At 71.8% G+C, this 89,925-nt stretch carries 80 protein-coding genes and 3 pseudogenes (1 of these 83 only partly in view); 37 read left to right on the top strand and 46 right to left on the bottom strand.

Annotated features, from left to right (window positions below):
- From ACWCXH_RS16330 to ACWCXH_RS16320, 3 genes and pseudogenes are all read right to left on the bottom strand, one after another.
- Window positions 1–377: amino acid permease (locus ACWCXH_RS16330; RefSeq protein WP_449802096.1), on the bottom strand; the 377-nt coding region annotated here is incomplete at its 3' end.
- Between the two features lie 4 nt (window positions 378–381).
- Window positions 382–760 (bottom strand): annotated as a pseudogene (locus tag ACWCXH_RS16325) (FadR/GntR family transcriptional regulator); the annotation flags it as partial.
- A 20-nt stretch (window positions 761–780) separates the two neighbouring features.
- On the bottom strand, window positions 781–1,569 hold the full coding sequence (locus ACWCXH_RS16320; RefSeq protein ID WP_449802095.1) for a gamma-glutamyl-gamma-aminobutyrate hydrolase family protein: 789 nt from the start codon (window positions 1,567–1,569) through the stop codon (window positions 781–783).
- A 265-nt stretch (window positions 1,570–1,834) separates the two neighbouring features.
- On the opposite strand from ACWCXH_RS16320, the gene ACWCXH_RS16315 reads away from it, so the two are divergent.
- Window positions 1,835–2,743, top strand: coding sequence for a LysR family transcriptional regulator (locus ACWCXH_RS16315; protein ID WP_449802094.1), 909 nt, complete (start codon window positions 1,835–1,837; stop codon window positions 2,741–2,743).
- Between the two features lie 76 nt (window positions 2,744–2,819).
- On the opposite strand, the gene ACWCXH_RS16310 is transcribed toward ACWCXH_RS16315, so the two are convergent.
- Window positions 2,820–4,082, bottom strand: a complete 1,263-nt coding sequence (locus ACWCXH_RS16310) for a hypothetical protein (protein WP_449802093.1) — start codon at window positions 4,080–4,082, stop codon at window positions 2,820–2,822.
- Window positions 4,083–4,297: 215 nt separating this feature from the next.
- Here ACWCXH_RS16310 and ACWCXH_RS16305 point away from each other — a divergent pair.
- Window positions 4,298–4,723: pseudogene (locus ACWCXH_RS16305) on the top strand (PP2C family protein-serine/threonine phosphatase); the annotation flags it as partial.
- Window positions 4,724–4,950: 227 nt separating this feature from the next.
- On the opposite strand, the gene ACWCXH_RS16300 reads toward ACWCXH_RS16305, so the two are convergent.
- Together ACWCXH_RS16300 and ACWCXH_RS16295 are read right to left on the bottom strand one after the other, a co-directional pair.
- On the bottom strand, window positions 4,951–6,111 hold the full coding sequence (locus tag ACWCXH_RS16300; protein WP_449802092.1) for a PP2C family protein-serine/threonine phosphatase: 1,161 nt from the start codon (window positions 6,109–6,111) through the stop codon (window positions 4,951–4,953).
- Between the two features lie 117 nt (window positions 6,112–6,228).
- On the bottom strand, window positions 6,229–6,585 hold the full coding sequence (locus ACWCXH_RS16295) for a hypothetical protein (protein ID WP_449802091.1): 357 nt from the start codon (window positions 6,583–6,585) through the stop codon (window positions 6,229–6,231).
- Here ACWCXH_RS16295 and ACWCXH_RS16290 point away from each other — a divergent pair.
- The gene (locus ACWCXH_RS16290) at window positions 6,572–6,940 is read left to right on the top strand and encodes a hypothetical protein (RefSeq protein WP_449802090.1); all 369 of its coding nucleotides are present in this window, start codon (window positions 6,572–6,574) and stop codon (window positions 6,938–6,940) included. The two genes, ACWCXH_RS16295 and ACWCXH_RS16290, sit on opposite strands and share 14 nt — an antisense overlap.
- 63 nt (window positions 6,941–7,003) lie before the next feature.
- Here the strand turns inward: ACWCXH_RS16290 and ACWCXH_RS16285 are convergent, their stop codons facing one another.
- Entirely contained in the window at window positions 7,004–7,846 is an 843-nt protein-coding gene (locus ACWCXH_RS16285; RefSeq protein WP_449802089.1) for a TIGR03943 family putative permease subunit, read from the bottom strand.
- Complete coding sequence (locus ACWCXH_RS16280) at window positions 7,843–8,853, bottom strand: permease (protein WP_449802088.1); 1,011 nt, start codon at window positions 8,851–8,853, stop codon at window positions 7,843–7,845. The genes ACWCXH_RS16285 and ACWCXH_RS16280 overlap by 4 nt, the downstream gene beginning before the upstream one ends.
- A 550-nt stretch (window positions 8,854–9,403) precedes the next feature.
- Here ACWCXH_RS16280 and ACWCXH_RS16275 point away from each other — a divergent pair.
- Together ACWCXH_RS16275 and ACWCXH_RS16270 are read left to right on the top strand one after the other, a co-directional pair.
- On the top strand, window positions 9,404–10,300 hold the full coding sequence (locus tag ACWCXH_RS16275; protein WP_449802087.1) for a helix-turn-helix transcriptional regulator: 897 nt from the start codon (window positions 9,404–9,406) through the stop codon (window positions 10,298–10,300).
- A gap of 310 nt (window positions 10,301–10,610) precedes the next feature.
- On the top strand, window positions 10,611–11,582 hold the full coding sequence (locus tag ACWCXH_RS16270) for an alpha/beta hydrolase (protein WP_449802086.1): 972 nt from the start codon (window positions 10,611–10,613) through the stop codon (window positions 11,580–11,582).
- Between the two features lie 107 nt (window positions 11,583–11,689).
- Here ACWCXH_RS16270 and ACWCXH_RS16265 read toward each other — a convergent pair whose 3' ends face one another.
- The 6 genes from ACWCXH_RS16265 to ACWCXH_RS16240 all read right to left on the bottom strand — a co-directional run bounded on the left by ACWCXH_RS16265 (window position 11,690) and on the right by ACWCXH_RS16240 (window position 19,625).
- On the bottom strand, window positions 11,690–14,488 hold the full coding sequence (locus ACWCXH_RS16265; RefSeq protein ID WP_449802085.1) for a helix-turn-helix transcriptional regulator: 2,799 nt from the start codon (window positions 14,486–14,488) through the stop codon (window positions 11,690–11,692).
- A 282-nt stretch (window positions 14,489–14,770) separates the two neighbouring features.
- Window positions 14,771–15,727 (bottom strand): AraC-like ligand-binding domain-containing protein, encoded by a 957-nt coding sequence (locus ACWCXH_RS16260; protein ID WP_449802084.1) that lies wholly within the window; start codon window positions 15,725–15,727, stop codon window positions 14,771–14,773.
- Window positions 15,728–15,843: 116 nt separating this feature from the next.
- Window positions 15,844–16,662, bottom strand: coding sequence for a carbohydrate ABC transporter permease (locus ACWCXH_RS16255; RefSeq protein ID WP_449802083.1), 819 nt, complete (start codon window positions 16,660–16,662; stop codon window positions 15,844–15,846).
- Window positions 16,663–16,673: 11 nt separating this feature from the next.
- Window positions 16,674–17,597 carry a carbohydrate ABC transporter permease gene (locus tag ACWCXH_RS16250; RefSeq protein ID WP_449802082.1) on the bottom strand — a complete coding sequence of 308 codons (924 nt, stop codon included), beginning with the start codon at window positions 17,595–17,597 and terminating at the stop codon, window positions 16,674–16,676.
- Window positions 17,569–18,822 (bottom strand): sugar ABC transporter substrate-binding protein, encoded by a 1,254-nt coding sequence (locus ACWCXH_RS16245; RefSeq protein WP_449802081.1) that lies wholly within the window; start codon window positions 18,820–18,822, stop codon window positions 17,569–17,571. Before ACWCXH_RS16245 ends, ACWCXH_RS16250 begins: the two co-directional genes overlap by 29 nt.
- Before the next feature lie 65 nt (window positions 18,823–18,887).
- On the bottom strand, window positions 18,888–19,625 hold the full coding sequence (locus ACWCXH_RS16240) for an alpha/beta fold hydrolase (protein WP_449802080.1): 738 nt from the start codon (window positions 19,623–19,625) through the stop codon (window positions 18,888–18,890).
- Between the two features lie 290 nt (window positions 19,626–19,915).
- On the opposite strand from ACWCXH_RS16240, the gene ACWCXH_RS16235 reads away from it, so the two are divergent.
- Window positions 19,916–20,794, top strand: a complete 879-nt coding sequence (locus ACWCXH_RS16235) for a ribosome-inactivating family protein (RefSeq protein ID WP_449802079.1) — start codon at window positions 19,916–19,918, stop codon at window positions 20,792–20,794.
- Between the two features lie 72 nt (window positions 20,795–20,866).
- Here the strand turns inward: ACWCXH_RS16235 and ACWCXH_RS16230 are convergent, their stop codons facing one another.
- Together ACWCXH_RS16230 and ACWCXH_RS16225 are read right to left on the bottom strand one after the other, a co-directional pair.
- On the bottom strand, window positions 20,867–23,614 hold the full coding sequence (locus tag ACWCXH_RS16230) for a helix-turn-helix transcriptional regulator (RefSeq protein WP_449802078.1): 2,748 nt from the start codon (window positions 23,612–23,614) through the stop codon (window positions 20,867–20,869).
- Between the two features lie 125 nt (window positions 23,615–23,739).
- Window positions 23,740–24,198, bottom strand: a complete 459-nt coding sequence (locus ACWCXH_RS16225; RefSeq protein WP_449802077.1) for an SsgA family sporulation/cell division regulator — start codon at window positions 24,196–24,198, stop codon at window positions 23,740–23,742.
- Window positions 24,199–24,807: 609 nt separating this feature from the next.
- On the opposite strand from ACWCXH_RS16225, the gene ACWCXH_RS16220 reads away from it, so the two are divergent.
- Entirely contained in the window at window positions 24,808–25,695 is an 888-nt protein-coding gene (locus ACWCXH_RS16220; protein WP_449802076.1) for a helix-turn-helix domain-containing protein, read from the top strand.
- A 272-nt stretch (window positions 25,696–25,967) separates the two neighbouring features.
- Here ACWCXH_RS16220 and ACWCXH_RS16215 read toward each other — a convergent pair whose 3' ends face one another.
- Complete coding sequence (locus tag ACWCXH_RS16215; RefSeq protein ID WP_449802075.1) at window positions 25,968–26,891, bottom strand: VOC family protein; 924 nt, start codon at window positions 26,889–26,891, stop codon at window positions 25,968–25,970.
- Between the two features lie 165 nt (window positions 26,892–27,056).
- Complete coding sequence (locus ACWCXH_RS16210) at window positions 27,057–27,893, bottom strand: alpha/beta fold hydrolase (protein WP_449802074.1); 837 nt, start codon at window positions 27,891–27,893, stop codon at window positions 27,057–27,059.
- 249 nt (window positions 27,894–28,142) lie between these two features.
- On the opposite strand from ACWCXH_RS16210, the gene ACWCXH_RS16205 reads away from it, so the two are divergent.
- Entirely contained in the window at window positions 28,143–28,697 is a 555-nt protein-coding gene (locus ACWCXH_RS16205; RefSeq protein WP_449802073.1) for a Dps family protein, read from the top strand.
- A 222-nt stretch (window positions 28,698–28,919) separates the two neighbouring features.
- On the opposite strand, the gene ACWCXH_RS16200 is transcribed toward ACWCXH_RS16205, so the two are convergent.
- From ACWCXH_RS16200 to ACWCXH_RS16185, 4 genes are all read right to left on the bottom strand, one after another.
- Window positions 28,920–29,684 carry a GPR1/FUN34/YaaH family transporter gene (locus ACWCXH_RS16200; protein WP_449802072.1) on the bottom strand — a complete coding sequence of 255 codons (765 nt, stop codon included), beginning with the start codon at window positions 29,682–29,684 and terminating at the stop codon, window positions 28,920–28,922.
- A 96-nt stretch (window positions 29,685–29,780) separates the two neighbouring features.
- The gene (locus ACWCXH_RS16195) at window positions 29,781–31,205 is read right to left on the bottom strand and encodes a dihydrolipoyl dehydrogenase family protein (RefSeq protein ID WP_449802071.1); all 1,425 of its coding nucleotides are present in this window, start codon (window positions 31,203–31,205) and stop codon (window positions 29,781–29,783) included.
- A 151-nt stretch (window positions 31,206–31,356) separates the two neighbouring features.
- The gene (locus ACWCXH_RS16190) at window positions 31,357–31,839 is read right to left on the bottom strand and encodes a DoxX family protein (RefSeq protein WP_449802070.1); all 483 of its coding nucleotides are present in this window, start codon (window positions 31,837–31,839) and stop codon (window positions 31,357–31,359) included.
- A 29-nt stretch (window positions 31,840–31,868) separates the two neighbouring features.
- Window positions 31,869–32,531 (bottom strand): hydrolase, encoded by a 663-nt coding sequence (locus tag ACWCXH_RS16185; protein WP_449802069.1) that lies wholly within the window; start codon window positions 32,529–32,531, stop codon window positions 31,869–31,871.
- Window positions 32,532–32,829: 298 nt separating this feature from the next.
- Here ACWCXH_RS16185 and ACWCXH_RS16180 point away from each other — a divergent pair, with 298 nt between their 5' ends.
- The 6 genes from ACWCXH_RS16180 (at window position 32,830) to ACWCXH_RS16155 (ending at window position 40,801) form a co-directional block, all read left to right on the top strand.
- Window positions 32,830–33,912 (top strand): LLM class flavin-dependent oxidoreductase, encoded by a 1,083-nt coding sequence (locus ACWCXH_RS16180; protein ID WP_449802068.1) that lies wholly within the window; start codon window positions 32,830–32,832, stop codon window positions 33,910–33,912.
- A gap of 17 nt (window positions 33,913–33,929) precedes the next feature.
- Window positions 33,930–34,553 (top strand): FMN reductase, encoded by a 624-nt coding sequence (locus tag ACWCXH_RS16175; RefSeq protein WP_449802067.1) that lies wholly within the window; start codon window positions 33,930–33,932, stop codon window positions 34,551–34,553.
- Between the two features lie 65 nt (window positions 34,554–34,618).
- Window positions 34,619–36,499: an amidohydrolase gene (locus ACWCXH_RS16170; protein ID WP_449802100.1), complete on the top strand. Its 1,881-nt coding sequence runs from the start codon at window positions 34,619–34,621 to the stop codon at window positions 36,497–36,499.
- A gap of 131 nt (window positions 36,500–36,630) precedes the next feature.
- Window positions 36,631–37,332 carry a YoaK family protein gene (locus tag ACWCXH_RS16165; RefSeq protein ID WP_449802066.1) on the top strand — a complete coding sequence of 234 codons (702 nt, stop codon included), beginning with the start codon at window positions 36,631–36,633 and terminating at the stop codon, window positions 37,330–37,332.
- Window positions 37,333–37,512: 180 nt separating this feature from the next.
- Entirely contained in the window at window positions 37,513–37,872 is a 360-nt protein-coding gene (locus ACWCXH_RS16160; RefSeq protein WP_449802065.1) for a hypothetical protein, read from the top strand.
- A gap of 382 nt (window positions 37,873–38,254) precedes the next feature.
- Complete coding sequence (locus ACWCXH_RS16155) at window positions 38,255–40,801, top strand: collagenase (RefSeq protein ID WP_449802064.1); 2,547 nt, start codon at window positions 38,255–38,257, stop codon at window positions 40,799–40,801.
- Between the two features lie 199 nt (window positions 40,802–41,000).
- Here ACWCXH_RS16155 and ACWCXH_RS16150 read toward each other — a convergent pair whose 3' ends face one another.
- The 6 genes from ACWCXH_RS16150 to ACWCXH_RS16125 form a co-directional block, all read right to left on the bottom strand.
- Window positions 41,001–42,377 carry a B12-binding domain-containing radical SAM protein gene (locus tag ACWCXH_RS16150; protein ID WP_449802063.1) on the bottom strand — a complete coding sequence of 459 codons (1,377 nt, stop codon included), beginning with the start codon at window positions 42,375–42,377 and terminating at the stop codon, window positions 41,001–41,003.
- A gap of 76 nt (window positions 42,378–42,453) precedes the next feature.
- Window positions 42,454–43,566: an AMP-binding protein gene (locus tag ACWCXH_RS16145; RefSeq protein WP_449802062.1), complete on the bottom strand. Its 1,113-nt coding sequence runs from the start codon at window positions 43,564–43,566 to the stop codon at window positions 42,454–42,456.
- 17 nt (window positions 43,567–43,583) lie between these two features.
- Window positions 43,584–44,954: an aldehyde dehydrogenase family protein gene (locus ACWCXH_RS16140; RefSeq protein WP_449802061.1), complete on the bottom strand. Its 1,371-nt coding sequence runs from the start codon at window positions 44,952–44,954 to the stop codon at window positions 43,584–43,586.
- 136 nt (window positions 44,955–45,090) lie between these two features.
- Entirely contained in the window at window positions 45,091–45,855 is a 765-nt protein-coding gene (locus ACWCXH_RS16135) for an NRDE family protein (protein WP_449802060.1), read from the bottom strand.
- A gap of 58 nt (window positions 45,856–45,913) precedes the next feature.
- Window positions 45,914–47,326 carry an asparagine synthase C-terminal domain-containing protein gene (locus ACWCXH_RS16130; protein ID WP_449802059.1) on the bottom strand — a complete coding sequence of 471 codons (1,413 nt, stop codon included), beginning with the start codon at window positions 47,324–47,326 and terminating at the stop codon, window positions 45,914–45,916.
- A 2-nt stretch (window positions 47,327–47,328) separates the two neighbouring features.
- Window positions 47,329–48,042, bottom strand: coding sequence for an enoyl-CoA hydratase/isomerase family protein (locus ACWCXH_RS16125; protein ID WP_449802058.1), 714 nt, complete (start codon window positions 48,040–48,042; stop codon window positions 47,329–47,331).
- A 336-nt stretch (window positions 48,043–48,378) separates the two neighbouring features.
- On the opposite strand from ACWCXH_RS16125, the gene argJ reads away from it, so the two are divergent.
- From argJ to ACWCXH_RS16105, 4 genes are read left to right on the top strand one after another with little or no spacing between them, the layout of a single operon-like run.
- Window positions 48,379–49,533: a bifunctional glutamate N-acetyltransferase/amino-acid acetyltransferase ArgJ gene (gene argJ, locus ACWCXH_RS16120; protein WP_449802057.1), complete on the top strand. Its 1,155-nt coding sequence runs from the start codon at window positions 48,379–48,381 to the stop codon at window positions 49,531–49,533.
- A 7-nt stretch (window positions 49,534–49,540) separates the two neighbouring features.
- Window positions 49,541–50,650 (top strand): GNAT family N-acetyltransferase, encoded by a 1,110-nt coding sequence (locus ACWCXH_RS16115; protein WP_449802056.1) that lies wholly within the window; start codon window positions 49,541–49,543, stop codon window positions 50,648–50,650.
- A gap of 20 nt (window positions 50,651–50,670) precedes the next feature.
- Window positions 50,671–51,942, top strand: coding sequence for an ATP-grasp domain-containing protein (locus ACWCXH_RS16110; protein ID WP_449802055.1), 1,272 nt, complete (start codon window positions 50,671–50,673; stop codon window positions 51,940–51,942).
- Entirely contained in the window at window positions 51,939–53,183 is a 1,245-nt protein-coding gene (locus ACWCXH_RS16105) for an MFS transporter (protein ID WP_449802054.1), read from the top strand. Before ACWCXH_RS16110 ends, ACWCXH_RS16105 begins: the two co-directional genes overlap by 4 nt.
- Here the strand turns inward: ACWCXH_RS16105 and ACWCXH_RS16100 are convergent.
- Window positions 53,165–54,004: a LuxR C-terminal-related transcriptional regulator gene (locus ACWCXH_RS16100; RefSeq protein ID WP_449802053.1), complete on the bottom strand. Its 840-nt coding sequence runs from the start codon at window positions 54,002–54,004 to the stop codon at window positions 53,165–53,167. The genes ACWCXH_RS16105 and ACWCXH_RS16100 overlap by 19 nt on opposite strands.
- Before the next feature lie 581 nt (window positions 54,005–54,585).
- Between ACWCXH_RS16100 and ACWCXH_RS16095 the strand changes: the two genes are divergently transcribed.
- A complete protein-coding gene (locus ACWCXH_RS16095) occupies window positions 54,586–54,765 on the top strand; it encodes a hypothetical protein (protein WP_449802052.1) in 180 nt (59 codons plus the stop codon).
- 100 nt (window positions 54,766–54,865) lie between these two features.
- A complete protein-coding gene (locus tag ACWCXH_RS16090; protein WP_449802051.1) occupies window positions 54,866–55,837 on the top strand; it encodes an EamA family transporter in 972 nt (323 codons plus the stop codon).
- Window positions 55,838–55,848: 11 nt separating this feature from the next.
- Here ACWCXH_RS16090 and ACWCXH_RS16085 read toward each other — a convergent pair whose 3' ends face one another.
- Entirely contained in the window at window positions 55,849–57,042 is a 1,194-nt protein-coding gene (locus ACWCXH_RS16085; protein ID WP_449802050.1) for a hypothetical protein, read from the bottom strand.
- A gap of 324 nt (window positions 57,043–57,366) precedes the next feature.
- Between ACWCXH_RS16085 and gntD the strand changes: the two genes are divergently transcribed.
- Window positions 57,367–58,449 (top strand): guanitoxin biosynthesis L-enduracididine beta-hydroxylase GntD, encoded by a 1,083-nt coding sequence (gntD, locus tag ACWCXH_RS16080; RefSeq protein WP_449802049.1) that lies wholly within the window; start codon window positions 57,367–57,369, stop codon window positions 58,447–58,449.
- A gap of 78 nt (window positions 58,450–58,527) precedes the next feature.
- Here gntD and ACWCXH_RS16075 read toward each other — a convergent pair whose 3' ends face one another.
- Entirely contained in the window at window positions 58,528–58,911 is a 384-nt protein-coding gene (locus ACWCXH_RS16075; RefSeq protein WP_449802048.1) for a hypothetical protein, read from the bottom strand.
- A 765-nt stretch (window positions 58,912–59,676) separates the two neighbouring features.
- Between ACWCXH_RS16075 and ACWCXH_RS16070 the strand changes: the two genes are divergently transcribed.
- A complete protein-coding gene (locus ACWCXH_RS16070; RefSeq protein WP_449802047.1) occupies window positions 59,677–60,717 on the top strand; it encodes a transporter substrate-binding domain-containing protein in 1,041 nt (346 codons plus the stop codon).
- 134 nt (window positions 60,718–60,851) lie between these two features.
- Here the strand turns inward: ACWCXH_RS16070 and ACWCXH_RS16065 are convergent, their stop codons facing one another.
- Both ACWCXH_RS16065 and ACWCXH_RS16060 read right to left on the bottom strand, forming a co-directional pair.
- The gene (locus ACWCXH_RS16065; RefSeq protein WP_449802046.1) at window positions 60,852–61,067 is read right to left on the bottom strand and encodes a polysaccharide lyase; all 216 of its coding nucleotides are present in this window, start codon (window positions 61,065–61,067) and stop codon (window positions 60,852–60,854) included.
- Window positions 61,068–61,077: 10 nt separating this feature from the next.
- Window positions 61,078–61,383 carry a putative quinol monooxygenase gene (locus ACWCXH_RS16060; protein WP_449802045.1) on the bottom strand — a complete coding sequence of 102 codons (306 nt, stop codon included), beginning with the start codon at window positions 61,381–61,383 and terminating at the stop codon, window positions 61,078–61,080.
- Window positions 61,384–61,538: 155 nt separating this feature from the next.
- Between ACWCXH_RS16060 and ACWCXH_RS16055 the strand changes: the two genes are divergently transcribed.
- A complete protein-coding gene (locus ACWCXH_RS16055) occupies window positions 61,539–62,534 on the top strand; it encodes a GlxA family transcriptional regulator (protein ID WP_449802044.1) in 996 nt (331 codons plus the stop codon).
- 129 nt (window positions 62,535–62,663) lie between these two features.
- Here the strand turns inward: ACWCXH_RS16055 and zwf are convergent, their stop codons facing one another.
- The 6 genes and pseudogenes from zwf to ACWCXH_RS16025 all read right to left on the bottom strand — a co-directional run bounded on the left by zwf (window position 62,664) and on the right by ACWCXH_RS16025 (window position 68,834).
- Window positions 62,664–64,106 (bottom strand): glucose-6-phosphate dehydrogenase, encoded by a 1,443-nt coding sequence (zwf, locus tag ACWCXH_RS16050; RefSeq protein WP_449802043.1) that lies wholly within the window; start codon window positions 64,104–64,106, stop codon window positions 62,664–62,666.
- Window positions 64,107–64,141: 35 nt separating this feature from the next.
- A complete protein-coding gene (locus ACWCXH_RS16045; protein ID WP_449802042.1) occupies window positions 64,142–64,948 on the bottom strand; it encodes a Cof-type HAD-IIB family hydrolase in 807 nt (268 codons plus the stop codon).
- A gap of 54 nt (window positions 64,949–65,002) precedes the next feature.
- Window positions 65,003–65,267: pseudogene (locus ACWCXH_RS16040) on the bottom strand (cytochrome P450); the annotation flags it as partial.
- 152 nt (window positions 65,268–65,419) lie between these two features.
- Window positions 65,420–66,898 (bottom strand): NADH-ubiquinone oxidoreductase-F iron-sulfur binding region domain-containing protein, encoded by a 1,479-nt coding sequence (locus ACWCXH_RS16035; protein ID WP_449802041.1) that lies wholly within the window; start codon window positions 66,896–66,898, stop codon window positions 65,420–65,422.
- Window positions 66,895–67,728 carry a hypothetical protein gene (locus ACWCXH_RS16030; protein WP_449802040.1) on the bottom strand — a complete coding sequence of 278 codons (834 nt, stop codon included), beginning with the start codon at window positions 67,726–67,728 and terminating at the stop codon, window positions 66,895–66,897. Before ACWCXH_RS16030 ends, ACWCXH_RS16035 begins: the two co-directional genes overlap by 4 nt.
- 449 nt (window positions 67,729–68,177) lie before the next feature.
- Entirely contained in the window at window positions 68,178–68,834 is a 657-nt protein-coding gene (locus tag ACWCXH_RS16025; RefSeq protein ID WP_449802039.1) for a hypothetical protein, read from the bottom strand.
- Between the two features lie 254 nt (window positions 68,835–69,088).
- Between ACWCXH_RS16025 and ACWCXH_RS16020 the strand changes: the two genes are divergently transcribed.
- Window positions 69,089–69,763, top strand: coding sequence for a GAP family protein (locus ACWCXH_RS16020; RefSeq protein WP_449802038.1), 675 nt, complete (start codon window positions 69,089–69,091; stop codon window positions 69,761–69,763).
- 193 nt (window positions 69,764–69,956) lie between these two features.
- Here ACWCXH_RS16020 and ACWCXH_RS16015 read toward each other — a convergent pair whose 3' ends face one another.
- The gene (locus tag ACWCXH_RS16015; RefSeq protein ID WP_449802037.1) at window positions 69,957–71,507 is read right to left on the bottom strand and encodes an RICIN domain-containing protein; all 1,551 of its coding nucleotides are present in this window, start codon (window positions 71,505–71,507) and stop codon (window positions 69,957–69,959) included.
- Between the two features lie 615 nt (window positions 71,508–72,122).
- Here ACWCXH_RS16015 and ACWCXH_RS16010 point away from each other — a divergent pair.
- Window positions 72,123–72,602 carry a ricin-type beta-trefoil lectin domain protein gene (locus ACWCXH_RS16010; protein ID WP_449802036.1) on the top strand — a complete coding sequence of 160 codons (480 nt, stop codon included), beginning with the start codon at window positions 72,123–72,125 and terminating at the stop codon, window positions 72,600–72,602.
- A gap of 193 nt (window positions 72,603–72,795) precedes the next feature.
- On the opposite strand, the gene ACWCXH_RS16005 is transcribed toward ACWCXH_RS16010, so the two are convergent.
- Window positions 72,796–73,422, bottom strand: a complete 627-nt coding sequence (locus ACWCXH_RS16005; RefSeq protein WP_449802035.1) for a TetR/AcrR family transcriptional regulator — start codon at window positions 73,420–73,422, stop codon at window positions 72,796–72,798.
- A 280-nt stretch (window positions 73,423–73,702) separates the two neighbouring features.
- Here ACWCXH_RS16005 and ACWCXH_RS16000 point away from each other — a divergent pair, with 280 nt between their 5' ends.
- From ACWCXH_RS16000 to ACWCXH_RS15990, 3 genes are all read left to right on the top strand, one after another.
- On the top strand, window positions 73,703–75,187 hold the full coding sequence (locus ACWCXH_RS16000; RefSeq protein ID WP_449802034.1) for a hypothetical protein: 1,485 nt from the start codon (window positions 73,703–73,705) through the stop codon (window positions 75,185–75,187).
- 47 nt (window positions 75,188–75,234) lie between these two features.
- Window positions 75,235–75,387 carry a hypothetical protein gene (locus ACWCXH_RS15995; RefSeq protein WP_449802033.1) on the top strand — a complete coding sequence of 51 codons (153 nt, stop codon included), beginning with the start codon at window positions 75,235–75,237 and terminating at the stop codon, window positions 75,385–75,387.
- A 294-nt stretch (window positions 75,388–75,681) separates the two neighbouring features.
- Window positions 75,682–76,326 (top strand): dihydrofolate reductase family protein, encoded by a 645-nt coding sequence (locus ACWCXH_RS15990; protein ID WP_449802032.1) that lies wholly within the window; start codon window positions 75,682–75,684, stop codon window positions 76,324–76,326.
- Window positions 76,327–76,448: 122 nt separating this feature from the next.
- On the opposite strand, the gene ACWCXH_RS15985 is transcribed toward ACWCXH_RS15990, so the two are convergent.
- Window positions 76,449–76,937 carry a hypothetical protein gene (locus ACWCXH_RS15985; RefSeq protein WP_449802031.1) on the bottom strand — a complete coding sequence of 163 codons (489 nt, stop codon included), beginning with the start codon at window positions 76,935–76,937 and terminating at the stop codon, window positions 76,449–76,451.
- A 198-nt stretch (window positions 76,938–77,135) separates the two neighbouring features.
- On the opposite strand from ACWCXH_RS15985, the gene ACWCXH_RS15980 reads away from it, so the two are divergent.
- Window positions 77,136–77,687: an NUDIX hydrolase gene (locus ACWCXH_RS15980; RefSeq protein ID WP_449802030.1), complete on the top strand. Its 552-nt coding sequence runs from the start codon at window positions 77,136–77,138 to the stop codon at window positions 77,685–77,687.
- A gap of 148 nt (window positions 77,688–77,835) precedes the next feature.
- Window positions 77,836–78,528, top strand: a complete 693-nt coding sequence (locus tag ACWCXH_RS15975) for an HAD family hydrolase (protein WP_449802029.1) — start codon at window positions 77,836–77,838, stop codon at window positions 78,526–78,528.
- 96 nt (window positions 78,529–78,624) lie between these two features.
- On the opposite strand, the gene ACWCXH_RS15970 is transcribed toward ACWCXH_RS15975, so the two are convergent.
- From ACWCXH_RS15970 to ACWCXH_RS15960, 3 genes are all read right to left on the bottom strand, one after another.
- Window positions 78,625–79,308 carry a hypothetical protein gene (locus ACWCXH_RS15970; RefSeq protein WP_449802028.1) on the bottom strand — a complete coding sequence of 228 codons (684 nt, stop codon included), beginning with the start codon at window positions 79,306–79,308 and terminating at the stop codon, window positions 78,625–78,627.
- Window positions 79,309–79,402: 94 nt separating this feature from the next.
- Window positions 79,403–80,257 carry a hypothetical protein gene (locus tag ACWCXH_RS15965; RefSeq protein WP_449802027.1) on the bottom strand — a complete coding sequence of 285 codons (855 nt, stop codon included), beginning with the start codon at window positions 80,255–80,257 and terminating at the stop codon, window positions 79,403–79,405.
- Complete coding sequence (locus ACWCXH_RS15960; protein WP_449802026.1) at window positions 80,254–80,799, bottom strand: RNA polymerase sigma factor; 546 nt, start codon at window positions 80,797–80,799, stop codon at window positions 80,254–80,256. The genes ACWCXH_RS15965 and ACWCXH_RS15960 overlap by 4 nt, the downstream gene beginning before the upstream one ends.
- Window positions 80,800–80,885: 86 nt before the next feature.
- Between ACWCXH_RS15960 and ACWCXH_RS15955 the strand changes: the two genes are divergently transcribed.
- Together ACWCXH_RS15955 and ACWCXH_RS15950 are read left to right on the top strand one after the other, a co-directional pair.
- A complete protein-coding gene (locus ACWCXH_RS15955; RefSeq protein WP_449802025.1) occupies window positions 80,886–81,797 on the top strand; it encodes a serine/threonine-protein kinase in 912 nt (303 codons plus the stop codon).
- 180 nt (window positions 81,798–81,977) lie between these two features.
- Complete coding sequence (locus ACWCXH_RS15950; protein ID WP_449802024.1) at window positions 81,978–82,862, top strand: LLM class flavin-dependent oxidoreductase; 885 nt, start codon at window positions 81,978–81,980, stop codon at window positions 82,860–82,862.
- 100 nt (window positions 82,863–82,962) lie between these two features.
- Here ACWCXH_RS15950 and ACWCXH_RS15945 read toward each other — a convergent pair whose 3' ends face one another.
- Window positions 82,963–83,394 carry a PPOX class F420-dependent oxidoreductase gene (locus ACWCXH_RS15945; RefSeq protein ID WP_449802023.1) on the bottom strand — a complete coding sequence of 144 codons (432 nt, stop codon included), beginning with the start codon at window positions 83,392–83,394 and terminating at the stop codon, window positions 82,963–82,965.
- 290 nt (window positions 83,395–83,684) lie between these two features.
- On the opposite strand from ACWCXH_RS15945, the gene ACWCXH_RS15940 reads away from it, so the two are divergent.
- The 5 genes from ACWCXH_RS15940 to ACWCXH_RS15920 form a co-directional block, all read left to right on the top strand.
- Complete coding sequence (locus ACWCXH_RS15940) at window positions 83,685–84,509, top strand: ATP-binding cassette domain-containing protein (protein ID WP_449802022.1); 825 nt, start codon at window positions 83,685–83,687, stop codon at window positions 84,507–84,509.
- Between the two features lie 119 nt (window positions 84,510–84,628).
- Window positions 84,629–86,071, top strand: coding sequence for a glyceraldehyde-3-phosphate dehydrogenase (locus ACWCXH_RS15935; protein WP_449802021.1), 1,443 nt, complete (start codon window positions 84,629–84,631; stop codon window positions 86,069–86,071).
- 169 nt (window positions 86,072–86,240) lie between these two features.
- The gene (locus ACWCXH_RS15930) at window positions 86,241–87,044 is read left to right on the top strand and encodes a hypothetical protein (RefSeq protein WP_449802020.1); all 804 of its coding nucleotides are present in this window, start codon (window positions 86,241–86,243) and stop codon (window positions 87,042–87,044) included.
- Window positions 87,045–87,239: 195 nt separating this feature from the next.
- Complete coding sequence (locus ACWCXH_RS15925) at window positions 87,240–88,319, top strand: hypothetical protein (protein ID WP_449802019.1); 1,080 nt, start codon at window positions 87,240–87,242, stop codon at window positions 88,317–88,319.
- A 165-nt stretch (window positions 88,320–88,484) separates the two neighbouring features.
- A protein-coding gene (locus tag ACWCXH_RS15920; protein ID WP_449802018.1) for an HSP90 family protein crosses the window boundary here: on the top strand, window positions 88,485–89,925 show its 5' portion. It continues 458 nt past the right edge of the window; only the first 1,441 of its 1,899 coding nucleotides appear in the window; its start codon is at window positions 88,485–88,487; its stop codon lies off the right edge, out of view.

Below are 89,925 nucleotides of genomic sequence, written 5' to 3'. Positions count from 1 at the left end.
GCGGTGATGTCGGCGATGCCGGTGGTCGCCCAGTTGAGGAAGTACATCCAGCCCGCGGTGTACGCGCCCTTCTCCCCCAGGAACTCCCGGGCGTAGGACACGAAGGCGCCGGAGGAAGGGCGGTACAGGACCAGCTCGCCGAGCGCGCGCACGACGAGGAAGGCGAAGACGCCGCAGACGGCGTACGCGACGAACAGGGAGGGCCCGGCATCGGCGAGCCGTCCGCCCGCGCCGAGGAACAGCCCGGTGCCGATGGCACCGCCGATGGCGATCATGTTGACGTGCCGGGCTTTCAGGGACTTGCTGTAGCCGGTGTCGCCGGCGTCGACGTGACGGGTCGTGGGGCGCTTCTCGTCCTTGAGGAACTGCTCGCTCACGCCTCGGCTCTGCCTTCTCTTGAGGTGTCCGCGCGCTGGGGCGCACGATGTCGGTGAGGGTGGCCTCCACGCGGTGGAGGTGGTGGGACATCGCCTCGACGGCGTCGGGCTCGGAACCGTCGATCAGGGCCTCGACGATCGCCCGGTGCTCGCAGTTGGACTGCTCGCGCCGGCCGCCGAGTTCGTTGAGGAGGGTCGACTGACGCGCCAGTGCGTCACGGATCTCCTCGATCACCCGGCGGAACACCGGGTTGCCGGAGGCCTCGGCCACCGCCAGGTGGAACACGGTGTCCAGGGCGACCCACGCGGTGGTGTCGGTCTCCCGCGACCGGGATCTCGACGTGCCGGCGCACTTCCAGGAGGTCGCTGGCCGCGTAGTCGCCGAGGTCGGAGCACAGCGGTGTCAAGACATCGGGGTCGACGGGGTGACCTCCGGTGTACTCCGCCGGATGCGCACCTTGCTCTCGGCGATGCGACCCGGAGCGGGGTTCGGAGCCGACCTGGCGGCGGCCACCAGGGCGTGCACCACGGCCGAATCGAAAGCCATTTCGGGGTGCCACTGCACGCCGACCGCGAAGCGGTGCCGGGTGCTCTCGACCGCCTCGATGGTGCCGTCCGCCGTGCGGGCGCCCACGATCAAACCGGCCCCGAGGGAGTCCACCGCCTGATGATGGTGCGTGGCGACCTGGCGGGTCCCCGGAAGGAGCGCGCCGATCCGCGTCCCCGGCACCGTGGTGACGGCATGGGGGGAGAAGTGGCCGCCGTGCAGGTTGTGCCCGTGGTGACCCACCGTTTCGGGGAGGTGCTGGATCAGGGTTCCGCCGGCATGCACGTTCATCAACTGCATTCCCCGGCACACTCCGAGCACCGGCATGTCACGCGCGAGAGCCTCGGCCAGCACGGCCCACTCCCACTGGTCGCGCTCGCGGACCGGCGGTCCCGTGCACGGATGCGGCCGTGCCCCGTACAGCGCGGGATCCACGTCCTCGCCGCTGGTCAGGACGATCGCGTCCAGGCGCGCGACGACATCGGCCGCGGCTTCCGGCGCGTCCGGCGGCAGCAGGACCACGCGGCCGCCCGCCGCCCGGAGACAGCTGATGTACGCCGCGGGCAGCAGTGCGGCGGGCAGCTCCCACTCCCCCCACTGAGCGTCGGCGAGGTAGGTGGTCAGTCCGATGAGCGGCTTGGGCATACCACTTCCTTTCAGGGGCGGGAGTCGATCGTCGACGGCCGTCTCCTCCGCAGCCCACCCGCCCGACGGACGCGGGGTCAGGAGGCTGCGGAAGAGGGGGTGCACGGCCCCGCGGACGCACGAACGCGCCCGACGAGGGAGGTGGTGGGTCGCGGACCCGGGGGTGGAGGCTTGCGCATCCGGGCCGCGAGCAAGAATCCTGCTGCCGTTCATGCTTAAGCACAAGAAAAGACATCTTCGCGACAGATAAGTGAGCCTTAACTCCGTGCAGAAACTCGACCCCCGGTTGCTCGCCACCCTCGAAGCCGTGGTCCGCCACCGCTCCTTCAACGCCGCCGCACGCGAGCTGGGCTACAGCGCGCCCGCCGTCTCGCAACAGATCGCCGAACTCGAACGCCGCGCCGGCCTCATCCTGATCGAGCGCCGCCCCGTACGCGCCACCCCGGCCGGCATGGTCCTCCTCGACGCCGAACAGCGCGTCCGAAGCGCACTGGCGGCGGCGTCCGTGGAACTCGACGCCATGCGTGCGGGCACAGCCGGACGGATCAGGCTCGGCGCCTTCGCCTCCGCCGCCGCCGGCATCGTCCCGCAGGCGCTGGCAGAGCTTCACACGACCTATCCGGATGTGCAGGTCAGCCTCTCCCAAGTGGAGCCCGAAGCCGGCTACGGCCGGCTCAAGCGGGGAGACATGGACCTGGCCCTCAGTTACGACTATGACTTCATCCCGATGCCACCGCCCCGGGGGCTGCGCCGAACCCTGGTCGCACGGGACCCGGTCGTGGCGGTGGTCCCGGCCGACCACCACCTCGCCCACCGGGACGTCATTGACCTGGCCGGCCTCGCGGCCGAGACCTGGATAGCGGCTCCGGAGGCCGCGTTGCGCCTGGAACTGCTCGCTCAGATGGCCAAGACACCGGGCTTCCAGGCCCGCCTGGAATACGACGGCGACGACTTCAACACCGTGCTCGGCTTCGTGTCCGCCGGCCTGTGCGTCGCCGTCATGCCGCGGCTGGCCCTCCCCCCGGGTAGCACCCAGGTCGTGGCGCGCCCCCTCGCCGACCCGGAGCTGACGCGCTTCATCTACACGGTCCGCATCGACACCCGGCACGCCCCGCGCGCCCTCCTGGCCCTGGAACGGATGCTCGCCGCGCAGGCGCTGGCCGCCCTCTCATGAGGCGGGGGCAACGCCTCGACGAGTTCGGACCCGAACGTCGCAGGCCCGCCTGCGGGCCGACCCTCCGGGCAGCCTCTCACCCCTCCGGTCGGACACTCCGGTCGGCGGTGAGCCGCTCCCGCCACTCGGCCACGGCGACGGGGGACATCGCCGCGAGACGGGCGATCACCTCGTCGTCCCGCCCGTCGGTCCAGCTGAGGACCCGGGTCAGGACGGTGTTCCGGACCAGGCGGACCTCCTTGAGCAACTCCTCCAAGCGCTTCAGCTCCTCCCCGGTGGCGGCAAGCGTGTCGTCGACCGCCGCCCTTTCCTCGGCCCGCTGTTGCCGCAGGTAGGCCGCCAGGCCGGTGAGGACCACACCGTCGTCGGCCGCAGCGCTGCGGAACGTCTCGGCGAGGTGGTCCAACACGCAGTCAGTGGCGTCGGCGAGACTCGCTCCCACGACCTTCGCGCCCTCCCAACTGCTCCGTCCGGCATCGCTGGTCCGCAGCCAGAGCCCGGCTTCGACCGGGGCGCGGTCGCCGCAGGCGGCCGCGCGGTAGGCGTACAGAGCCGCACGGTGACCGTAGAAGGTGTAGCCCTCCTCGATCCGGACGCCCGCCGGAGTGCACATACGTCCCGGAACGCCGCCGTAACCGGAATCGGGTTCGTAAGTGGCGTAGGCGTCCAGCTCGGCGTCGGTAGCCGTCGCCCAAGCCGGATCGCACAGCTCCGGATTCCGGGCGAGGAAGTCCGCCACTTCGACCCGCCATCCGGGAACCGGGCTCATGCGGGGTTCGGACCAGGCCACCGTGCCCGTCGCATCGAGCGTGTAGAGGCAGGCCTGTTCGAGATCGGTCCAGGCCGTGGCAGCCTCGGCGGACCACTCCAGATCCCCGGCCGGGCCCACACGATGCAGCGAGCCGATCACCCGCTGGACCATGGGCAGGATCCGTCGGACCAGTGTGTAGAGCTCCTCGGTGCTGAAGAAGCGCCAGGTATCGGCGCCCTGCTCGTCGACGGTGCGGTGGGTGAGCAGGAGCGCGAACACGGCCGGGGAAGGCAGAGCGCCATCGCCGGCCGCGGCCCGGCGGTGCCCCGGAAGCCAGGGGGCGGCATCCTCGTCCTGGGTTCGCCAGTCGGTGTCCCCGAACCAGACGGCACCGGTGGCGGCGTCGACGGCGAGCCACTGCTGGTAGCCATTGCCCGGCCCGAACCGTTCCCGGTGGTGCTCGGCCCGCCGGTCGTGCCACACGTATTCCGCTGGGGGCGGATTGAGTTGGACGGCGACGAAACCGTCCTGCGGGGTGTACCCGACAACGACATGTGCAGTCGGTTTGCTGTTCTCGGTCCCGGACATGCGGCTCCCTCCGTGCCGGACCGTGGCGGATCCGCCACTGTGCGATACCGAGCCTGCCCTGTGGGAGCTGTTGCGATCAAATCCGATCACTTGTGGACTTGTCGCCCAATGAAAGTCCGCAGACGTGCGGACGCGACGGGGCTGACGACAGGCGATCGTGGAGCGCTGCCTGACCGGTGAACAGGTCGCGGATCTGTCAGCGGTAACCGCCCCACTGCCGGCTGGACGTGGACACCGGCATGCTGCAGTGGTGCAACTGCGGTCACCCGCCGCCCCTGCTGATCCGCAACGACCGGGTGCTGGAGCACGCCCTGGAAAGCCCCCCTCGGCCGCCGATGGGCCTGCCGTTCCGGCTCGGGTCCACCCACCGCGTGGTGCACGAGACGACGCTGGAACCCGGCGACCGGGTGCTGCTCTACACCGACGGTGTCACCGAAGCCTGTGGCGAGGACGGCAAGTCGTTCGGCTGCGACCGGTTCACGGACTTCATCATCCGCTCCTCCGCGGCCGGCCAGCAGCCTTCCGAGGTGCTGCGGCTGCTCATCCACGCGATCCTCGAATACCAAGGCAGCGACCTCGGTGACGACGCCACCATCCTGCTCGTCGAATGGCACCCCGACACTCAACGAATCGCCTACTGAGCCCCGGCTTAGCTGCACCTGTGGCCACAGTGGGTCGCAATAGCCTATGTCGCGCGCGGCTCGCTCTCCTCAGAGCGGGGGACTGCTGCGGTTGCGTGGTCACGGTGTCGCGACCGCGGATTCCGTCGCGGCCGGCGGCAGCCGCGATCGCCTTGTTCGGCGGTGCGTTGCGCCAGAACCTGCGTTCGGGGGCGGTGGCCCTGGTGGGCGTCACCCCCGTGCGCCCGTCACGCCATCGGGCGAACCGTCACGTGACCACCGACGCGCTCCGCCGTTCCGGCCGCCTCCGGGAGGCGTCGTGCGGCGAGCGCTGCGATGTCGTCGTGCAGGGCGCCGTCACTGTAAACGACGAGGTCCTGGCGGAGTCGGTCGAGGAGCTCGCCGGGAGCGGCCGCGATCCAGGGGCGGACACGTTCGGTGAGTGGGTAGAAGCTCCCACTGGAGTCGCGGGTCTCGGTCACGCCGTCGGTGTAGAGGATCAGTTGGTCCCCGGCGGTGAAGGGGACCACGTCCACGTGGTAGTCGTCGTCCACGAGCATCCCCAGGTTGATGGGGGGTGAAGGGGCGGACGGTTCCAGCTCGCATACCTGTCCGTCGTGGAGGAGCAGCGGTGGCGGATGCCCGCAGTTGACGAGCCGGACGGTGGGTTCGTCGTCGGGGACCTCGACGAACACGGCGGTGACGAAACGCTCCGCGACGTCGCCGCCCGGCATCTGGGCCGCGGCGCGACTCATGCTGGTCTCCACCCGTCGTGCCAGGTGGGGGAGGTCGGGTTCGTCGTGCGCGGCCTCTCGGAAGGCGCCGAGCATGACCGCGGCCGCCTCCACGGCGTGCAGGCCCTTGCCGCGTACGTCACCGATGAGCAGCCGAACACCGTGGGCCGTGCGCACTGCCTCGTACAGGTCGCCGCCGATCTGGGCTTCCGCTGCGGCGGCCATGTAGAAGGTGTCGATGCTGACCTGGCCGAGGCGGTGCGGGACGGGGCGCAGCAGCACCCGCTGGGCGGTCTCGGCCACCGAGCGGACGTCGGCGAGGGTGCGTTCCCGCTTCTGACGGGCGCCGCTGGCGACGGCGGCAGCCAGCGTGACCGCCGCTATCGCCGCCACGGTGAAGAGGTGCCCGGGGCGTTCGAGCAGCCCCTGGGCGGCCGCCAGGCCGACATTCGTCACCAGGCTGAGCAGCCCGATGGCAAGGGTCCCCCTGACCGACCACGCGCAGGCGGCCAGCGCGGGTGCGGCCGACAGGAGTCGGTCGAACTGCAGATCCAGTGGAGTGATCAAGTCGAGTAGAGCCGTCAGCAGGATGATCGCGAACGGCATGAGGTTCACGTAGTCGGACGGCACGATCCGATTCCGGGCTTGCGGTGCGGACCGCCTCTGACCGGTCATACAGGCAGTATAGGAAGTCCCTGCGGCGTGGTCATGGCGCCTCGATCGCGGTGGGAAGCCCTCCTGTCACGGACAGTGCGCGATGCTCATCTGCCCCGAGCCGCTACGAGCGTGTCACTAACGGGCGACTGGCTGGCCGAATGCGCACTCGGCGGTCGGCGGTCGGCGGGATCGGTCGTCCGGTCGCCTGATCGGCGGCCGCGGGGCTGGCGAGTGGGGCCGGGGCCCGGGGTGGACGACCTCGAACACGGCCACTGGCCCGAACCGACCTGCACCGCCGAAGAACTCGCCCTCCACCTGGCTCTCGGCGAAGCACCCAGCTACCTCGACGACGTCGACGACAATGAGGGCAGCCTGCATCGTAAGCTCCCAGTACACGGGGACGACTACGTCTTCGATGCCTGCAAGGACCTGCTCTTCCAGGACTCCGATGTCCTGATGCTTTACAGCCCTCGGTTCGATGGCATCGAGCATCCCGACGGCGACGTCAACCGGCAGTTCGGCATCGGCGACCTGCGACCAGCGGCCAGCGGCCTGGTTCGAGCCGTTCGACAGTGCGTTTGCGGAGCTGGTCGAGGACCCACTGCGGGCCGCGCTCGCCTGGCGTCCCGGCAGCTCAGCCGTCCTCGCCAGCGCGGGCGCCGAGGGCACCGCCGCCTTCTGGCGCGCCGACTCCGGCCGCCCCGGCACCCGAGTCAAGCCCACCTGGATGCGGGAACTGCCCGAACCGGTCACCGCTCTGGCCTGGGCCGACCCACGCACCCTGGTGATCGCCGACTACGAGGGGCGGGTCGAGGCGTGGCCACTGCCGGACAGCATGGCCCGGTGACGATGCGACCCGGCGGACGGCCGTGCGCACTGGTCGTCTGCCGGGGCTGGCGCCGGGTGGCGGCTACCGGTCCGAGGGGGGCGTGTCCCGGTACGGGGCGCGGGGCTGGGGGACGGCGTGCTGTTCGGAGACGTCGATGCGCGGCGCGGCGGAATCGGGGGCGTCCGGGGTTGGCTTCCAGGTGCCGGTGAGGTCCACCCAGCTGTCGGTGGCGGGGGCCGGATCGTCGGTGTGCACCAGGACGCGCAGGCGGCGGGCGTCCGCCGCGCAGCAGCTGACGACCAGCCGGTTGAGGTACCACTCGCCGGGCTGCGCGCCGGGGGAGACGAAGCCGGTGAGCCGGACCTTGCGGCCCTCCAGACTCCGCTCCGGGGTGTGGCTGCGGCCGATGAACTCAGTGAGCGACATCGGAGTGATCACGCCGGCCCAGGGATCGGCGGCGCCGGACGCGCTCGGGGCCGGCGGCGCGGCCAGCGGGCTGTAGTCGGTCTGCTCGACGACGGCGTCCGTGCCGTCCCGGTTCGCGCTGAACGAGCCGAGCGGGGGAGGAGCGAGGCAGAGCAGTAGGACGGCGGGGACGGCCAGCAGCCAGGCCACCCGCGGGCCGTGCCCGTGATTGTGATCGTGATCGTGGTCATCGTGGTCGGCGGGCCGGTGCCAGACGGCATTGCCCTCGGTGTCGCGGCCGAAGCGCATCACCGGCTTCCGGCGCCGTTCCGTCAGCTGGCGTACGACGCCTGCGATCCCGAGCCCGACCAGAACGAGCCCGGAGGCGATCAGCGGGAGGCGCAGGCCCTCCTTGACGTACTGCAGGAACACGTCGCTGCCGACGGTGATCCGCAGCAGGGCCGCGCCGACCAGGGCGACGAGCAGCGACGGGGCGAGGCCCCGGACGGTGGTCTTCACAGCAGGACCCCTCCGATCACGATGCTGGCGACGACGGCGACCACGAAGGTCGCGGAGGAGAAGCGGGCGGCGAACGCGCGCCCGAAGGCGCCCGACTGGAGGGCGATGAGTTTGAGGTCGACCATCGGGCCGACGACCATGAAGGCCAGCCTGGCGCTGGGGGAGAAGCCGGTGAGCGAGGCGGCGACGAAGGCGTCCGCCTCGGAGCAGACCGCCAGCACCACGGCGAGACAGGCCAACGCCGGTACGCCCAGCCAAGGTTGGTCGGAGAAGATCCGCAGTACCGACGGCGGGACGAGCACGTTGAACGTGGCGGCAGCCGCGGCGCCGACCACCAGGAAGCCGCCGGCGCTCAGGAAGTCGTGCTGGAGCCCGCGCCGGAACTCCTCCAGCGGGTTGCGCACGCCCTTGCCGTGACCGGAAGGGCCCTTCGGCAGCCGCAGCCACTCGGGTCGGCCGAACGCCACCCAGAGCCAGCCCATCACGACGGCCGTGAGCAGCGAGGCCACCAGCCGGCCCAGCACCATCTCCGGCCTGCCGGGGAAGGCGATCGCGGTGGCGACCAGCACCACCGGGTTGACGGCGGGCGCGGAGAGCAGGAACGCCAGGGCTGCGGCCGGGGCCACCCCGCGTCTGATCAGACTGCCGGCCACCGGGACCGACGCGCACTCGCAGCCCGGCAGGACGGCTCCGGCCACTCCGGCCACCGGTACGGCCAACGCCGGGTTGCGCGGCAGTACCCGGGTGAACACCCGTTCCGGGACGAACGCCCCGATCGCCGCTGACACCACGGTGCCCAGCACCAGGAACGGCACGCCCTGCACCACGATGGCGACCATGACCGTCCGCCAGGTCTGCACACCGCCCGCGTCCCACACCCGCACCAAGGCGACCGCTGTCCCGGCCGCCGCCAGTACCCCGATCAGCAGCGCGGGCCTCCAGCGGGGCGGGGCTTCCGCCGGTGCCGCTGGGACGTGCCGGGCGCTGCCGAGACTCGTCTCCACCAAGGTGACCGCCCCTCAGCCCGCTCGCCGCCGATCCGCGGCGAAGCCTGTCCGCTCACCGTCAAGTAGGGAGCGAGGACAGAGTAGCGGTGATAATCATCTTCATCTAGGCCTTCCATGGCCGTCACTCCGATGGGTAGCCTGCGTTCACGGAACCCGCGGAACTCACGGCCGAGTGCCCCGTGCGGGCCGACCAGCCACACCGCCGAGCAGACCACTCCGGCCCAGCTCGCGCAACTGATCCGGAACCACTGGAAGATCGAGGCGCTGCACGACGTCCGCGACACCACCTTCGCCGAGGACGCCTCCCGACTGCGGACCGGAAACGCACCCCGCGCGACGGCGACCTGGCGCGACCCCGCCGTCGGCGCCCGCGAAGGACCACGACGGCGTCGTGCCAGCCGCCGTAGTGGGTCGCGCCTGCCGGACGGCCGGGTGCGTAGTCGTGTCGACGGTCATGTGACGCATGCCTGTGCATAAGGCTCCCTGCCACAGTGAGGTGCACGAGGCCGCCTGCGGCGGCGTGTCCTGATGCCGGGAACGGCCGCAGGCCTTGCCCGCCGTCGCACCTGCTCGCGACCGAGCCGTCGAGGCGGGTGTCGGCCTCGACCGCGCGATGGACGTGCGGGTCCTGCTGCTTTCCGGGTCGCGATTCGACGGGAGAAAATCGATGACGACGATGTCCTGGCATATCCAGGCCGTCTCCCCGATGCCCCTGAGGGATGAGGAGTTCTTCCATCTGGCACTGACGGTCGACGATTCGGTGATGATCACCAGCGATGGTGACGAGATCCCCTTGAAGGCGGGCGACCTCGTTTTCTGCAATCCGGGCCGGTCTCGCACCCCGAGGTTCGCCGATGACGGCCGGGTCACTGTCCTTCGTCTGCCCCGTCGCCTTCTGGAGCTGTCGGAAGCGGACTGCGATCGCCTCACGGGAATGATCTCGGGAGGCGATGGCGGCTTGGGTGCACTGGTGTCGAGTTGTCTGGCCGAGCTCACCACCGGGGTGCAGGATCACAGTCCGGAGACCATCCACCGGCTCACCCGCACCACCGTGGATCTGCTCGTCGTCCTTGTCATGGAACTTCTCCAGACGGAGCGAGAAGACCTTTCGACGGTTGCCCATGGCGAACTGATCGCGCGGATCCAGGACTACATCGAGAATCACCTGACGGATCCGGACCTGTCGCCGTATTCGATCGCCCGCGCCAACCACATATCGGTCCGCTACCTGCACAAGATTTTCCAGCACGAGGGCATCACGGTGGGTCAGTGGCTGCGGCAGCGCCGGCTGGAATCCTGCAGGCACGACCTGAGGCGCACACCGAACCGCAGGATCGCTGTCTCGGCAGTGGCGAACCGTTGGGGCTTCGTCAGCGCGTCGCACTTCAGCCGCATTTTCCGGGAAGAATACGGCATGAGCCCCAGCGAATGGCAGGCCCTGTCGTGATCACGCTTGGTCGCGGCGGGTACAGGGCTACGGACGTCCGGCTGGCCGGGAACGCCGTCTCCGAGGGGCGCGCGGGCCTCCGCAGGACATCGTGCGAACACAGAGGGGTCGACTCCCGGCGCTCTCGGCCGTCCTGGCATGGCCTCAGTCGGCTCTTGCGCTGTGGGGACGGTCGTGTGCACTCCTGGCACAGTCCCCTGCGTCCGGCGGCATAGCGTGGCAACAACGTACGCCCCCGATGCCTTCCTGAGGGTCCGACGCCGTCACGCCGGCCCCACCGACATCTCACGTACAGCATGGGAGAACCCACATGTCCGGTGCCGTCGTGCCGGTCCAACCGGTGCTCGAACCGGCGGCAGCCGCCTTCGCGGAAGCCACCGCCCGCCCGCCCCACCTGTTCGAGCTGCCCCCGGCGGAAGGGCGCAAGGCCGTCGAGGAGATGCAGGGCTGCGGGATCGCCAAGGCCGTGATCGAGGAGGAGTGGATCACCGTACCGGGCGGTCCGACCGGCAGCGTTCGCGTGCGGATCGTGAAGCCCGCCTGTACCGAGGGCACCCTCCCCGTCATCCTCTACCTGCACGGTGCGGGATGGGTGTTCGACGGTGCCCGGACACACGACCGTCTGGTCCGTGAACTGGCCGTCGGTGTCGAGGCCGCCGTGGTGTTCCCCGAGTACGCTCTCTCGCCCGAGGCCCGCTACCCGGTCGCCATCGAGCAGAACTACGCCGTCGCCCAGTGGGTCGTGCGGCAGGGCGCGGCGAAGGGGATGGACGGCACGCGGATCGCGGTCGCCGGTGACTCGGCCGGCGGGAACATGGCCATCGCGCTGACGCTGATGGCCAAGGAGCGCGGTGATGTCCCGCTGGTGCACCAGCTGTTGTTCTCCCCGGTGACCGACGCCGCCTTCGACACCGTCTCCTACCACCAGTTCGCCACCGGCTACTTCCTGCGCCGCGACGGCATGCGGTGGTGCTGGGACCAGTACACGACCGACGAGGCCGAGCGCGCCCGGATCACCGCGTCCCCGCTGCGCGCCTCCACGGAGCAGCTCGCCGGGCTGCCCCCGGCTCTGATCGTCACCGCCGAGGCCGATGTCCTGCGCGACGAGGGCGAGGCCTACGCGGGCAAACTCCGCGCGGCCGGTGTCCCCGTGGTCTCCGTGCGGTTCACGGGTGCCATCCACGACTTCGTGGTGCTCGACGCCCTGCGCGGGACCTGCGCGGCCGAGGCGGCCATCACGCTGGCCACCGACACCCTGCGCGCCGCTCTCTACAGCGCCTGACGGGGGCACCGGTGCTCATCCGCCGCGCGGGGACGAGCCTCGCGTGGCCGAGCGGTCCGTGGCCGAGCGGCGCGTCCGGGGGTCGGCGGACGGGGAGGGCGCAAGGGCTATTCGCCGCCGAGGTCGGCCAGGTGCAGCTGGCCGCGGGAGGTGATGTCCAGCTTCTGGAAAATGCGGCGCAGATGCTGGCCCACCGTGCGGTGGGAGATGAACAGGCGGGTTCCGATCTCGCGGTTGGTGATCCCGGTCGCCGCCATCCTGGCGATCTGCAGTTCCTGCGGGGTGAGGCTGTCCGCGGTGGACGGTGTGGCCCTGCGGACGGCTTCGCCCGCCGCGCGCAGTTCGGACCGCGCGTCCCGGGCGAACACGGTGGCACCCAGCGCGTCGAAGCTCTCCACGGCTGCCCGCAGGGGCCGGCGGGCCTCCAGGATGCGGCGCTGGCGGCGCAGCCACCGGCCGTAGGACAGCTGCAACTGCGCTCGGTGGAACGGCCAGTTGACCAGCTGCCTGTCGCCGAGGGCCCGCAGGTAGGAGGCCTCCGTCTGGTCGGGGGCGACGACCAGGGGACGGGTGCAGGTGGCCATGACCCTCAGGAGCGGGGCGGTCGTCTTCTCGGCCAGCGCGCTGAGGCGGGCGTGATGGTGCGCCGCCTCGTCGGTGCGGTCGGTGCGGACCGCGGCCTCGATGAGGTCCGCGGCGCCGAAGACGCCCAGGACCGGGTGGTAGGTGATGTCGGCCGGATCCAGCACCCGCGTCAACTGCTCGTAGGCGTCGTTGTACAGCTTGTTGGCCATGGCGTGGCGCCCCTTGGCGAACTGGGCGAAACCGAGCATCGAGTGCGCTCCGGCGGAGAGCAGTTCCGCCTCGGCCGTCCGGATGAGCTCGTCCGCGGTGTCGGACTCCCCGCGTTCGCTCGCCAGGGTGGCCAGGACCAGGTCGGCGGCGCACGCCCACAGGGGTCGGCCGGTGTCGCGGGAGAGCCGCCGGGACTCGTCCGCCGCAGTGTGCGCCAGCCGGTGCTTGCCGAGGTGGAGCGCAGCCCACGCCTGACACACGAGGGCTTCGCCGAGCAGTCCCAGGCGCCCCTGCCGGCGCAGGCCGTCGACGGCGGCACCGTGGTAGGGCCAGGACAGGTCGAGCGCCCAGATCCCGGTGAGCGAGGAGCCCAGGGCGTGCTGTTCGGCCGGGTCGTCCACGACCCCCGGAGCGATCCGGGCGGTCGTGTCGATGATCCGGGCCGCTTCACCGACGGGGTCGCCCAGGGCGGCGACGGACAGGGCCATCGGGTCGCTGTCGTGCCGCTGCAGCCGCCGCGCCGCCTGGACGAAGAGGTCGCGGGTCTCCTGCGTCGGGTTGTCGTGCCAGCACCTGATGGACAGGGGCCACAGCGCGTTGAGCGCGAGTGCGGCGCCCGCGCTGTCGGCACCGGCCAGCTGGTCCGCCACGTCGGCGAACGCCCTCACCCGCTCGGGTCCGAGCCAGCTCTCGTGGTTCAGCACTTCGCTCCACAGGGTGAGGCGAAGCCTCTCCTCGGTCCGGAGTTCCGCGGACCGTGCCTCGGCGAGCTGCTGGCGTGCCGTGGCGGCCTCGCCGAGTTCGAAGTTGATCTCTGCCGTGCGCAGTAGGAGCCGGCCCCTGTGCGTGTGGGGGAGGCTGCGGAGGGCCGCCTGTAGCAGCGCCTCGGCCGCGGCTCGTGGGGCACCTCGGGTCAGTGCTCTGAGGGCGGCTTGTTCGAGGTCGAGCGCCACGTCGTCGTCCGCCCCGGGGGTCGCGGCCGCACGGTGCCAGGCCCTGCGTTCGGGCTGTCCGGCCAGTGCCCTCGCCAGTGCCGCGTGCGCGCCCAGCCGGCGGGACGGGCTGGCGGCATGGTAGATGGCCGAGCGGACCAGAGGGTGGCGGAAGTGCACGTCGTGCCCACGGATTTCGAGTAGCCCCGCGTCGACGGCGGGTTCCAGGGCGGCGACCGAGAGGTCGCCGCCGACCAGGACCTTCGCGGTCTCGATGATCTCGGCGAGGTCGCCGCCGTCGTCGGCGGCGGCGACCAGCAGGACGGTCTGGGTGAGCTCGGGCAGCTCCGAGGCGCGTGCGAGGAAGGACCGCTCCAGGCGGCGGGTGGTCGGCACCAGGGGCAGCAGGGACGGCGGGCCGTTTCCGTCCCCGCGCAGCGCCGTCGGCAGTTCGACCAGTGCCAGCGGATTGCCGGCGGCCTCGGCCAGGATCCGTCGACCGAGGGAAGGGTCGAGCCCGGGCGTGCGTGCCTGCAGGAGCGCCGCCGCGTCGTCGTCGTCGAGCCGGTGGAGCTGCATCTCGGCCAGGCCGGCGTCGTTCAGCACGCTCTCGTGGCCCTCGCGGACGGCCGTGAGCAGGGCGACCCGGTCGCCTTCGAGGCGTCGGGCGACGAAGGCGAGCACCTCGCTGCTCGCCCGGTCGATCCACTGCACGTCGTCGATCAGCAGGGTGACGGGGGCTTCGTGGGCCAGGCTGCTGATCAGCTCCAGTGAGGCCAGCCCGACGGAGAACATCCCGGGCGCGGCGCTGTCGTTCATGCCGAAGGCCGCGTACAGGGCCTGCCGCTGGGGCTCCAGGAGGGACGGAGCGTGGTCGGGCAGGACCGGCGCGAGCAGCTGGTGCAGCCCGGCATAGGGAACGGAGGCTTCGGACTGCACACCGAGCGCCGACAGGACCCGGCCGCCATGTGCGAGGGCGGCTTCCCGGGCTGCGTCGAGGAGGGCGGTCTTCCCGATGCCGGCCTCACCACGCAGCAGCAGGGCGTCGCCGGCTCCGTCGAAGCAGCGGGAGAGAAAGTCGGACAGGAACCGCAGTTCGCCATCGCGCCCGTACAACACGTCCCCGTCCGGAGTCACCACCGCGAGAGCGCCGGCTCGCTCGGGTGCGGATGACTTCACCCCTGGGACCTGTGTCCCGACACACCTTCACTCGGTTGAGAACAACCCTCGCCTTACGGCCCGAAGGTAACATAACCCCAGGTCAAGGAAGGAGCGCTTCCCCGCCGTCGATGTCCGGGCACGGATGGCACGTGCCGCACCACGGAATCAGGACCGTGATCGACCTGGAAACGCTGCGGCCCGACATCGCCGGGGCGGTCGATGGCCGCCGCCGGGTCCGTCCGGGAAAGCGCGCAGCCGACCGGGAGGCCCGTTCTGGGCGCCCGCCGGGGTGGCGGAGGGTCATCGTGCCTGGTTGCTGCTGATCTGCCAGTCCCTGGGAGGCATGCCGTAGGCGGCGCGGAAGGCCCGGCTGAAGTGGCTGGAGTTGGCGAAGCCCCAGCGGCGGGCGATGCCTGCTATGCCGAGTTCCGCGGCGACCGGGCGGAGGAGGTCGCGGCTGCAGCGTTCCAGGCGTTGGGCGCGGATCCAGCTGCTGACCGTGGTGTTTTCGAGGTGGAAGAGCTTGTGGAGGAATCGGACCGATATGAAGTTGGCCTCCGCGATCGTGGACGGGCAGAGGTCCGGGTCGCGGAGGTTGCGCAGGATGTGGTCCTTGACCCGTTCCAGGGAGGCCGCGTTCCGCGGGGCCTGTTGGCGGGAGCGGCCGGAGCGGTCGTCGACCAGTAGGGCCAGCAGGTCGAGTGCGGTGCTTGCGGCCCGGCGGCCGACGGCCTCGTCCAGGACCTGCGCCTCGCGCGCCATCCGGGAGAGGTAGGTGGCGACCAGGGCGGCGCTTCCCTCGGTGCCGCTGAAGGGGGTGGCGGTCAGTGCTCGGAGATCCCGTTCCGGGACGTCCAGCTCCGCGCGGGGGAAGTGGAAGGAGGTGAAGACGAAACCCTCTTCGATCTTCTTCCGGAAGACCCGGGAGGTGTCGGTGATGGAGAACTCGCCCGGTCGGATGACCGACTCCCTGCCGTCCTGCTCCTTGAGCGCGGTGCCGCGCTCCTGCAGGCTGAGGATCAGCGACGGGGGGTCGTCGTCGGCGATCATGCGCCGGGTGCGCGTCACCACCTGCGGTCCCGCCTGGACCCGCAGTATCCGGACCGGGCCGAGTTGGTGGCCGGTGATCGTCCCGGGCGACGGCACCTCCTCCAGGAGGTCCACGGCCATCGGCACGAAGGCGTGGGACACCGCCTCGTGCCAGCTCTCCGCCCGGTCGGAGGCGGACAGTCGCGCGGTGGAGAGAGATGCGGGCACCGGGTTCCTCTCGGGTCGGTCGGCCACCGGTGGCCCCGTCCACCGCTGTGCCTTCCGGACCACCATGCCAGCGGGCCCGGGGCGGGACATCGCGTGAACCTAGTAGATCGGGGGCCTCACTTGACGGCTGCACCGGTGGCGGCGCTGGTGACGTGACGCTGGGCGACGACGAGCAGGACGGCGGCGGGTACGGAGGCCAGGACGGCAGTGGCCATGACGGCGTTCCAATGGTTGGTGTGGGCGCCGAGGTACTGGTAGACGCCCAGGGTGATCGGCCGGACGGTGTCCGTGGTGGTCAGGGTGAGGGCGAAGAGGAAGTCGCTCCAGGCGAGGAGGAAGGTGAAGACGCCGGCTGTGACCAGTGCGTTCCGGCTCAACGGGAGCACCACGGAACGGAAGACGCGCAGTCGGCCGGCGCCGTCCATCCGCGCGGCCTCGATGACCTCCTCGGGGATGCTCCGCATGAACGAGTGCAGGACGACGATCGCGAAGGGGACGCCGGCGGTGGAGTCGGCGAGGACCAGCCCGAGGTGGGAGTTCAGGAGCCCCAGGTCGTTGTAGGCGCCGTAGAGCGCGTTGGCCACCACGATGCTCGGCACCGCCTGGGTGGTCAGGATGCCGAGGAGTACGACCTTGGTGCCGCGCAGGCGGAATCGGGCCAGCGCGTGGGCCGCCGGTGCGGCGAGAGCCAGGCTCAGCAGCGCGCTGCCGAGGGCCACCACCAGGCTGGTGACGAGGTTGCGCCCCTGGTCGCGCAGCGCGGTGGCGTATCCGCTGAGGTCCGGGTGGAGCGGGAACCATCCTCCGCGCAGGGTGTTGCCGGCCGGCTGGAGGGAGGCGTTCACCATCCAGTAGACGGGGAACAGCATCAGCGCGAGCAGGACGATCCCGACGAGGGTGGACAGCGGACCGCCGCGGCCGGGTGGGCGTTTCACGGGAGCGCCTCTCAGACGGTCCGGGCGCGTCGGTCGGCGCGCAGGTGGAGGACTGCGAACACCAGCGAGAGGACGATGAGCAGGTTGCTCATGGCGGCGCCGCGCCCGAAGTCGAACTGCCGGAAAGACAGTTCGTAGGACTGGGTGGCGATGGTCTCGGTGGCCCCGGCAGGCCCTCCGCCCGTGACCACCAGGATGACGTCCAGCACCTTGACGGTGTAGACCACGCCCAGCACGAGCACCACGCCGACCGCCGGCCGCAGCAGTGGCCAGGTGATGTGGCGGAACGAGGCCAGTGGGCCGGCGCCGTCCAGCTTCGCCGCCTCGTACAGGTGCGGGGGGATGTCCTGCAGACCGCCGTACAGGATCGCGGTGTTGAAGGGGACGCCGACCCAGATGTTGACCAGGACCACCGACAGCAGCGACTGGGAGGTGCCGGTGAGCCAGGGAACGCCGGACGACGTGAGGTGGAGGCCGCGCAGCACCGCGTTGACGACTCCGGTGTCGGGGTCGAGCATCCACTTCCAGGTGGTTCCGGAGGCGACCAGCGGCAGAAGCCACGGCACCAGCAGGAGCGATCGCAGCACGCCGCCGAGCGGGAAGCGGCGCCGGAAGAACAGGGCGAAGGCCAGGCCGACGGCGAACTGCCCCAGGACCGAGCCGGCCGTGAACACGGCCGTGGTCAGCAGGGTTCGGGGGAAGCGGCTCGACGAGAGGACCGCCGCGTAGTTCCGCAGCCCCACGAACGGGGCGTCACCGGTGTAGAAGGTCGTGACGGTGTACCGCTGGAAACTCATCGCGATGTTCTCGACGACCGGGTAGCCGAAGAACAGCAGCAGGTACGCGGCGGCGGGCGCGATGAACAGCCACCGTGCCCATGGCTCCCCGCGCCGAACCGGCAACGGGTCAGTGGCCGGTCGCGGTCTGCTGCGCATGGCTGAGGGCTTCCGCCGGTGTCTGCCCACCCGTCAGCGCGGACTGGATCGCGGTGTATATCCCCGTCGCCGCCTCGGGCCACTCGACGCCGAGCTCGCTGGTACGGGCGCGCGCCACCGTCACGCTCTGGGCGAAGGCAGCCATCGGCGGGTTCTGCTCGGTCTGCTGGGCGGCCACCGCGGTGCGGGAGGGCACGGTGCGGTGCTCCTGGGCCAGGGTGAGCATGTTCGAGGGGGAGTTCAGGCAGGCGAGGACCCGGGCGGCCTTCTCCTGCCGGGCTTTGGAAGGGCCCTGCGGGACGGTCCACACCTCGCCGCCGAGCGGGGTGACCGGGGTCTGCCCCAGCCGGGGGACGGGGACGGGGGCCACTCCCCAGTGCAGGTTCGCGTCCTGCTCCAGAGCCGGGATGCGCCAGGGGCCGTTGATCATCATGGCCGTCCGCCCGGCGACGAACTGGTCGTGGACGTCGGCCTGGGTCCAGTTCAGCACCGACTTCGACATGGAGCCGCTGTTCACCAGGTCGACCCAGAGCTGGAGCGCCTGCGCGGCCTGGGGGGTGTCCAACTGCCGTTCGTCGCCGCCGTTGGACCAGAGGAAGGGCAGGAACTGCCAGGTGCCCTCGAAGGTGGCGTTCGCGTCGACCGCCATGCCGTAGCGTCCGGGACGGGTCAACGCGGCTGCGGCCGCCTTCAGTTCGTCCCAGGTCCTCGGGACGGCGACGCCGGCCTCGGCGAGCATGTCCTTGTTGTAGATCAGGGCGACGGTGCTGACGTTGGGGGCCAGCCCGTACAGCTTGTCCTGGTAGGTGCCCGCTGACACGATGCCCGGGGCGAAGCCGTCGGCGTCGATGCCGTAGCCGTCCAGCGGGGTCAGTGCGCCGGTCCGGGCGATCTGCTGCAGGTCGGGGTTGTCGAGCATCAGCAGGTCGGGGAGGGTCCGCGAGGACGCCTGCTGCAGGACCTTGGGGATCAGGGACGCCCCCGGGACGCTCGTCTGCTCGACCCGCACCCCGACCGTTCGGCCGCACGCGGAGAGCAGGTCGCCCCACTGGGCGTGTTCGGCTTGGTCGGTGTAGTAGTCGAGTGCGGTGATGGCGGTGACCTCGCCCCCGTCCGGCCCGGAACCGGTGCGGTGACCGCACCCGGTGGCGGCCGGCACCAGGAGGAGGAACCCGGTCAGGAGGGCGGCGATCCGCCAAGCCGACGATCTGGCCGGTGAGATCATGCTGGTGCCTTTGCCGGGTGTCGGGGGGGTCGGGGTCCAGTCGGACTCTTCCGTTCGAACGCACATTAAACACCCCCCGGAGTACCCATGGCGTGCCCGGTGGCCTCCCGAATCATCGCCACCACGGCTTCGGGCCGCGACAGCGGGACGGCGTGCGAGGCGTCCAGCACGTACTCGGTGGCCGCCATGCGTTGGGCCATGAAGCGCTGGGCAGCGGGGTTGAGCATCCGGTCGGCGGTCGCGATGGCGTACCAGCACGGCTTGTCCGCCCAGGCCGGCGAGCCCGATCTGTCGGTCAGCGCGCCGCAGGCCACCGGGCGCTGTGCAGCGGCCAGCGCCTGCCCGGCCGCGGGTGACAGGTCGTCGGCGTACAGCTGCCGGAACCGCTCCGCGCGGATGTACACCTCGCTGTCGGGGTCGGAGGGGAGGGCCGTGGTGACGGTGGCGTCGGCCAGCGGGGAGGGGGCGAAGCGGTTGGTGATGTCCAGCACGCACTCGCCGGCGTCGAGGCCGAACGCGGCGACGTAGCACAGGGCCACCACCTGGTCGGCGTCATCGGCCGCCTGGGTGATCACCGCGCCGCCGTAGCCGTGGCCGACCAGGACGACGGGGGTGCCGAGCCCGCGCACCAGGCTCCGGACGCACGCGGCGTCACGCTCCAGGCCGCGCAACGGGTTCGCAGGGGCGTACACCGTCACGCCGGCGGCGCGCAGCGGGCCGATGACCTCCGACCAGGACGAGGCGTCGGTGAACGCCCCGTGGACCAGCACGACGGTCGGCGGAACGGGGGTGGGTCTGTGCATGCCGGTGGCCTTCGACTGGGCGGCGGAGCGGGACGGGGCGGAGTCCCAGCCAAGCGGGCCGGCCGTGGCGGGGCATCGCGTGAACGTACCAAGGAGGTGTGGCGAGCTCCGGCGGACCGTCCGGCGGCCGGGCGCGAGCTGCCCGCCGGTGTCGGGCGACGGCCGGGACGGCCTGTGCGCTCTCGGGCACACGGCGATGCGCGGTCGGCCAACTCCCGCGGCAGGGCGGCTCCTAGCCTCGGGTTGAAACCGACCTGACCGACCATCACTTCGGAGACACCGAGAAGACCGTGCTGAAACGACTCTGCTCCGCCCTGCTGACCCTGGCCGTCTCCGTGGGCCTGGTGACGGCCCTCAGCGGCACCGCGTCCGCGACCAACTACCAGGTGATCGACTGGAACATCTCGAACATCACCGCAGGCGGGAACACCCACCACCAGAACTACTGGAACCTGATCGACGCGATCCACCGGCACACCTACGGTGACGTGACCGGTGTCAACAACGTCACCGAGACCACCACCGAACGCGGCCGGCTGGTCCAGGTGCGCGTCCTGGACACCAACAACACCCACCTCGCCTCCGTCTACCTCTGGGCGAACGACCTCTACGTCGCGGGCTTCTACGCCCCGCAGAGCAACACCCACTGGGCGTTCCAGGACCGGATCAACGAGTTCCAGAGCGCGCTGGGTGTGACGGTGCCCGCGAACCGCCGGATCGCCAGCGGCAACTACGCGGACATCCCGGGCGGCAACAACCGGGGAACCCTCGCCCCGAACCCCGGGAACATCTACAACGCCATGCGCACCCTCGGCCGCGCGACGACGTACAACGACGCGACGGGGCGCGCCGTGCTGATGGCGACCCAGATCTTCTCCGAGGCGGCGCGCTTCGGCGTGGTCTTCGACGTCGTCCGGGGCAACATCCAGGACCCCAACCGGAACCGACCGCTGAACTACGTCGACCCCGACCCGAGGCGCGGCACCATCCTGGCCGCCAACGTGGAGAACCAGTGGGGGGCCATCAGCCGGTTCATCCGCAACGCGCGCGCCAACCCGTCCGGCCAGAGCGTCGATGTCATGGGCCACAACGTGACCACCATCGCGGCCGTGCTCTACTACATCGGCTTCATCGAGGCCAACGGCGGCATCATGCACGGCAGGTCCTGAAACGGGACAAGGGCGGCCCACCGGCGCCCGCCGATGGGCCGCCTCGGCTGTCCGTGACCCGCCCGATGCTCCTCAGGCCGCGGGGAGGGAGGCGACCAGGTTGGCGAGCTGGACCCGGGAGCCGATCGACAGCTTGCGGAACACGGACGTCAGATGGGTGTTGACGGTGTGCGGGGACACCACCAGCACGTCGGCGGCCGACCGGTTGGTGTGGCCCTGGGCGACGAGACGCGCGACCTTCTCCTCCGAGGCCGTGAGGGCACCCCAGCCCTGGACGGGGCGCTGTACGGCAGCCGTCCGGCGGGTGTCGGCCCCGGCGCCCGCCAGGACGCGCTGGACCTGTGCCGTCGCGGCGTGGGCGCCCGACTCGGCGAACGCGTCCCGCGCGTGCGCCAGCGCGGCCACCGCCTGGCTTCGCCGCCCCGCGGCCAGGAGGGCCCGGCCGAGATCGGCGTGGGCGGCGGCCCGGGTCAGCGGGCGGGGGCTCGCCCCGAGCAGGTCCACGGCCTGTTCGAGCACGGCGGGGTCGTTCCGTACGAGCCCACGGGCCTGCACCGCGATGCCGGTGGCGGTCGGCACGGACGGGTTGCGTCCGGCGTGGGCCTCGGCCTGCGCGGCCAGGTCTTCGGCGAGCTGCCGCTCCCCGCCGCGCAGGGACATCCGGACCGCGGCGTCGACCCAGTCGCGCAGCAGGCGCCACCGCATGAAGGGCCCCTGCTGCTGAACCCGGCGGATCTGGTCGACGGCGAGTGCGACGTCCCCGTCGGCCTCGGCGTGGACGGCCTCCAGGAAGCGCACCGCGGCCGTGTTACCGGGGTTCGGTTTGACGGCGAGTTGTTCCCGGGCGGCGAGCAGGTGCTCCCGGGCCGCCTCGCGGTCGCCGCGCAGCAGGGCGATCCGGGAGCGGATCACCCGGCCGTTCACCTGCTGGACGGGCACCCCCACCTCGTCCTCCAGGCGCTCCATGGTCACGAAGTCGGCCTCGGCGTCGTCGAGTCGGCCCAGCCCCAGGTCGTGCTGGCCCTGGGCCCACAGCAGCATGGCCTGACGCACCGCACCGCCCCGGTCCGCCGCCCGGAGGAGCAGGCGCTCACCGGAGGCGAAGTCGTCCACATGCACGTGCGCGACGACCTCCTCGGGGAGGAAGGCGGAGTCGATGGCGCTCAGCGCGGCGAAGCGCTCCAGCGCGATCGCGTTCTCCCCCGCGTTCAGCGCGATCTCGCCCAGCCCCGACAGGGCCAGCACATGGGCCTCCCGGTCGCCGATCGCGGTGGCGGTCCGCAGCGCGGTCTCGCCGGCCTCCCTCGCCGTGGCCAGTTCAGGGCCCCGGGACAGGGCCAGGGCGCGCAGGGCGGCCAGCCGGGCGCAGATCTCCGGGGCGGAGCCGCCCGCGGCGAGCGCGGCCTCGGCCCGGCGGCGCAGTTCGTCGGCGAGGTCCATGGCCCACAGGGCCCCGCCCAGGGCGGACTGGAGCCGGCCGAAGGTCATGAGCGGCGGCCGGGTCGCCAACAGCCGGTCGCCGATCTCCAGCGCCTCGCGGTCGCGGCCGGCCCGGGTCAGGCAGAGGATCGTCTGCTCGCCCACATCGAACTTCAACTTCCCTGTCGGCGGAGCCAGTTCGAGGGCTCGTAGCATCAGGTCGGCGGCCGGGCCGGGGGTGACCGCCAGCACGTCGTCGGCCGCTCGCCGCAGCAGTGCCACGGCCTCCTCGTCCCCGGGCACGGCGCCCCGGAGGATGTGCGGCACGGCGTCGGCCGGCTGCCGGCCCGCGGTGACCAGGCGGCGGGCGGCCTCGCGGTGCAGGGCCTTCCGGGCCGACGGCGGGATGTCGGCGTAGACCGCCTGGCGCAGCAGATCGTGCCGGAAGACCAGCTGGTCGCCGTCGTCGTCCAGGAGCCCGGCGCGCACCGCTTCCTCGAGCGCCGGGAGCAGGACGGCGGCCGGGCGGTCGCAGAGCGCGGCGGCGTCGTCGAAGCCGAACCGGCGGCCCAGCACCGCGCCCATCTGGAGGAAACGCAGCGTGCCGGGCTGCAGGGACCGGAGCCTGCCGCGCACGCCGACCACGAGCCGCGAGGGCATGACGTCCTGCGAGGCGTCGGCGGCCCGCAGTCCGGCCAGCATCTCGACCGCCAGGAACGGGTTCCCGCCGGCGCCGTCGAGCAGGTCCCGCACCCACGTGTCGACCGCCGGCCCGAGCGTGTCGTCTGCCAGTTGACCGATGGCCGCGCCGGACAGCGGGCCCAGGGACACCGTGACCGTCGGAAGGTTGCCGGCGGCGGCCGCCACGATCTCCTCCGCCGGGCCCGCGGGCTCGCGGCGCCCGGTCAGCATCCACAGGACCGGCGAGGTCCGCAGACGGGTCGGCAGCTGCTGCAGGGCGAACCGGCTCAGCGCGTCGGCCCACTGCACGTCGTCCAGGCCGATCAGCACCGGCGCGTCGGTGGCCCGGGCCTCGATCGCCTCCGCCAGGCGCTCCACGAGCCAGATCCGCTGGTCGTGGTTGCGGGCGAGATCGGCGAGGTCGTCGCCGGACAGCAGCGGCCGGTCGCCGTGCAGGACGCTGGCCGCCAACGACGAGAACGGCACGATGTGGTGCAGTTCATCGGCCTTGCCGAGGCCCACGGAGAACCCCGCCGCGGCGGCCCGGGAGACGGCCTCGGCGAGCAGGGTGGTCTTGCCGATGCCCGGTTCCCCCTGGATCAGGGCCAGTGCGCCACTCCCGGTGCCGGCCACCGAGGTGATCAGCGCCTGGAGCTGTGCGAGTTCGGCCTCCCGGCCGCGCAGACCGCGATGGGACAGCGGAGCGCCTGACCCTGCCATTCGAGCTTCTTCCCGTCCGCCCACGCCGACCGGAGCCGGGGTCCGGCCGTGCCACTGTTCCCGGCTTCCCGAGGGTACGCGGTGGGTGTTCGGCCGCTGCACCGCAGGTGGCGGCAGCGGGACCCTCAGCCAGTGTGGCCGGGCAGCACGGCGTCCCAGTCGATCGCGTCGGCTTCGGCACCCGGGGGGACGAGGGCGAAGGTCTCCCGGCGGAGCCAGCGGCGCACCTGACGGGACGGGAGGTCGATCAGGACGACCTCGTCGCGGTTGCGGAGCATGACGCGCAGGGCCGCCCGGCCGTGGCAGGTGCAGGGGGGCCAGATCCGGACGTCGCCGTGGCCGGCCGGCCGCTGCAGTCCCTCCCAGAGGAGGTCGCGGGAGAACTGCCAGACGCCCGCCTCGGCGGCCGGCCCGAGGAACTCGAGCGCGACGGCGATCGGGTCGTCGCTGCGGTAGCCCAGGCGCACGCGGACGTCGAGGGACTCGTGCTCGCCCAGGACGAGTCGGGCGTCGAGGAGGATCTCGGTGCGGGCGGCCTCCCGGCGGGGCCGGGAGGAGCTGGGCAGCGACTGGTGGGCAGGCATGGATTCTCCTGGGTCGGTATCGGGGTCGTTGTCGGGACGGGTGCCGGCGCCGGTATGCGAGAGGTGGGGTGGGGTTGAGCGGGGCGGCGCAGTGGTCCCGCCCCGGCCCCGGGAACTGCCGTGGACACGGGGGCGGCGGATCCGCCGTTCAGGCTAGGGAAGGGGGTCGGCGGGGATGTTCCGGTGGTGCACGGCGACGTGACGGCCCGTGCACCTTCCCGGCCGCCGGGCCGGCCGGAAAGCGGGTTCGTCGGAGCCTGCACGTTGTCGGGGAACGGTGCGGTCAGGCGGTCTCACCGACCGTCGTCGCTCCGGTGCCGGTGGCCGAACTTCGCTGCCCCGCAAGCTCTTTGGTCTCCCAGCCGAGGTGCCGTCAAGGCCTTCTCCGAGGAGTGGACGCCACTCGGGATGAGCGCCGTCCGGGTCGGGCGCAGCCGCCGGAACCTCCGTTTGTTGAATGTTTGTCCAGTCGTTCCGCTCCTTGTATGAATGGCGTCAGAAGAACTTCCCCTCCTGAGCGCCCCGTTGCCGGCGCCGCCGCCCCGCCGTGCCGCGAGCCGCCCTCGCCGGCATCCGCACAGCACCACTTCCAACCGGTCGGAGTCCCCCGTGAACCAGTCGGGTCCCTCGCCCATGCTCGAAACCCCCGCGCCCGAAGCCGAAACCCGCCTGCTCGACCAGGCCGCCCGCGGCGGGGGCAACGGCTGCATCGACATCCTCTCCCCGCCGCCCGGAACCGATCCCGAGGACTGCCTCTACGTCGCCCTGCACGTCCACGGTGCGGCCTCCGTTCGACGCGGCGGTGCCAGCACCGCGCTGGCCCCGGGGGACCTGCTGATCAGCGCCACCCCGCACCCGGCGGGCCTGTTGCAGGACTCCGAGTGCCGGATGGTCCGCTTCCGCGTCCCCTGCTTCTACCTGGGCGTCCGGCAGGGCGATGTCCGGCGCGCGGGCGGGCTGATGGCGCGGGGGAACGAGGGGATCGGCTCGCTCGCCTTCCAGTTCCTCCACACCCTGGCCACCCAGGCGCGGGCTCACCGGGCCCGGCCAGGCCACCACCTCGCGCTCAGTGCCTCCGACATCGTCGCCATCCTGGTGACCGAGCTGCTCGACCGGGAGGACCCGGAACACCCGAACGGCGCGACCGAGTTGCTGTCCCGGATCCGCGTCCACATCGAGCAGAACCTCGCCGACCCGAACCTCTCGCCCAGATCGATCGCCCGCTCGCAGCACATCTCGGTGCGCTACCTCCACAAGCTCTTCCAGCAGGACGGGATGACCGTGGGCCAGTGGGTGCGACGGCGTCGGCTGGACGCCTGCCGTCGGGAGCTGGGGCGCCCGTCCCGTCGGCAGGCCAGTGTGTCCGCCGTCGCGCATCGCTGGGGCTTCGTCAGCCACTCCCACTTCAGCCGGGCGTTCCGCGACGCCTTCGGCGTCTCGCCCCGTGAGTGGCAGGCATACGCCACCCGGACCGAGGGAATCCACCCCGCCTCCTGATCCCTCCACCCGGTGCCATCCGACCGGTCGCCGTACCCCCGAGGCCCGGCCGAAGTGTCTCCGGGGCGGAGGAACCGCACCCGATGAACGGCGGAACGGCCGTTGCGGGGGGGCGGGTGAGGACACGCTCCGCGGGTGCCGCTGCTCGGCGCGTGCTGCCCAGCGGGCGCCGCCCGGGCCGCGTTGTCACAGATCGTCGGCACCGTGCACATGGCGCTGCACCGCCGGTCCTGGTGAGGACGGGCGGTGCAGCGCCTGGCACGGTCCGGAGGTCAGCGGCCGGCGTGGATCTCCGCGACGTAGCCGCCCGGGAATCGGACCATCGCGCTCTCCCGGCCGCCCGCGCGGACCGGCCCCGACAGCACGGTGGCGCCGGCCGCCCTGGCCCGGTCCAGGGTCGCGCCGAGGTCCGGCACGCCGTAGCCGGTGGTCTCCAGACCGAACGGGTGCGGCAGGTGGCCGTCCGTCACCGCGACGACGGTGGCGCCGAAGCCGGAGGTGAGCCGGATCAGCCGGTACGTCGTCCCGGGCAGGCCGATGGCGGCGCCGTCGGCCCGCCGCTCGTCGGAGACGACGCGGCCCTGGGTGAAGGCGAGGTAGCTGTCCAGGAAAGCGCCCACGGAGTCCGGCGACAGGTAGAGCCGGTTCTCCGGCACGCTGACCGGGGCGGGGTACGACGGCGCGGTGGTGTGGACGTACAGCTGGGCGTTGACCCCGCCGGGGAACTGGACGACGGCGTCCCGGCCGATCGGGTCGGCGAACGGCGCCACGGTCACGGCCGCGCCGTCGGCGCGGGCGGCCCGGACCGCCTGGTCGAGGTCGGTCACCAGCCAGCCGGTGCGCTCGGTTCCGAACGGGTACGGCACGGGCGTGGTGTAGTCGAACACCGAGAGCGTGCCGACCGGCGAGACGATCAGTTCGGACAGCGTCCGGCTGGGTGTCGGGGTCACCTGGGTGGAGACCGGGCCGATCGTGGTGCCGCCGAAGGTGGACGTCCAACTGGCCACGAAGGCCTGCTCGGCGCCCGGCGACACGTACACGTGAGTGGTGTCGTACTGCGGGCCGACGGCGAAGGGCCGGTGCGCGCCCGGCGGCTTCGCCGGGCTGCCCTGGGTGGCCGAGGCGGTGGGGACCGCCGCCAGTGCGGCGACCGCCGCCACCAACGCGACCACGCGTCGGGCGGATCGAAGCTTCACGGGGACCTCCTGGTCATGGTGCGCGCCCGGCGCCCGCGGGGAACGGGCGGGCGCCGGGCGCGGGTCAGTGGTCGGTACCGCGGTCGTCGGCTGGGCCCGGGGCCGGCGCCCGCGGTACCGACGGCGGGGCGGACGGCCGCCGTCGGGGGAGGGCGGCCGCCCGGGTCACTTCGCGAGGAAGGCGAGCAGCGCGGTGTTGACCTCCTCGGCGTGGGTCCAGAGCAGGCCGTGCGGCGCGCCCTCGATCTCCACGTACTCGGCGGACGGCAGCGCCCGGTGGAACGGCCGGGCCGTGTTCTCCACCGGCAGGATGCGGTCGCCGGTGCCGTGCAGGATCAGGGTGGGGACGTCGATGCGCGGGATGTCCGCGCGGAAGTCCGTGTACCAGGTGGTCGGGGCGGCCGAGGCGGCGAAGGAACCGCCGCTCGCGGCGACGTCCCAGCTGTTGCGGACGGCCTCCTCGCTGATCCGGCTGCCGAGGTTCTCGTCCAGGTTGTAGAAGTCCTGGTAGAAGGCGGTGTAGTAGGCGTACCGGTCGGCCTTCACGGCGGCGACGATGCCGTCGAAGAAGCTCTTCGGGGCGACGCCGTCCGGGTTGTCGTCGGTCTTGAGCAGGAACGGCTCCAGGGAGGCCAGGAAGGCGACCTTGGCGATCCGGGCCGAACCGTAGGTGGACACGTACCGGGCGACCTCGCCGGTGCCCATCGAGAAGCCGACCAGCACGGCGTCCCGCAGGTCGAGGGTCTCCAGCACGGTGTTGAGGTCCGCGGCGAAGGTGTCGTAGTCGTAGCCGGTGGTCGGCTGCGAGGACTGACCGAAGCCGCGCCGGTCGTACGTGATGACCCGGTAGCCGGCGGCCAGCAGCTCGGCGCTCTGCCGCTCCCAGGAGTGTCCGCTCAGCGGGAATCCGTGGATCAGGACGACCGGCTGCCCGGTGCCGTGGTCCTCGTAGTAGAGGTCGATGGAGGCGGAGTTCTCCTGGCCAACGGTGATGAACGGCATGGTTCTTCCTATCTCTCGGTCAGCGGGTGGCTGCGATGGGGCTCACGCTAGGGGCGGCTGTCGTCGGCTGGTTGCCTCGGAGAGCACCCGGTGTCGCCCGAGAGTGCTCCGGTTGCCCGGCGACTCACCCGGGCCCGACTCCCGCGCGGGTGCACGGAAGGAACGCAGGCGGTGCGCCGTCGGAACAGGCCGGGGGCCCGCGCGTTCCTAGCCTGATCCCCGAACAGCCCAGCCATTCCCGGGAGCACCATGAACAGCCAGCCGCACCTCCACCAACACGGCGCGGAGATCCAGGAGTTCGGCAGCGTCACTCAGTTGCCGATCGCGCTCTCCCACGACGTCCGGCAGTACTCGTGCCAGAGGCTCAACCGCGTCCTCGCGGACACCCAGTTCCTGTACTCGCTGTACAAGAAGTGCCACTGGGGCATGCGCGGGCCGACCGCCTACCAGCTGCACCTGCTCTTCGACAAGCACGCCCAGGAGCAGTTGGAGTTGGTCGACGCGCTTGCCGAGCGGGTGCAGACGCTCGGTGGCGTCGCCGTGGGCGATCCCCGGCACGCCGCGCTGATCACCGGGGTGCCGCGCCCGCCGGACGGCGCGGAGGACGTGCACTCGATGCTCTCGCGCCTGCTCGACGCCCACGAGACCATCCTCGCCGACGTCCGCGACGCCGCCACCCGCACGGCGGAGCTCGGCGACGACGGTACCCAGGACCTCCTGGTCTCCCAGATCATCCGCACCGGCGAGACCCAGGTCTGGTTCCTGGCCGAGCACCTGGTCGTCACCCCCGAGACCGGGGCGTGAGCGCGGGCCGGGACCGTTCGTCGGCGGGCCCGGCCCGCTCGGTGCCGGGTCCGTTCGTCGGCGGGCCCGGCACTCTTCCGTGCCGTCCACCGACTCCAGGGGTGCGGACCCCGCAGGCCGTGGACGAAACGCGATTCGGCTGTGCTCGTACCCGGTCCTCGGGTACGAGCACAGCCGAATCGCGTCCCGCCGTCGGATCCGGGCGGTCGGCCGGGCCACCGACTACAGGGTCCGGCGCACACCCGCATGCCGTTCCAGCCGGTGCAGCTGATCGGCCAGTCCCGCGTGCATGGCGTCCCGCACGGGACCGCTGCGTCCGATCCACAGGGCCTCCCTGCCTCGGAGCTCCTCCAGCATCAGGGCGTAGGCGGCGTACATCGCGACCGCCGCGAGGAGCATGCCGAGTGCCCCGGCGGTGCGGCCCAGCCAGGCCGCGCCCGAGAGGCCGTAGACGCCGGCGACGAAGTAGCGCGGTACGGCGATCAGCAGGAGCAGCCACAGCACCTTCTTCGGCTTGGCCACCGATGCCATCAGCGCGGCGAAGACCGTGAACGCCAGGTTCAACACGCCGAGCACCTGCGCCCCGCCGTGGGCGTCCGCCGAGGTGACCAGGCCGTTGGCCAGCCAGGCGCCGGCGAATCCGCCCATCAGCGTCGCCGCGATGACGTCACGGGCGCCGAACGCGAGGATGCTGACCAGTAGTTGGAGCGCGAAGGCGGAGAAGACCGTGAGCGCCACGGCCTGCCGGTTCGCACTGTCGATCACGCCGAGCTGCAGGCTGCTGGTCACGACGGAGGAGATGGCCACCGTGAAGAAGCCCAGGGGCATCGGCGAGGCGATGGGCCGCAGGGTGATCCGTGTCATCGCGTGCAGGTCCGGCCCGGCTCCGGTACCGGCCACCGGATCCGTGCCCGTGGGCGTCTCGATCCCGGCCACCGTCGGGTCCGGTTCGCGCACCCGCTCGTCTTCTCTCGATGCCGCCACCATCATTTCGCTCCTTGCTCTCGGTACTTCGTGTCTTCGGGACGACCACCGACAGGGCGGCCGCCCGCTTTCTCCGCGGCTTCCGCTGCGACTTCTTCCTCAGCCGCGCCAGGCCTCCAGCAGGCGCAGCCAGACCTCGCTGATGGTCGGGTAGGCGGGTACCGCGTGCCAGAGCCGGCTGAGCGGCACCTCGGCGGTGACGGCGATGGTCGCCGAGTGCAGCAACTCCGTGACCCCGGAACCGACGAAGGTGGCCCCCACCACGGTTTCCCGGTCCAGATCGATGACGGCCCGTGCCCGGCCGCGGTATCCGTCGGCGTGCAGCGAGGCCCCTGCCACGTCGGCGATGTCGTAGTCGACGGCCCGCACCCGCAGGCCCCGTGCGGACGCGTCGGCGAGGGTGAGGCCGACCGAGGCCGCCTCCGGGTCGGTGAAGACCACCTGGGGCGCGCCGGCCCGGTCGGCGGTCGCGACGCTGCGCCCCCAAGGGGCGACGTCCAGTTCCCGGTCGGCCGCCCGGTCGGCGATCGCCGTGCCGAACACCCGTGCCTGGTACTTGCCCTGGTGGGTCAGCAGCGCGCGGCCGGTCACGTCGCCGGCGGCGTAGAGCCAGCCGCCGTCCACGTCGACGGCCAGCCCGGTGTCGTCCACCGCGATCCACCCGCCGGGCTTCAGGCCGACGGTCTCCAGCCCCAGGTCTTCCGTGGCGGCCCTTCGCCCGGTGGCGAACAGCACCTCGTCGGTACGCAGTTCACCGTGTTCCCCGAGGTCCAGGACCACCTCGCGGTCGCGGGTCAGGCCGCTCACCGACACCCCGGTCCGTACGTCGACACCGGACTCCCGAAGGGCGGTGGCGACGAGGTCGCCCGCGAAGGGTTCCATCCGTGGCAGCAGCCCGGACCCGCGGACGAGCAGGGTCACCCGGCTGCCCAGTGCGCTCCAGGCCGTGGCCATCTCCGCGGCGACGGCGCCGCCGCCGACGACGGCCAGTCGGGCGGGGACGTCGGCGGAACTGGTCGCCTCCCGGCTCGTCCAGGCACCCGTGTGCTCGATGCCCGGAAGGTCGGGCAGGGCGGCGCGGGTGCCGGTGCAGACCGCCACGGCGTGGCGCGCGGTCAGGACGCGGCGGGCTCCGTCGGCGCCGTCCACCAGCACGCGCCGCGGGCCGTCCAGTCGGCCGTTCCCGCGGACCAGCGTGATCCCGGCGGAGTCCAGCCAGGCCACCTGGCCCTGGTCCTGCCAGTGCGAGGCGAAGCCGTCGCGCCGACGCAGCACCGCCGTGGCGTCCGGAGCGCCCGTGACGGCCTCCCGGGCGCCCCGCAGGCGCCGGGCGTCCCGCAGGGCGGCCGACGGGCGGAGCATCGCCTTGCTCGGCATACAGGCCCAGTACGAGCACTCGCCTCCGACGAGCTCCCCCTCCACGATCGCCACGCTCAGCCCGCCCGCCCTCGCGCGATCGGCGAGGTTCTCCCCGGTCGGACCGGCGCCGAGCACCACGACGTCGAACTCTTCGGATCCACTCATCTGTCAGCCGTTTCCTCGTCACCCCCCCCGGGGGGGGTGACGATCGTTCACAATCGAATGAGTTTGCCGTCGGCGTTCCTGTGTTCCGGCGGTCTCGGGCCCCTGGGCGGTTCTGCTGCCAGGGGCCCGAGACCGTTCGGTCGCAGCCGCCTCAGGAGCGGTGCAGGGCGAGCCGGGTGGCCAGGCCGCCGCCCACCCCGGCGACCACGGCCGCGGGCAGCCACCACAGCGGCCAGTGCGCCAGGCCGAGGACGCCGTCGGCCGACCACTGGCCGGGGCCGGTGGCGGTCAGCGCCGCGCCGATGACGATCAGGACGAACGGGAACTCGTACCCGTCGTGCTGCACCCACAGCCCGTGGGACCACTTGACCGTCAGGGCGACCGTCATCACGCCCATGAGGCCCGCGCCGGCCAGTGGGGTGAGCAGCCCGGCGGCCAGCATCAGTCCGGCGCCGATCTGGGTGCCGCCGGCGGCCAGCGCGGTGAGCCTGCCGCCGCGGAAGCCGTCGCCCCGGAACTCGGCGCTGCCGCCCTCCAGGCCGCCGCCACCGAGGTGGAAGCTGATCTTCTGGACGCCATGGCCCGCGATCAGCAGGCCGGCGACCAGGCGCAGCAGGAGAAGGCCGGTGTTCATGTCGGACTCCGTCGGTTCGATGCGGTCCGTCAGCCGGCGGCGTGCGGGTCGATCATGGAGTGGGCGTAGACCAGGCCCAGGCCGTAGGCCCCGCCGTGCTCCTTGACCAGCTCGGTCACCGGGACGTAGGTCTCGGCGCGGGCCCAGTCGCGCTGGAGCTCCAACAGGACCTGGATCCAGGTGACGGGCACGGCGCCGGCGGCGGTCATCCGCTGCAGGGCGTGCTCGTGGGCCAGCGGGCTGACGCCGCCGGAGGCGTCGGCGACGACGTAGACCTCGTAGCCCTGGTCCAGCGCGGAGAGGGCCGGCAGGACGAGGCAGACCTCGGTCCACAGGCCGGAGAGGATGATCTTGCTTCGGCCGGTCGCCTTGACCGCCTCGACCAGGGCCTCGTCCTCCCAGGCGTTCATGCTGGTGCGGTCGATGACCTCCTGGTCGGGGAAGACGGCCCTCAGCTGCGGGAGGAGCGGGCCGGAGAAGGACTCGGCGGCGACCGTGGACAGCACGGTCGGCACGCCGAAGATCTTCGCGGCCTTCGCCAGACCGACGGTGGCGTTGATGATCGCGGTGCGGTCGCCGCTGCCGGTGCCGAAGAACATCTGCGGCTGGTGGTCGACGAACAGCATCATCGCGTTGTCGGGGGTCAGCAGGTCCGGGCTCGGAGCGGCGTGGACGTTGGCGAAGTCGACCATTGGTCTTCTCTTTCCCTGGGAATGCAGTGAATTGGCGTGACATCAGGCGACCGTCCCGGATCGCCGGGGCGCCTCGTTCAACGACGCTAGTGCGGGCCGCCCCGGGTGTTCTGCTCGCTGTGTGCCCGGGACTGTCCTGACAACGCACGACAGGCCGGGGCGAGCCGGTCGGGCGTTTCAGTGCGCTGCGGGGCCACTGGTCATGCGCTGCGGACGTCCTTCGCGCGTCGTCGGCTGCCTAGGTTTCGCCGGGCGGCCCCGTCGGGCCGCGATCAGCCAGCGGAAAGGCGGCAACCCCATGCAGTTCGGGATATTCAGCGTCGGCGACGTGACGGTCGATCCGACCACGGGACGGGCGCCGAGCGAGCGCGAGCGCATCAAGGCGATCCTGGCCATCGCGCTCAAGGCCGAGGAGGTCGGCCTGGACGTCTTCGCCACGGGCGAGCACCACAACCCGCCGTTCGTCCCGTCCTCGCCGACGACCATGCTCGGCTGGATCGCCGCGAAGACCGAGCGGATCATCCTGTCCACCGCGACCACGCTGATCACCACCAACGACCCGGTGAAGATCGCCGAGGACTACGCGATGCTGCAGCACGTGGCCGACGGCCGTGTCGACCTGATGCTCGGGCGCGGGAACACCGGCCCGGTCTACCCGTGGTTCGGCCAGGACATCCGCCAGGGCATCCCGCTCGCGGCGGAGAACTACGCGCTGCTGCACCGGCTTTGGCGCGAGGACGTGGTCGACTGGGAAGGCCGCTTCCGCACCCCGCTGCAGGCCTTCACCGCCACGCCCAGGCCGCTGGACGGCGTGCCGCCGTTCGTCTGGCACGGCTCGATCCGCAGCCCCGAGATCGCGGAACAGGCCGCGTACTACGGCGACGGCTTCTTCCACAACAACATCTTCTGGCCCCAGGAACACACCCGGCGGATGGTCGAGCTCTACCGCAGGCGCTTCGCGCACCACGGCCACGGCACGCCCGAGCAGGCGATCGTCGGCCTCGGCGGGCAGGTGTTCATGCGCAAGAACTCCCAGGACGCGGTGCGCGAGTTCCGCCCGTACTTCGACAACGCGCCGGTGTACGGGCACGGGCCCTCGCTGGAGGAGTTCACCGAGCAGACCCCGCTGACCGTCGGCAGCCCGCAGGAGGTCATCGAGCGCACCCTCGGCTTCCGCGAGGCCGTCGGTGACTACCAGCGCCAGCTGTTCCTGATGGACCACGCCGGCCTGCCGCTCAAGACGGTGCTGGAGCAGCTCGACATCCTCGGCGAGGAGGTCGTGCCCGTCCTGCGCGAGGAGTTCGCCAAGGGCCGGCCCGCGACCGTTCCCGACGCCCCCACCCACGCCACGCGCCGGGACAACGTCCCCGCCGCCTCCTGACCAGGACGGAGTCCCCCATGGAACCGAACTCGCCGATCACGCTCGCCGTGATCTCGGGCGGGCTCAGCCAGCCCTCGTCCACCCGCCTGCTCGCGGACCGCCTCACCGAGGCCACCACCGGCCACCTGGCCCGTGCCGGTCGTGAAGCCCGCGTGCGCCTGCACGAGTTGCGCCCACTGGCCACCCCCGTCTCGCACCACCTGCTCTCCGGCTTTCCCACGCAGGCACTGGGCGGCGCGCTGGAGGAGGTGAGCACGGCGGACGCGCTGATCGCCGTGTCCCCGATCTTCTCGGCCTCCTACAGCGGCCTGTTCAAGTCGTTCTTCGACCTGCTCGAACCCGGCGCCCTGGCGGGCAAGCCGGTGCTGATCGGGGCGACGGGCGGCACCGCGCGCCACTCCCTGGCCCTGGAACACGCGATGCGTCCGCTCTTCGCCTACCAGCGCGCGCTCGTCGCACCGACCGCGGTCTTCGCGGCCTCCGAGGACTGGGGCGGCACGGGCGACACACACACCGACAGCCTGCCGGTGCGGATCGAACGGGCCGGGGGAGAGCTCGCGGCGCTGATCCTCGCGGCCCTGGCGAATCCGCGGCCGGCCGGCGGCCCGGCAGTGACTCCCTCCGCACTCGGCTTCCACTGACCCCGCGCACACCCTCGACCCCCACCGCCGAACACCACCGAACGAAGGGGCCTCCCTTGTCCACCATGCCCGTCGCCGGAATCCGTCCCGGCACCCCCGACCAGCCCGCCGACCTCGTCGTGCGCAATGCCAAGGTGTACACCAACGACCCGCGCCGCCCCCAGGCCACCGCTGTGGCCGTCCGGGACGGACTGATCCAGGCGGTCGGCGACGACGCGGACGTCGTCCCGCTGGTCGGCCCCGACACCCGGGTGGTCGACGCGCTCGGCCGCCGGGCCGTTCCCGGACTCAACGACGCGCACCTGCACGTCATCCGCGGCGGTCTCAACTACGTGCTGGAGCTGCGCTGGGACGGCGTCCCGACGCTGCGCGAGGCCCTGGCGATGCTCCGGCTCCAGGCCGAGCGCACCCCGCCCGGCCAGTGGGTGCGGGTGGTCGGAGGCTGGTCCGCCGACCAGTTCGCCGAGCGGCGCCTGCCCACCCTGGAGGAGCTCGACGCAGCGGCGCCCGACACCCCCGTCTTCGTACTGCACCTCTACCAGTCGGCGCTGCTCAACCGGGCCGCGCTGCGCGCCGCCGGCTTCACCCGGGACACCCCCGACCCGGCGGGCGGCCAGATCGTGCGCGGCCACGACGGCGAGCCCACCGGCCTGCTGATCGCCGCCCCCGGCGCGCTGCTGCTCTACTCCACCCTGGCCAAGGCGCCGACTCTGGACGAGGCCGACCGCATCGGCTCCACCCGGCACTTCCTGCGCGAGCTGAACCGCTTCGGCCTGACCTCCGCGATCGACGCCGCCGGCGGCTTCCAGAGCTTCCCCGAGAACTACGGCACCGTCATGGAACTCGCCCGCCAAGGCGAACTGACCCTGCGCATCGCCTACCACCTCTTCCCGCAGACCGCGGGGCAGGAACTGGACGACCTCACCCGCTGGGTCAACACCGTACGCCCAGGGGAGGGCGACGCTTGGCTGCGCCTCAACGGCGCGGGGGAGAACCTCACCTGGGCCGCCGCCGACTTCGAGAACTTCACCGAACCGCGCCCGCAGCTGGGCTCCTACGAGAGCGAGTTCGAGAAGGCCGTCCGCCTGCTGACGGAGCACGGCTGGGGCTTTCGGCTGCACGCCACCTACGACGAGACCATCCGCCGCGACCTCGCCGTCTTCGAGAAGCTCGCCGCCGAGGGCCTCTTCCCCCAGGGCGGCCGCTGGCTCTTCGACCACGCCGAGACCGTCAGCCCGGACAGCCTCGACCGGATCGCGGCCCTGGGCGGCGCGGTCTCGGTGCAAAACCGCCTCTCCTTCCAGGGCGAGGCCTTCGTCTCCCGCTACGGCGCCCCCGCCGCCGCCGAGGCGCCGCCACTGCGCGCCATGCTGGACCGCGGCCTCACCGTCGCCGCGGGCACCGATGCCACCCGGGTCTCCTCCTACAACCCCTGGGTCGCCCTGCACTGGCTGGTCTCCGGCCGGGCCGTCTCCGGGCGGCGCCTCGCGGCCGAGCACAACCGGCTCAGCCGCGCCCAGGCCCTGGAGCTCTACACCCTCGGCGGTGCCCGCCTCACCGGCGAGGAGGAGGTCAAGGGCCGTGTGACGGTAGGGAGTTACGCCGACTTCGCGCTGCTCAGCGCCGACTACTTCACCGTGCCCGAGGCTGACATCCCGCACATCGAGTCCGTCCTCACCGTCGTCGGCGGGCGGATCGTCCACGCCACCGCGGAACACCAGGGCCTGGCCCCGGACCTGCCTGCGGTGACGCCCTCCTGGAGCCCGGTCACCCGCTTCGGCGGCTACCACGCCACCCCCGCCCCCAGCCTGGCTGCCGGAGTCCGCCAGGCCGAAGGCGTGCTGGAGGCCGTGGCCGCCTCCGGCGAGCAGCACGCCTGGCGCACAGCGCGTGGTCTCGCGCTTCCCGGACAGGCGCAGGTGCCACTGGACCCCTGCTTCTTCTGAGCGGGAGCCGACTCGGCCCGGGGGCCCCGCCGGAGCGCGGCGGTGCCCCCGGGCCGTATCACCCCCACCCGCATCACCCCCCCGCCGCAGTTCCCCGCCCGTAATCCCCCCCGCCGGACCGAGGAGCCGTCGTGACCAAGCCCGCAGCCGATTCCCGCACCACCTCCCCACCGCCCGGACCGCAGATCCACGACCGCCACCCGCTCGCCCTGGCCCTGTTCGGCCTCACCCTGGTCAGCGGCCTCATCGACGCCGTCAGCTACCTCGGTCTCGGCCACGTCTTCACGGCGAACATGACCGGCAACGTCGTCGTCATCGCCTTCGCCCTCGCCGGAGCACCCGGCTTCTCCGTGACCGGTTCACTGACCTCCCTCGCCGCCTTCCTCCTCGGTGCACTCCTGGCCGGTCGGCTGGCCACCCGGGACCCCGGACCCCGGCGCCCTGCCCGGCTGGGCACGGTCTTCGCCCTGGAAGCCGCGCTGTACGGCGTCGCCGCCGCCGTCGTCTTCGTCCGGAGTACGGACGGGCCGGCGCAGTACGTCGTGATCGCCCTGCTCGCCCTGGCGATGGGCATCCGCAACGGCACCGTGCGCGGCCTCGGAGTGCCGGACCTCACCACCACCGTGCTCACCCTCACCCTGACCGGTCTCGCCGCCGACTCCCGCCTCGCCGGGGGCGCCGCCGCCCGCCAGCGCAGGAAGCTCCTCTCCGTCGTCACCATGCTCGCCGGCGCCGCCCCCGGAGCCGTCCTCGTCCTGCACGGACAGACCGCCTGGGCGCTGGTGGCCAGCGCCGTCCTGGCCGGTGGCACCCTGCTGGTCCACCGCGACTGACGTCATGCACGCACAGGTTGGAGGGGTGCGGCGAAAGGCAAACGCCCGTCCGGGGCTTTTTCATGATGGACCGGCAGCCCCGCACGGCCTTGCCGTCGGGCCTCGCAAGGCGATGAGGAACTCGCCGGCGGCGAGGTGGAAGGCCGACCCGTCCTGGGCGTCGTCCGCAGCGGCCACGCGGTGAGCTTCTGCCAGGCCACGTTCGAGGAGATGCCGGGCGTTGCGGCGCGGCCGATCGCCGGCAATCCACTCCGGTACCGGCATCTGCTCGCATGGCACCAGGAGGGGCCGCTGGCACAGTTGGGCCCCTCGCTGGTGCAGGACGTCACCGAGACCTACTGGACGGTGCGTCATGGAAGCGGAGACGTTCCTTCCGAAGCCGTGCAGCAGTGGCGGTCACTCGACATGGGGGACCGCCTCACAATCAGTGATGCCATCCGCGAGTTCGGCTTTCACGGCAGAGAAGTTGACGTCTTGCTGGACCACTTCCCACCTGCGGTCGAGCGCCTCGGACCGGGCACCCGCGTCCAGCGGCCCTGAAGATCTCGCACACTTTCCGTTATCCGCCAGTCCCGTGCCCGATCTCCCATACGTCGGCAGCAAACCACCCCCATCTGCCGACGAGGAGAGCACATGACCGGCAAACGAGTGGTGCACGGGCACGACAACCGCCCTGTACCGGTGGGCACTTCGGTAGCGGCGAACGTTGTCGTCGGCACCCTGTCCCGCCACGGACGATCCCCGAACTGACTGGCGGTCGACTCATCGCCGAGCCTGCGATCGGCCAGGACCAGCCATCGACTCGGCGCCCCACAACCGGCACTGGCCAACCGTGTCAGGGAAAGTGACGACGCATCACCTGATTGCGCAGCCTCCCCGCGAGGCCGCGCCGCACGGTGCTGCCCCCACACCAGGAGAACCCATGAAAGCCGCACACGCCCGCAACAAGCTGCCCAAGCTCCTGATAGCCGCCGCCCTCGCGCTGACCGCCGGGGTCGGGATCGCCGCCAACGGGCCGGGCAGCGCTCACGCGGGGCTCACCAGCCCGTCCCCCGAAGCCAAGACCGACGCTCCCCACCCAGGTCCGGCACCCCAGTCGGCCACCGAGGCCGTCCAGGACGACGCGAAGCTGGTGCGCCCCAGGGACCGTCGACCTCTGCCGTCCAACACCGAGGCACAGCACCAGGACTACGGCAGCCCGACAAGGTCCGCCGCGGCAAGGCCGAAGGCAACGACCGCGGAGGCAGGCGGCCCGAAGGCGAGCGTCGCCGCCTGCTCCACCAGCGCCTTCACCGCGAACACCGGCGGCGCCCTGATCCAGGCGATCCAGTCCGCCGGCCCGGACTGCATCAACGGCCTGTTCAACGTCACCGGTTCAGACGCACACCTGGCCTTCCAGGAGTCGCAGATGACCACGGTGGCGGACGCCTTGGCCGCCGCCTCCCGCAGCTACCCGGGGGACAACAGCACCCACGTCCTGGAGCTCGTGCTCTACCTCCGGGCCGGCTACTACGTGCAGTGGAACCACAAATCCGACGTCGGTACCTACGGCAGCGCTCTGCAGACCGCGATCCAGTCCGCCCTGGACTCCTTCTACGCCAACGCCCACAGCCTGGACGCCACCGACGCCAACGGCGCCGTCCTCTCGGAAGCCGTCACCCTGATCGACAGCGCCGGCCAGAACGCCCGCTACCTGCCCGTCCTCAAGAAGCTGCTCACCGGCTACAACAGCTCGTACAACAACTCGTACAACATGCTGACCGCGGTCAACAACGTCTACACCGTCCTCTTCCGCGGCCACCAGAACCCCGACTTCGTCACCGCCACCGAAGCCGACCCTTCCATCCTCGCCACCCTCGAGACCTTCGCCAACAACAACCTCGGCCTCCTGGGCGGACCGCAGAGCTACCTGGCGTCCAACGCCGGCGCCGAGCTGGCCCGGTTCCTCCAGGACCGCACCCTGACCCCCACCGTCCGCCCGATGATCAAGAACCTGCTGGCCAAGTCCTCGATGACCGGCCCCACCGCCCCCCTCTGGGTCGGCATCGCCGCCCAGGCGAACGACAACGACCAGAACAACTGCTCCGACTACGGCACCTGCGACCTCGCCAACCGGCTCAAGAAGGCCGTGCTGACCATCGACTACCAGTGCGGCACGATCCACATCGTGACCCAGGCGCTCACCAAGGAGCAGCTGCTCGGCACCTGCGACAGCCTCACCGGCGAGAACGCCTACTTCCACAAGCTCGCCAAGGACCCCGGCCCGCTGCCCGGCGACCACAACAGCGCCATGGAGGTGGACGTCTTCCACTCCACCAGCGACTACCAGACCTACGCCAACGTCATCTTCGGCGTCGACACCAACAACGGTGGCATCTACGAGGAAGGCGACCCCTCCAAGCCCGACAACCAGGCCCGGTTCGTCGCCTACGAAGCCGACTGGCTGCGCCCGAGCTTCCAGATCTGGAACCTCAACCACGAGTACACCCACTACCTGGACGGCCGCTTCAACACCGCCGGCGACTTCGCCGCCGCAACCGCCACCCCTGGCACCATCTGGTGGATCGAGGGCTTCGCCGAGTACGAGTCCTACGGCTACCGCGGCGTGACCGACACCGCGGCGGTCGCCGACGCGGCCAAGGGCAGCTACCCGCTCAGTACCGTCTTCGCGAACACCTACAGCAGCGGCACGGACCGGATCTACCCCTGGGGCTACCTCGCGGTGCGCTACATGATGGAGAACCACCGCTCCGACATCGACACCCTGCTCGGCCACTACCGATCCGGTGACTACAAGGCCGCACTCGGCCTGATCAACTCCATCGGCACCAGCTACGACGCCGACTGGGCCAAGTGGCTCAAGGAATGCGCCGCCGGCGCGTGCAACGCCCCCGACAAGCCGCTCACCGCCGCCTTCACCGCCAAGGCGAACGGCCTGAACGTCACGCTCACCGACACCACCGAGAACTCCGCGGCGATCACCGCTCACAAGTGGGACTTCGGCGACGGCACCACCTCCACCGATGCCAATCCGACCAAGACCTACGCCAAGCCGGGCAGCTACCACGTCCGGCTGACCGTCACCGACAAGGCCGGCGCCACCGCAACCGCCGACCAGACGGTCGCGGTCGGTGCTTCAACCGCCGAGTGCACCGCTGACGACACCCGCCGCCTGGCTCAGAACTGCAGCCGGTCCAACCTCACCGCCGCCGCCCGGGACAACAGCTACCTCTACATCGACATCCCCGCCGGAACCAAGAACCTCACCATCACGACCACCCCCGGCACCGGAACCACCGACCTCTACTACAGCCCCACCACCTGGGCCGACAGCACCGCCAACACCGCCTCCGCCACCGGCGACGGCCCGCACACCCTCACCATCGCCAACCCCCCGGCCGGCTGGAACTACATCACCCTCCACGCCACCACCGCCTTCACCGGCGCCACCGTGACGACCACGTTCTGACCCCGCCGGTCGCGCCGTCCCGACGCCCGGCTCTCGCCGGTGAACTGCTGTTGTCCGACGCCGGATTCACGCTCGGGGTTCGGGTTCGACCGATTCGAGCAGCACGGCGCCGACCCGGTCTGTTCAGTTACGTGGCGGGCCGGGGCTCTCGGTGTGGGGATGCCGCACCGAGAGCCCCGGCCCCGTTGGGTGTCTTCGGTCACCTGCTGCCGACGCGTTCACCGAAGCCGCCGCTGCGGACGGCCTGGACCATGCGGCTGAAGGCGTCGTTCGTCGAGTAGTAGAAGACCGACGGGTCACTGCTCGCCTCGTCGTCGCGGCGGGAGCTCGCGGTGACGAGGAGTCGGGAGAGCCGGTCGTAGAAGCGCTCGGGTGCGAGCCGGGTGGCGAAGAGCGTGTGATAGCAGTCGAACAACTCGGGGTCGTCGTCTATCAGTTGGTCCCGCACCTCGTCGTACAGGTCGGTTCCCGGCAGGGGAGTCAGGACCGAGAAGCTCGGCATGTCCACACCGAGCTCCTCCACCGTGCGGGTCAACCGGTCGAAGTCGGCCTCGTCCCAGGACGGGTTCACGATGAAGTTGGCCCGGACCTTGACCCCCAATCCGTGGAAGAGGTCGAGTGCTTCGCGGGTCTGACGCGCGCTGGTGCCCTTGTGGTATCCGCTCAACTCGTCGTCGGTCATGGATTCCGCCCCCACGAGCACGGAGTCCAGTCCGATCTCCGCCCAGCGGGTGATCACGTCCGGGCGGCGCAGGGCGGTGTCGGTACGCACGTACATGTGGTACCGGCGGTCCAGCTTCGCCTGGTCGATGGCATCCGCCAGTTCGAGCATGCGGGCGGGCTGGATGAACGCCTCATCGTCGACCACGTAGAGGTTCCGCTGTTCGATCTCCTCGATCTCGCTCACCACGCGCTCGGCTTCCTTGACCAGGTAGCGGCGGTCGGTGATGCGCCACAGCGAGCAGAAGTGGCACTGGAAGGGACAGCCCGCGCTGAAGCGGACCAGGGCCACCGGGTTGTAGATGGAGTGGAAGTAGGAGTCGCGGTGCCGGGCCAGCAGGGACCGGTCGGGGCGGGGCAGGGAGTTCAGCGTGGCCGGTTCCGGTTTGACCGTACGGCGCAGCGCGGTCCTCGTGTCGTACGGCGCGAGCCCGGTCACGGGCTCGACGCGGGTGCCGCGTTCCAGGTGGCCGATCAGGGTGAGCAGCGGGTCGGCGCCCTCGCCGGCCACGACGTAGTCGGCGGCGAAGCCGTCCATCCATTCGCTGGACACGGTCACGTGGTGTCCGCCGAGTACGACGGGCACGTCGGGCCACAGCCGCTTCACTTCATGGGTCACCTGCCGGCTGACCGGCACGTTGGTGGTGTACGGGACGGCGACTCCGACGAGATCCGGTGGCTCGTTGGTCGCGGCGTACTCCGCTAGCGGGGCGTCGAGGCGCAGATCGTGAATGGTGACGTCGTGGTGGCCACGCAGCGCGCCCGCCAGGTACTCCAGCGGCAACGGCTCGCAACAGCTCAGCTCGTCGCTGAGAACGGCCCGCTCGTTGCGTGGCCACACCAGCAGTATTCGCACGGCTTCCTTCTTCCTCCGGAGCGGGGCCGCTGTCGCGGACCGCCGTGATGGGGCTGTCGATGCTTGCTGCGGCTGCTCAGTACACGCCTTCGACCCGTCCCAGCTCGGTGAACTCGGGGCTGAAGGGGTCACCGATCCAGGCCCACGGGTGCGCCTCGGCGGCCGAACCGTACGGACGGACGCGACGGGCCCGGTCACGCTCCCGGAAGCCGGGGATCAGCTGGTCGTCGGTGAACCGCCACACCCGCACCCATCCCTCCTCGCCGAATTCGACGTCGGCGCCCTCCTCGTCCACCACGTCCAGGAGGACGTGCGGCGAACTGGGCACGTAGACGACCCGGTAGTCGTCCTCGGGCTCGAACGGCTTCTGCCAGCTGACGCTCGTGGTCGAGGTGCCGTACAGGCCGACGACGGGAACGTCGGGGAAGAGGTCCTCCCTCAGGACGCGGTGGGTCTCCGGTTCCAGGGTGGTGCCCGCGTGGACGATCGCCTTGACGGACGAGAACAGCGCCGGATCCAGGTGTTCGGGAAGCATCTCCAGCAGGCGTGACGTGCAGAACATGACGCCGATGTCCTGCGAGCGGATGATCGCTTCGGTCTGGTCCCAGATGTGCCGGACGTACCGGTCGGCGGCGGCGGTCATCCCCTCCTCGCCGAAGACCTTGACGATCCGGGGGTCGAGGTCGATCGAGAAGCAGCGGCCGCCTCGGCGCTCGGCGTACGAGACCACGAGGCGGCCCGTGGTGTGCGGGCCCATGGGGCCGAGGAAGAGCCAGTTCTGGTCGCGCCCCACACCGTGCAGGTCGAGGAAGTAGTCGGACCAGTCGAGGACGTCCCGCCAGTAGGTCGACCCCCAGGTGCCGTGCTTGGGCGTGCCCGTGGTGCCACCCGTCTGCGCGGCCCAGAGGAACTTCTCCTGGGCGAGGACGTCGCGCGGGATGAAGTCCTCCACGGGGCGACGACGAACCGCCTCCTCGTAGCGCTGCTGGTCGGCGGCGTCCCGCAGGCCGACGAGTGCCACCGCGTCGGCGAGCCCGGTGACCTTCTCGTAGGCGTTCGCCCCCAGCACACGGTCACGCTCCAGCCAGAACGGCGACCCCGTCTCCGGGTGGAGGTGCCGGCGGATCACGCGGCGGACGTGCTCGTCACTGACGGGGCGGAGGGGGGAGGAGAATTCGGAGAACGACATGGATGCATCCTTGGACGTCATACGGCCCTCCGCGGAAGGAGTGCCTTCTTCTGGAACAGGAAGTCGGAGAGGTAGCCCTCTTGGGGGTCGACCGGGTCGTATCCCCGGTCGAACTCTTCGCCGGCGAAGACCTTGGTGATCGTGGGTTCCTGGGCGAGCACGTCCACGGCCTCGGGGTGATCGCCGATGACCGACACGATCAGCGAATGCGCGCACGCCTCGTCCAGGCGCTCCCGGTCGACCCGCGCCACGGCGGTGAAGGGGAAGGGCAGTTCGGTCCGGAACAGCGGGGAATCCGCGTCCGTCAGCAGCACGGTGGGGCGCAGGAAGGCGCTGCCACCGATCTCGACCAGGAGCGGAACACCGGAGTCACGGGCGGTGACGTCCACGGCTCCGCCCGCGACCTCGCGCTCGATCTGGCGCACCAGCGCCTGCAGGAGGTCCCGGTCGGGGAACGCGGGCACCCGTGCCGCCCGGGCGTCGAGTGGCAGGACGGGGTAGGCGTTGAACGCCTTGGCCAGCTGTTCGGCGGCGGACTCGGCATCTCCGGTGACCGCGAGCGCGCTGACGTTGGTGCACAGCCGACCGGATCCCTGGAAGGCGAGCCGCGCCAGACGGTCCCAGGTCCGCGGGTCGGGGCGGTCGTCGAGCAGGACGGCTTTGCTCCGCCCGAAGTGGTAGGTCTTCACCCGTGAGGGCTCCAGCGAGGGCGCGTGCTCGCCGGGCCACACGATCTGATCGGCGAGGCGCACCCACGTGGGGACGTCGCCGTGGCACATCGAGACGGCTCCGTCGGGCAGCCCGGCTTCGTACAGGGCGGAGACGAAGACGCCGGCGGTGAACGGGTCGCGTTCGGAGGTGTTGATCAGGGTCGGCCGCCGGGCCGCGAGCGTTTGGAGCCACTCGATCTGGATCGTCGGGAAGTTGCCCGGGACCCGCACCATGCAGGTGCGTCCCGCGGGCAGCCACGCCCACGGAGCGTCGACCCGGCCCGTGCGGTAGGCGGTCAGGTCGCCCTGCGGGGCCTGGACCGCCATGATGTCCTCGATGCGGCGCATGTGGTTGGCCACGGCGGCGATACCGCGTTCGACCCTGAGCTGTGGAAGGCCCGTGGTCTGCGAGATCGCCCGGGCCACCGGAGTCACCCGGCCGGCGGCCAGCTCTCGTTCCACCACGTCGGCGGCCCGGTGGAAGTAGCCGAACCAGGTGGCGTCGTCGATTCCGCGGAGTCCGCCGGCGGCGTTGCGGGCCAGGGTCACGGCCTTGTGCTGGAGCAGCCGGTTGGGCTGGGCGACCTGCGCGACCGTCCGGCCGTCGCATCCGGTCAGCGGCCTGGGTCGGGAACCGGTGTACTGGTTGCGGCCGATCCAGGCGGCAACCTCGGCCACGGGCCGGGGTGGAGAAGACGTCCGGGGTTGGGAGGACTCTGTGAGCACGGGGCACCTTCGGTGTTGAGACGAGCCGGGACACGCGGGGCTGTTGCGGTCACAACGGGGCTGTAGCGGTCACGAGCGAGCGCGGGGATCAGACCTCGTACCACCGCAGCCGGTCCCAGGGGTCGGCGGTGAAGTCGTAGCGGACGTGTGCCGGGGTGAGTGCGACCAGGGAGGCGGAGGTGGAGCCGTAGGCGCGGCCGTCGAGCAGCCGGCTGACGAGAGGGCTGCGCGAGTCGCGGTCCGAGGGCTCCCCGTCACCGAACAGGTCCAGCCACGGCGCCCACGCCGTCTCCGGAGGCTCGCCGGGCTGCGGCTCGGCGTCCGCCGTGGCGTTCAGGGCCCGCAGGACACCTGCGGCACGTTCGTGGTCGATGTCGTCGAGGCCGTAGAAGGTCAGCACGTGGTCGCCGGGCGGAACGTGCCGATGCCGCAGTTCCACCCCGTCCCAACTCCACAGCTCGACACCCACAGGGCGCCCGAGCAGGAGGTGGAACCCGCCCATGCCGAGCAACTCGGCTCTCTCCAGGGGGAATTCACCGGCCAGGGCCCGAAGTGGGCAGGCGCCGCGGCTGCGCCGGCCGGGCGACGGCAGGGGAGCGGCTCCCGCGCCGATGACCTCCGCACCGTTGACCTCCACGCCGTTGACCAGGACGGCTACGGCCGACTGCGACCGGTCGACGGCGAGCCAGGTGCCGCCGGATGTGAGGTCGAGGCCGCCCTCGAACGGGTGGTGTGGCCCACTCCAGTGGCGGTCCGGCGGCTTCCAGAGCCGGTCCAGGAATTCGTCGCGCACCGCGCCGAGAAGGAGAGAACCCTCCTCGTGGGCGCGGGAGCGGAAAAACACGGTACACATGCTTGGCCAGTCCCCCGTCGTGCCTCGTCATGCCCGCCCTGCCGGAACAGGGGGTGGGTCAGTGCGTACGCACTCGGCGCACGGCCCGTTCGAGCAGTGACCAGGGATCCACCGGTTCCAACTGTCCTGCGGCGGCCTGGTCGACGAGTTCGGCGAAGCAGGCGCGGTAGAGCTTCTCCCGGTCCTCGTGACCGGTCTCCTTCCGGAGGCGACGCATGACGCCCTGCTGGAGTCCGCCACCGTGGTGGACCGCGATCTTCTTGCGCCAGGCGACCGACTCGGGCACCCGGGAGCTCATGGCGGTGCGCAGGTGGTACTTCTCCCGCCCCTCCCGGACCTTGCACTGCGGCGCGGTCTCCAGGGCGACCTGCATGACCGGCCAGGACCAGAACGGGTGGTGGGTGGTCGTGCCGTACGCGAGCGGCATGCGGTTGGACAACTCGTTGCTGCGCCGGGTGCGGTCCACCGCGGACAGGACCTGGTCGATGAGGTCGTCCGGGTGGTCGAACGGGCTGTACAGCCCGGCGTTCATCAGATCGCTGCCGTAGCCGGTGAGCAGCACCCGGTCGGTGGGAAGAGCCCGCACGCGCTGCACCGTGGTGGCTGTCAGCGCGACCTCGACCACCTCCGGGTCCGCGACTCCCAGCCAACGCACCGCCTCCGGGACGGAGCCGATGATCTGGTCCTCGTCGAGGTGGACGGGCACCAGTTCCAGGCCCAGGACCTCGCACAACTCGGCGGCATCGGCGAACTCGTCGCCCCACGGGGTCCCGACACTGTACGGGGTGACCGGCAGTCCTCCGGTGGCCGCGAGGTACGTGACCGTCCCCGAGTCGATGCCCCCGGACAGCAGGGTCGCGTAACGGCCGCCCTCGGGCGTCCCGGCGGCGATGCGGCCGATCTCCGCGGCGAGTGAATCGAGCTGGGCCTCGCCGGCCGCCAGGGGCTCGTCCCGGTGCGGCGCCCGGTGTGCGGCCAGCGGGTCGGCCTCATCGGCCGTGGTCGTGGTCCAGTTGTGCCCGGTCGAGCGGGTTTCCACGACGATGCCGTGCGGCAGTCGGTCGACACCCTTCAGAAGGGTGGCACGCTCGTGCGCCGACGGGCCGTCCGTGATCTCGACGCCCAGTCCGAGCGCGGGCAGGACCAGGGGAGCGAGCAGGAGATCGGTGAAATAGGCGAAGCGGCCACGCAGGCGGTTGACCGCGTAGTAGACCGGATCCTCGTTGAGGGGCGAGATGCGTACGGTGACGGCATCCGGTGTGACGCGCAGGGAGGACCCGGGCCCGGTACCGCCTGGACGGGTGGTCAGCGTGCGGACGTCCAACTCGAACGGAGCGTCGAGCCCGACCCGCTCAGGGCCCCGGTAGTGCACGTGCAACTCGCCGAGGTGGTGCCCCGGCGCGAGAGGCGTCAGGTCCGGCAGCGGAACGTTGCTGACGACGCACCACTTGCTGGAAGGAGTGGTGACCATGTTCAGGCCTTCCCGATGATGCGACGCATGCGCTGCTGTGCCTCTCCGGCGGAGAAGGCGGTGCGATGGGCCTTCTTGCCTTCGTCCCGTACCCGGCGCAGCCCTTCGACGTAGGGGCCGTTGACGCGGGCTCGGGTCGACTGCACGGCGGCGTCGGTGTAGGACGCGATGCGTCGGCCGTGTGCGAGGGCGCGCTCCAGCAGGTCCTCGGCAGTGGTGACCTCGTGCAGGAGCCGGTCCGCCAGCGCGCGGTCGGCGGGCCACTCGTCGCAGGTGTAGAGCATCTCCTGCATGACACTGCGGCCGACGACGGTCTCCAGCATGTAGCCGCCGAAGTTGCAGGCGATGCCGACCCGGAACTCCGGCATGACGAGCCGGGTGCGTCGGCTGCCGATCCGCAGGTCGCAGCAGAGCGCGATCTGCAGGCCGACCCCGATCGCGTAGCCGTCGATGGCCGCGAGGACCGGCTTGGATATGCCGGCCAGGGCGCTGTACAGGTCGGTGATGTCGTCGATCCAGGCGTCGACCTCGTCGCCGCCGGTGAACTCCGAGACCTCGTGGAAGTCCCCGCCGGCTCCGAAGGAGCGGCCCTCACCGCCGTACAGGACGATGCACGCTACCTGGTCGTCGCGCTCCAAGGAGCGTACGAGCGTGGCCAGTTCCCGCATCCGGGCCCTGCTGAACGGGTTCTGCTCGTGGGCCTGTGAGAACTCCACGAGGGCGACCCTGCCCGGTAGGACCTCGCATTGCATGGTCGCCTCAGCGGCGGCAACCGTCGGCATCAGGACCCCCCAAGGGTTGGTGACGTGAACGATGATCAGGCACGGAAACCCAGCTCCCTGCATATTCATACATGGTGATGGCGTGTGGCAACAGCTTTCGAGGCGTCAAGCCACTGCTCCTGCACGTGTGGAGCATCCAGTTGTGGTCAAACCTTGACCGCGCGTGGATGACTGATGTATTCACGTCCTTGCACACATATTCGCGGCTATCCGGTCCCGGGTCTCCCGGCGGGACGGGACCCGGGGCCGCTCAGAGAGGATTGATCGGCCATGCAGCCTCTGGTACCGCGCGGCTTCCGGGCCATCACGACGAACATGGGCCTCAAGGACGTCGGGGACGACTTCGCGGCGGTCGTCTCCGAGGTTCCGTGCCGATCGGCGGCGGTCTTCACCCAGTCGCGGTTCGCCGGCCCCAGCGTCGTGCTCAGCCGCGAGGCGGCCGCGCTCCACCGCAGCCGCGGCATGGTCGTGCTGTCCCGCAACGCCAACGTCGCCACCGGGCGGGTCGGGGCGGAGAACGCCGCCGAAGTGCGCCGCCGGGTCGCCGAGATCGCCGGCATCTCCCCGGACGAACTCGTCATCGGCTCCACGGGCGTGATCGGGCGTCCGTACCCCATGGAGAGCATCCGTGCCGGGCTCGACGCCATGACCTGGCCGTTCCCGGAGGCCGACTTCGGGGCGGCGGCCAGGGCGATCATGACGACGGACACCCGCGCCAAGCACGTCCACGTCCGCTGCGGTGACGCCGTGCTCGTCGGTATCGCCAAGGGCGTGGGCATGATCGAGCCCAACATGGCGACGCTGCTGACGTTCTTCTTCACCGACGCGGACATCCCCGCCGCCGAGCTCGACGCCCTCTTCCGCCGCGTGATGGACAAGACGTTCAACGCGCTGAGCATCGACACCGACACCTCCACCAGCGACACCGCCGCGATCTTCGCCAACGGACTCGCCGGCGAAGTCGACCCGGCCGCCTTCGAGCAGTCGCTGTACGAGTGCGCGCTGCACCTCGTGCGGGACATCGCCTCGGACGGCGAAGGCGCATCGAAACTGATCGAGGTCCAGGTCACCGGCGCCCGGGACGCGGCCCAGGCCAAGCGCGCGGGCAAGACCGTGGTCAACTCCCCGCTGGTCAAGACGGCCGTCCACGGCTGCGACCCGAACTGGGGCCGCATCGCCATGGCCATCGGCAAGCTCGAGGACGACACCGACATCGAGCCCGCAGCCGTCCGCATCGGGTTCGGCGATCTCGCGATGTACCCCGACGAGCCGAGCGACGCCCTGCTGGAGCAGGCCCGCCAGTACCTGGGCGGCGACGAGGTGGTCATCCGGGTGGACCTGGGCATCGCCGACGGTGCGTTCACGGTGTACGGCTGCGATCTCACCGAGGGCTACGTGAAGATCAACGCGGACTACACGACCTGAGCCCGGGATGCCGACTCCACTGAACTCCGTCGCGCTGCCACCGGGCGTCCGCTCGGTGGCGAGCGCCGCCGGGTTGCCCAGGGCCGACTGGGACCGGCTGATAGGTCCGGACGACCTCTTCCTCTCCACCCGCTGGCTCGATGTGGCGGAGCGCACCGCCGGTGTGCCGATGCGCTACCTCTGGGTGGAGCGGGACGGCGCACTCGTCGCCGGACTGGCCACCGCGCTCGCCACCCGGGACGCACCCTGGCTGCTGGGCCGACCGGACGCCGTACTGCGCCGCAGCGCCAAGGCGGGCTTCCCGGACGCGGCAGACCGTCTGGCGGAGATCCAGGATCCGGAGGCGCTCCTGCCCGCCCTGCTCGCGGGAGGACGGCATCTGGGCAACACCCGGGTGCTGCACGGCCCGCACAGCCGGCCGGAGGACCTGGCCGTCCTGGTCGACGCCGCCGAAGCGCTGGCGCGGGGCATCGGCGCGGCCAGCCTGGCCTTCCTCTTCGTCGGCGACCGCGACCGGCCGCTCGCCGAACTCCTGGCGCGCCGCGGCTGCACCTCCTTCACCTCGGGCCGCTACGCCACCCTGGCGGTGCCGCCGACGGGCTTCGAGGGCTACCTGGCCGGCTTCTCCGGGCGGCGGAGGTCGATCAAGGCCGAGCGCAGGAGGATCAGCGCCGCGGGCGTCACCGTCGCGGCCGAGCCGCTGCGCGAGGCGGAGCTGCCGCGCCTGGCCGCGCTGGAGGCCGAGCTGATCGCCAAGTACGGCATCCCCTGGTCAGCGGCCCGCTCACTGAGCCTGATCGGGGAGACGGCCGAGCAGTTCGGCGACGACGCCTTCGCCATCCTGGCCCGGGCCGAGGGCGAGATCCGCGGCTTCAGCCTGATCCTGCGCCACCACGAGCACTGGTACGCCCGGCAGGGCGGCTTCGACTACGAGTTCCAGCGGCGCACCGGGACGGCGCTGTACTTCGAGGTCGGCTACTACCGGCTCATCGAGGAGGCGGCCGCCGCAGGGGTGACCAGCATCCACTACGGATTCGGCAGCGACACCACCAAGGCTTCGCGCGGCTGCACGATCGCCGATCAGCGCTGCCACCTGCTGAGGATCCGGACGAACTGACCGGAAGGGGAGAACGGACGTTGTCGCACGACACCGAGGGCGGAGTGTTCGCGGTCGTGGAGACCTGGCTCGGATCCGTCGGCCGTACGCCGCTGGAAGCCGCGCGGCAGCTGGGCCTGCGCACCGCGTTCGTGACCGACGGCGTCGGCCGCTACACGACGAACGCCGCCGACAGGGCGGCCTTCGCCGCCTGCGTCGACGAGGTGATCGAGGCGGACACCCGCAGCGGTGCGGCCGTGGCGGACGCGCTGGCCGCCCACCACCGGGCGGGCCGACTGCGCGGGGTCTTCTCGACCAACGACTACAGCGTGCCGACCACCGCCGAGGCCGCGCGTCTGCTCGGCCTGCCCGGGCTCGCTCCCGAGGCCGCCCACCGGGCCCGGAACAAGCTGCGCACCCGTGAGGCCTGCGACCGGGCCGGGGTGCCGGGACCGGCCTGGCAGTGGGCCCGCTCCGAGGCGCAGGCGCTGGCCGCCGGGGACCGCGTCGGCTACCCGTGCGTGGTCAAGCCGATGACCGACGCCGGAAGCATCGGGGTCCGGCTGTGCCGGACCCCCGGACAACTGGCCGAGCACTACCGTGCGATCGCCTCCGTGCCGACCGACTACCGGGGCGGGCCGCGCACCCCGGGCGCGCTGGTCGAGGAGTACCTGGTCGGCTTCGAGGTGAGCGTCGAGACCGTCACCGTGGACGGCGGGCGGACCGTGCTCGGGGTGACGGACAAGGTGCTCGGTCCGCACCCGCACTTCGTCGAGGTCGGGCAGGCCTTCCCCTCCGTGCTGCCCGAAGGCGTCCGGGGCGCGTGCACGGCCACCGCGCTGGCCGCGTTGGACGCCCTCGGCCACGACTTCGGCGCCGCCCACGTCGAGGTCAAGCTGACGGCGGACGGGCCGCGGCTGGTCGAGGTGAATGCCCGGATGCCCGGTGCCCGGATCACCCGGCTGATCCGGGAGAGCACCGGTGTGCACCTCCAGCGCGAGCTGGTCGAGCTGCACACCGGCGGGCGGCCCGATCTGGCGGTGCGTCACCGGCGCGGTGCCGCGTCCCGCTGCCTGACCGCGGCCGACGGCGGCACGGTGCGCGCCGTCCGCGGGGAGGACCTCGCCCGCCGGGTGCCGGGTCTGGTCGCGCTCGACCTGTACGTGCGGCCGGGCGATGCCGTCCGCCGCGCCCAGGACAACGTCGACGTCTGCGGCAGTCTGGTCGCCGTCGGCGACACCGCCGGCGAGGCCGTACGGCGCGCCGACGCGGCCATGGGCCAGCTCTCCGTGGACGTCGAGGCGGCGCCGTGACCACCGTACGGCCTGCCCGCCTGCTGCCGGGCGGGCCGGGTGTCCGCCGGTTCGCCGCCGCCGGACTGGTCAACGCGGTGGGGACCGGCTTCTTCTACGCGTTCGCGCTGCTGTTCTTCGAGGACCGTACCGGGCTGTCGCTGCGGACCATCGGCGCGGTCCTCACCTGCACCGCGCTCGCCGTGCTGCCCGCGTTGTCCGCCGTCGGCCGAATCGCCGACCGGTTCGGCCCCCGACCCGTGCTCGTGGTCGCCGCGCTGCTGCGGGCAGGCTGCTTCGTCGGTTTCGTCGCGCTGCCCGGGCTGCTGCCGTTCGTGCTCCTCAGTGCGGTGCTCGCCCTGGGCAATCGGGCCGAACAGACGGCTTCGCCCCTGCTGGCGGTGGCGTTGTCCCCGGAGGCGGAACGCGGCCGCTGGCTGGCGCTCTCCCGGGTGGTGTTCAACGCGGGGATGGGGGCGGGCGCGCTGGGAGCCGGTCTGGTGGTCGGGCCCGGAACCGGCTTCGCCCTGGTCGGCCTGGCGAACGCGGCGAGTTTCGTGGTCGCCGCCGCGCTGTACGTGGTGCTGCCGGCGGCGACCGCGGGCCGCCCCACCGCGCCCGACGCCGGCCGCCGGTCCGCACGTCCGTACCGCGATGCCGGGTTCGTGCGCATCTCCGCCGTGCGGGCACTGCTGGTCACCGTCGCGCTGGCCACCGAGAGTGCGTTGCCGGTCTACGCGCTGCGCGACCTGTCCCTGCCGGGGTGGTCGGTCGGCCTGCTGTTCGCCGTCAACACCTGCCTGCTGACGCTCCTCCAACTCCCGCTCAGCAGATACCTGGAACGGTTCCGGCCCACCGCCGCGCTGGCCCTCGGGGGGCTGTCGCACGGCACGCTGTTCCTCACCGCCCTGCTGCTCCCCGCCGCGCCCGCCGGGCTGCGCACCGCCCTGCTGGTCGCGGCGATGACGGTCTACACCATGGGGGAGATGGTGGTCTCGCAGGCGGCCCTGGAGTTGCTGACGTCCTGGCCGCCGGCGGCGCAGCGCGGCAGCTACCTGGCGTTCAACCAGGTGCTGATCGGTGTGGCGACGGCCGCGGCCCCGTTGCTGGCGACCGGGCTGCCGATGGGCGGGACCGGAGCGCTGTGGTGGACGCTGACCGGCATCTGCGTGGCGGCCGCGTTGTTGGCGCTCGGCGTGGTCCGGACCGGTCGAGGACCGGCTCCGCAGCCGTCGCCCGCCCCTCAGCGGTCCGTGTCGTGACCGAGCCAGCCGAGCGCCTCGGCCCGTGCGCCGGCCTGAAATCGGCTGGCGACGTCCAACTTCTGCATCAGATCGGCGATCAGCCGCCGCAGGGTCCGCGACGAGACGCCGAGGGAGCGCGCGATCGCTTCGTCCTTCATCCCCTGCGCCAGCATCTGGAGCAGCGCCCGCTCACGCACCTCCAGCGGGGAGTCCGCCTGCTCCTGCTCGTCGAACTCCTCCCCCGGGGAGGCCGCGGCGCCGTGCACCCAGCAGTACTCGAAGGTCTGGACGAGCAGAGCGACAGCGTCGGCGCCGCGGAACTCCAGCGCTGCCAGCCGGCCGTCCTCGCGCGGACGCGTGGAGGCGTAGCCGAGCGTCCGGTCGACCACGATCAGACGGTAGGGCAGGACCGAGGCGACCCTGACCTTGACGCCGATCTCCCGAAGGGCCTTCAGATGGGCCCGCGCATAGGGCACCTTGAGCATGGCGGAGAGGTGGATCGACCGCATCTGCACGCCCCGGTCGAGGGCCTGTAGGTTGCGCACCATGCTGTCCGCGAGCATTTCCGGAGGCAGGGGAGCGCCCGGGTGCATGCTGAGGATCTCCCGGCGGGCCAGCGCCGCCGCGCTCTCCAGCGCGGAGACCACCTGGTCGCCCTCCAGAACGGCGAACGTGGCACTGCTCTCCGGGCCCGACCTGAGGTTCATCAGGTCGGCACTCAGCGCGGCAAGCGTCTGCTGGGTCCGGTGCAGTTGGTCGATCCGATCGCGGACGGCCTGCTCCTCGTGCTCCAGCAGCCGTGCCAGCGCCAGTTCGGGTGAGTGCGGTCGCTCCTGCAATTGCTCCAAGGCCGACCCGGTCGTGGCCGACAGCACCCGGAGAAGTTCGTGTGCGGCAGCACCAGCCATAGGCATGCCCTCCCCTGCTTCGTAGGCCCCCTACCCTTGCGTGATCATACCCATACGGAATGTCGAACGGCTATGCGATATCGGACACAAACCGGCTGTTTGTGGTGCTCCTGTCACTTCCGAAAGCGGGGTCGTGCGGTGTGACGGTCCGGCAGGTGGGGTCGGTGGTTGCCGAGGGTGAGCATGGCGAGGGCGATGAGGGCGGTGGAGTCCCGGGGGTCGAAAGCCATGCGGGCGATCAGGCGGATTTGGGTGTCCGTGCCCTCGACGATCCGTTGCTCATGCGGTGTTCCGCGGCGGCGGCGCTGGCAGGTGTTTCGCCGGTGTGGAGATTCTCCTGTCTCGACATGTGGAGTGGCGGGATCCACTGGCCGTCTGCTGCCATGACCCCTCAGGGACATCCGGCGGCCCTGTACGGCCCGTCAGGCCACCAGACATTCTGGTCATCGGCCCCGAGAGGGCGGCACGGGACGCGTTCGGGATCCCGTGCGACGCACAACTAAGGACGAGAAATGCCCAAGCACCAGGACTCCGCCGACAACCGCACCGCGCCCCGCCCGCGGGCCCTCGCGGCCGCCGCCGTGCTGCTCGCCGCAGTCGGGGCCGCCGCCCTCGCAGGTGTCTCCGTCGCTCCCGCACACGCCACCGTGGCCCCTCGGGCCGCGGCTGCGGACGATCTCGCCTGGGGCTGAGGATCCTTCGGGAGCCGCGACCGCGGAGGCCGGGACTCGACCGAGTGGCCTCCGCCCCTATGATCTGATCGCGTACGGTCAACATTACGACGGAGGCGCAATGCCGGACACCAGTGGACACAGCAGCGGAGCCCGGGAGTTGATGGAGGGGCCCGCCGGCCCGGTCGGGGAAGCCGCGGGCGAACCGGCCGCCGCGCACGAGGCCACCGGCCGGATCCCGGCGCCCGTGCTCGCGGTGGCCGCGATGTTCACGGTCCAGCTCGGAGTCGCCTGGTCCACCTCGCTGTTCGAGCCGCTCGGGGTCGCGGGCGCGACGTCGCTCCGGCTCCTCGTCGCCGCCGCGGTGCTCCTGGTGGCCGCCCGGCCGAAACTGGCCGGGCGGACGCCCCGGCAACTGGCCACGGTGGCGCTGCTCGGCCTCGCCTCGGGCGGGATGACCCTGCTCTTCGCGGCGTCCATCCAGCGCATTCCGATGGGCGTCACCTCCACCATCGAGTTCCTGGGACCGCTGGGCGTGGCCCTCGCCTCCTCCCGGCGACTCTCCCACGCGGGCTGGGCCGCACTGGCCGGCCTCGGCGTGGTACTGCTCTGCCTCGCGGACGAGGGCTTGAACGGCGGTACCGGCCTGGACCGTACGGGTCTCGCCCTCGCGGCGGCGGCCGCCCTGTGCTGGGCGGTCTACATCGTCTTCACCCGAAGGGTCGGGGAGGTCTTCGACGGCTTCCAGGGGCTCGCGGTCTCGATCAGCGTCGCCGCCGTCGCGGTCCTGCCGGTCGGCGGTGCGGCGGCCTGGCACGGGCTGGTCGACTCCGACCGGACGGTCTGGCTGCTGGCCCAGGGCGTCGGCGTCGCCCTGCTGTTCCCGGTCGCCACCTACATGCTGGAGATGACGGCGCTGCGGCGGCTCTCCAGCCGCGTCTTCGGAGTGCTCACCAGCCTGGAGCCGGGCGTGGCGGTGCTGATCGGCTTCCTGGTGCTGGGGCAGAGCCTGGAGCCGGTGCAACTGGCGGGCCTGTGCAGCGTGGTGCTGGCCAGCATCGGCGCGACCCTGGGTGACCGACGGGAAGGGTAGGGAGCCCGCCCTCAGTCGATCGCGTGCCGGCGTACCGAGTCGAGGTGCCGGCCCAGGTAGCGCATGAACGGTGTGCCGCCCGTCCCGGTGTCCGCCGAGTCGGCCTCCTCCCGCCTGGCCTGGCGTTGCACGTACTCGGCCGCGAACCGCAGGTGCAGCGCCCGGAACTCCGCCATCGCCTCGATGCAGGCGTTGTACGCCGCCAGCGGGGCGGCCGGGCGGCCGGCGGTCAGGAACCCGCGCAGGTCGAGGCGGCCGCCCACCGAGGCGATGAACTCGCGATGCCGGGGCGGCATGTAGTCCCGCATCCCGTGCAGGTGGTTCCGCAGGGGATCGTCCTCGTCGGCGATCCCCAGCACGGCGTCCAGGAACGGGACGACCGAACTCTGCGCACCGGTCTCGCCGCTGAACCGCTGCGGCCGTCCCGCGAAGGCGGCCACGCCCTGGTACACCAGCCCGTCCGGGAGGGCGGGGTTGTCCTTCCAGCCGAACAGGAAGCGGCGCACCCGGTGGTAGTAGATGTACGGATCACAGCGCTCCGGCATCCGGGCCAGGACGGCGTGCATGGCCTGCAACGCCGCGGCGACCGCGTGCAGTCGGTCGGCGAGGAGCTCGGCGTCACCGGCCGACGCCGCGTCCTGCGCCGCCACCGCCGCGTTGATCCCCGGGCCGGCCGCCGCCTCGATCGCCACGTGGACGAGGACGAACCAGTCGTCGTCCATCCCGCCCAGGAAGTCCTGGAGCCGGCGGATGTTGCCGAGCTCGACCGGGCCGTCCGGATCGAGCCTGGCCCAGTTGTGGAGCTGCTGGGTCGCGTACGAGAGGACCGGCGGTCGGCCCAGGCGTTCGGCGACGGCGTGCCAGGGGACGGCGATCGGGGCCGGGCAGAAGGCGGCAGGGGTACCGCTGTCGTTGATCCAGGCATGCCCGAAGTGGCTCAACAGGAGCATGGCGCGTTCGAGTTGGGGTCCGTCCGGCAGATCGGCGACGTCCAGCCGGGGCAGGTCGGCGAGCAGCGTACGAGCCCGGCCCGACACCAGGTGTTTGGGCAGCGCGGCTGCTGTTTCGTCCCAGGCGTCGAACGGGGCCGGCAGCGAGGTCAGCGGCGCGGCGCCGGGGAGGAACCCCAGGACCGGGTCGACGTCGAACGCCCGGAGGTCGACCCCGGCCTTCCCGCCGGCGTCGCCAAGCTGCCCTTCGGCCATCGCTTCCTCCAACTCGCCGTTCTGCCGCCCGAGATGGCGGAGCGAGCACGAAAGTACCCAACCGGGGGACCGGACCGGGGCGCCGGTCACCGTCCGGAACGGGCATGCCCGGATTCGGCCAGCAACCCACCGGGGCAGGCCCGTTGACCGGGTCCGGCCGTGGCACAGGACGGTCAGCCGGTGCACCTGGACGCCCCTTCTCGAGGATGGTGAGACTCGATCGCGGCCCTGCCGATCGACTCCGTGCCGTCTGCGAGCGGCGCCCGTGCCTCGGGTGGAGCCATCCCTCTTCCAAGGCTTTTGCCGACACTGAAGGACTCATTCATGCCCGGTGCCCTTTCCGACCTTCCCGCGTCGCTGCCCCTCCGCGCGGCCGATCAGGTTCCCTTCCTCGAACTGACCGACGCCGAGAGCGCCCAGCTGCGCGAACTTGCGGACGGGATCCTCGACACCGACACCGACCTTCCGCTGGACCAGCGCCTCCACGACCTGGCGCTGCTCGCCCACGAGGCTCCGAGCCGGGTGCGGGCCCTCCTCGCCGCATTCCGCCTCACCGGGCGCCCGTACGGCGGGCTGGTCGTGTCGAACCTGCCGATCGACGAGGCCGCGGCCGGTCCCACGCCGACGAGCTACACCGACGAGCCGAACAGCCGCGAGGCCGACCGGGCGTCCGCGCTCCTGCTGCTGCTCGGTTCGCTGCTCGGCGACCCGGTCTCCTACCTGACCCAGCAGCGCGGCAAGATGGTCCTCGACCTGTTCCCGATCAAGGGCCACGAGAACCAGCAGCTCGGCTCCAGCTCGACGGTCAACCTGGAGTGGCACAACGAGGACGCGTTCCACCCGCTCCGGGCGGACTGGATCATGCTGATGGGGCTGCGCAACCACGACCGGGTGCCGACCACCTTCGCGCCGATCAACTCCATCCCGCTCGACCCGAAGGCGCGCCGGCTGCTGTCGGAGGACCGCTACCTGATCCTCCCCGACGAGTCGCACACGGCCGCCTTCAACGCCGACACGACCGGTGTGGAGGAGGGCGACTGGGTGGCCGAGGCGTTCCGGAAGATCGCCGAGATGAACGAGACCCCCAAGCCGGGTCCGGTGCTCTCGGGTGACCCGGAGGCCCCGTACATCTGCATCGACCCCGCGTTCATGCCCCGGGACCTGGACCCCGAGGCGCTGGCCGCGCTGGACTCGCTGATCGCCGGCATCGACGCCGAGCTCCGGGACGTCGTGCTCGCCCCCGGCGAGATGCTGATCGTGGACAACAAGCGCGCGGTGCACGGCCGCAAGCCGTTCACCGCGCGGTACGACGGCACCGACCGCTGGCTGCGCCGGATCAACGTGATGGCGGACCTGCGCAGGGCGGCCGGCCGCCGGTACTCCCCGCACGGCCGCGCGCTGGTCTGACCCGGGCCGCCACAACCGGTGTGGCCGACCACGGAGGTCAACCGACCTCCGTGGCCGGCCACGGTCCCGGGGCCGCGGTCAGCCCACCCGGACGCCGTCCGGCAGCGGCCGCTCGGGACGCGCCAGAGCGGGCAGCACCCGATCGGGTGAGCCCAGGTCGAAGAGCATGGCGTCGGAGACCTCGCCGGCCATGGTCCGCGGCTCGACGTTGACCACGAACAGCGCCTGCTGGCCGACGATCTCCTGCGGGTTCTCGCGCTCGCCGCGCATCCCCGACAGGACGGTGCGCTGGTGGTCGCCGAAGCCGATCTTCAGCCGCATCAGCTTCTTGGAGTTCGCGACCTCCTCGACCGACAGGATGGTGCCCACCCTGACGTCGAGCCGGTCCAGCACCTCGAACGGGACGAGGGGCTTGACCGGGGCGGGGACGAAGTCCCCTTCCTCGATGAACCGCTGGGTCATGGGGCACTCTCCTGATGATCCGTCATGTGCGTGCTTGCTCTGCCGAAGGGCCCTGGCGGGCCGCCGAGCGGACCGATCCTCCTGGTCGATCGTGTGCCTGATCCAGGTGATGCGGTGGCCGGCATCGGACGTGACCGCCACCGGACCGCCGCTCCTGACGGAACCGCGTTCCCCTGGCGGGCGGACTCCTGCCGGGGACGCCTCGGCGCGACGGCCGTGACTCCCCGGCTTTCCGATCGCCATTCTACGAATGATCGTCACATCCCGTGGCACGGACCGACTATCACTCCACGGTGCACCCCGCGGGGTGAGACTGGCGGCGGGGCGACGCTTTCAGCTCCGTGCTGCACCTGACGCCCGATGGGATCTCCGAACTCGGCGAGAACATGCGCCGGCTGCTGGCGCCGTACCAGGCGCGGGAGTAGCTGCCCTCGATGTGGCCGACCCTGCTGTGTGTCCGTCCGGTGATTGACGGTCGGTCAAGCTCGACAAGGCACTTTGCAGGCCACGATGCTTCGCAAAGGCGCGTCCCGCGTCGCGGCAGCGGCGGCTGTCGGCCGTCCTGCCAGGGCTCACCAAACAGCCCGGACCTCTTGCCAATTCCTTCCATGTGTCATCACATATCTTCCACGCGCACTTGACGGGACTGACGCAATGGACACGGAAGCGTTGCAGTCGGCGCCCCGAGGGGTGGCGGCCGGGGTCAGGACGTGCCGGCCGCAGCCGGCGTGCTGATCGGCACGGACGCCGGCTGGCGGAGTACCGATGACCCGCAACGAAACCATCGGAGGACACCTGATGCGGCTTCGCGGAACCACGGCAACACTCGCCATCACCGCCCTGGTGGTCGCGGTCCTCACGACAGACGGACCCGCCCGGCCGGCCGCCACACGGACCGCCACGGCCACCGGCGCGCTGCCCTCACCCTCGCCCGTGCTCGCTGCCGACACCGCTCCCGCCTCGGACCCCTCCTGCAAGGCGAGCAAGTACCCGCCGAAGAAGGATCCCCACGGGCCGACCATCAAGGCGATCCAGGCGCGGGGGACGATCAACATCGGCGTGGACCTGAACGACTACGACTGGGGATTCCTGGGCCCGGACGGCGCCACACCCCGGGGATTCGACATCGACCTCGCGAACGCGATCGTCGCCTCGCTGGGAAACCCGAAGGTCAACTGGATCGCACTCGACGACGCCCAACGCCAACCGCGCCTCAAGGCCACCGGCGACCAGCACGTCGATCTGGTCGTGCACACCATGACGATCACCTGCGAACGGAGTCGGGACGTGGCCATGTCCACCGTCTACTTCGAAGCCGGACAGCGGGTCCTGATACCGGCCGCGCAGGCCGGACAGGGTGAAAGCGGGCCCGACGCGATGAAGGGCAAGCGCGTGTGCGTCGCCGCCGGTTCCACCGCCGAGACCCTGCTGGAACCGGACGCCACGCTGCCGGGGGCCGAACGGAAGTACCAGGTGGCCGAACTGGACAAACAGAACCAGGAGCTGGACTGCCTGGTCCAGCTCGAGCTCGGCAACGACGACGCGATCCTCACCGACGACGCCATCGCCTACGGCCTGGCCGCCCAGGACCTGCAGACCACCGTCGTCGGCGACCAACTCTCCGACGAGCCCTACGGCGTCGCCATCTCACCCGCCGAGCCGGACCTCGCCTCCTGGGTGAACCAGGTCCTGGAGGACTACCGCAGGAGCGGCGCCTGGCAGCAGAGCTACGGCCACTGGATCAAGCCCAACGTTCCCGGCCACCCCGATATGCAGCCACCCCCGGCGCAGTACGCCAACTCCTGACCCCAGCACAAAACATGAGCCTCTTCGAGAAGGTCGAGCGGTAGATCACCACCGGGGGACCACCCCGGCACCGTTGCGTCTGGTGGATCGGCGTCGACTGGGCGCACCTGGCGGTGCCCTTCATGTCCGCACGGTCAGTGCTGGACGGCCGGGGAGAGGGTGAAGTCGGCGAAGTAGGCCTGCTGGGTGCTCGTGGGTCCCCAACTGGTGTCGTGCCCGCCGTAGAAGGTGGAGAAGAGGATGCCTCCGAACCCGGCGACGTTGAGCCGAACGGCCTGGTAGCCGGGCCAGGATATGGGCCCCGGTCGTTCCTCGGGCCGCAGGCGGACCCGCCGGGCGCCCGGCCGCACGGCAACGCCGTCAGGAAGGGCTCTTGACCGCGAGAACGTCGACCAGACGGATGTCGGGGGCGGTGGCGAGCAGTTCCGGGCCGGCTTCGGACAGGGCCGCCGGGATGCGGCCGGTGAGGTGGGCCTGGCGCGCGTCCTCGTCGGCGAAGGCATCGAAGATGCCGAAGGTCGCGCCGTCGACCTGGAACGCGTACCAGACCCGGGTGCCGGGTTCGTCCTCGACGACGGTGCGGCCGGCGTTCAGGAAGGCGGCGAGCTCCGCCTCCTTGCCCGGCTTGGCGGTCAGCAGCGCGAGGACTCCGAGCTTCAGTGTCATGACGGGGTCTCCAGGGTGAGTGGTGGAGCCGCGATGCCGTCGGCGGCTTCGCGGCGGCGGGGCCGGAGAGCGGCATCCCGGCCTGCGAAAGACATTAGGGCCGTGGTCGATCCGCCACGAGCGGCGGAAACGACGTTTCGAGTACCGTTTGCGCCATGCGGATAGTGATGGCGACAGTCGACGGCATCTTCGACACGGGGCTTTCGGCGATCATGGACGTACTCGGCGCGGCGAACTCGCTGAGCATGAGGGACGGTGGCGCACCGCCGTTCTCGGTCACCGTGACCGGCGCGGGACCGCAGGTCCGCACCGGGAACGGGCTGAGCCTGGCGACCGTTCCGGCCGCGGAACTCCCGCACGGGATCGACCTGTTGCTGATGCCGGCGGTGGGCTTCCAGGCCCCCGACCGGGTGGTCGCAGCGGTCCGCGAGCCCGCGAACGCCTGGCTGCTCGACCTCGCCGCGGCCTGCGCCGCCTCCGCAACCCCGCTCGCCGCCGCGTGCAGCGGAGCGTTCTTCCTGGCCGAGTCGGGCACGCTCGAAGGCCGGCGTGCGACGACGAGTTGGTGGCTGGGGCCCGCCTTTCGCGCACGCTACCCGGCTGTGGTGCTGGAGGACTCGCGGACGCTGATCCAGGACGGCCCGGTCACCACCGCGGGCGCGGCCTTCGCCCACATCGACCTCGCGCTGTGGGCGGTGCAGCGGCACAGCCCCGCCCTCGCCGGCCTCGTCGCCCGCTACCTGCTGATCGGCGACCGGCCCTCGCAGGCCGCCTTCGCACTTCCCACCCAGCTGGCCCAGGCGGACCCGCTCATGGCCGCCTTCGAACGATGGGCGCGCGCCCACCTGGCCGACCCGCCCCCGCTGGCCGAAGCCGCCCGCACGCTCGGCGTGAGCCAGCGCACGCTGCAGCGCACCGCGCAGACCGTCCTCGGCAGATCACCCCTGGACTTCGTCCAGGACATCCGACTCGACGAGGCGACCTTCCTCCTGCGCACCACCACGCTCAGCGCCGAGGCCATCGCCGGCCGGGTCGGCTACCGCAACGTCAGCACCCTGCGGGAACTCGTACGGCGCCGACGCGGTGCATCCCTCGAAACGCTGCGCCGCGGGGGTGCCGATGCCCCTGCGCAGAACCCGCCCCCGTCCTAGGCGTCGCGGTCGGCAACCGCGGTGGACGGTGCCTTCGCCTCGATCGCCCAGCCGGTCAGGGTGGTCTTGCCGATGGCGGTGCCGGCCGGGCGAGGAGCCCGGGGACGTCTGACGGCCTCCTCGGGCGCTTCAGTCGGCTCCGTCCGGCGTGTCCACCTGCACACGGTGTCGGCTCACGGCGCGGGAGTGGAGCCAGGGGTCGCGCCACTGCGGGTGGCCGACGAGCAGCTTGTCCGCGCCGGCCGGCCCCCAGGATCCCGACGTGTACGGCTCCACCGGGGGCGGGGCGTCCAGCAGCGGCTGGACGATGCGCCACGTCTCCTCGACGCTGTCCTCCCGGGTGAAGAGGCTGGAGTCCCCTTCCATGGCGTCGCCGAGCAGCCGCTCGTACGGCTCCGGGGCCTCCCCGAGCTCCTCGGAGAAGATCAGCGACAGGTCCACCGTCCGGGTTGCCCGGGCGCCGGGCTGCTTGGCCTGCACGATCAGGTCGATACCCGGGTCGGGGTCGATCCGCAGGACGAGCTCGTTCGGGTCCGGCGCGTACGTCGGCGCGAACGCGAGCCTGGGCGGCGGCTTGAAGACGGCCCGTATCTCGGTGACTCGCTCCGGGAGGGCCTTACCGGCCCGGATGAAGATCGGGACGCCCGACCATCGCCAGTTGTCGATCTCCAAGCGCAGCGCGGCGTAGGTTTCGGTCTGCGAGTCCGGGCTCACCCCCGGTACGGCCAGGTACCCGTCGTACTGGCCGCGGACGTAGTGCCCCGGGTCCGCCGACGGGATGGCCCGGAACACCTCCACCCGCTTGTCGCGCAGGCCGTCGGCGGCGGTGCCCGGCGGCTCGGCGGCGAACAGCCCGACGAGCTGGAGCAGGTGGTTCTGCACGACGTCGCGGAGCGCACCGACCGGGTCGTAGAAGCGGCCCCGGTCCTCCACGCCGAAGTCCTCGGCCATGGTGATCTGCACGCACCGGATCCGGTCGCGGCTCCACAGCGGCTCCCAGATGGAGTTGGCGAACCGGAGGAACAAGATGTCCAGGGACGGTTCCTTCCCGAGGAAGTGGTCGATGCGGAGGATCTGCCGCTCCTGCAGGAGCCCGCGCAGCTGGGCATTCAGTGCCCGGGCCGACGCCAGGTCGTGGCCGAACGGCTTCTCCACGACGACCCGGGCCCGACCGGTGAGGTCGGCACCGGCCAGACCCTCGACCACGCGGCCGAACAGCGACGGCGGGATCTCCAGATAGAAGACCGGAGTCCGCCGGGCCTCGATCGCCCGGGCTACGCGGTCATAGGTCCTCGGGTCCCCGAAATCGCCGGAGATCATCGACAGGCGCTCCGCGAGCCGCTGGAACACGTCCTCGGTGATCGTCTCGCCGGTGCCCTCGATGGCGCGGCGTGCGTGATCCCGCAGGGCCGCGGCGGACCACTCGTCGCGGGCCACGCCGACGATCGGGCACTGGAGCAACCGGCGGCGCTCCAGGCGGTACAGGGACCGGAAGGTCATCTTCCTGGCCAGGTCTCCGGTGATGCCGAAGATCACCAGGACATCAGCGGCGGTGCTCACCGGTGCGGTCATGGCACTCCTTGTCGTCGGCCTTGGCAGCGTCGGGGTCAAGGCAGGATGAACCGCTCCACCGCGTTGGCGAAGCCCTCGTCCTCATTGGTCGTGGTGACACGGCGGGCGGCCCGCTGGACCTCATGGCTCGCGTTGCCCATGGCGATACTGAGTCCCGAGTGGGCGAACATGAGCACGTCGTTGGGCATGTCGCCGATCGTGGCGATCTCGTCGGCAGGGATCCGGTAGGCCCTGGACAGGTGGCGGACCACGAAGCCCTTGTTGGCATGGGGGTGGGTGATGTCGGCGTAGTAGGGCTGAGATCTGGCCGCCGACACGTGGTCGCCGAACCGCTCGCGGGCCGCTGCCACCGCGCTCTGGACCGCGTCGTGGTCATCGCTCACCCCGACGACTTTGGCCACGCCGTCCGAGACCGGGGCGAAGCTGTCGACGGGCGTCGGGTCGAACCGGACCGTCCAGGACTCGCGGGCCACGTGTGGTCCCTGGGCGTCCAGGACCAGCCAGTCCGCGCCCCGGTAGATCCATACGCCCATCCCGTGGGCGGTGAGCAGCTCGATCACCGCCGGCGTCACGTCGTCGGGTATGACTTGCTGCTCTATCACCGACATGTCGGGGCGGGCGAGCAGCCCACCGTTGAACGCCGCGATCGGCGTGCTGAGTTCGAGCGGCTCGATGAGCATGGACATGCCGCGCGGCGGGCGGCCGCTGGTGACGGCGAAGAGTATCCCGGCCTGCCGCAGGTTCTCGACCGCGGCGACGGCCCGCTCGGTGAGGACCTTGTCCTGGGTGACGAGCGTGCCGTCGACGTCGGCGAGAAGCAAGCGGATCGGTGGGGGAGCCATGCTGCCTCCAGGTTCGCCCGGGGCCGGTGTCGGCCGATCCTCCTTCAGCGGTGCTCAAGCCGTCAGGCCCTCGATGGCCACGGGAAGGTGGCGCGGGCCGCGCAGTACGGCGTTGGTGCGGTAGGGCGGCGGATCCCGAGCAGCCGGGAGAACCTGACCCGGCGGAACAGTTCGGGCAGGGCGAGCTGTGCTTCGATGCGGGCGAGCGGGGCGCCGAAGCAGTAGTGGATGCCGGTGTAGAAACCCAGGTGCTCGTTGTCCTTGCGGTCGGGATCGAACGGTCGGGGTCCTTGAAGCGCTCGGGGTCGCGGTTGGCCGCGCCGCTCCCCGCAGGGGCCGCGGGCGCCGAGCCCCGCAGCCGTCTGCGCTCGGCCCGTTTGGGCGGTGGGCATGCCTCACATTCAGGATCAACCTGCCGCAGAGGTCCCGCAAGTCGCCTGCGGAGGAAGGGACTTGCGACGTGGCCGGGTGTCAGCCGCGGTGGCGGATCCGTAGGGCGAGTGCGGGGCACTGGTTCACCGCTCGGCGGGCCCCGTGCTCCTGCCAGGGGGCGACGGGCATGCTGGTCGACGCGGGGTAGCCGTGCGGGCCGAGACGGACCAGGTCCGGGGCGAGCACGGCACACAGTCCGTGACCCGTGCATCGGGACCAGTCCACCTCCAGCGTGGCCTCGTTGCCGGGCGGGATCGGCAGCACCCCGTGCACCGGGCGTCCGCAGCCGGCCCCGGAGACGTGCACGTCGACGTCCGCGGCGAACACGTCGAGTGCGGACAGCACGAACCGGGCCGTACCGTCCGGGTGGGAACAGGCGCCACCGCCCTGAGCCGTGGTGACGGCGAGGCGTGCCTTCTCCAGGGCGCCGGAGCCGCCGCCACCGGCCGCCAGGGCCGCGAGGGCTTCGGCCGCGGTCGGCAGCCCGCGCTTGCACGGACCGCACTGCCCGGCCGACTCCGCCGCCAGCCAGGCCGAGACCCGGGCGATCTCGCCGAGCGGGCAGACCTCGGCGGGGAGCGCGGCTATCGCACCCGCGCCGAGCGTCCCGCCGAGAGCCGCGAGCCCGGCGCGCGACAGCGGTGCGTCCACGGCTCTTCCTGGGTGCAGCCAGGCGCCGTGGTAGCCGCCCACCAGCACTCCGTCGCCCGGTGCGACACCGCAGGCTTCCAGCACCGTTCCCAGTCGGGTCCCGAGCGGGACCTCGACCACCAGCTGATCGGCTCCCGTCCGGTTGACCGTCAGCAGGGCGGTCCCCGGCTCGGTGGTGGCGACCGAGGCGTGGGCAGCCGGGCCGATGCGGGCCGCGACGGCGAGCTGCGCCCAGGTCTCGGCGTTGGCCAGCAGCGTCGGGCGCCGGCGCACGCCCCCCGCTCCGCCGTCGGCCGCCCGTGACTTCACGGGCGGTGGCAGGGCCGGCCGGCCGTTGATGCCCCGGACCAGGGCGCCGGACTCCCCGGAGACGAAGCGTTCGGGCAGGCACACGATCCGGGCCGGGCACGGGAGGTCGGTGCGCTCCGCGAGGGCGGCGGGGATCGATACCTCCCCGGGGCCGGCCGCGGCGACGCCGATCACGAGTTCCTCGGCCCCGAACGCGGCCGCGGCCAGGCAGGCGCCGTCCAGGACGAGGTGCGGCGCGCGGGCGAGCAGCATCCGGTCCTTGGCGCTGGGCGGCTCGCCCTCGGTTCCGTTCACCACGACGACCGGCCGGGTGCGGGTGCGGTCGGCGGTGGCCAGTGTGGCCCGCGCCTTGCGGGCGAACGGGAAGCCGGCGCCGCCGCGGCCGTGCAGCTCGGTCCGGTCGGCCACGGTCAGCAGGGCGTCCCGGTCGAGGCGGGGAAGCGGGCCGTGGACGCTGGTGTGTGCGGTCAGGTCCAGCCGCGGGTGGCGGTCGAGGCCGGCGGTCAGGCGTGCCGGACCCAGCTGCCGCACCTGGGGCAGCTCCAGCGTGAGGCTCACCGGACACCCCCCGACTTGGCCAGGCCCCGCACCGCGGACCCGGGCGGCCCGGCCGCTCGGAGCGCCCGCGCGGGCCGGAGGACCGGCTTCGCGGCCGGCGCCGGGGTGGACAGGTGGGCGAGAGCGGCAGCGGGCTGGGTGGCGGGTCGGTACGCCTTCAGGCCGCGTCGGTGCCGCGCGTCGGTCTTGCGACGGCCGGCGAAGGCGAGGGCGCGGACCAGCAGCGCGAGCGCCACCACGGCCGCACACAGCCCGTAACTCCACACCACCCAGGTGTGCGCCTGTCGGCCCGCCGCCAGCCCGTGCGCGATGGCGACCGGCCAGCACGCGTACGCCGTCGTGTGCAGGACGCGCCACAGCCAGGGGCGGCGACCGCCCGCGAACCGGCCGCGGACCGCGCCGGTCGCGGCGATCAGCACGAGCAGGTCGGCGGCGACGGTGCCCAGGCCGACCGCGAAGGTGGCGCCGCCGCTGAAGGGGAGCACCGCGGTCTGGGGCGCGGCGTGGCGCTCCAGGACCTTGACCGCGATGTGCGTGCCCAGGAAGCCCAGTGCCGTGATGGCGGTCGCCCGGTGCACCGACTGGACGGCGACGCGCAGCCGGGGGGTGAGCACCAGCCGGTCGGTGGCGACGAGACCGCCCACCACGGCGCCGGTCAGCGCGAGGAGGGTGAAGACCCCGGTGAAGTAGTCCAGGAAGTCCGCCACCCGGCCGGTCGCCGCGGCCACCGCACCGCCCACCGCCGGGGTGTGACCGCCGGCCTCCAGCACGACAGTGCCGGCCACGGCCGCGGCGGAGCACAGCAGCACGGCCGCCGTGGCGGGGAGCACGCGCCGCCGACCGCGACGGGGCGGTGGGCGGCGGTGGCTGGATCGTGGGCCAAGGGCTGTCATGTGTACCTCTGAACGTCGGCCCCCCCGAGTTCTGCCGGTTGCACCGAGTGCTGAATTCGGCCGGTCGTACTGTGGGTATCCGGCATTGTTAGCGAGCGATCGAACTCCTGGCAACCCCCTCCCGCTACGACGCACGGTAGTGACGGACACCCCCGCCGGGCGGCCTCATGCCCCTCAGGGCCGGGGGAACACTTCTACGATCAGCCGTAGGGGAGACCCGGGGCGTCGTGACCAGGCTCATGCCGGACCGGAGCCGGTGGCCGCTCGATCCGACGCCTCCCGCGCCTGCGCCCTCCGAGATGCGACTCTCGTCGCCGGCCGCACGGCACCCTCGAAAGGGTGTCCTTGCCGGCCTCGCCTTCGACGGGGATGGGCTTGGGCGGGGGCTACCCGGCCTCGCGCGGGGTGGTGAGCATGTGGCAGCTGACCACCAGGACCCAGAAGGGGAAGACGAGTTCGGACCAGCGCACGTTGGCGACGACGAAGAGGAGGACGAGGCCGACCGCGTTGCCGAGCCAGATGAGCCAGCGGGGGAACAGTCGCAGGAGTCGGCCGATCGTCGTGGTCGAGAGGGTGAACACGCCGGCCATGCGCATGCAGTAGCTCGAGAGCAGGGTGTAGGTGAAGTGGTGGCCGTACTGCCACAGTTGCGGCTGCGGTGCGCCGTGTTGCGCCTCGGTGACGTCGAGCATGCTGCCGGCCGCCGTGGCCAGAGCGAACAGGGTCGCGACGAACAGCACGCCGCTGCCGAGGAACACGGTGGCGACGAATTTGTCCTCGGCCGTGCCGACGTAGGCCCGTAGCGCGCCCATGAACCACAGGAAGGCGATGCCGGTGAACGGCAGCAGGGCCAGTGCCCACCGAAGGGCCTCCCGGCCGGAGGAGCCGGCGTGCCACTGCTGTGTGGTGGGCGGGAGCGCGGGGAACACGACGCGGACGAGGACGATGGCGGTCGCCAGCAGGACGGCGACGACGATGCCGACCGCGCCCGCTGCTCTTGGCGTCCTCAGCTGTTGTACCGGGCGTGCGGTAGTCGCTGCCATGTCTTGCCTCCGGACCCCACCGTAGGCACGTCCGGGCCGGCGCGCGCGCCCAGGACGAAGCAGCCCTCCTTCCTGCTGTTCTCGGCACGCCGCCACTCACCCGTTCGACGCGGACACCGCGCTCCGGGGCCGATGCCCCCTGACGATGGACGACAGGGACGCACCCGGCGCGCACCTCGCGCGGCGCAGCACCCGACGGGCCTGGCAGCCGGCTCCCTGACACGGCACGATCGGCTACCCGCGTGGAGGTCGCATTGGGACACGCAGTCGGCGATGTGCTGGGCCTGGCAGCCGGTGTCGCGGTCAGCCCGCTGCCCATCGTGGCGATCATCCTCATCCTGGCCACGCCGCGCGGACGCCTCAACGGCCCGCTCTTCGCCGTCGGCTGGGGCCTGGGGCTCGCCCTGCTGGGCGCGGTCATGCTCGCGGTCGGCGGCACGAGCGGCGGCGACACCCACAAGCACCCTGCCACCTGGGTGGGAGCCCTGAAACTCGCCCTCGGTCTGCTGCTGGCCCTGTTCGGCGCCCGCCAGTGGCGCAGGCGTCCCACCGACCCGTCCCAGGCGCAGCTGCCCACGTGGATGGCCGCGATCGACCGCTTCACCCCGCCCAAGATCCTGGGACTGGGACTCGCGCTGTCGGCGGCCAACCTCAAGAACGCCCCGTTGACCATCGCCGCCGGCGCATCGATCAGCTCAGCCGGCATTCCCGTGGGGCAGCAGATCGCGACGCTCGCCGTCTTCGTCACCATCGCCTCACTGGGAGTGCTCGCGCCGCTGGCGGTGTACCTGGTCATGGGTGAGCGGGCGAAGAGCGTCCTCGCCTCCTGGCGGGACTGGGCCGCCCAGCACAACGTCGCCGTGATGGCCGTCCTGTTCTTCGTCCTCGGTCTGAAGCTGCTCGGCGACGGCATCAGCATCGTCACCTGACAGTGAGGGCGTCCTCGCCGGGCTCAAACGGGTCGGGGCGGGGCATGCTCGTCCCGGAAGTCCGTGCCGAGGCGCCGCTTCTGCCGGCACTGCTCGGCTGTCGGTGATCCGTCCTGTGACCATGCGAGCTCTCCGTACGGACCTCATCGACAGGGGCCCGTACGGAGTGCTCGCCGGGACACCTGCCGGACGGTCAGCCGAGGGTGGCCCAGTCCTGGGTGTTGGCGGTGCCGGCCTGGTTGACGGTGACGGCGGCGCCGGTGACGGCGGCGGCGCTGTCGAGGACGTAGCCGGTGGCCGGGTTGGTGATCGTCAGGGCGCCGCTGCCGTTCTGGGTGACCTGCCACTTCTGGTACGCGCTGGCGGAGTCGAAGGACTTCAGGGTGGCCTGGGCACCGGCGGTGGTGGGGGCGGTGAGGGTGAGGGGGGTCGGGCAGCTGTCGTAGATCCGCGCGGTGCCGTCGGAGTTCGGGTCGAGCTTCCACTTCTCGGAGGCGTGGGTGGAGTCGTAGGTGTTGAGGTCGGCGACGACGTCGGTGGCGTCGGCGCACTGGCCGGCGTGCTCCAGGGCGAGGCCGCCGCCGTTGGTGAGGCCGTGGTACTGGTGGTCGCCGACGATGGTGGGGCCGTAGTCGATGGTGTGGGCGGCCAGGTGGGTGAGCGCGCTTCCGGTGGTGGCGAGGTTGCCGGCCGGGCGGTCGGTCTTGAAGTAGTCCGCGAAGGTGGACGGGGTGTTCGCGGTCAGCAGGGCGATGGTGCCGTTCCAGCCGCCGTCGACGTCGTTCCACAGGTCGAGCAGCGAGCCGTCCACGTTGCCCTGGACCTGGTCACCGGTGTTCCAGCCGGTGGTGTAGGTGAAGGGGTAACTTCTGCCGTCGGGCCACACGTAGCGGTAGTCGCCGAGGAGGTAGGCGGCCGTGGAGTCGGCGAAGCCCTCGGTCCAGGCGCAGGTGCCGGAGCTGACCAGGTTGACGTAGTGCGGGCTGCAGTTGGTGACGGCCGGGAACGAGCCGTTGTACAGGCGGTGCATGAGGAAGTGGCCGGACTCGTGGAGCACGGTGTGCTCGGAGTCCGGGTCGGCGGCGGAGAGGTGGACGGTGTCGGCCAGGTCGTAGTACGGGCCGTCGGCCGAGCCGGCGGTCCACCGGACGGTGAGTTCGGTGCAGGCGTTGTTCGCCTCGCGGGAGGACCAGCAGGTGCCGGTGGGGTTGTTGCGGCGCTGGTACAGGAGGTTGACGGTGTCGAAGGCGTGCCAGGCCCGGGCGGCGCCGGCGGCGGGCTTGAGCGTGCCCAGGGAGGTGCTGGCGGCGATGCCGGTCCGGACCGGCGAGTCCAGCGTGTACGGGGTGCCGGTGGTGTCGGCGACCTTCCAGAGCTGGGAGCTCTCGGTGTGGAACCGCACCCACAGATTGCTCATCGGGGTGGTGGATTCGGGGGTGTAGCAGAGGTTGAAGCTGCCGTCGTCGGTGGTGGTGTACTGGTGGTCCGCGGTGAGCCGGCGCGGGGTGTCGGTGGACTTCTCGGCACCCCACAGCTGGACGTTGGCGTTGCGGGCCGGCTTGGTCTTCGTGGGCTTCGCGGTGCCGGCTTCGGCCGACCGGTAGTCGTACTGGAGCGTGCCGCTCAGGCAGATGGGGGTCGTCGCCGCCGCCGGCGTCGCCGTCAGTGGGACGGCGGCCGTTGCGGCGAGGAGAGCCGCGCCCAGGGCGGCGAAGCCGCGGGAGGGACGGATTCCGATGGCCACGGGGATTCCTCTCGTGGGAACACGCCTGCGGTGGATGACTGCTGGGGTGCGCTGGTCTTCGGGGCGGCCGTCGTTGCGAGGGAGGTGTGCGGGCGTGGTCGAGCTCCAGTGGGCTCGTGGGTGCCGTACGCGTCCGACGGTCCCGGCCGCTTCGCCCGGTCGTGAAGCGCCGCCCGTAGCGCCGCGTCGGACCGGCCGGACCGGAACCGGCGTACCGATCGCGTCCCCAACCGGCCGGGTCCGCAGCACGGTTCGCCGACGACCAAGTCCGAAGCCAGGATCGAGGTCGCACACTCTCGGCGGTAAGAGCGCTCGGGAGCGCGGGCGTAAGCCGGTGGTCCGACGGAGTCACTTTGGTTGCGAACTCTTTGTCGCGCGCCCGGATGTTCGTCTCCGCGCCTTCGCGGCCGGGCGTGACGCGTCTGTCGGGGTCGCACGCCGCTCGATACTCGTCGGACCGCCCGTGACTGCCCGTTCGGGTGAATGCATTGCACGGCTCTATTGGCTCGCCGGCGATCGGTGCTACCAATTGCCATGCACTCGGGCCCGAGTTGAGAAAGCACCTCATGGCCGTGCACGAACCGCACGTCCTGCAGCGAGAACGGAAAATGCCTCATGGCAATCGCATTCCGCAAGACGCTCGCCGTCGCCACGCTGGCGCTGACGGCCTCCATCTTGCCCGCCGGCCAGGCGGGGGCCGCCGGCACCGCCCAGCCGGCCCCGCGTACCCCCGGCCTCTACTGCCTCGCCAACACCTGGCAGACCCCGAACGTCTCCACGAAGCTGTGCAACTCCAGCGACCTCGGCCAGCACTGGACCGTCTCGGGCGAGCAGATCTCCCTCTCCGGCGCGCAGGGCTACTGCCTCGCCAACACCTGGGGCACCCCGGGCGTCTCGGTGAAGCTGTGCAACCCCAATGACCAGGGCCAGTACTGGACCGTCTCGGGCGAACAGATCACCCTCACCTTCGCCCCGGCCTACTGCCTCGCCAACACCTGGCAGACCCCGAACGTCTCCACGAAGCCGTGCGACCTCGCCGACCCCGGGCAGCGCTGGGTGATCTTCAAGGACCAGATCAGCCTCGCGCTCGCCTGACACCCCGCTGCCGTGCCCGGGGCAGGTCGAAGCGGCCCCGGGCACGGCCATGCCCCTTCGCGAGTGTGAGCCTGCGCCTGCGTCGGCCCGGCCGGGCCCGGCCGCAGGCTCGTCAACTCCTGGCAGGTCAGCGCCTGGTGGGCCGCCGGGACGGCCGTGCCGGTCCCGGCGGACGCGTGTGTCGGTGCGGTCGTCAGGAGGCGGCAGGATCGGCGTGGAGGCGGTGCAGCGTGTCCTGGAAGCCTTGGATCAGCGCGGCCAGGCCGATCTCGAAGGTGAGGTCGCGGTGATGGGGCGGTGGGTTGAGGAGGGGGTCGAGTCCGGGAGGCAACTCCTCGACGGGCTCCAGCAGGTCGCGCGGTGTGTTCACGATGAGCAAGGTGCCGACGATGAGGCTCTGGATCGAGTGCACGATCGGGAGCAGGTGGTCCTCGGGCCACCCCGCCTCGCGCAGCATGGTGAAGGTGTCGGCGTAGCCCTTCAGGGCCGAGGGGGACTGGGCCGGCCTGGCCCGGAAGAGCGTGACCGCGTTCGGGTGGGCGGCGAGGGCGGCGCGGTAGCGACGGGCCCAGGTGTCCAGCGCGGTGGCCCAGGGGCGGACAGTCATGTCGAGGTCCATCTCGGCGACGACGAGTTCGCAGATCCCGTCGATGATCTCGTCGCGTCCGGAGATGTGGTTGTACAGCGACGGCCCCTTGACGCCGAGTCGGGCGGCCACGCGGGTGGTGGACAGCGCGTCAGGGCCCTCCTCGTCGACCAGGTCGAGCGCGGCCTGCATGATCCGCTCCTTGGTCACCAGCGGTCGCGATGGTCTGCCCATCTGCTGTTCCCTCACTCTGTCTGTGCCGGTCCGGCCCTCCCCCGGTTTGAGCGCGCTTTTCGACCTAGTGTACGTTCTCGCCCAGGCAAAACTACTGGTTCTAGTTTTATGGGGGCCGGGCTGGATGCCTGCCGGCCCTGTGCGGCGCCGAATCCGGCTTCCGAGTGAGCTTCTGACGCTCCGGCCGACGGCGAATGCGGCCACTGCCGGCCCGGCCACCCCTGAGCTGCCGGCAGTCGCCTGCGTTCCTGCCCGCCTTACGTCAAAGGTGACCCTCTGCATGTCCATGCGCACCGTTGCGCTGTCCGCGCTCGCCGCGTCCGTGGTGCTCTCGCTCAGCGCCTGCGACCCGACGGCGCCGACCGTCCCGTCCGCCCCGTCCGCCGATTCCGCTGCAGCTGCTGAGGCCGCGCCCATTCCGGCCGGCCCTGCCCCCGCCGGCGCCTCGAAGGTGACCCTGGTGACCCCGGCCGCCGACCACCCGTCGGCCGGGCCCACTTCCCTGGGCACTCCCAAGGCCGCCCCGGCCGTCGTGGGCACGCCCGCGGCGACCGTGGCCAGCCCGTCCCCGTCGGGGCAGCCCGTCGCGGCCGGTGGTCCCGACCTCAAGCTGGACTCCTACGACAAGCAGACCGGCAAGGTGGTCCTCGCCGCCGCCGACACCGCCAAGGGCAGCCCGAGCCCGTCGGCCTCCGCCGCGGCCACCGCCGCGGTCAAGCCCGGCCAGCTGATCGACAGCCCGCCGACACCGGCCGCGCCACAGGGCGCCCTGCTCGCGATCACCGACGTCAAGCCGGCCGCGGCCGGGAAGGTCGAGGTGAGCACCCGCCCGGCCACCATCTCCGAGCTGCTCGGCCAGGCCTGGGCCAAGGTCAAGACCGCCCTGGACCCGCACAACATCAAGGTCACCCCGCAGCTCAAGGACCTCAAGGCCTCCTACGTGCCGCGGCCCGACGGCGGCAACGGCGCCGCCTCGGCCGTGCTGAAGCTGGACGCCAACGACAGCGTCCCGCTGCCCGGCGGCGGCAAGGCCACGCTCTCCGGCTCGCTCGAACTCGACCCGAGCATCGACTTCAGCTACCAGGGCACCCACGGCATCCTCGGTGCCGACCAGGCCAAGGTCGGCTTCGACCTCGGCGCGCACGCCAACTGGCACGTCACCGCCGGACTCACCGGCTCCACCGGCCCGGTCAAGATACCGATCGCCAAGCTCACCGCCACCCCCACGATCATGGTCGCCCAGGTGCCCGTCGTGATCACCCTCAACCTCACCGTCTACGCCGAGATCTCCGCCGACGGCACCGTCACGGTCGACACCGCGCAGAACATCGACGGCGACTGGGCCATCCACGCCGACTACACCAAGGCCACCGGCTGGACGAGTGCCACCGAGCCGGTCAAGACCACCGTCTCCCCGGTGAAGGCCACCTTCAACGGCAACGCCAACGTCCGCACCGGCCTGGTCGCCGACGGCTCGGTCGCCCTCTACGACACCGCCGGGGTCAAGGCCACCGTCGAGCCGTACCTGCGGGCGGCCGTGGACGGCTCGGTCACGATCGACTCCAGCGCCGGCAAGCCGGTCGTCACCGGCAAGGCCGGCCTCTACGGCGGGCTGGACGTGAACGGGGCCGTCATGGCGCGCATCGCCATCCTCGGCACCCCGCTGCTGGAGAAGGACCTGCCGTTCAAGCTCTACCAGAACGAATGGCCCATCGTGGCCGGCTCCTACAGCAACGCGACTGCGAGTGCCGCACCGAAGAACTGACCCGCGACCATCGGGCGAAAGGGCTCGGCCCCCGGCATGAGGCAGCCGTGGCGGCCGTGATCACCGGCGGACCCGCCACCCTCGCAGTCGCGGCCCCGGCACACCCGGCCTCCGCCGCCGTCGCGGCCAACCGCGACGCGGCCGCTGAGGAGCAGTGGCCGGCCGACCTCGACGACGGCCACGCCGGGCGGATGTCCTGAACCCGTTCAGGGCCTCGCCCTCTCGCCCGCCCGGGCCCCGGCCGGCTACGCCGGGCCCCGGGCGGGCTGTCGCATGGCGCGGTCCGTGGAGAGGCGAAGATGCCGACGTGCTGGTCGCTCCTGCGACGAGGCGGCGCGGTGGTGGGGCGTGGGGGTGGCGTGGCTCCTGGCTGACGGTTGACGGGCGACGGCGCCACGAGCCGTGGGCGACCGGGATCCGGCGCCCCCGGGGCTACGCTCGGCAGCGGTGATTGCGGTGAGCCACCGCAACGGCTGACGGCAGGAGGCCACGTCGTGTCCCGCGTGCGAGTCCACAACTTCTCGATCTCCCTCGACGGCTACGGCACCGGGGAGGGGCAGAGCCTCGACCAGCCGTTCGGCCATGCCGGCGGACGGCTCCACGAGTGGTTCTTCCGGACCCGGACGTTCCGTGAGATGCACGGGGAGGAAGGCGGCGGCGCGGGAGTCGACGACGCCGTGGCCCGCACGTGGAGCGAGGGCATCGGGGCGGAGATCATGGGGCGCCGCAAGTTCGGGCCCCAGCAGGGGCCCTGGGAGGACCACGACTGGACCGGCTGGTGGGGTCCCAACCCGCCGTTCCACACGCCGGTGTTCGTCCTCACCCACCACCCGCGTCCGTCCGTCGAGATGGACGGCGGCACCACGTTCCACTTCGTCGACGGCACTCCGCACGAGGTGCTCCGGCGGGCGCGGGAGGCGGCGGGCGGCCTGGACGTGCGGGTCGGCGGCGGGCCGAGCACCGTCCGGGCGTTCCTCTCGGCGGACCTGGTCGACCACCTGCACGTCGCGGTCGTCCCGGTCGTCCTCGGGCGTGGTGAGCGGCTGTGGGACGGGCTGGAGGGACTGGAGGAGCGGTTCCGGGTGGAGTCCGTGTCGACGCCGAGCGGCGTCACGCACGTGACGTTCACGCGGCCGTAGGCGCGGGCGTGGCCGTGACCGGGCCGAGTGCGCTGTGCAACTCGGCCCGGCGGCCCGCGATTTGTCGACGTGGTGCCGGGCTGATTCGTGCGGTGTGCGGCCGACCGCGAGCCGGGGGCGGCCTACGCGGGGGAGCGCACGAGCCTGCCGAGGAGCCGCTGGGCCGGCGCCGGCCCGGGCAGTCGCAGGCTCGCGCGCAGGGCGGACCGGGTGCCGCCGGCCTCGGGGGCGGCGGCCGTCCCGCCGAGCAGGACCCTGCTCTGCATCAGGCACCAGCCGGGCGAGAGCACGATGTCGAACCGCTCCCGGTGTCCGACCGAGCTGGTCGCCAGGCCGGTGAGCCGCGGCCCGCCGTCCGCGGCCGGGCCGACCTCGAAGGAGCGCAGTGCGGTGACCATCCGTGGCAGTTCGCGCTCCAGGTCGCTCGCCACCGACCAGACCTCGTCGAAGGACGCGGCGCAGTGGCGCTCGGCGAACATCGGGGCGTCCCCCGCGGCGGCGGCCATGACCCGCACCCGCCGTACCGGATCCAGTTCGACCGTCGGCCAGTTGGCGGGCGGGTGCTCAAGGGCCGCGGCGTCCTCTTCGATGGGGCCAGCCTCCCGTTCCATGGGCCAGCCTCCCACCCCGCGATCGGTGCGATCAAGGAGTGGGGGCGGGCCCCGCCCTGTGGTCCTGACCGGCCGGGACTTAATTCGGCCGGGGGAGCGCCCGCGACCGGTACGGTGGGGAAAGAGGTGGCCAACGGGCTTGCGGGGCAAGGCCTGTGGCCTTGGGCGCGACGGTGTGGAAGTGCGGAGGGTGTCGACGTGGTGAGTGGGACGGGGCCTGCGGAACTGCTCGGGGAGTACCGGGCGCAGGGGGCCGCCGAGGTCGCGGACGTCGAGCGGGTGCGAGGGCTGCCGGGGACCGCGGACGCGTGGGACCGGGGGACGCCGCTGCACTTCACGGCTTCCGCGTTGATCGTGCACCCGGAGAGCAAGCGCGTGCTGCTGCGGTGGCACGTGCGGCAGCAGGCGTGGTTGCAGGTGGGTGGGCACGGGGACCCAGGGGAGACGTCGCCGCTGGCGGTCGCGCTGCGCGAGGGACGGGAGGAGACCGGGCTGACGGACCTCGTACCGTGGCCGGACGCGGCGCTCGTGCACGTCGCCGTCGTGCCGGTGCCCGCCTCGACCCGCGAGCCGGCGCACGAGCACGCGGACCTGCGCTTCCTGCTGGCCACGGCGACGCCCGATGCCGTGCGGCCGGAGAACCCGGAGTCGCCGCTGGAGTGGCTCTCGGTGGCGGACGCCCGGGAGCGGACCACGGAGGAGAACCTCCGGGAGACGATCGACCGGGCGGGGCGGCTGCTGGGGGTCTGACGGCGGCGGTAGATCGAGCGGCGGTACATGCGGCGGTACACAGCGGTGGTACATGCGGCGGCGGTGAACACGGCGGCGGTAAATCGAGTGGCGGGTCGTGGAAGAACGGGTAGCGTCGGGCCTCCGGGCACACACACGAGGTGGATCTGTGGAACAGACGCTCAAGGGCCAGACGCTCGTCTTCGACGCCGACGACACGCTGTGGGAGAACAACGTCCTCTTCGAGCGCGTCATCGACGGCTTCCTCGACTGGGTGGTCACCCCCGACGGCCGGGACGGGACCAGGGCCCTGCTCGACGGGATCGAGGCGCGGAACGCGGCCTCGCTCGGGTACGGCGCCGAGGTGTTCCGACTGAGCCTGCGCGAGTGCCTCCAGGAGGTCCACGGCCGCGTCCCGACGGCCGGGGACGACGCCCGGATCGTGGAGCTGCTCAGGCCGTTGACGGACCGCCGGGTCGAGCTGATCGAGGGCGTCGCCGAGACGCTCGCCGCCCTCGCCCGGCACCACGACCTGCTGCTCCTCACCAAGGGCGCCGTGGAGGAGCAGCAGTGGAAGGTGGACGCGTCCGGCGTCGCACACCACTTCCGGAGCGTCCACATCGTCCCCGAGAAGAACGAGGACACCTACCGGCGGCTCACCGCCGAGCTCGGCCTGGACGCCGACCGGACGTGGATGATCGGCAACTCGCCCAAGTCCGACATCCTGCCCGCGCTCCTGGCCGGGCTGAAGACCGTCTACATCCCGCACGAGCACACCTGGGTGCTGGAGCACGCGGAGCTCCGGCCCGAGGACGCGACGCTGCAACTGGGTGGTTTCGCGGAGCTGTTGCGGCACTTCTGACGTTCGGTGGACGTGTGGGGCGGGGCGTGGAAGCGCAGAACACACTGCGGACGGGGCCCCGCTCCACCCGGCGGCGCGGGCGGAGCGGGCTGCCGTTCAGGAGGAGAGGCGGTTCAGTGCTGCGGTGGTGATGCCTTCGACGTAGGTCGGGGCGTCGGTGGGCTGGCCGGTGAGCTCGACGATGGCGACCCTGGTGCCGCTGCGCAGGACCGCGGTCCCGCCGCTGATGGCGCCGTCGCCGTTGTAGGCCGGGTACCAGCGGGCGGTGCCGCCGGTGACGGTCAGGGTGTGGGCCGCACCGTAGTGCCAGTGGCCGGCGGGCTCGTCCTGGCAGTCCTGAACGAGCGCGACGAGCTGCTTCTCCCAGATGTCGGCCGCGGTCCCGGTGGGGGCGCTCGCGGCCGACTCGATCAGCATGCCGTGGGTGTCGAAGGTCCAGTTCACGGACGCGTACGCGGTGGCCTTGTCCTTGGTCAGGTCGCGCATCGTCTCCTCGCCGGAGCACGCGGACAGCCCCTGGCGTCCGGTCAGCGCGACGGTCGCGCCGACCGGGTTCATGCCCTTCTGGAAGTCCTCGCTCTGGACGAGGTCGGCGGAGCCGAGTCCGGGCGCGGCGACCGCGGCCGCAGCCGGGCGCGCGGTGTTGTGCGCGGCCGCGTCGGCGGTGGCCGACTGGGTGCCGACGACGCTGACGGTGATCAGTGAGGCGGCGAAGCAGGCCGCGGCGGCGAGCCGGTTGCGGCGAACGGACTTCTGCTGGACGGTCTGGTTCTGGGTCATCTGGTCCCCCTGTTGGTCGGGACGCCTGCTGCGTCCTCGTACAACCGGGGAGATGCCGCCGGTGGAGGGAATGTTGGAGCCCTGACCGGCTGTTTCACAGCTGTGACAGAGCGGTCCTGGCGACGCGGTCCATCGCGGCCGTCCCCAGGCAGGCGTAGACCTCCAGCACTCCGTAGTGGTTGCCGCTGCGCAGCACGGCGATGCCGCCGCAGGGCTCCTTGCCCTCGGGCGCACTGCCGGTGGTGTTGAGCGATCCCTGGTAGACGCCCATCCAGCTCGCGGTGACGTCCGGGGCGAGCTGCAGCGTCGTGGTCCTTCCGTAGACCCAGTGCCCTGGCGGTTCCTCCTGGCAGGCCTCCTCCTCCAGCAGCAGGCGTTCGGTGAAGTTCCGCGCCAGGAAAGGACTCGAGACCTCGGCAGCGACCTCGCGGGCGACCTGGTCGACGCGGTCGGTGGCCGGCGTGGGGTCGCCTGATTCGGTGCGGGGGCTGGTCGTCAGTTCGCGGAAGTGGGCACCGGGCCCGCCCAGGGTCTCCTTGAGGGTCTTCTCTCCGGCGCAGGCCGCGTTGGCGTAACCCCCGTCGCCGTACCGGTCGGTGACGTGGATCTGCCCGATGCCGACGTCCGGGCTGAACCCCGCGGGTCCCAGAAGGTTCGCGGTCGTCACCGGCCCGGTCGCACCGGTCGGCGAGCCGGAGCCGGAGCCGGAGGCCGAGGACGCGGGCGTCGGGACGGACCCGCCAGGCGTCGCGGGAGCGGACGCGCTCTGGGACGCCCCGTCGACCGCGGCACCCGACCGCGCTGCCGGGTGTGCGGTAGCGCCGGGGGGTGGTGGCAGGACGAACCGGCCGGTCGCCAGCCCGAGCGCGGCGGCTGCCACCAGGGCGGCGACGGCGGACCGGAGCCGGACGACGGTGTGGCCGCCGCCCGCCGCGGGACCGCGGTTCACAGGCCGGTGACCAGGCGCTCGCGCATGAAGCGGCGGGCCTGGTGGATACGGTCCTTGACCGTGCCCAGCGGGGTGTCCAGCTGCTCGGCCACCTGGACGTAGGTCAGGTCGCCCAGGTCGCGCAGCACGAAGGACTCCACCAGGGCGGGGTGCTGCTGCTCCAGCGCGGCCAGCGCCTCCATCAGGTCGAGCCGGGTCCCGGCGATGACGCTGGTGGTGCGCGGGTCGACGGACTCGGGGAGGTCGGCGTGGCTCTCCTCCGCACGCCGGCGCATCGAGCGGTAGGTGGACCGGGCGGCGTTCGAGGCGATCACCGTCACCCAGCCCAGGAAGGAGCCGCGGCCGCCGTACCCGCCCAGGTGCGTGCTGATGGACAGCAGCGCGTCCTGCGCGGCCTCCTCCGCGTCGGCGTGGTGGGGCAGGAAGCGCGAGCAGCGGCGCAGCACCATCGGCCGCAGCTTGGCCAGCAGGTACTCGATCGACCCCGGGTCCCCCGCCTGAGCGGCCGTCACGAGCCGTTCCAGCTCGCCTTCCTCGAACATCCGGATCCCCCCGTTTCGTCCCGCCCGCATCCCACCCGTCGAACGGGAGTTCCGCACACGCCCTGACTCCGGCAGAATGCTGCCACATGCGCAAGCTCGGCCGTTACCTCCTCCTGGAGCGGCTCGGAGCCGGCTCCTTCGCGACGGTCTGGAAGGCCTACGATCCGGAGCTCGACACCGAGGTCGCGGTGAAGGTGCTGGCCGAGAACTGGGCCGCCAACGCCGATGTGCGCGAGCGGTTCCTGGCGGAGGCGAGGCTGCTGCGCCGGATCGCCAGCCCGCGGGTGGTCCGGGTGCACGACGTCGGGGTGCAGGAGGACCGGCCCTACTTCGTCATGGACCACGTACGCGGCGGCACCCTGGCGGACCGGGTCGGGCAGTGCGACCCGCAGGAGGCGCTGCGGCTGGCCGCGGAGGCGGGCTACGCCGTCCAGGTCCTGCACGAGGCAGGCGTGGTGCACCGCGACGTCAAGCCGTCCAACCTGCTGCTCGCCACCGACCCTGCGCCCGCCGCGGTGCTGGTGGCGGATCTGGGCAGCGCGAAGCAACTGGCCGACGCATCCGGGCTGACGGTGACCACGGGCACGCCCGCGTACATGGCACCGGAACAGGCCTTCCAGACCGGCGGGTTCGACGGGAGGGCCGACGTGTACGCGCTGGCCGTCGTGGCCTACGAGTTGCTGACCGGGCAGAAGCCGTTCGGCCCGGGCGGACGCGCCACAGCCCTGATGACCGACCAGCCGACCGCCTCGACGCTGCCGATGCTCGCAGCCGGAGCGGAGCTCCCACCGAACGTCGCCCTGCTGCTACGGTCCGCGATGTCCGTCGAGCCGGCGGACCGACCGCCGACCGCCCAGGCCTTCGCAGACGCGCTGCTGGCTCCGGCCCCGCAGTCCCAGCCCCGGGAAGGTCCCGGGTGGCTGACCCCGCGCGCGGTCTGTCTGGCGTCGGGCACGGTGTTCACGGCGACGACCCTGCTGAGCTGGCTGCAGCGTTGAATCCGACAGGGAGCCGGTCCGCACCGGCGGTCGTGTCCTAGAGAGGAATCCGGCCGCAAACGCGTGAAGGAGCCCGTCCTCTTCGTCACCGGACGGGCGGACCGAAGCGCGCTTCAACGGGCAAGGAGGTCGTCAAGTCGGAGGGCGCTGGCCGCTGACGGCTACCGTAGGGTCGGTGGTATGCGTCTGAGCACGGTGATCCTCCCCATCCACCGGTGGGGCGACGGGCAGAAGATCTGGCGGCGGGCCGAGGAGCTCGGATTCCACGCCGCGTACACCTATGACCACCTGTCCTGGCAGTCGTTCCGCGACGAGACCTGGTTCGGCGCGGTGCCCACCCTGACGGCGGCGGCCACGGCGACCGGACGCATCCGGCTCGGGCCCCTCGTCACCTCCCCGAACTTCCGCCACCCGGTCACCCTGGCCAAGGAGTTGCTGACGCTCGACGACGTGTCGGGCGGACGGCTGACGGTCGGCATCGGCGCCGGCGGGACGGGCTTCGACGCGCAGGTGCTCGGACGGGACGAGTGGTCGCCCAAGGAACGGGCCGACCGCTTCGGCGAGTTCGTGCCGCTGCTGGACGCGTTGCTGCGCCGGGACACGACGACGGCGGACGGCCGCCACTACGCGGCGGTCGGGGCCCGCAACGTCCCCGGCTGCGTCCAGCGCCCGCGCGTGCCGTTCTGCGTGGCCGCGACCGGCCCGCGCGGGCTGCGGGTGGCAGCGCGGTACGGCCAGGGCTGGGTCACCTGCGGTGACCCGGCGGACCCGGACGTCCCGGCGGAGCGGGCTCCGGCCGTCGTCGCCGGGCAGTTGGCGAAGCTGTCCGCCGCGTGCGAGGCCGAAGGGCGCGACCCGGACTCGCTCGACAGGCTGCTCCTCCAGGGCTTCACCGGGGAACGGCCGCTCGCCTCGCTCGACGCCTTCGTCCAATGGGCGGGCATCTACCGGGAGTTGGGCATCACCGAGCTGGTCGTGCACTGGCCGGTCCCGGACTCGTGCTTCGCCACCGACCACGCCGTGTTCGAGCGGATCGCCACCGAAGGTCTGGCGCAACTGGGTTGAGCGCACCGGGCGAACGGTGGAAGCCACCTGGGGCGGCCGGGGGGCTTGCGCTGACGGGAGGCCCGGAGCCGTCCGCTCCGGGCCCTTCCTCCGTTCGTCCTCAGCCGAGCTTCTCGCCGTACACGTGGTCCACCGTCATGGTGACGAGAACGCGCCGGTCGGCCACCATCGCCGCCCGGTACTCCTCCCAGTCCGGGTGCTCCCCGGCAGCCGTCCGGTAGTACGTGACCAGCGCCTCGACCTCGGGCCCGTACGGATCCGCCCCCGGCCCGGTGAGCGTCACCGTCCCCTCCGCCGTGGCCCACGAGCTCCCGCCCGGCCCGGTGACCTCCAGCGCCGCCCGCGGGTCCCGCCGCAGGTTCGCCGCCTTGGCCCGCCCGTCGGTCGTCGAGATCAGGATCACTCCCGCCTCCCGGTCGAAGTACGGCAGCACGGGCGACAGCTGCGGCCGCCCGTCGCCCTTGATCGTCGCGAGCACCCCGAGCCTGCTCGCCTCCAACAATGCGTACGGGTCGAACCCGGTGTCGGTCATGACCCCATCGTCTCCTTCACACCGATGTGAAGGTCAACCCCGGCGGGGCGTGTCGGGCGCCTGATCGGGCTGACCGTGATGAGCGACCGTGATGGGCGAGCGCGATGAGCGAGCGCGATGAGCCGACTGTGACGAGCCGACTGTGAAGGACGGCAGGTTTCTCGGTCAGGGGTGTACCTGGACGCACCCTGACTATGCAGAAAGGCACATTCCTTGCTCCGGGCAGGCGCCATAGCGTCGATCGCAGGGTCACCGGGAGCGCGGTGGCGGAGTGCGAGAGGACGGGAGTCGTGCACGTGGGGGTGGGGTGTGGGCCGGCGCTGCGGCTGTCGGGACTGCGGAAGCGGTTCGGGCGGACGACGGCCGTGGCCGGGGTGGAGCTGAGCGTGCCGCGCGGGTCGTGCTACGGGCTGGTCGGGCCGCGCGGGGCCGGCAAGACGACCGTGCTGGCGATGGCGGCGGGGCTGGTGCCTCCGGATGAGGGCACGGCCGAGGTCTTCGGGGCGGACGTGCGGGCGGACCCGGAGCGAGCACGGTCGGCGGTCGGGCTGGTGCCGGACCTGGTGGCCCTGCCGGAGCGGCCGGCCGGGCGCGAACTGCTGTACTGGCTGGGCCGGTTGTGCGGCGAGGACGGGCCGGCGGCCGAGGCCCGGGCCCGGGGGCTGCTCGACCTGCTCGAACTCGGCGGCGCGGAGCGGGCGTCGGCGGCCGCCGACGAGCCCGGGCTGCGCAAGCGGATGGGGCTGGCCATCGCGCTGCTGTACGCGCCCCGACTGCTGTTGCTGGACGAGCCGTTCGACGCGGTGGACCAGCGGTCGGCGGCGGTCATGGGTGCCGTCCTGGCGCGGTTCGTGGCGAGCGGCGGCTCGGTGCTCTTCTCCAGCGCGGTCACGGCGCCGGTCGAGCGGCTCTGCGACCACGTGGCGGTGATGATCGGCGGGAGCGTGGTGGCGAGCGGGCCCATGACGGACGTGGGCGGTGGTGGCCACGGCTTCGCCCACACGGTGGCGGAGTTGTCCGGAGAAGGGTGGGGTTCGCCGCGGGTACCGCCAGCTGAGCCGCAGCAGCGGTCATGGCTCCGCCCGGATACATCGAACGCCTCCCCATTCAATTGAACGTGTTCAAGATTCGCTCGGCCCGGCCCTGTCGTCAACGCTGCCCGGGGGAGGTCGTCGGACCGGAAATCCGCGAAGCTACCATGTGGGCAACCACCCTCAGCTCGAAAGATGGACTTGTGACTGTCAACGACGACGTGTTCACGGACTGGAAGAACCGCGAGGAGATCGCGGAGTCGATGATCCCGATCATCGGGCGGCTGCACCGGGAGAAGGACGTCACCGTCCTGCTCCACAGCCGTTCCCTGGTGAACAAGTCGGTGGTCAGCATCCTCAAGACGCACCGCTTCGCCCGCCAGATAGCCGGCGAGGAGCTCTCGGTCACCGAGACCATGCCGTTCCTGCAGGCGCTGACCACCCTGGACCTCGGCCCCTCCCAGATCGACCTCGGGATGCTCGCCACCACCTACCGGGCCGACGACCGCGGCCTGTCCGTGGAGGAGTTCACCGCCCGCGCCGTCGCCGGCGCCACCGGCGAGAACAAGCTCGAGCGCCGGTCCGCCCAGGACGTCGTGCTGTACGGGTTCGGCCGCATCGGCCGCCTCGTCGCCCGCCTGCTGATCGAGAAGGCCTCGGGCAACGGCCTGCGGCTGAAGGCCATCGTCGTGCGCAACAGCGGCGGCGACGACCTCGTGAAGCGCGCCTCGCTGCTGCGTCGCGACTCGATCCACGGCCAGTTCCAGGGCACGATCACCGTCGACGAGGCGAACAACAAGATCATCGCCAACGGCAACGAGATCACCGTGATCTACTCCGACGACCCGGCCAAGGTCGACTACACGGAGTACGGGATCAAGGACGCCATCCTGATCGACAACACCGGCCGCTGGCGCGACCGCGAGGGCCTGTCCAAGCACCTGCGCCCCGGCATCGCCAAGGTCGTGCTCACCGCGCCGGGCAAGGGCGACGTCCCGAACATCGTCCACGGCGTCAACCACGACATGATCAAGCCGGACGAGCAGATCCTCTCCTGCGCCTCCTGCACCACCAACGCGATCGTCCCGCCGCTGAAGGCGATGGAGGACGAGTACGGCGTCGTCCGCGGCCACGTGGAGACCGTCCACTCGTTCACCAACGACCAGAACCTGCTGGACAACTACCACAAGGCCGACCGTCGCGGCCGCTCGGCACCGCTGAACATGGTGATCACCGAGACCGGTGCCGCGTCGGCCGTCGCCAAGGCGCTGCCGGACCTCCAGGCGAAGATCACCGGCAGCTCGATCCGCGTGCCGGTGCCGGACGTCTCGATCGCGATCCTCAATCTGCAGCTGAAGCGCGAGACCAACCGCGAGGAGGTCCTGGACTACCTGCGCAACGTCTCGCTGACCTCGCCGCTGAAGCGCCAGATCGACTTCATCGACTCGCCCGACGCGGTGTCGAGCGACTTCATCGGCTCGCGCCACGCCTCGATCGTCGACGCGGGCGCCACCAAGGTCGAGGGCGACAACGCGATCCTCTACCTGTGGTACGACAACGAGTTCGGTTACTCGTGCCAGGTCGCCCGGGTCGTCCAGTACATCTCGGGCGTCGAGTACCCGACGTTCCCGGCCCCGGCGGTCTGAACCGCCCGGTCCATCCGGTCCGTCTGACGCCGTAGCGGCGGTGGGCGGTGGCCTCTCCGAGGGCACCGCCCACCGCCGTTTCGCTTCTCCCCGCGGGGAGGCCGCCCGGGGCTGGTCCGGGGGCGAACGGCTATCTTGATGGGTCACGGACACCGGGAGGGAGCGGGCGATGGGGAAGGTCGGTCGGCGGGCTGCCGCCGTAGTGGCGGTCGGGGTGCTGGTGGGGGCGCTCGGCGGGTGCGCGTCGGACGGCTCGGAGGCTGCCAAGGAGGTTGCGGGCAGGGCGAGTTCGGCCGCGAGTGCGGCGACTGCGGCCGCGTCGGCCGCCGCGGGCGGCCCGTCCGACGCGGCCGCCGGAGCCTCGGCGCCCGCGCCCGGCGGCGCGACGCCGCCGGCCGGTGGCACCGGCGGGTCCGTGCCTCCGTCGTCCGCAGGTGGGGTCGGCACACCCGGGGCGGACTCGGACGCGGTGCTGCTGGACGACAAGGTGGTCCTCCAGGTGCTGCCGGACGGGAAGGCGATGGCCGGGTGGGAGGAGGAGAAGCGGCGCGTCGACACCGCCGACCACGCCACCACCTGCACCGCGGCGGCGCCCTGTACGGGCAAGCCGCTCAGCGGCTCGGTCCGCTTCTCCTCGGGCGACCTCGTGACGCGGTTCATGGTCGACACGTTGCCGACCAGGGACGCGGCGAAGGGCCGCCTCAAGGAGACGTACGCCTCGTACCGGAGCGGGCCGTTCAAGGCCGTGGACGCCTCGGTGCTGGGCAGTGAAAGCCAGGTGTTCCAGGGGCAGTTGGCGGACAGCGAGGGTGTCGGCATCGTGCTGCGCTCGGGCACGGTGGTGGCGAGCGTGACGACCGAGGGCGGGCCGGTGGACGTCGCGGCGACGCGACGGTTCGCGGCGATGCTGGTCAAGCGGATCGAGCAGGCGCAGGCGGGGAAGGCGCCGGACGCGGGGCTCGGCCTGGTCTGACGATCCGATCTGACCGCCGGGTGAGCGGGCGGACAACAGGCAGATAACAGATGACGGAATCTGTTCGCTGAAATCTGTCATCTGTTATCTGTCCGTTGTCATCTGTTGCCCCCCTCGTCAGGCCCGGTGCGGGCTGCGCGAACGGATGTCGGGCGCGCGTGATATGTACTGCATCTGGGCGGCCACTGTGCGGCCATGCGAGAGATGCCGATCACGTTCGAGGGGGACCACCCGATGCCGCTTTTCCGTCGCCGTTCCGGCGAGGACGCCACGCAGGGCCAGTCCGGCCGCCGCGGGCTCGGGTTCGGGCGCGGGAAGCGGACGGCCGAGCCCGCGCCCGTCCCCGCAGGCCCGGTCCCGGCGCTCGACCCGGCCTTCGGCGACGAAGCGGTGCGCCTGATGCTCGGCCAGGCCGCCGTCGGCGACTGGGCGGCGCTGCGCCCCGCGCTCGCCGCCGTCGAGGACCAGGCCGACCGGACGTGGATCCTCGGCGCCCTCGCCGACGTCGACGGCGTCGAGGCCTGGACGGCCCGCGCGATCGCCGACCACCCCGACGACGCCCTGCCCCTCCTCCTCTCCGGCGCCCGGCACGTCACCTGGGCCTGGGAGGCCCGCACCGGCGCCCGCGCCAAGCACGTGACGGAGGAGCAGTGGAAGCTCTTCCACGAGCGCCTGGACACCGCCGAGGAGCAGCTGCTGGAGGTAGCCGAGCGCGAGCCCGGCTGGCTCGCGCCCTGGTACTTCCTCCAGATCAGCGCCCGCGGCGCCTCGCTCGACGCGGAGGTCGCCACCTGCCGCTTCGAGGCCGCGCTGCGCCGTGCCCCCGGTCACGCCGCCTCGCACCGTCAGCGGCTCCAGCAGCTGTGCGCCAAGTGGGGCGGCTCGCACGACGAGATGCACGACTTCGCCCGCTCCGCGATGCTCGCCGCCCCCGAGGGCAGCCAGCTCGGCGAGCTGGTCGCGCTCGCGCACCTGGAGCGCTGGCTGGACCTCCCCGACGGCGAGGACCACGCCTACCTCACCAGCCCGACGGTCCTCGCGGAGCTCCAGGAGGCCGCCTCCCGGTCCGTCCTGCACCCCGACTTCACGTCGGTGCGCGGCTGGCAGAGCGCCTTCAACACCTTCGCGATGGTCTTCTCGCTGGCCGACCAGCGCAAGACCGCGCACCTGCTGTTCGACGCCCTGGACGGCCTCGTCACCGAGTCCCCCTGGCACTACCTGGCCGGTGACCCGGTCGCCGGCTTCCGCGCCCACCGCGACCGTTGCGCCCGCTGACGGCCACCGTCGCCCGCTGAAGCCCGCAGAACTGAAGCCCGCACAGCTGAAGCCGCTGAGCTGAAGCCCGCCGAACGCCCGCCGGCGCGCGGAAAGCCCGTCGACGTCGCCGCGCCGCCAAGGCCCCAGACCTCCTCACCCATCAAGCGATCGAAAGAGCCCCCGGTGTCCCCATCCGAGAACCCGACGAGTGCGCAGAGCCCGGCGAGCGCGCACACCTTCCAGGTGGACCTGCGCGGCCTGGTGGACCTGCTCTCCCACCACCTCTACTCCAGCCCCCGCGTGTACCTGCGCGAGCTCCTGCAGAACGCGGTCGACGCCATCACCGCCCGCCAGAAGCTCGACCCCGGGGCGCCGGCCCGGATCACCGTCCGCGCCGACGACGAGCTGACCGTCACCGACACCGGCATCGGCCTCACCGAGGCGGACGTCCACACCTTCCTCGCCACCATCGGCCGCAGCTCCAAGCGCGACGCCGACGGCGGCCTGGACGGCGCCGGACTGGCCCGCGCCCGCGGCGACTTCATCGGCCAGTTCGGCATCGGCCTGCTCGCCTGCTTCGTGGTGGCCGACGAGATCACCGTCGTCACCCGCTCCGCCGCCACCCCGGACGCGCCGGTGGTCGAGTGGCGCGGCAGTTCCGACGGCCGCTACACCATCCGCACGCTGCCCGCCGAGGCCAGGCCCGAGCCCGGCACCACCGTCACCCTCGCCCCGCGCGCGGACGCCGCCGAGTGGACCCGCTCGGGCCGGGTCCTGGCGCTCGCCCGGGACTTCGGCAGCCTGCTGCGCCAGGACGTGACGGTCGTCGACGCGAACGGCACCGAGCACCGCGTCAACCAGACCCCGCCGTGGGCGCGGCGGCACGGTTCCCCGCTCGCCCGCCGCGACGCGCTGACCGAGTACTGCCGCTCCGCCTTCGACTTCGCCCCGCTGGACAGCATCGACCTGGACCTCCCGCTGGTCGGCCTGCGCGGCGTCGCCTACGTCCTGCCGGACGCCGCCCCGCCCTCCCGCCGCTCCGGCCACCGGGTGCACCTCAAGGGCATGCTGCTCACCGACCAGGCCGACGAACTCCTGCCCGACTGGGCGTTCTTCGTCCGCTGCGTGGTCGACACCGACGGCCTGCGCCCGACCGCCTCCCGCGAGGGCCTGTACGCGGACGAGACGCTGGCCGCCGTCCGCGACGCGCTCGGCGCCCGGATCCGCGACTGGCTCACCGGCCTGTCCGCGAGCGACCCGGCGCTGCTGCACCGCTTCCTGTCCGTCCACCACCTGGCGGTCAAGGAACTCGCGCGCTACGACGACGAGTTGCTGCGCATCATGCTGCCCTGGCTGCCGTTCGAGACCACCGACGGCAACGTCACGCTGGACGAGTTCGCCCGCACCCACCCGGTCCTGCTGGTGACGAAGACGGTCGAGGAGTTCCGCCAGGTCGCCCCGATCGCCGGCGCTGCCGGGCTCGGCGTCATCAACGGCGGCTACACCTACGACCGCGACCTCGTGCACCGGCTGCCCGAGATCCGCCCCGGCGTCTCCGTCGCCGACCTCGACCCGGGCACCGTCACCGCGCACCTGGACACCGTCGACCCGGCCGCCGAGCTCG

Source organism: Kitasatospora sp. NPDC001660 (assembly GCF_053596725.1).
Note: the sequence above shows the minus strand (reverse complement) of the source record. Positions and strands in the feature narration are given on the sequence as shown.

Bases quoted from the DNA above. Each gene is read 5' to 3' on its own strand.
- ACWCXH_RS15950 (WP_449802024.1), top strand. From the start codon at position 81,978: ATGCGTCTGAGCACGGTGATCCTCCCCATCCACCGGTGGGGCGACGGG.
- ACWCXH_RS16090 (WP_449802051.1), top strand. From the start codon at position 54,866: ATGCCGGACACCAGTGGACACAGCAGCGGAGCCCGGGAGTTGATGGAG.
- ACWCXH_RS16190 (WP_449802070.1), bottom strand. From the start codon at position 31,839: ATGAACACCGGCCTTCTCCTGCTGCGCCTGGTCGCCGGCCTGCTGATC.
- ACWCXH_RS15955 (WP_449802025.1), top strand. From the start codon at position 80,886: ATGCGCAAGCTCGGCCGTTACCTCCTCCTGGAGCGGCTCGGAGCCGGC.
- ACWCXH_RS16045 (WP_449802042.1), bottom strand. From the start codon at position 64,948: ATGGCTCCCCCACCGATCCGCTTGCTTCTCGCCGACGTCGACGGCACG.
- ACWCXH_RS16230 (WP_449802078.1), bottom strand. From the start codon at position 23,614: ATGGCAGGGTCAGGCGCTCCGCTGTCCCATCGCGGTCTGCGCGGCCGG.
- ACWCXH_RS16010 (WP_449802036.1), top strand. From the start codon at position 72,123: ATGGCAATCGCATTCCGCAAGACGCTCGCCGTCGCCACGCTGGCGCTG.
- ACWCXH_RS16295 (WP_449802091.1), bottom strand. From the start codon at position 6,585: ATGCTCGATGCCATCGAACCGAGGGCTGTAAAGCATCAGGACATCGGA.
- ACWCXH_RS16175 (WP_449802067.1), top strand. From the start codon at position 33,930: ATGGAACCGAACTCGCCGATCACGCTCGCCGTGATCTCGGGCGGGCTC.
- ACWCXH_RS16025 (WP_449802039.1), bottom strand. From the start codon at position 68,834: ATGGCAGCGACTACCGCACGCCCGGTACAACAGCTGAGGACGCCAAGA.
- ACWCXH_RS16185 (WP_449802069.1), bottom strand. From the start codon at position 32,531: ATGGTCGACTTCGCCAACGTCCACGCCGCTCCGAGCCCGGACCTGCTG.
- ACWCXH_RS16085 (WP_449802050.1), bottom strand. From the start codon at position 57,042: ATGGCCGAAGGGCAGCTTGGCGACGCCGGCGGGAAGGCCGGGGTCGAC.
- ACWCXH_RS16000 (WP_449802034.1), top strand. From the start codon at position 73,703: ATGTCCATGCGCACCGTTGCGCTGTCCGCGCTCGCCGCGTCCGTGGTG.
- ACWCXH_RS16200 (WP_449802072.1), bottom strand. From the start codon at position 29,684: ATGGTGGCGGCATCGAGAGAAGACGAGCGGGTGCGCGAACCGGACCCG.
- ACWCXH_RS16320 (WP_449802095.1), bottom strand. From the start codon at position 1,569: ATGCCCAAGCCGCTCATCGGACTGACCACCTACCTCGCCGACGCTCAG.
- ACWCXH_RS16170 (WP_449802100.1), top strand. From the start codon at position 34,619: ATGCCCGTCGCCGGAATCCGTCCCGGCACCCCCGACCAGCCCGCCGAC.
- ACWCXH_RS15925 (WP_449802019.1), top strand. From the start codon at position 87,240: ATGCGAGAGATGCCGATCACGTTCGAGGGGGACCACCCGATGCCGCTT.
- ACWCXH_RS16055 (WP_449802044.1), top strand. From the start codon at position 61,539: ATGCGGATAGTGATGGCGACAGTCGACGGCATCTTCGACACGGGGCTT.
- ACWCXH_RS16310 (WP_449802093.1), bottom strand. From the start codon at position 4,082: ATGTCCGGGACCGAGAACAGCAAACCGACTGCACATGTCGTTGTCGGG.
- ACWCXH_RS16290 (WP_449802090.1), top strand. From the start codon at position 6,572: ATGGCATCGAGCATCCCGACGGCGACGTCAACCGGCAGTTCGGCATCG.
- ACWCXH_RS16300 (WP_449802092.1), bottom strand. From the start codon at position 6,111: ATGACCGGTCAGAGGCGGTCCGCACCGCAAGCCCGGAATCGGATCGTG.
- ACWCXH_RS16130 (WP_449802059.1), bottom strand. From the start codon at position 47,326: ATGGTCACCACTCCTTCCAGCAAGTGGTGCGTCGTCAGCAACGTTCCG.
- ACWCXH_RS16060 (WP_449802045.1), bottom strand. From the start codon at position 61,383: ATGACACTGAAGCTCGGAGTCCTCGCGCTGCTGACCGCCAAGCCGGGC.
- ACWCXH_RS16205 (WP_449802073.1), top strand. From the start codon at position 28,143: ATGAACAGCCAGCCGCACCTCCACCAACACGGCGCGGAGATCCAGGAG.
- ACWCXH_RS15985 (WP_449802031.1), bottom strand. From the start codon at position 76,937: ATGGAACGGGAGGCTGGCCCCATCGAAGAGGACGCCGCGGCCCTTGAG.
- gntD (WP_449802049.1), top strand. From the start codon at position 57,367: ATGCCCGGTGCCCTTTCCGACCTTCCCGCGTCGCTGCCCCTCCGCGCG.
- ACWCXH_RS16245 (WP_449802081.1), bottom strand. From the start codon at position 18,822: ATGATCTCACCGGCCAGATCGTCGGCTTGGCGGATCGCCGCCCTCCTG.
- ACWCXH_RS16095 (WP_449802052.1), top strand. From the start codon at position 54,586: ATGCCCAAGCACCAGGACTCCGCCGACAACCGCACCGCGCCCCGCCCG.
- ACWCXH_RS16195 (WP_449802071.1), bottom strand. From the start codon at position 31,205: ATGAGTGGATCCGAAGAGTTCGACGTCGTGGTGCTCGGCGCCGGTCCG.
- ACWCXH_RS15945 (WP_449802023.1), bottom strand. From the start codon at position 83,394: ATGACCGACACCGGGTTCGACCCGTACGCATTGTTGGAGGCGAGCAGG.
- ACWCXH_RS16210 (WP_449802074.1), bottom strand. From the start codon at position 27,893: ATGCCGTTCATCACCGTTGGCCAGGAGAACTCCGCCTCCATCGACCTC.
- ACWCXH_RS16270 (WP_449802086.1), top strand. From the start codon at position 10,611: ATGTCCGGTGCCGTCGTGCCGGTCCAACCGGTGCTCGAACCGGCGGCA.
- ACWCXH_RS15930 (WP_449802020.1), top strand. From the start codon at position 86,241: ATGGGGAAGGTCGGTCGGCGGGCTGCCGCCGTAGTGGCGGTCGGGGTG.
- ACWCXH_RS16135 (WP_449802060.1), bottom strand. From the start codon at position 45,855: ATGTGTACCGTGTTTTTCCGCTCCCGCGCCCACGAGGAGGGTTCTCTC.
- ACWCXH_RS16075 (WP_449802048.1), bottom strand. From the start codon at position 58,911: ATGACCCAGCGGTTCATCGAGGAAGGGGACTTCGTCCCCGCCCCGGTC.
- argJ (WP_449802057.1), top strand. From the start codon at position 48,379: ATGCAGCCTCTGGTACCGCGCGGCTTCCGGGCCATCACGACGAACATG.
- ACWCXH_RS16225 (WP_449802077.1), bottom strand. From the start codon at position 24,198: ATGCCTGCCCACCAGTCGCTGCCCAGCTCCTCCCGGCCCCGCCGGGAG.
- ACWCXH_RS15970 (WP_449802028.1), bottom strand. From the start codon at position 79,308: ATGACCCAGAACCAGACCGTCCAGCAGAAGTCCGTTCGCCGCAACCGG.
- ACWCXH_RS16145 (WP_449802062.1), bottom strand. From the start codon at position 43,566: ATGTCGTTCTCCGAATTCTCCTCCCCCCTCCGCCCCGTCAGTGACGAG.
- ACWCXH_RS16240 (WP_449802080.1), bottom strand. From the start codon at position 19,625: ATGCACAGACCCACCCCCGTTCCGCCGACCGTCGTGCTGGTCCACGGG.
- ACWCXH_RS16115 (WP_449802056.1), top strand. From the start codon at position 49,541: ATGCCGACTCCACTGAACTCCGTCGCGCTGCCACCGGGCGTCCGCTCG.
- ACWCXH_RS16180 (WP_449802068.1), top strand. From the start codon at position 32,830: ATGCAGTTCGGGATATTCAGCGTCGGCGACGTGACGGTCGATCCGACC.
- ACWCXH_RS16070 (WP_449802047.1), top strand. From the start codon at position 59,677: ATGACCCGCAACGAAACCATCGGAGGACACCTGATGCGGCTTCGCGGA.
- zwf (WP_449802043.1), bottom strand. From the start codon at position 64,106: ATGACCGCACCGGTGAGCACCGCCGCTGATGTCCTGGTGATCTTCGGC.
- ACWCXH_RS15960 (WP_449802026.1), bottom strand. From the start codon at position 80,799: ATGTTCGAGGAAGGCGAGCTGGAACGGCTCGTGACGGCCGCTCAGGCG.
- ACWCXH_RS16155 (WP_449802064.1), top strand. From the start codon at position 38,255: ATGAAAGCCGCACACGCCCGCAACAAGCTGCCCAAGCTCCTGATAGCC.
- ACWCXH_RS16250 (WP_449802082.1), bottom strand. From the start codon at position 17,597: ATGCGCAGCAGACCGCGACCGGCCACTGACCCGTTGCCGGTTCGGCGC.
- ACWCXH_RS16005 (WP_449802035.1), bottom strand. From the start codon at position 73,422: ATGGGCAGACCATCGCGACCGCTGGTGACCAAGGAGCGGATCATGCAG.